Annotated in this window: 95 protein-coding genes and 2 pseudogenes (2 of these 97 cut by a window edge); 48 read left to right on the forward strand and 49 right to left on the reverse strand. The window is 63.0% G+C overall.

All coding sequences use genetic code 11. The annotated features are described in order from the left end of the window. Positions 1 to 488, forward strand: the 3' portion of a protein-coding gene (locus U0034_RS25625; RefSeq protein WP_085229354.1) for an IclR family transcriptional regulator. Its footprint begins 274 nt before the window's first position; only the last 488 of its 762 coding nucleotides appear in the window; its start codon lies off the left edge, out of view; it ends in the stop codon at positions 486 to 488. Here the strand turns inward: U0034_RS25625 and U0034_RS25630 are convergent. From U0034_RS25630 to U0034_RS25640, 3 genes are all read right to left on the reverse strand, one after another. Continuing rightward, positions 445 to 1,233, reverse strand: coding sequence for an alpha/beta fold hydrolase (locus U0034_RS25630; protein ID WP_085229355.1), 789 nt, complete (start codon positions 1,231 to 1,233; stop codon positions 445 to 447). The two genes, U0034_RS25625 and U0034_RS25630, sit on opposite strands and share 44 nt — an antisense overlap. Positions 1,234 to 1,267: 34 nt before the next feature. Continuing rightward, on the reverse strand, positions 1,268 to 1,855 hold the full coding sequence (locus tag U0034_RS25635; RefSeq protein ID WP_085229356.1) for a class I SAM-dependent methyltransferase: 588 nt from the start codon (positions 1,853 to 1,855) through the stop codon (positions 1,268 to 1,270). Between the two features lie 161 nt (positions 1,856 to 2,016). Continuing rightward, positions 2,017 to 2,619, reverse strand: a complete 603-nt coding sequence (locus U0034_RS25640) for a phosphatase PAP2 family protein (protein ID WP_085229357.1) — start codon at positions 2,617 to 2,619, stop codon at positions 2,017 to 2,019. A gap of 215 nt (positions 2,620 to 2,834) precedes the next feature. Here U0034_RS25640 and U0034_RS25645 point away from each other — a divergent pair, with 215 nt between their 5' ends. After that, positions 2,835 to 3,125, forward strand: a complete 291-nt coding sequence (locus U0034_RS25645; protein WP_085229358.1) for a helix-turn-helix domain-containing protein — start codon at positions 2,835 to 2,837, stop codon at positions 3,123 to 3,125. Beyond that, positions 3,122 to 4,423, forward strand: a complete 1,302-nt coding sequence (locus tag U0034_RS25650) for a type II toxin-antitoxin system HipA family toxin (protein ID WP_085229359.1) — start codon at positions 3,122 to 3,124, stop codon at positions 4,421 to 4,423. Before U0034_RS25645 ends, U0034_RS25650 begins: the two co-directional genes overlap by 4 nt. A gap of 202 nt (positions 4,424 to 4,625) precedes the next feature. Here U0034_RS25650 and U0034_RS29310 read toward each other — a convergent pair. The 5 genes and pseudogenes from U0034_RS29310 to U0034_RS25670 all read right to left on the reverse strand — a co-directional run. Next, positions 4,626 to 4,915: pseudogene (locus tag U0034_RS29310) on the reverse strand (hypothetical protein); the annotation flags it as partial. A 722-nt stretch (positions 4,916 to 5,637) separates the two neighbouring features. After that, the gene (locus tag U0034_RS25655; protein WP_233211813.1) at positions 5,638 to 6,057 is read right to left on the reverse strand and encodes a VOC family protein; all 420 of its coding nucleotides are present in this window, start codon (positions 6,055 to 6,057) and stop codon (positions 5,638 to 5,640) included. A 147-nt stretch (positions 6,058 to 6,204) separates the two neighbouring features. Beyond that, positions 6,205 to 7,293: a histone deacetylase family protein gene (locus U0034_RS25660; protein ID WP_233211814.1), complete on the reverse strand. Its 1,089-nt coding sequence runs from the start codon at positions 7,291 to 7,293 to the stop codon at positions 6,205 to 6,207. Positions 7,294 to 7,316: 23 nt separating this feature from the next. After that, on the reverse strand, positions 7,317 to 8,570 hold the full coding sequence (locus U0034_RS25665) for a Zn-dependent hydrolase (RefSeq protein WP_085229442.1): 1,254 nt from the start codon (positions 8,568 to 8,570) through the stop codon (positions 7,317 to 7,319). Between the two features lie 31 nt (positions 8,571 to 8,601). Beyond that, positions 8,602 to 9,912, reverse strand: a complete 1,311-nt coding sequence (locus U0034_RS25670; RefSeq protein ID WP_085229443.1) for an MFS transporter — start codon at positions 9,910 to 9,912, stop codon at positions 8,602 to 8,604. 216 nt (positions 9,913 to 10,128) lie between these two features. Between U0034_RS25670 and U0034_RS25675 the strand changes: the two genes are divergently transcribed. Beyond that, positions 10,129 to 11,085, forward strand: coding sequence for a LysR family transcriptional regulator (locus U0034_RS25675; RefSeq protein WP_085229444.1), 957 nt, complete (start codon positions 10,129 to 10,131; stop codon positions 11,083 to 11,085). A 143-nt stretch (positions 11,086 to 11,228) separates the two neighbouring features. Then, on the forward strand, positions 11,229 to 11,639 hold the full coding sequence (locus tag U0034_RS25680) for a hypothetical protein (RefSeq protein ID WP_085229363.1): 411 nt from the start codon (positions 11,229 to 11,231) through the stop codon (positions 11,637 to 11,639). A gap of 293 nt (positions 11,640 to 11,932) precedes the next feature. On the opposite strand, the gene U0034_RS25685 is transcribed toward U0034_RS25680, so the two are convergent. Further along, positions 11,933 to 12,865 carry an alpha/beta fold hydrolase gene (locus tag U0034_RS25685; protein WP_085229364.1) on the reverse strand — a complete coding sequence of 311 codons (933 nt, stop codon included), beginning with the start codon at positions 12,863 to 12,865 and terminating at the stop codon, positions 11,933 to 11,935. Positions 12,866 to 13,003: 138 nt separating this feature from the next. Between U0034_RS25685 and U0034_RS25690 the strand changes: the two genes are divergently transcribed. Both U0034_RS25690 and U0034_RS25695 read left to right on the forward strand, forming a co-directional pair. Further along, a complete protein-coding gene (locus tag U0034_RS25690; protein ID WP_233211815.1) occupies positions 13,004 to 14,146 on the forward strand; it encodes a hypothetical protein in 1,143 nt (380 codons plus the stop codon). A gap of 143 nt (positions 14,147 to 14,289) precedes the next feature. Continuing rightward, on the forward strand, positions 14,290 to 14,907 hold the full coding sequence (locus tag U0034_RS25695) for a helix-turn-helix domain-containing protein (protein ID WP_199187024.1): 618 nt from the start codon (positions 14,290 to 14,292) through the stop codon (positions 14,905 to 14,907). A gap of 225 nt (positions 14,908 to 15,132) precedes the next feature. Here U0034_RS25695 and lhpI read toward each other — a convergent pair whose 3' ends face one another. Together lhpI and U0034_RS25705 are read right to left on the reverse strand one after the other, a co-directional pair. Beyond that, complete coding sequence (gene lhpI, locus U0034_RS25700) at positions 15,133 to 16,077, reverse strand: bifunctional Delta(1)-pyrroline-2-carboxylate/Delta(1)-piperideine-2-carboxylate reductase (protein WP_085229366.1); 945 nt, start codon at positions 16,075 to 16,077, stop codon at positions 15,133 to 15,135. 55 nt (positions 16,078 to 16,132) lie between these two features. Then, a complete protein-coding gene (locus tag U0034_RS25705; protein WP_085229367.1) occupies positions 16,133 to 17,392 on the reverse strand; it encodes an NAD(P)/FAD-dependent oxidoreductase in 1,260 nt (419 codons plus the stop codon). A 490-nt stretch (positions 17,393 to 17,882) separates the two neighbouring features. Here U0034_RS25705 and U0034_RS25710 point away from each other — a divergent pair, with 490 nt between their 5' ends. After that, on the forward strand, positions 17,883 to 19,670 hold the full coding sequence (locus U0034_RS25710) for an ADP-ribosyltransferase (RefSeq protein ID WP_085229368.1): 1,788 nt from the start codon (positions 17,883 to 17,885) through the stop codon (positions 19,668 to 19,670). 134 nt (positions 19,671 to 19,804) lie between these two features. On the opposite strand, the gene U0034_RS25715 is transcribed toward U0034_RS25710, so the two are convergent. Both U0034_RS25715 and U0034_RS25720 read right to left on the reverse strand, forming a co-directional pair. Further along, positions 19,805 to 20,008, reverse strand: coding sequence for a YbdD/YjiX family protein (locus tag U0034_RS25715; RefSeq protein ID WP_085229369.1), 204 nt, complete (start codon positions 20,006 to 20,008; stop codon positions 19,805 to 19,807). 23 nt (positions 20,009 to 20,031) lie between these two features. Beyond that, the gene (locus U0034_RS25720) at positions 20,032 to 22,116 is read right to left on the reverse strand and encodes a carbon starvation CstA family protein (protein ID WP_085229370.1); all 2,085 of its coding nucleotides are present in this window, start codon (positions 22,114 to 22,116) and stop codon (positions 20,032 to 20,034) included. Between the two features lie 201 nt (positions 22,117 to 22,317). On the opposite strand from U0034_RS25720, the gene U0034_RS25725 reads away from it, so the two are divergent. After that, the gene (locus U0034_RS25725; protein ID WP_085229371.1) at positions 22,318 to 23,748 is read left to right on the forward strand and encodes a cache domain-containing protein; all 1,431 of its coding nucleotides are present in this window, start codon (positions 22,318 to 22,320) and stop codon (positions 23,746 to 23,748) included. Continuing rightward, positions 23,745 to 24,401: a response regulator gene (locus tag U0034_RS25730; protein ID WP_085229372.1), complete on the forward strand. Its 657-nt coding sequence runs from the start codon at positions 23,745 to 23,747 to the stop codon at positions 24,399 to 24,401. The genes U0034_RS25725 and U0034_RS25730 overlap by 4 nt, the downstream gene beginning before the upstream one ends. A 14-nt stretch (positions 24,402 to 24,415) precedes the next feature. Here the strand turns inward: U0034_RS25730 and U0034_RS25735 are convergent, their stop codons facing one another. Next, positions 24,416 to 25,012 (reverse strand): MlaC/ttg2D family ABC transporter substrate-binding protein, encoded by a 597-nt coding sequence (locus U0034_RS25735; protein ID WP_085229373.1) that lies wholly within the window; start codon positions 25,010 to 25,012, stop codon positions 24,416 to 24,418. A 354-nt stretch (positions 25,013 to 25,366) separates the two neighbouring features. On the opposite strand from U0034_RS25735, the gene hpnN reads away from it, so the two are divergent. Together hpnN and U0034_RS25745 are read left to right on the forward strand one after the other, a co-directional pair. Next, complete coding sequence (hpnN, locus tag U0034_RS25740) at positions 25,367 to 27,985, forward strand: hopanoid transporter HpnN (protein WP_085229374.1); 2,619 nt, start codon at positions 25,367 to 25,369, stop codon at positions 27,983 to 27,985. An 18-nt stretch (positions 27,986 to 28,003) separates the two neighbouring features. After that, entirely contained in the window at positions 28,004 to 28,882 is an 879-nt protein-coding gene (locus U0034_RS25745) for an MlaA family lipoprotein (protein WP_085229446.1), read from the forward strand. 91 nt (positions 28,883 to 28,973) lie between these two features. Here U0034_RS25745 and U0034_RS25750 read toward each other — a convergent pair whose 3' ends face one another. From U0034_RS25750 to U0034_RS25775, 6 genes are all read right to left on the reverse strand, one after another. Further along, the gene (locus U0034_RS25750; protein ID WP_085229375.1) at positions 28,974 to 29,669 is read right to left on the reverse strand and encodes a phosphorylase; all 696 of its coding nucleotides are present in this window, start codon (positions 29,667 to 29,669) and stop codon (positions 28,974 to 28,976) included. Between the two features lie 2 nt (positions 29,670 to 29,671). Continuing rightward, complete coding sequence (gene shc, locus U0034_RS25755) at positions 29,672 to 31,666, reverse strand: squalene--hopene cyclase (RefSeq protein WP_085229376.1); 1,995 nt, start codon at positions 31,664 to 31,666, stop codon at positions 29,672 to 29,674. A gap of 120 nt (positions 31,667 to 31,786) precedes the next feature. After that, on the reverse strand, positions 31,787 to 32,635 hold the full coding sequence (hpnD, locus tag U0034_RS25760; RefSeq protein WP_085229377.1) for a presqualene diphosphate synthase HpnD: 849 nt from the start codon (positions 32,633 to 32,635) through the stop codon (positions 31,787 to 31,789). Between the two features lie 301 nt (positions 32,636 to 32,936). Continuing rightward, positions 32,937 to 33,878 carry a sensor domain-containing diguanylate cyclase gene (locus U0034_RS25765; protein WP_085229378.1) on the reverse strand — a complete coding sequence of 314 codons (942 nt, stop codon included), beginning with the start codon at positions 33,876 to 33,878 and terminating at the stop codon, positions 32,937 to 32,939. After that, on the reverse strand, positions 33,875 to 34,498 hold the full coding sequence (locus tag U0034_RS25770; RefSeq protein ID WP_085229379.1) for a chemotaxis protein CheC: 624 nt from the start codon (positions 34,496 to 34,498) through the stop codon (positions 33,875 to 33,877). Before U0034_RS25770 ends, U0034_RS25765 begins: the two co-directional genes overlap by 4 nt. Then, the gene (locus U0034_RS25775) at positions 34,491 to 34,859 is read right to left on the reverse strand and encodes a response regulator (RefSeq protein ID WP_085229380.1); all 369 of its coding nucleotides are present in this window, start codon (positions 34,857 to 34,859) and stop codon (positions 34,491 to 34,493) included. The genes U0034_RS25770 and U0034_RS25775 overlap by 8 nt, the downstream gene beginning before the upstream one ends. A gap of 521 nt (positions 34,860 to 35,380) precedes the next feature. Here U0034_RS25775 and U0034_RS25780 point away from each other — a divergent pair. Together U0034_RS25780 and U0034_RS25785 are read left to right on the forward strand one after the other, a co-directional pair. Next, the gene (locus U0034_RS25780) at positions 35,381 to 37,633 is read left to right on the forward strand and encodes a hybrid sensor histidine kinase/response regulator (RefSeq protein WP_085229382.1); all 2,253 of its coding nucleotides are present in this window, start codon (positions 35,381 to 35,383) and stop codon (positions 37,631 to 37,633) included. A 53-nt stretch (positions 37,634 to 37,686) separates the two neighbouring features. Next, positions 37,687 to 38,442, forward strand: a complete 756-nt coding sequence (locus tag U0034_RS25785; RefSeq protein ID WP_085229383.1) for a hypothetical protein — start codon at positions 37,687 to 37,689, stop codon at positions 38,440 to 38,442. 45 nt (positions 38,443 to 38,487) lie between these two features. On the opposite strand, the gene U0034_RS25790 is transcribed toward U0034_RS25785, so the two are convergent. Next, positions 38,488 to 39,042, reverse strand: coding sequence for an NADPH-dependent FMN reductase (locus U0034_RS25790; protein WP_085229384.1), 555 nt, complete (start codon positions 39,040 to 39,042; stop codon positions 38,488 to 38,490). Between the two features lie 438 nt (positions 39,043 to 39,480). Then, on the reverse strand, positions 39,481 to 39,840 hold the full coding sequence (gene arsC, locus U0034_RS25795; protein WP_085229447.1) for an arsenate reductase (glutaredoxin): 360 nt from the start codon (positions 39,838 to 39,840) through the stop codon (positions 39,481 to 39,483). A gap of 1,226 nt (positions 39,841 to 41,066) precedes the next feature. Between arsC and parA the strand changes: the two genes are divergently transcribed. Together parA and U0034_RS25805 are read left to right on the forward strand one after the other, a co-directional pair. Continuing rightward, entirely contained in the window at positions 41,067 to 41,729 is a 663-nt protein-coding gene (parA, locus tag U0034_RS25800; protein WP_085229385.1) for a ParA family partition ATPase, read from the forward strand. A gap of 24 nt (positions 41,730 to 41,753) precedes the next feature. Further along, entirely contained in the window at positions 41,754 to 42,815 is a 1,062-nt protein-coding gene (locus tag U0034_RS25805; RefSeq protein WP_085229386.1) for a ParB/RepB/Spo0J family partition protein, read from the forward strand. A gap of 148 nt (positions 42,816 to 42,963) precedes the next feature. Here U0034_RS25805 and U0034_RS25810 read toward each other — a convergent pair whose 3' ends face one another. Then, positions 42,964 to 44,313 carry a replication initiation protein gene (locus U0034_RS25810; RefSeq protein ID WP_085229387.1) on the reverse strand — a complete coding sequence of 450 codons (1,350 nt, stop codon included), beginning with the start codon at positions 44,311 to 44,313 and terminating at the stop codon, positions 42,964 to 42,966. 1,891 nt (positions 44,314 to 46,204) lie between these two features. Here U0034_RS25810 and U0034_RS25815 point away from each other — a divergent pair. Further along, positions 46,205 to 47,410 carry a DNA-binding protein gene (locus U0034_RS25815; RefSeq protein WP_085229448.1) on the forward strand — a complete coding sequence of 402 codons (1,206 nt, stop codon included), beginning with the start codon at positions 46,205 to 46,207 and terminating at the stop codon, positions 47,408 to 47,410. A gap of 95 nt (positions 47,411 to 47,505) precedes the next feature. Here the strand turns inward: U0034_RS25815 and U0034_RS25820 are convergent, their stop codons facing one another. Continuing rightward, positions 47,506 to 47,889: a DUF2471 family protein gene (locus U0034_RS25820; RefSeq protein WP_085229389.1), complete on the reverse strand. Its 384-nt coding sequence runs from the start codon at positions 47,887 to 47,889 to the stop codon at positions 47,506 to 47,508. Positions 47,890 to 47,959: 70 nt separating this feature from the next. Further along, positions 47,960 to 48,571, reverse strand: a complete 612-nt coding sequence (locus U0034_RS25825) for a helix-turn-helix domain-containing protein (RefSeq protein ID WP_085229390.1) — start codon at positions 48,569 to 48,571, stop codon at positions 47,960 to 47,962. A gap of 176 nt (positions 48,572 to 48,747) precedes the next feature. Here U0034_RS25825 and U0034_RS25830 point away from each other — a divergent pair, with 176 nt between their 5' ends. Together U0034_RS25830 and tdh are read left to right on the forward strand one after the other, a co-directional pair. Further along, a complete protein-coding gene (locus tag U0034_RS25830) occupies positions 48,748 to 49,947 on the forward strand; it encodes a glycine C-acetyltransferase (protein WP_085229391.1) in 1,200 nt (399 codons plus the stop codon). Between the two features lie 13 nt (positions 49,948 to 49,960). Beyond that, complete coding sequence (gene tdh, locus U0034_RS25835) at positions 49,961 to 50,992, forward strand: L-threonine 3-dehydrogenase (protein ID WP_085229392.1); 1,032 nt, start codon at positions 49,961 to 49,963, stop codon at positions 50,990 to 50,992. A 53-nt stretch (positions 50,993 to 51,045) separates the two neighbouring features. Here the strand turns inward: tdh and U0034_RS25840 are convergent, their stop codons facing one another. Then, on the reverse strand, positions 51,046 to 51,708 hold the full coding sequence (locus tag U0034_RS25840) for a YceI family protein (RefSeq protein WP_085229393.1): 663 nt from the start codon (positions 51,706 to 51,708) through the stop codon (positions 51,046 to 51,048). Between the two features lie 183 nt (positions 51,709 to 51,891). Here U0034_RS25840 and U0034_RS25845 point away from each other — a divergent pair, with 183 nt between their 5' ends. The 4 genes from U0034_RS25845 (at position 51,892) to U0034_RS25860 (ending at position 54,974) form a co-directional block, all read left to right on the forward strand. Beyond that, positions 51,892 to 52,542: a TetR/AcrR family transcriptional regulator gene (locus U0034_RS25845; protein WP_176072557.1), complete on the forward strand. Its 651-nt coding sequence runs from the start codon at positions 51,892 to 51,894 to the stop codon at positions 52,540 to 52,542. A 17-nt stretch (positions 52,543 to 52,559) separates the two neighbouring features. Then, positions 52,560 to 53,048, forward strand: a complete 489-nt coding sequence (locus U0034_RS25850; protein ID WP_085229395.1) for a nuclear transport factor 2 family protein — start codon at positions 52,560 to 52,562, stop codon at positions 53,046 to 53,048. Between the two features lie 216 nt (positions 53,049 to 53,264). Continuing rightward, entirely contained in the window at positions 53,265 to 53,804 is a 540-nt protein-coding gene (locus tag U0034_RS25855; protein ID WP_085229396.1) for a hypothetical protein, read from the forward strand. A gap of 192 nt (positions 53,805 to 53,996) precedes the next feature. After that, positions 53,997 to 54,974, forward strand: coding sequence for a cation diffusion facilitator family transporter (locus tag U0034_RS25860; RefSeq protein WP_085229449.1), 978 nt, complete (start codon positions 53,997 to 53,999; stop codon positions 54,972 to 54,974). An 84-nt stretch (positions 54,975 to 55,058) separates the two neighbouring features. Here the strand turns inward: U0034_RS25860 and U0034_RS25865 are convergent, their stop codons facing one another. The 10 genes from U0034_RS25865 to U0034_RS25910 form a co-directional block, all read right to left on the reverse strand. Beyond that, positions 55,059 to 56,099, reverse strand: a complete 1,041-nt coding sequence (locus U0034_RS25865; protein WP_085229397.1) for a zinc-dependent alcohol dehydrogenase family protein — start codon at positions 56,097 to 56,099, stop codon at positions 55,059 to 55,061. Positions 56,100 to 56,170: 71 nt separating this feature from the next. After that, positions 56,171 to 58,222, reverse strand: coding sequence for a hypothetical protein (locus U0034_RS25870; RefSeq protein WP_386092468.1), 2,052 nt, complete (start codon positions 58,220 to 58,222; stop codon positions 56,171 to 56,173). A gap of 258 nt (positions 58,223 to 58,480) precedes the next feature. Next, complete coding sequence (locus tag U0034_RS25875; RefSeq protein ID WP_158243474.1) at positions 58,481 to 60,610, reverse strand: ubiquitin-like domain-containing protein; 2,130 nt, start codon at positions 60,608 to 60,610, stop codon at positions 58,481 to 58,483. 308 nt (positions 60,611 to 60,918) lie between these two features. After that, positions 60,919 to 61,407 (reverse strand): hypothetical protein, encoded by a 489-nt coding sequence (locus tag U0034_RS25880; protein ID WP_139831196.1) that lies wholly within the window; start codon positions 61,405 to 61,407, stop codon positions 60,919 to 60,921. A gap of 267 nt (positions 61,408 to 61,674) precedes the next feature. Next, a complete protein-coding gene (locus tag U0034_RS25885; protein ID WP_233211816.1) occupies positions 61,675 to 62,940 on the reverse strand; it encodes an MFS transporter in 1,266 nt (421 codons plus the stop codon). A gap of 419 nt (positions 62,941 to 63,359) precedes the next feature. Then, positions 63,360 to 64,496 carry an FAD-dependent oxidoreductase gene (locus U0034_RS25890; protein ID WP_102622860.1) on the reverse strand — a complete coding sequence of 379 codons (1,137 nt, stop codon included), beginning with the start codon at positions 64,494 to 64,496 and terminating at the stop codon, positions 63,360 to 63,362. A 187-nt stretch (positions 64,497 to 64,683) separates the two neighbouring features. Further along, a complete protein-coding gene (locus tag U0034_RS25895) occupies positions 64,684 to 65,253 on the reverse strand; it encodes a flavin reductase family protein (RefSeq protein WP_158243475.1) in 570 nt (189 codons plus the stop codon). Between the two features lie 43 nt (positions 65,254 to 65,296). Beyond that, on the reverse strand, positions 65,297 to 66,217 hold the full coding sequence (locus tag U0034_RS25900) for a 2-dehydropantoate 2-reductase (RefSeq protein WP_085229402.1): 921 nt from the start codon (positions 66,215 to 66,217) through the stop codon (positions 65,297 to 65,299). Between the two features lie 35 nt (positions 66,218 to 66,252). Then, positions 66,253 to 68,004 (reverse strand): carbamoyltransferase family protein, encoded by a 1,752-nt coding sequence (locus U0034_RS25905; protein ID WP_085229403.1) that lies wholly within the window; start codon positions 68,002 to 68,004, stop codon positions 66,253 to 66,255. A gap of 55 nt (positions 68,005 to 68,059) precedes the next feature. Further along, the gene (locus tag U0034_RS25910; RefSeq protein ID WP_085229404.1) at positions 68,060 to 68,959 is read right to left on the reverse strand and encodes a transglutaminase-like domain-containing protein; all 900 of its coding nucleotides are present in this window, start codon (positions 68,957 to 68,959) and stop codon (positions 68,060 to 68,062) included. 418 nt (positions 68,960 to 69,377) lie between these two features. Between U0034_RS25910 and U0034_RS25915 the strand changes: the two genes are divergently transcribed. The 12 genes from U0034_RS25915 to U0034_RS25970 all read left to right on the forward strand — a co-directional run bounded on the left by U0034_RS25915 (position 69,378) and on the right by U0034_RS25970 (position 82,180). Beyond that, complete coding sequence (locus tag U0034_RS25915; protein WP_158243476.1) at positions 69,378 to 69,659, forward strand: acyl carrier protein; 282 nt, start codon at positions 69,378 to 69,380, stop codon at positions 69,657 to 69,659. 22 nt (positions 69,660 to 69,681) lie between these two features. Continuing rightward, positions 69,682 to 70,758 carry a hypothetical protein gene (locus U0034_RS25920; RefSeq protein WP_085229406.1) on the forward strand — a complete coding sequence of 359 codons (1,077 nt, stop codon included), beginning with the start codon at positions 69,682 to 69,684 and terminating at the stop codon, positions 70,756 to 70,758. A gap of 10 nt (positions 70,759 to 70,768) precedes the next feature. After that, on the forward strand, positions 70,769 to 71,740 hold the full coding sequence (locus tag U0034_RS25925; protein ID WP_085229407.1) for a beta-ketoacyl-[acyl-carrier-protein] synthase family protein: 972 nt from the start codon (positions 70,769 to 70,771) through the stop codon (positions 71,738 to 71,740). Beyond that, on the forward strand, positions 71,737 to 73,095 hold the full coding sequence (locus U0034_RS25930) for an MATE family efflux transporter (RefSeq protein WP_114718002.1): 1,359 nt from the start codon (positions 71,737 to 71,739) through the stop codon (positions 73,093 to 73,095). The genes U0034_RS25925 and U0034_RS25930 overlap by 4 nt, the downstream gene beginning before the upstream one ends. After that, entirely contained in the window at positions 73,092 to 74,672 is a 1,581-nt protein-coding gene (locus U0034_RS25935) for an AMP-binding protein (protein WP_158243477.1), read from the forward strand. Before U0034_RS25930 ends, U0034_RS25935 begins: the two co-directional genes overlap by 4 nt. Before the next feature lie 41 nt (positions 74,673 to 74,713). Further along, positions 74,714 to 75,460, forward strand: a complete 747-nt coding sequence (locus U0034_RS25940) for an acyl-CoA dehydrogenase family protein (RefSeq protein ID WP_085229413.1) — start codon at positions 74,714 to 74,716, stop codon at positions 75,458 to 75,460. Next, positions 75,460 to 76,530, forward strand: coding sequence for a hypothetical protein (locus U0034_RS25945; RefSeq protein WP_176072558.1), 1,071 nt, complete (start codon positions 75,460 to 75,462; stop codon positions 76,528 to 76,530). Before U0034_RS25940 ends, U0034_RS25945 begins: the two co-directional genes overlap by 1 nt. A gap of 10 nt (positions 76,531 to 76,540) precedes the next feature. Next, positions 76,541 to 77,755, forward strand: coding sequence for an acyl-CoA dehydrogenase family protein (locus U0034_RS25950; RefSeq protein WP_085229416.1), 1,215 nt, complete (start codon positions 76,541 to 76,543; stop codon positions 77,753 to 77,755). 75 nt (positions 77,756 to 77,830) lie between these two features. Then, positions 77,831 to 78,904, forward strand: a complete 1,074-nt coding sequence (locus U0034_RS25955; RefSeq protein ID WP_085229417.1) for an LLM class flavin-dependent oxidoreductase — start codon at positions 77,831 to 77,833, stop codon at positions 78,902 to 78,904. 59 nt (positions 78,905 to 78,963) lie between these two features. Then, positions 78,964 to 80,082, forward strand: coding sequence for a cupin-like domain-containing protein (locus U0034_RS25960; RefSeq protein WP_085229418.1), 1,119 nt, complete (start codon positions 78,964 to 78,966; stop codon positions 80,080 to 80,082). A gap of 63 nt (positions 80,083 to 80,145) precedes the next feature. Next, positions 80,146 to 81,420: a pyridoxal-dependent decarboxylase, exosortase A system-associated gene (locus tag U0034_RS25965; RefSeq protein ID WP_233211817.1), complete on the forward strand. Its 1,275-nt coding sequence runs from the start codon at positions 80,146 to 80,148 to the stop codon at positions 81,418 to 81,420. Positions 81,421 to 81,466: 46 nt separating this feature from the next. Further along, the gene (locus U0034_RS25970; protein WP_085229419.1) at positions 81,467 to 82,180 is read left to right on the forward strand and encodes an ABC transporter ATP-binding protein; all 714 of its coding nucleotides are present in this window, start codon (positions 81,467 to 81,469) and stop codon (positions 82,178 to 82,180) included. A gap of 5 nt (positions 82,181 to 82,185) precedes the next feature. On the opposite strand, the gene U0034_RS25975 is transcribed toward U0034_RS25970, so the two are convergent. Next, positions 82,186 to 82,422, reverse strand: a complete 237-nt coding sequence (locus U0034_RS25975; RefSeq protein WP_233211818.1) for a hypothetical protein — start codon at positions 82,420 to 82,422, stop codon at positions 82,186 to 82,188. A gap of 12 nt (positions 82,423 to 82,434) precedes the next feature. Between U0034_RS25975 and U0034_RS25980 the strand changes: the two genes are divergently transcribed. Genes U0034_RS25980 through U0034_RS25990 form a run of 3 tightly spaced genes read left to right on the forward strand, consistent with a single transcriptional unit; the run spans position 82,435 to position 85,669 of the window. Beyond that, positions 82,435 to 83,565 carry an ABC transporter permease gene (locus U0034_RS25980; protein ID WP_233211819.1) on the forward strand — a complete coding sequence of 377 codons (1,131 nt, stop codon included), beginning with the start codon at positions 82,435 to 82,437 and terminating at the stop codon, positions 83,563 to 83,565. Positions 83,566 to 83,591: 26 nt separating this feature from the next. Further along, positions 83,592 to 84,392: an outer membrane lipoprotein-sorting protein gene (locus U0034_RS25985; protein WP_085229421.1), complete on the forward strand. Its 801-nt coding sequence runs from the start codon at positions 83,592 to 83,594 to the stop codon at positions 84,390 to 84,392. 2 nt (positions 84,393 to 84,394) lie between these two features. Next, positions 84,395 to 85,669: a hypothetical protein gene (locus tag U0034_RS25990; RefSeq protein ID WP_233211820.1), complete on the forward strand. Its 1,275-nt coding sequence runs from the start codon at positions 84,395 to 84,397 to the stop codon at positions 85,667 to 85,669. 25 nt (positions 85,670 to 85,694) lie between these two features. On the opposite strand, the gene U0034_RS25995 is transcribed toward U0034_RS25990, so the two are convergent. The 4 genes from U0034_RS25995 to katG form a co-directional block, all read right to left on the reverse strand. After that, the gene (locus U0034_RS25995) at positions 85,695 to 86,711 is read right to left on the reverse strand and encodes a zinc-binding dehydrogenase (protein ID WP_085229422.1); all 1,017 of its coding nucleotides are present in this window, start codon (positions 86,709 to 86,711) and stop codon (positions 85,695 to 85,697) included. A 570-nt stretch (positions 86,712 to 87,281) separates the two neighbouring features. Then, entirely contained in the window at positions 87,282 to 88,424 is a 1,143-nt protein-coding gene (locus tag U0034_RS26000) for an alpha/beta hydrolase family protein (RefSeq protein WP_085229423.1), read from the reverse strand. A gap of 218 nt (positions 88,425 to 88,642) precedes the next feature. After that, a complete protein-coding gene (locus tag U0034_RS26005) occupies positions 88,643 to 89,530 on the reverse strand; it encodes a helix-turn-helix transcriptional regulator (protein WP_139831198.1) in 888 nt (295 codons plus the stop codon). Positions 89,531 to 90,424: 894 nt separating this feature from the next. Then, positions 90,425 to 92,599 carry a catalase/peroxidase HPI gene (gene katG / locus U0034_RS26010; RefSeq protein ID WP_085229425.1) on the reverse strand — a complete coding sequence of 725 codons (2,175 nt, stop codon included), beginning with the start codon at positions 92,597 to 92,599 and terminating at the stop codon, positions 90,425 to 90,427. A gap of 761 nt (positions 92,600 to 93,360) precedes the next feature. Between katG and U0034_RS26015 the strand changes: the two genes are divergently transcribed. From U0034_RS26015 to U0034_RS26030, 4 genes are read left to right on the forward strand one after another with little or no spacing between them, the layout of a single operon-like run. Next, the gene (locus tag U0034_RS26015) at positions 93,361 to 96,132 is read left to right on the forward strand and encodes a type VI secretion system Vgr family protein (RefSeq protein ID WP_102622863.1); all 2,772 of its coding nucleotides are present in this window, start codon (positions 93,361 to 93,363) and stop codon (positions 96,130 to 96,132) included. Between the two features lie 16 nt (positions 96,133 to 96,148). Then, positions 96,149 to 98,470 carry a T6SS effector phospholipase Tle3 domain-containing protein gene (locus U0034_RS26020; protein ID WP_085228751.1) on the forward strand — a complete coding sequence of 774 codons (2,322 nt, stop codon included), beginning with the start codon at positions 96,149 to 96,151 and terminating at the stop codon, positions 98,468 to 98,470. Then, on the forward strand, positions 98,467 to 100,155 hold the full coding sequence (locus tag U0034_RS26025) for a type VI lipase adapter Tla3 domain-containing protein (RefSeq protein ID WP_085228752.1): 1,689 nt from the start codon (positions 98,467 to 98,469) through the stop codon (positions 100,153 to 100,155). The genes U0034_RS26020 and U0034_RS26025 overlap by 4 nt, the downstream gene beginning before the upstream one ends. Further along, positions 100,155 to 100,418 carry a PAAR domain-containing protein gene (locus tag U0034_RS26030; protein WP_085228753.1) on the forward strand — a complete coding sequence of 88 codons (264 nt, stop codon included), beginning with the start codon at positions 100,155 to 100,157 and terminating at the stop codon, positions 100,416 to 100,418. The genes U0034_RS26025 and U0034_RS26030 overlap by 1 nt, the downstream gene beginning before the upstream one ends. A gap of 174 nt (positions 100,419 to 100,592) precedes the next feature. Here U0034_RS26030 and U0034_RS26035 read toward each other — a convergent pair whose 3' ends face one another. The 3 genes from U0034_RS26035 to U0034_RS26045 all read right to left on the reverse strand — a co-directional run bounded on the left by U0034_RS26035 (position 100,593) and on the right by U0034_RS26045 (position 102,810). Then, positions 100,593 to 101,393 carry an alpha/beta fold hydrolase gene (locus U0034_RS26035; protein ID WP_085228754.1) on the reverse strand — a complete coding sequence of 267 codons (801 nt, stop codon included), beginning with the start codon at positions 101,391 to 101,393 and terminating at the stop codon, positions 100,593 to 100,595. A 140-nt stretch (positions 101,394 to 101,533) separates the two neighbouring features. Further along, positions 101,534 to 102,298, reverse strand: a complete 765-nt coding sequence (locus tag U0034_RS26040) for an anti-sigma factor family protein (protein WP_085228755.1) — start codon at positions 102,296 to 102,298, stop codon at positions 101,534 to 101,536. Then, positions 102,295 to 102,810 (reverse strand): sigma-70 family RNA polymerase sigma factor, encoded by a 516-nt coding sequence (locus U0034_RS26045; protein ID WP_085228756.1) that lies wholly within the window; start codon positions 102,808 to 102,810, stop codon positions 102,295 to 102,297. Before U0034_RS26045 ends, U0034_RS26040 begins: the two co-directional genes overlap by 4 nt. 220 nt (positions 102,811 to 103,030) lie before the next feature. Between U0034_RS26045 and U0034_RS26050 the strand changes: the two genes are divergently transcribed. Further along, the gene (locus tag U0034_RS26050; RefSeq protein WP_085228894.1) at positions 103,031 to 104,341 is read left to right on the forward strand and encodes a hemolysin family protein; all 1,311 of its coding nucleotides are present in this window, start codon (positions 103,031 to 103,033) and stop codon (positions 104,339 to 104,341) included. Positions 104,342 to 104,494: 153 nt separating this feature from the next. On the opposite strand, the gene U0034_RS26055 is transcribed toward U0034_RS26050, so the two are convergent. Together U0034_RS26055 and U0034_RS26060 are read right to left on the reverse strand one after the other, a co-directional pair. Beyond that, on the reverse strand, positions 104,495 to 104,890 hold the full coding sequence (locus U0034_RS26055; protein WP_085228757.1) for an RcnB family protein: 396 nt from the start codon (positions 104,888 to 104,890) through the stop codon (positions 104,495 to 104,497). A 249-nt stretch (positions 104,891 to 105,139) separates the two neighbouring features. Further along, entirely contained in the window at positions 105,140 to 105,802 is a 663-nt protein-coding gene (locus U0034_RS26060) for a TetR/AcrR family transcriptional regulator (RefSeq protein ID WP_085228758.1), read from the reverse strand. Between the two features lie 325 nt (positions 105,803 to 106,127). On the opposite strand from U0034_RS26060, the gene U0034_RS26065 reads away from it, so the two are divergent. From U0034_RS26065 to U0034_RS26075, 3 genes and pseudogenes are all read left to right on the forward strand, one after another. After that, positions 106,128 to 106,763 (forward strand): DUF3313 domain-containing protein, encoded by a 636-nt coding sequence (locus U0034_RS26065; protein ID WP_085228759.1) that lies wholly within the window; start codon positions 106,128 to 106,130, stop codon positions 106,761 to 106,763. A gap of 51 nt (positions 106,764 to 106,814) precedes the next feature. Beyond that, entirely contained in the window at positions 106,815 to 108,359 is a 1,545-nt protein-coding gene (locus tag U0034_RS26070) for a PqiB family protein (RefSeq protein ID WP_233211821.1), read from the forward strand. Between the two features lie 17 nt (positions 108,360 to 108,376). Beyond that, positions 108,377 to 108,517, forward strand: a pseudogene (locus tag U0034_RS26075) (CPBP family intramembrane glutamate endopeptidase); the annotation flags it as partial. Here the strand turns inward: U0034_RS26075 and U0034_RS26080 are convergent. The 3 genes from U0034_RS26080 to U0034_RS26090 are packed head-to-tail and all read right to left on the reverse strand — an operon-like array spanning position 108,484 to position 112,092. Further along, positions 108,484 to 109,830 (reverse strand): NADH-ubiquinone oxidoreductase-F iron-sulfur binding region domain-containing protein, encoded by a 1,347-nt coding sequence (locus U0034_RS26080; protein WP_085228761.1) that lies wholly within the window; start codon positions 109,828 to 109,830, stop codon positions 108,484 to 108,486. The pseudogene U0034_RS26075 and the gene U0034_RS26080 overlap by 34 nt on opposite strands. A 10-nt stretch (positions 109,831 to 109,840) precedes the next feature. Beyond that, complete coding sequence (locus U0034_RS26085) at positions 109,841 to 111,454, reverse strand: FAD-dependent oxidoreductase (RefSeq protein WP_085228762.1); 1,614 nt, start codon at positions 111,452 to 111,454, stop codon at positions 109,841 to 109,843. After that, complete coding sequence (locus tag U0034_RS26090) at positions 111,451 to 112,092, reverse strand: 4Fe-4S dicluster domain-containing protein (RefSeq protein WP_085228763.1); 642 nt, start codon at positions 112,090 to 112,092, stop codon at positions 111,451 to 111,453. Before U0034_RS26090 ends, U0034_RS26085 begins: the two co-directional genes overlap by 4 nt. 311 nt (positions 112,093 to 112,403) lie before the next feature. On the opposite strand from U0034_RS26090, the gene U0034_RS26095 reads away from it, so the two are divergent. Both U0034_RS26095 and U0034_RS26100 read left to right on the forward strand, forming a co-directional pair. Continuing rightward, positions 112,404 to 114,452, forward strand: coding sequence for a sensor histidine kinase (locus U0034_RS26095; RefSeq protein ID WP_233211822.1), 2,049 nt, complete (start codon positions 112,404 to 112,406; stop codon positions 114,450 to 114,452). After that, positions 114,443 to 115,343, forward strand: the 5' portion of a protein-coding gene (locus U0034_RS26100) for a sigma-54-dependent transcriptional regulator (RefSeq protein WP_085228764.1). The gene runs 434 nt beyond the window's last position; the window shows 901 of its 1,335 coding nt (coding positions 1–901); the start codon lies at positions 114,443 to 114,445; its stop codon lies off the right edge, out of view. The genes U0034_RS26095 and U0034_RS26100 overlap by 10 nt, the downstream gene beginning before the upstream one ends.

Here is a 115,343-nt window from a genome sequence, read left to right on the forward strand (position 1 = left end):
CAATCCTCGCGCTGGTTCGAACGCACGACGAAACCGCGCAGTTGTGCATGCTCGAAGGCAACAAGTACACCGTGGTCTTGTCGGAGAACAGCTCGCGGCCCTTCAATATCAGTTCCGATATCGGCGTGAAGGTGCCGATTCCGTGGACCGCATCGGGTCGCCTGCTGCTCGCCCATATGCACGCGGAGGAAATTCGCAACTTGATCCCGGACGAAGACTTCATCCTCGACAACGGCAGACGCGTCGAATTTCAGGACTTTCTTCGTGATGTCGAACGTGCCGCCGAACAGGGGTACTGTTGCACCGAGGGTCTCTCCCATACCTTTCGCCTCTGCATGGCGGCGCCCATCCGCGACCGCACGGGCCTCGCCGTTGCAGCGCTGTGCTTCATGACGAGCCGGGATACGGATCCGGAGAAACGCGCGATGATGCTCGAAGATCTCATCAGGTCCGCCAAGACGTTATCGCAACCTTACGCCCGCTTGTAGTTAAGGCAACCATGCCTTCGACGATGCGACAAAATTCGCCGGGCTCCTCCAGCATCATCATGTGGCCGACACCTTTCTGCACGACATAGTCACGTGCCGCGGTACGCGTCCACTCAGGCACATTCCACGCAGACGCGGATTTCTCGCCCGCAAGCAGGAACAGCGGCAGACCGCGCCGCACAACCGTTCGGATTCGGGATAGATACCCGTCGTCCCCCGTCTCGGCCACGACAGCGCTCGCCATCGCCTGGATCGTCTCTGCCGGCTGGTTCGCGAGCGCGCCGCGCGCCCATTCGACGCGCTGCGGTGTGATTGCGATGTCGCCTTTCGCCAACCACCCTTCGGGATCGGAAATCAGCCGCGCGTGTTCCGCGCACCATTCGCCGTGGGGCATCGCGGCGATTTTTGCGCACCAGAACGCATCGGCAAGCGTGAAGTTCCCTTCTACATTGATGATGCCAAGTACACGGTCCGGATCGAGCGCGGCCGCCAACATCGCCACGGCACCTCCAACGCTGTGCCCCAGCAAAACACAGGGTGCATCCACCTGTTCACGCAAATAGCGGACGACATATGCGGCCTGACGCTCGAGCGTGATCGCGTGCTTGTGCTCGCTCTTCAATTCGCCATAGCCGATCAAGTCTGGCGTATGAACGGAAACGGCACGCATCCGCTCTTGCGGAGCGAAGAAATCCAGCGACCCCATCAGGCCGTGAATCATGATTAACGGTGTGGCTGTTTTCATCTTTTTCTTTCACCTATCGATGGCCAAAACCGACTCACCGCCGTCGGGCGATGAGTCGATGCACCCGCTTGCCGGAAGAAGCGTTGACGGCCTCGGCATCGAGCAACAATTCTGCCGCGCGGAGGCCATCCCGGACCCGCACGGCGTCGAATGCGGCGTAGAGTCGGCCGGCAGCATCGCGGGTGTCCGATTCCGCGACTCGCCAGCTCAGATAAAGCGTCCCCCCGGGCCTGAGAATGTCGAACAGACGGGTACAGGCTTGCGTAACTTCATCGGGTGGCAAATGCATGATCACGGTTTCGCACAGGACGTTGTCGAAGGAGTTGCTTGGAATAACGTCCAGCGCAGGAAGTTCGGCGCGTTTGAAAACCAGCGATGGAAAATCGGCCGCGGCTTGGGCCAGCAATCCCTCGGAGGCATCGTAGCCGACGGCGGGGAAGCCATGACCATTGAGCCATGCGACATCGCGGCCAGCGCCGCAACCGATGTCCGCTGTTTTGCCGCCCGGGACGAAATAGCGCTGCAACAGCGCGTACATGTCGGCAGGCGGGGGCTGCTCGCGCCACTCGGCCGCATAGCGGCTCGCATGCGACGAGTAGGTTTCGACGGTCCGTTCGTCCATGCCAAACTCCCTCGGTCGAGTAATAACGATTGCGGCCGGATGAATCTCCGTCTTCACGGATTCCCTGGCTTGCCGAGGCGCCGGTCGGGCCAACTGGCCTCGAGCACGCGATCATGTCGCGGGCGGCCACGTAATGCAGCGCACCGACCACCGCATCACGCTCACGACGACAGCCATCCGCGCCCGATAGGCCACGCCAGCAGTTTCCTATAGAGCGCAATGAAACCGCGAGTCAGCGCGGCACCCGACATTTTCCACATTGGAGCAACCACCGCATAGGCCACGCACGCGACGGCGACGGCGCCTGCCATGTCCAACGGAAAATGCACCCCGACAAAGATGCGCGCCCATGCCACGGCAAGACCCGCCAACAGCATGGATAGTCCGTAGCGGCGCTCACCAGCGAGTAGCAAGGTCAAAGCACCGCTTGCGAACACGGTGGCGTGGTCGCTCGGAAACGATGAATCCGGCGCGTGCTCGATAAACATATGGCCCAAGCCGATCATGAACGGCCGCGGATGCATCCACCCGAGACCGATCAGCTGATTGATGCTGAGCGCAAGCAGGGCCACGCAGCACGCCCGTAGTGCGGCAGCGCGTCGACGCTCGCCGCCCGCGAGCCACAACACGGCGAGCACGAGCGGCACGACATAAATCACGTCGTCGGCAATATACCGCGCCACGTCGATGAGCCAGACGGGCGTCGACGGTGCCGCGTTGATCGACAGAAAGAGTGCGCGGTTTAGCGCTTCCAGTGCATTCATCGGTCTAGATCGCAGGGAAATCAGCCGATCTTAGCCGTCGAACCTTATGAAAAGCTTAGGGCGCCACCTGCCTACTCGGACGCCGGGCACCGAGTCAGTCTAGATGCACCTCGCGTATGATATGTCACACCATCGTGTGAGAGATTATGATCCCTAATACAACTTTCACGCGATGTCGTATAATATCCCGTATTCCCGGCGGCTCCGAGTATGAAATGTCATTCGTCGATCAAGTCAAGGCGCTCCTTTCGCGCCGCGGCATGTCCGTCACCGAATTGGGTGACCTGACGGGCATCGCCCGCCCCAATTTGTCCGCGACCTTGGCGAGCAAGCACGACGCCAGGAGCAGCACGCTGGATGCGCTGGCAGCAGGTTTGGACGCGCAATGGGTACTCGTGCCAAAGGAGCACCTCGCAGCGGTCCGCCAAGTCCTGGCTGGGAAGGGTACTGGGCCCGATCTCCAGGCGCCGAGCGCGGCGGAGATGTTTCTGAAGGGGCGCCGATGACCGATGCAATCCATCCGCGCTACCTGAAAGTGCGGCTTTACGATGAGGTCTGCGGCTATCTCTGTGAACTTGCCGGAAACTGCCGCTTCGTACCGTCCGAATCGTTCAAGGCTGCTAATGGCACGCCCACGCTCACGTTGTCGATGGCGATCCCAGGCGCTCCCGAGATTGCGGCCGACATCTTTTCAAACGCTTTCCACCCCGCGCTCTACAACACGGGCGGCAGGCTTCCGCCATTCTTCGCGGGACTCCTCCCCGAGAGCGATTTGCGCAGGCGGCTGGAAGCGACTCGCCACAATCCGGACGATCGGGATGACTTCGGCGTACTGGCTGCGGCCGGTGAAGACCTGCCAGGCGCAGTTGTCGTTCAGCCGCCCGTCGATGCGCACGGCATTCCAGCGTATGCACGAACGTTCGGTGCCACCGGCGGCGCCGACAACCTCGAAATCAGCGTAACGGAAGGGGCCACCGAGGGCGCCGCCTCCATCTCCGGCGTGCAGGACAAGCTCGCGCTTTCGACCCTGGACAAAGGCAAGCGGTACACGATGCCGGGGCACGGCAAGCTTTCCGATGTCATTGCAAAGCTTCCTGCCACAAACGACGACTCGCAGATCTTCAACGAGTACGTCTCCATGCAACTTGCCAAAGCAGCCGGTGTCAATGTCGCGTCGTGCGAGCCAATGAATCTCTCGATCATCGAAATCGACGGCCTTCAGGCCGCTGCAGGCACGGCGACGTCGTTTCTCGCCGTCGAACGCTACGATCGACAAGGCAACGAGCGCATCCACGTAGAAGATGCCTGCCAGTTGCTGGGGCGCATGCCGGCTGCCAAGTATGGGAAAGAGGAACAGTTCCGTCTGCTGCTGAGTTTGCTCGACGCCCTGAGTCCGCGCGGCGTGAAGGATGTCCGCGAATTCTTTGTGCGGCAAGCCGTCAACACGCTTATCGGCAACAGCGACGCGCATCTCAAGAACTTTTCCGTCCTTTACGCGGACAAGGTTCACCCGCAGTTGTCCCCGGCATACGACATTGTTTGCGTCGCCGCGCTGCCGCGGTTCTCCACCTACGGGACGAACGTCGCCATCGATCGCATGCAGCGCGCTCAGACGCTCGATACCTACTCGGAACTGGCCAAGGCCGCAGGCATTGCTCAGCGTATCGCGACCGCCGCGGTGAAAGCAGCCGTATCCGCCGCTCAGGACACGTGGCCGAAGATGCTCGATGAGCTTCCGACGCCGCAAGGCATGAAGGAGGTGATCCTTGACCGCCTTAAAACGTTGCCGTTGGCGTCGCTCTGATACTCTCTTCGATTGAGAATTGAAAACTCTGGGCCGTGCCGCGCAAGCCGCCTTTGCCGTCCTCGCTTTCGTGTTATCCGAATCCGCCGCCCTCGCGGACACGACGGTGCACTCGCTTGCCGGTGTACGGGGCGCGATGCATACCACGGACGCCCGGAAAGTGCTCGATCATTCGATGGGCGACGCGCTGCATCCCCGTTTGTTCCGGTGATCTCAAATTGCACTGACCGCTGGGTTTTCTGCTGCATGACGGTCGCTCTAGACGCCACATGGTTTCGTTACGGACATCCTGGACCTGCAACCGGTAAGATCGCACGTTCGCAACTCGCTATCAATTGCGAGATTGAACATCGCGAGGTCGCGAAGTATCCGTCCGTAAACCCCATGCCTTCGGGTTGATCGCAGCCGTGATCGCCTTGGGGATGTTCCTATTATTCGCAGTGAAGGGATCGGATCGTAGTCGTCCTCAAAGCATGGATCGGAATCTTCCAGTCGGCCTTCGACGCTTCCGCGTACCACGCCTGCAATGGCTGTTCGGCTTGAGCGTGACGTGCGCTGAAGGCAAGCAAGGTTCTTTTGGCAACGATTCTACGGTGTAAAACCCCATGCAGCCGTGCCGCCAGCGGGCTTCTTCCCGCTGAACGGCGAGGTTGAATACGAATGCCCTGCAGTGCCGCAACAGCAGGAATTGCGCGTGGCCTCTTCCGATTTGGGTTCGCCGCAGCCCCCAAAACTTCGCTGCGCGCGGTGCTGGATGCCCTGGCATCAGCAATACTCAGCGTTCCTGCAACCTGCCAAATGAGAAAATGGGAAATTGTATTGGTGGTACTAGTACCGGTCACACATCGGCCACGACGCAGAACATTGCGCGCGAAAACTCTCTTGACCGACTGGATGCGGCGATAGGAAACCTCCAGCAAACGCGCCGGGAAGCGACGGCAAAAAACCCTGCATTGGCGCTCTTGGAACCGCGAAACAAGAATACCGAAGAATTGCTGCAGCAGGCGAGTGCGTTGAGTGCAGATCGTCGACGAACCGCGGGAAGGCCGGCATCAAACAACAATGCTGTGCCGAATAGCCAAGACTTGATCGATGCACTAAACAGTACCGCGCAGTCGTGGATGAGAGCCTGACCGCGCTCTATGCACGGCCCGACGTGTTAAGGTTGACCTATTCAAAGGCGAAAGCCCGGCGTGTCGGAGTGGCTGGATCGATTACAAAAGATGTTGGCCGATCATCATTCGGTGACCATCCGGCGTACCTACGAGAAATTCGCGCATGCCGTGCGGCCTATCGGCCGGAGGTTGCAGAATGATTGCGCCGCGACCGACCAGTTCGTCATGAAGTGCGTCAGCATTCGCCACGTGAAGGTAGCCGAAATAGCTATGGTCGCCCGTCGCCGACGGCAACATTGCGTCTGGGCAATGACCCAACATCACCCGTACGGAGCCTCGCGTAGCTAGCTGCCACTCCGTTGCGTCGGGCCACTCAAGCCGAAATCCCAGCGCATCACGAAAGTACGACGCGGTGGACTCGAGATCGGGGACTGCGAGCACAAACGAAAACGACGTCAGATCGGTACGCGGGTCATGCATCGCATTGTCTCCGTTTTGGACCGAACAGTCGGCATCCATTGTCGCCGTCGGTCGATAAGTCTACCAATACCTGCCCGCCGGAAGGCGAGTTAGCTGCTTCAGTGCGAGTAAGAATGCTGCCCGGCGATTCCACTGCCGGGAAGTATGGGTCGTTTCAGTTCCTGTTGATTGGCGGAAGGCAGGTAGTTACGCCCGGACCGAGTTGCGAGAGGCCCCGCCGGGCTGTTGGCCGCCTTCGGCATCGTCATCCGTTTTCCGCCCGCCATCGAATCCGCTAAAGAATGCCTCGGCATTCGCGGCGAGCGAGTCGATGTGATAGCCGCCTTCCTGCACGATCACCGTTGGCAGGCAAAGCGCGCCGACCGTCAGGCCCAGCCTCGCAAACCCTTCGGTCGTGACCGCTACCTTCGACTGCGGATCCTCCCGATAGATGTCGAAGCCGAGCGCAAGCACCAGCGCGTCTGGTCGAAAGCGATTCAGCACCCGCAGCGCCGCGTCCACCCGCTCGAAGAAGACCGCCTCGGACGAACCATGCGGCATCGGCAGGTTCACATTGAAGCCCTGTCCCGCGTCTCTTCCGGTTTCCTCTTCATATCCGGCCACGACTGGATAGAAGTTGGTCGGGTCGCCGTGAATCGACACATAGAGCACATCGGCACGCCCGTAGAAGATCTCCTGCACGCCCTGGCCATGGTGCATGTCGGTATCGAGAATCGCGACGCGCTCGAACCGGCTGCGCAGCGCCTGTGCCGCAATGGCCGCGTTGTTCAGGTAGCAGAAGCCGCCGGCCGCATCGCGCCGGGCGTGATGACCGGGCGGCCGGCATAGCGCCCAGCTTTCGCGCGCACCTTCATGGATATCCGCCGCGGCCGCCAGCGCGCTCTGCGCAGACCAATAGGCGGCCCGCCAGGTGTTCTCGCCCACCGGGCAACTGCCGTCCGCTAAATACCGGGCTGCTTGCGCCAGCACACCGCGCAGCGGATTCGGCTCCCGCACGTAGACATTCGACATGACTTCATCGCCCCAGTCGTCGGGCATTTTTTTCCAGTCTCGATGCGCTTCTTCGAGGAATCGCAGATAGTTCATGTCGTGCACCGCCGCAATCGGCGCGATGCCGCGGTCGGTGGGTTCAAGCACGTCGAAGCGGAGCGACTTCGCGGCGGCTACGAGCTGCGTCGCACGCTCGGGCACTTCCTGCGGGGTGCGCATCTGGCCTCGCGACAAGTAGCTGCGCGGATGATGCAGCAACTGTTCAGGGTGAAAGTACGTCTTCATCGAAACACCTTTCCTGCAATCGTTCAGTGTGAATCCGTGGTGGCCATCGCGCCGGCGCGCGCGAGCACCGCATTGAGCAATACGTTCGCGCCGCGCGTGACGTCCTCGGGCAACGCATCTTCCGCTTCGTTGTGCGACAAACCGCCCACGCAGGGAATGAACACCATGGCGGTCGGGCAATGGCTGGCAAGCAAAATTGCGTCGTGCCCCGCGCCGCTGACGATGCGCTCGCAGCTATAGCCGAAAGCGTCCGCGGCGTCCTGCACGAGCGCAACGCATGCGCGGTCGAACGGCGTAGCGGGGCTGCGCCAGTAAGTGTCCACTTCGACCCGCACGCCACGCTGCGCGGCAACCTGTGCGCACGCGACGCGCAACGCCCCGATCATTGCATCGACTTCGCCGTCGTCGTGATGACGCAGATCGACGGTGAACGACGCCTGCCCCGCAATCGTGTTGCGCGACGCGTCCGGAATGCCGATCTCGCCGATCGTAGCGAGCCCGCGCGGCGCATAGCCCTCCGCAATGCGCTCCAGTTCGAGCGCGATTTGGGCTGCGGCAAACAACGCATCTTTGCGGTACGGCATGGGCGTCGTGCCGGCATGCGCCGTCATGCCCGTCACCGTAGCATCGAGCCAGCGGATCGCCTGGCCGCCTGTGACAACGCCGATCGCCGTGCCGTTCGCCTCGAGTACCGGCCCCTGTTCGATATGCGCTTCGAAATAGGCATCGACGGGCGTGCCGATCGCGCGCGTGCCGCGATAACCGGTCACAGCCAATGCGTCCGCGAGGCTGACATTCTGCGCGTCGCGTCTGGCGAGCGCCTCCGCCAGCGGCATGGCACCCGCAAACACCGCTGAGCCGAGCATCGCCGGCGTGAAGCGTGCGCCTTCTTCATTCGTCCACGATACGATCTCGATCGGCTTTTCCGTGGCCATGCCGGCATCGTTCAGCACGCGCACCAACTCCAGTGCGGCGAGCACGCCGTAGACGCCGTCGAAGCGGCCGCCATGCGGCTGCGTGTCGAGATGGCTGCCGACCAGTACCGGCGCCGCGTGCGGATTCGTGCCTTCGCGCCGTGCAAACAGGTTGCCGACTTCGTCGACACTGACGGTCAGATTCGCTTCGCGGCACCAATGCGCAAACAGGTCGCGGCCGAGCCGGTCTTCTTCGGTGAGGGCAAGCCGCCGCACGCCGCCGCCCGGCGTGGCGCCGATCTCTGCCATGTCCATCAGGCTTTGCCACAGCCGCGCGCCGTCGATCTTCAACAGGTCTTTCATCGTCATTGCATCGGGTTCCGATTAATACCGTTCAGTTCACGCCGACTGCTTCCGCGGCATCGCTGTGCGTTGCCCGCCTTGCATCGAGCGCGACGATGCAGGCCAGCGAAACGCCCGCGAGGCACGTGTAGAACACTGCAAGCGGCCACCATTGGCCGACGTAGCGATGCGCGAGCCAAGTGCCGGCAAGCGGCGTCAGACCGCCCGCGATCGCGCCGCATACCTGGTACGCGAGCGAGATGCCCGAATAACGCACCCGAGTGGGAAATATGCCGCTGACAAAACCAGCGATCACCGAATAGAAGCCCGACATGCAGATCGTTGCAATTGCGATGCCGAACACCATCGGCAACCGCGTGCCGCTTTGCACGAGCATGAACATGGGGTACGGCGAGATCATCGCGAGCAGCGCCATCAGTTTGAGAAAGCGCACAGCCCCGATTCGCTCGCCGAGCCACGCGGCTGCCGGTTGCCACAGAAACTGGATGATTGCCACCGCGAACAGACAATCGAGAATCAGCGAGCGCGTGACGCCGACGTATTGCGTGGTGTAGGCAATCATGAACGTGTTGGTGAAATAGACGCCCGCAATGCCGATCGTATTCGCGCCGATGCACAGCAGCACGAGGCCCCATGCCGAGCGGAAAACCTCGGCCACCGGCAGTTTTACGGTGCGGTTCGCTTCTTTCACGCGCGCGAATTCCGGCGACTCGTTCACGCCGAGCCGAATGACAATGCCGACGATGAGCAGCACCGCGCTCGCAAGAAACGGCAGACGCCAACCCCACGCGAGAAAATCGGCCTTGTCCATCGACGACACCGCACGGAACGCCACGAGCGACAGAATCAGGCCCGCAGGGCTGCCGAGCTGCGCGAAGGACGCAAAGAACGTGCGCTTGCCGGGCGGGGCATGCTCCCCCGCCAGCAGCACCGCTCCGCCCCATTCACCGCCCACGGCAATACCCTGGACGATGCGCAGCGCCACAAGCAGGACCGGGGCCAGCGCGCCCATACTTCCATACGACGGCAGGAGGCCTACGCAAACCGTTGCGATGCCCATCATCATCAGCGTCACCATCAGCGTGTTCTTGCGGCCGATACGGTCGCCAAGATGGCCAAATACGACGCCGCCAAGCGGGCGGGCGAAGAAGCCCACCGCGAAGGTCGCAAACGACGCCATCGTGCTGACGAAGCGGTCGCCCGACGGGAAGTACAAGTCGCCGAAAACGAGCGCCGCCGCGGTCGCATAGATATAGAAGTCGTACCACTCGATCATCGTGCCGATGAATGCCGCCGACGCGGCACGCCCGGGCTGGCGGAGAGAAGAACTGGATGGCGTCATGCTGGCTCCTGAAGCACGTTCGGCGCGGTGGTCATGGCCGGCGGCGTGCGTGTCGTTGTGAATGCGTGGGGGCTGTATGCGCAGCATTGCCCGGCGCATGAACCATTTATCGGTAACCATAAAACATTAGTCAAATTTCGAGTTATTATTTCGCTCATAAATCTGGCTAATAGTTAAGTCGACTTACTGCGGCGGGTTGCCGCAAGAGGCATGACGGTGCGCGCGGACCTCGCGAATTTTCTGAATGACCGGCTCGACTGGAATCTGCTGCGCACGTATCTCGTGATCATGCAGGAGCGCAGCCTGAGCCGCGCCGCGGCGAGGCTGCACGTGACGCAGCCGGCGGTGAGCCAGGCGTTGCGGCGGCTCGAGGAGACACTGGAGCGCAAGTTGATCGAACGGCGCGGCCCGTATTTCGCGCCGACGGAAGCCGGCGAAGCGGTTTATCAGATCGCCAGCGACATCTACGGCAATATCTCGCGGCTCGAGACCGATCTCGACGAGCGCACGAGCGATATTTCCGGCACGATCCGGCTGCTGACGATCAGTCGCATCCAATCGCCGGTCTATGACGAATTTCTCGCGGACTTCCATCGCGCGTATCCGCGCATCGATCTTCAGATCGAAGTGATGCGCTCGTCGGATATCATTTCATCGCTACTGCGCAAAACGGCGACGGCAGGACTGGCCTTGTGCCGCACGCCGCACGAAAAGCTCGGCATGCAGTGCTTCCTGAGGCAGCGCTATGCGATGTTCTGCGGGCGGCACCATCGGCTGTTCGGCAAGTCGCCCCTGGCGATGGAGGATCTGCTCGCGGAAAACTTCGTCTCGTTCACGAGCGACCAGATAGGCGACAGCCTTTCGCCATTAACGGTGTTTCGCGACCAGAAAGGCTTTACAGGGAGAGTCGTGGCGTCGTCGCCGAGCCTCGATGAAGTTCGGCGGCTCGTTTTCGCCGGCTATGGCATCGGTTGCCTGCCCGAGCATATCGTGCGCGACGATATCGCACAGCAGCGGCTGTGGCGGTTGCCGCCGGACGACGGGCTGATCGACGTCGACGTGTTTTTGCTGTGGCATCGCGAACGCAAGATGAACGCGGCCGATCAGGCGTTTCTCGACAGCATGGAGCGCTGTATGTACCGGTATCCTCTTGCGGAGCGGCTGGGGAAGTGACAGGTTTGTACATGCCGATGGTCATCGGGTATCGTCTACTATGCCGGCTGTAGCTCGCCTCAAGTTATGCAATAGCACCGAGAAGGCGGACGGCCAAGAGCGTTGCATCCAAACCGCGCATACAAGATTGCCCGGAGAATGATATGAAGAAGCTAACACCAGCCGAGGTTACGGCAGGGCTGAACACCGCGCTCGAGGCGGGACGCAGAGCAGGAAATTCCCGAATTCAAGAGCTGAAACAACAGGCCGAGGGCAATCACGGGCAGCCGGTCCGCGAAGAGTGCGGTAACGCCGCGGCTCTTGTGAAGCTTGACGGTCGATCCTCCCTAGCTCGCGCAATCAAGAATGCTAGCGACACCGGGCTTTCTCTTGTCCGCATGGGATCCACAAAGTTTCGTGGACATTACGCGGTTCACGCCCGCCCTGAGATCCAGGGCGACGCGAAAGTCAGCATCCAAAACTGTTCGATTCATGAAAAGGCTGCCGAAGCTATCGCTGAATCGCTCAAAGAGACGTTCGGATTCGAGACGTCAGTTCTCTACTGGAGAAACTAGATACCTCGGGAGGCGAACGCGTTCGTGCCGGCATGACGGACCCGCGCTTGCGTGAAAGACGGCACGCCAACTTTCGCCGGCACGCGCCGACGGCGCCACGGTGGCATTTCGTAGTCGTGGGCCAAGCAGCTCTTGCTTCCTCGACTGCGTTGGCCAACACGTCAGGGGTACGAGGCCGGCCTCATTCGCGAGTCACTGGCGGGTATGTCGATCCCCAGCAGAGAGAGGACGGAGCGCGTCAAAGCAATTATTCCTTCTGGTACACGGGGACCTGAGAAACGCAAGCGGCTTGCTCACCGCCCGGCAATCGCAAGTATGGCCTCCGCAAAGACATCTGGCGCCTCGCGCGGGACGAAGTGTCCTATTCCGTGCAGCAAGCGGTGTTCATAGTGCCCGGAAAAGTACTTCTCCTTGTTTTCGGAAGTGACTGGCAAATTGTCACGGTCTTCCGCACCCTGGAGCATGATGGTGTCGATACGAATCATCGGCGAGGCTGCCAATTGCCGTTCTATCTGCTCGTGCTGCTCTGCGCCCGGGGCGTCGTGCCAGCGCTGCCGATAAGCATGAAGGCTGATGTCGGCCCAGTCGGGATTGTCGAGAGAGCCTGCCATGGCTTGGAAGTCGCTCTCCCTATCGGGCCAAGCGGGCGACCAGCTGTTCCACAAGTATCTGCACAACCGCTCGCGATCCTCTCGATAGGCCTTCATCCCATACGTCGTGGCGACGTACCACTCATACCAGTATGCCTTGGCCAACTCATAGGGCATTTCGTTGGCCGGCATCGCCGTGGCATAGCCCGCCGCAGCGGTAACCATACCGCTCACTCTTTCGGGAAACAGAGCAGCGACTCCGTACGCCGCGCGCGCGCCCCAGTCATACCCCGCGAGAATTACATCCGTCAAATCCAGCGTTTCCACGAACTGCGACAGATCAAGTGTCAGAGCGGCGATTGCGCCGCTGCGCATCGTATCGCGATTCAAGAAGCGCGTCGGTCCTGATCCGCGCAGATAGGGTGCGTAGATTCGGAACTGCTGGCCGCTCAGGCCAAGGTGCAGAATAGTCTTGTCCCAGCACTGAACATCGTCCGGCCATCCATGGACAAGGACAAGCGGTGGTCCATCAGGCGGGCCCGATACCTCATAGGCCACCTCAAGTTCGCTCGTGCGACAAGTAAGGAAGTTTCGTTGCGATCCGCGTGTGACCGACTCATCCGCATCTGAAATCATATCGATCTCCCGAAGGATGATTCAAAGGTGTCATTAGCAGCATCGCTCATTCCCGTTCAAAATGGCTTCCGATCAAATTTTGAACGACCCCGGGGCATCAGCTGACCCAGCGCCGTGGCTTGGCTTTGGGCTTCTCCAGTGAAGCCGGAAACACACGAGCGCACAGGAAGTCGACGAACGCCCCGAGGCTCCCTGATTGAGAACTCCGGCACGTTGCCGGGCCTAAATAGGCATTTAGCTGAAACCAAGATCAACATCAGCTCCCCCGTCCTTACTCATTCGCCCTTTCCCTCGACGATAATGGCGTGCTATCCAACTCGGGCAATTTCAATGACACATCGCGCATCGCTACGCCGCCTGTTCGGTATGGCCATTCTCGCTTTCGTTCTACCGGTGTCCGCGACGCTCGCCGACACGACAGTGCACTCGCTCTCTGGCGTACGCGGCGCCATGCACACCCCTGACGCCCAGAAAATGTTCGATCATTCGATGAGCGGCGCGCAGCAACCCGATGGCTTCGGCACGAAACTGCCTGCCGGCTTTACCACCGCGTTTCTCGTGGAGCAACTGGCGCCGGGGCAAGACGTTCGAAGTGTCGTGTTATCGGGCGCAAAACCGTGGCCGTTGCGCCCGAACAGCTACGTTGCCATCGTCTGCCTTGCCGATAGCCCGCAGCTCGCTGCCTCGGCCCTGAAGTACAGCCCCGCCTCGTGCGACAGCCTCGGCAGCGACGATTCAGACCCACGGCGCGTCTGGTTTGGCGTTTTCGAAAGCACCGGCGGCGGCACACCGCGGCTCGTGGCGCGAACCGAGTCGCCCGTCGTCACCCCCACCGACTGGCGCGACACGAACATCGACCTGCCGGTCCGTCTCGAAGCAAGCGATCCCGGGAGCGCACAAGAGGCCGTGCCGTCCAGTTGGTCCCGCTTCGATTTAGCCCCGTATCAGATCCGAACAAGCGAATACGCATTCGGCGTGCGTGCCGGATGGAGCGAAGGCTATGCCGGGGGCGGTGCGGATTTCGAAGCGTTGTATCTTTTCGCGATCGAGGGGAAGACGCTGCGCGTGGTCTTCGCCCAACCCATGGCCTTCGACAAAATGATCGCAGGCGAATGGCACAAGGATGGCACGCGAAGCCACGACGTATCGGACGCGGCGAACGCACTCACTGTTCTTCCTTCAGTGACAGATGGCTATCACGATCTCCAGCTTCGGGAGAAAGCTGGCGGTAAATGGCGCCGTACGTTCAGATGGTCCGCAACGGACCATCAGTATCAATGAACGCTCGGCGGCGTTTATAGACCCCGCAACCACGAACACCAGTGGGCAGTCCCACGCAGACAATTATCGGATCAGAAAATATCTTTCGCTTTGCTACAATTTCGGCAGCCAAACGGATCGGCTCTCGATGGGCCGAGCGACAAGTGAAAGATACGAGCGAAAAAACGGTGCGGCCGCACGGTGCGTCCGAGAGGCAAGTCGGCACGCTTGCGCAAACCCTGCGGCGTTTGCGCACCCATGCGCACTTGACCTTGCAACAATTGGGCGAACGGTCGTCGATTTCGGTTTCCACGCTGTCCAAGATCGAAAACGGACAGCTCTCGCCGACCTACGAAAAAATCGCTGCGCTCGCCATCGGGCTCGGTGTCGAAGTCAGCGAGCTGTTCAATCAAACGCCCAAGCCCGTTCCGTTAGGGCGCCGAAGCATTACGAAAGCCGGAAGTGGAGTCGTGCACGAAACGGATCAATACGTGTACGAGGTGCTCAATGCGGATCTGGCCGGCAAGCGCTTCGTGCCACTTTTCACGACGATCAAAGCGCACAGCATCGGAGAATTTCGAAGCCTGCTGCGGCACGACGGCGAAGAGTTCCTCTACGTTCTGGAGGGAACGGTCATCGTCAATACCGAGTTTTATGCACCCAGCACGCTGAGCAAGGGAGACGCGATGTATTTCGACAGCACGATGGGGCACGCTTGCATATCGGGAACCGACGAGGACGCGAAAGTCCTCTGGGTCTGTTCGCATGTCACACTGGACTGATCGCCCCGCAGCGAGAAGCCGCCGACGGCGCGAGGCCCGCGACAGCAACGATCCGGCGTCGACGATCTTCACTACAGTCCATTTTCCGTCGACCACTTTGTAAAGCGTCGTCGACGGGTGAGTCGGCGCACCCGATACGGTGAATTGAATGGAATGTCGCCGGTGCGGCCCGAATAGAGCGGCCGATGCGCGTTCTGCGCGTTCGGCCAATCGATAGCGCCGCGCTCACGTGCCGGCGGAAGCGTCGTACGCGAGCGATGCCGCCGCGAGGTCTTCGAGCGCGGTGCCAACGGCTTTGAAAACCGTGATCTCGTCGCGGCTTCGCCGCCCGGCATGCTCGCGACGGCAAAGTTGCGCAAGCGTGGCCTGGATCGCCCCTTTATCGAACGCGCCCGATTGCATTGGCGACAGCAGGTCTCCGGCTTTCATCAACGCCTCGTCGGTATCGATGAATACCGATGTGCCGACAAAACAGTCGTCATCGGTTTCGCGCATAGTCGGCGTAAAGCCACCGATGAGATCGAGGTGCGTTCCAGGGCGCAACCATGAGCCTTTGATGAGAGGCTCCGTGGACAGCGTCGCACAGGAGACGATGTCGGCCCACCGGACGGCGGTTTCGAGATCGTCCGCGACTTGCGCGGAAAAACCGCGCGCGCTCAAACTGCCAACGAGTGCTGCCGCGCTTTTCGTATCGATGTCCCACACCATTACTTCGGCGATCGGGCGCACGGCGGCATAGGCCTCTGGAATCAGCGAGCCAACCCGTCCGGAGCCAACCACCAGCAGCCGTGCTGAGTCGCGCCGGCTGAGCACGCGGGCGGCGAGCGCGGATGCCGCCGCCGTGCGCCGCGACGTTATGACATCGCCGTCCAACATCGCCAAAGGCACGCCCGTCGTCGCGTCGAGCAAGATGAACGTGGAGTGAAGCCCGGGCAGCGAGAGGCGGCTATTGGACGGGAACACCGACACCGTCTTGATGCCGATGCGCCCGCCCGTTTGCCACGCGGGCATCAGAAGCAGCGTGCCGGGGACATTGTCCGGCCCGCAATCGATCGTGTGATTGTGACGAAGCGGTACGGTGCAGCCGTCGACGAACATGGCGTCGATGGCATCGATCAGGCGATCGAACGGAAGGCGGCTGACGGTTTGCGAAGAGTCGAATATGAGCACGTCGAAAAGATTCCAATGAGAACGCTTGATGTCACGCCACCGCTCCGGCGCTCGATTATCGTGATCCGAACCTCGAGGGGGAGAATGGCGCGAGATCGATGTCGGTCTTTCTGCCTTGAATGGCTTGGGCAATGAGACGCCCCGTCTGCGGCCCGAGCGTCAGGCCGAGATGTCCGTGGCCGAACGCGAGAAAGCAATTGGGGTGACGCACGGACGGCCCGATCACCGGCACGGAGTCCGGCATCGAGGGGCGGAAACCCAGCCATCGGTCGTCAACGGGTAGCTCCGCCAGCGCCGGCACGATGCCCCGAATGGCGCTCAATGTGCGATCGATGTTTCCAAACGCGGGCGGCGCATCGAGCCCCGCGAATTCGACGCTGCTCGTCATCCGCAAGCCGTAGTCGAGCTGCGAGAAGACCACGGACTTTTCATGCCAGAAGAGCGGGGATTGAAGCAACGTGCGATGCCCCGCGTCGAGCATGATGTGATAACCGCGTTCGGTATCGAGCGGCACGTTATCGCCGAGCTCGGCGGCAAGGGCCTTAGACCATGCGCCGCAGGCAATTACGAAACTGTCGCCCTCGACTACCCCGTCGGATAGGCGCACAGCCGATAACCGGCCATTCGTAAAAACGACTCCGCGGGCACTATCGCGAATGAATTCCACACCTTGCCTCGCACAGCCATCCGCGATGCGGGCGACATATTCGCCTGGGTTTTTCACCTGCTGACAGTCGGTGAAAAGCGTCGCCTTTGTGAACACGCCCTCGAACCCCGGGGCAAGCGCATCGATGTCCGAAGCGCCAAGCGGTTGCATCGCGACGCCCCAATCCGCGAGTTCGGAACGCTCGTTCCCTTGGCTTCGATAAGCCTCTTCGGACTGATAGGCCTTGATCCAGCCCGTTGGCGCCAGCAATTCAGTGGCCGAACACCCTGCGGCCAATTCCGCATGCGCATCCACGGCTGTTTGCAAGAGCGAGCTGAGGGCCGTGGCCGCGCGAAGGAAGGGCTCGCGCGCGCTGGACCGGGCAAAACGAATCAGCCATGGAAGCAGTACCGGAATGTACCGCCAGCGAATCTGCAATGGGCTGTCGCGCGAAAGCAGCAACGAAGGCAACTGCCGCAATAAAGCCGGTGTGGCGAGCGGAAACGTTTCGCAGACCGCCAGAACGCCGGCATTGCCGAAGCTGGCGCGTCGCGACGCAATGTCAGGATCGATCACCCGAACGCGATGGCCTGAGCGTCGGGCAAAAAATGCGCAACTGAGGCCGACAATACCGCCCCCAATCACTATCACGGTCTTCGGGTGTTGCATCGCCTCCGCCCATGGAGCTGCTGGTCTAGCGAGCAATATATAGAAATTTATTTGAGTTTGATACTTGTATTTTTCTTATACGAAAGTCAATCGGACGGATAGCGTCTTTGCTACGCGTCGGGGGTAGCCCTCGTCCAGGTCTGCGCCGCTCTGGTCGGCGCATCTGCTATCGAGAAATCGAAGATGTCAGCATGCGGAGCGAAGCATAGTTCGCGCGGACGCCAACGATTCGCTCGTAGTGCGGGTGACCGACCGAGTTGAACGTGCCGCCCGCATCGAAGCCTGCGTGCGCATATCGAACAGGTGTCCCAGCCTGTATCGACCAGTCTTGCACAGCAGGAAGGCTTGTCATCGGCCGATCGCTCCGTAGCGCGACGTACGGGCCGAATCTTTTCGGTACAGGCCTCGCCTTTTCGTCCCTTTCGTTCTCGCCAGCACACCGTGACCTTTAGCCTTGCACAAGGAGGCCGCGAGCCAACGACGAGGTGACATGCCAAACCTGCTCAAACCATTTCTCCGATGCTTCTCCCCTGGAGGTCAAGTCACCGGCGAGCAACCCGCACTGCACAGCCGTGATACCTCTGCCACGCCGCCATCGCGGGGGGCGAGCCTGCATAGCGCGATGGGGCCATTAGCGGGCTTGGCACAGTTGCAACAAGGCAAGAAGCAGTCGCCTCAGCCAAGCGGGCGCGAGCATCCGGCCCAGCGCATCTCTATCGGCCAGACGTCTGCGCAACGGTCGGCGGCGGCGCCCATGTCACCCCGCCCGACCGGCTTGCAAGCGCCAGGAAGGCTGTGGAGCCCGGTTAGCAAGAGCACACCCACAGCCAATACCGCCAAGCCGGAAAAACTTTCGACCTGGACGCGCGTTGGAGACAAACCCGGTGGCACCGCTGCGGGCGCGCTGTATGTCGACGGACATGGGCAAAGGTGGCTGGTCAAGGGGTACGGCAATAACGACATGGCCAAAAGCGAGGTGCTTGCGTCGCATCTGCTCAACGCCGCTGGCGCTCCCACGGCCGAATTGAAGTTGGTCGATCTGGGCCACGAACACCAAGGTGGATTGGGTGTCGCTTCCCGGTGGCTGGATCACGCGCAGGCATTCGACGTGCGCAACCATGCACACGTCAAAAGCATGCGGCAGGCGTTCGTCGCGCACGCTTGGCTGGCCAACTGGGATTCGGTTGGGCTGTTGCACGATAACGTAGTCATCCACCGAGGCAAAGCCGTACATATCGACCCAGGGGGTGCTCTCGAGTATCGGGCAATGGGCGGCAAGAAAGGCGGTGCGTTCGCCGGCGAGGTCGGGGAGCTGGAAACCATGCGCGACCCGGCCATGAACCGCGCGTCGGCCGCGGTATACGGCTCGATGACAAAAGAGGAGATTGCTCGCGGCGCGAGCGCCGTCCTGAATCTACCCCCGGCCACGATTAAAAACCTCGTGAGCCGCCATGGCCCCGGAAGCAGTGCAGACCGTATGGCCCTGAGCGCCAAGCTGATCGAACGTCAGCGTCATATCAAGACATGGTGCAACGCTGCGCAGCCAGGGACGTCTCGCGATACCGGCCACACGCTCAAGGCCCTGGACAAGAAGTTTCCTGTTTACACCGGAGCCCCAGGCGGCCACCGCGTGAAGAATATCGCCAGATTCGTCGAACTTGGCACGGTGACCGAACCGCCGCGCTTGCCCGAACCCGCCCTCAACGAGCACGACGTGGAAAGCTATGCGGCCCACACCATGGCCGGCGTTGCAAAGCTGCCAACGGCCCAGCGCGAGGCCATTTTAAGCTACGCGCATCTCGGATATGAGGAAATCAATGCATCGCTGCGGGCGGGAAAGCCGAGCAAAACCGCCAAGGCACTCGACGCGGCCATTCGCAACGCCGGCTGCGAAATTCCACCGGGCACACTGCTTTCGCGCAAGATCAAGGTCAGTGGGCCTTTCAAAGAGCAGCTCTTGAATGCCACCGGCAAGGTGGTGCAGGAGCCTGCCGTCATGTCCACCTCGACCAAGCCCGACATGTTCACGGGCAACGTGCATCTGAAGCTCACTGTCGGCCACGGCGTGAAGGGGTTGTTTCTGGGCTGGGGCTCAGCGCCGGGCGGCGACTCCATCTCGAGAATGCCCGGTGAATCCGAAATCGTACTGTCTCCGAACACGCGCCTGTACATACATAAGGTTACGGAGACACGCGGTGGCGGCGACAAGGACGGCTTTGGCGGCGACGGATCCTGGATGACGCATATCGTACATGCGCTCGTGTTGCCGACTCGCTAAGGACATGGTGATTCATTCGGCTCGGCGGTCATCCGATCTGCCATGCCAGGGGCGGTGCGGATCATAAACAAGAGCCCCAAGCAGCGCTTGGGGCGTTCGGACCTACCTGCACAAAGGCGACAATCAACGACGAGTCAACAACACTTCCCCGCCCCCGCCCCATAACGGGCATTCTGGCGTTCCCTGAAGAACGCCTCATACGTCATTACAGGCTGATCCGGATGCGTGGCCTTCATATGCGCGACGTAGGCGTCATAGTCCGGCAAGCCCACCATGAGGCGCAGTGCCTGCCCGAGATAGCGGCCGGCTGTGCGCAGTTCGCTGAGATTCGAAAACATCGCTCGCGCCTCCTCGTTCCTGGTTATCGGCCAGCAGCGCTCGTCCCGATCTGCGCGGCCTCGAACGGCGTTTCGTTCGAGGTGGGGCGGTCGTTACGGCGTGCGCGCAGCACGGCGGCAATGCCATAAACGACCATACTTGCCACGACGAAGACGAACAACCCCGACAGTGCCGCGTCGACATAATCATTGAAGATCACGCGATGCATCTGCTCGATCGATTTCGCGGGCGCGAGGACTTTGCCTGCATCGGCCGCCTCGCTGAGCTTCGCTGCATGAGCAAGAAAACCGACCTTCGGGTTCGCCGAGAAAATCTTCTGCCAGCCCGCGGTGAGCGTGCAAACGAGCAGCCAGAGTGTCGGCACAATCGTCACCCACGCATACCGCTCGCGCTTCATCTTGAACAGCACGACCGTACCGAGCACGAGCGCAATCGCGGCCAGCATCTGATTCGACACACCGAACAACGGCCACAGCGTGTTGATGCCACCGAGCGGATCGATCACCCCTTGATAGAGGAAGTACCCCCACGCGGCTACGCAAAGCGCCGTCGCCACGAGGTTTGCGGGCAGCGACTCGGTGCGCTTGAGCGCCGGGTGAAACGCGCCGAGCAGATCCTGCAGCATGAACCGTCCCGCGCGCGTGCCGGCGTCGACCGCCGTCAAAATGAAGAGCGCCTCGAAGAGAATGGCGAAGTGATACCAGAACGCCATCATCGCGGGGCCGCCGATCACGCGGTGCAGAATCTGCGCCATGCCTACGGCGAGGGTCGGCGCGCCACCTGCACGGCCGACGATCGTCGTTTCGCCCACCGCGCGAGCCGTCTCGGTCAGCATGTCGGGCGTCAGCATGAAACCCCATTGCGACACGGTATGCGCAACGGCGTCAGGCGTCGTACCGAGCAGCGCCGCCGGCGCATTCATGGCGAAGTACACACCGGGTTCGATCACACAGGCCGCCACGAGCGCCATGATCGCAACGAACGATTCCATCAGCATCGCGCCGTAACCGATGAAACGCGCATGCACTTCGTTCTCGAGCAGCTTCGGCGTCGTACCGGACGAAATCAACGCATGGAACCCGGACACGGCACCACAGGCGATAGTAATGAACAGGAACGGGAAAAGGTTGCCCGACCAGACGGGGCCGGTGCCGTCGGCGAACTTCGTCAACGCGGGCATCTTCAGTTCAGGCGCAACGATCAGGATGCCGATGGCCAGACCGATGATCGTGCCGACCTTCAGGAACGTGGACAGATAATCGCGTGGCGCGAGCAGCAGCCACACCGGCAGCACCGATGCCACAAAGCCATAACCGATCAAAATCCATGTGAGCTGCGTGCCGCTGAACGTGAACCACGCGGCCAGCGCCGCAGATTCATGTACATGCTGCCCATATGCGATCGATGCCATCAGCAGCACGAAGCCGATGATCGACACTTCGCCGATACGGCCAGGGCGGATGAAGCGCGTGTAGATACCCATCAGCAGCGCGATCGGAATCGTCGCGGCAACGGTGAACGTGCCCCACGGCGAGTTCGCGAGTGCCTTCACGACGATCAGTGCGAGCACGGCGAGAATGATGACCATGATCAGGAACGCGCCGAAAAGGGCAATGAAGCCCGGCACCGTCCCGAGTTCCATCTTCACGAGATCGCCGAGCGAACGTCCGTCGCGGCGCGTGGAAATGAAAAGCACGACGAAATCCTGCACGGCACCGGCGAAAACCACGCCGGCCAGAATCCAGAGCATGCCCGGCGTATAGCCCATCTGCGCGGCCAGCACGGGGCCGACGAGCGGGCCGGCGCCTGCGATGGCGGCGAAATGGTGGCCGAACAGAACGAAGCGGTTCGTGGGAACGTAGTCGAGCCCGTCGTTGTGCCGGATGGCCGGCGTCATGCGGCGTGGGTCGAGCTGCAGCACGCGGCTCGCAATGAAATGGCTGTAAAAGCGATAGCCAATCAGATAAACGCAGACCGCCGCGATGACGATCCACAGCGCGCTCACGCGCTCCCCGTGTGCCAGGGCGATGGTCCCGAACGCATACGCGCCGAGCAAGGCAATTGCAGACCAGAGCGCAAACCGGCCAAGCCGATTCGTCGGATTCATGGCGTCTCCTCAATCGTTGTTATGAAGAATCCGGCCGCCAGGCCGGCCCAAGACAGCGCGAACGCGATCCGTCAATGGCCGTGTAGTATTCAGTTTCATACCGACCCGTACAAGCGCATAACTACGTAACCAGACTGCGTAGTACTACTTAGCGATTTCGGCATACCCCTGTGCGCGTGCCTCGCCGCCACGCCTTGAACGATGAAAGTCAAAACGAAAATCTTTCTGCTCGCCATCGTGCCGTTCCTGGTCGCGATAGCGGGCATTGGCATCGGCGTGAGAATGCAGGCCACCTCGCTCGCGAAAGCACAGCATGCGACCGTCGAAACGGCCTACATGTCGAGCAAGCAGATGGAGCTCAAGCATTACGTCGAGCTCGCGACGAGCGCGATCGCCCCGTTTTACGGAGCAAGTGCGGATTCGCCGCAAGACGATGCGACACTGCGCCGCAAAGCGCTCGAGGTGCTGCAAAAGATGGACTTCGGACAGGACGGCTACTTCTTCGTCTACGACATGCAAGGCAATTCGCTCATGCACCCGCGCGAGCCGGGGCTCGTCGGTCGCAACCTCTGGGAGATGCGCGACCCGCAAGGCGCCTTGCCGATCCAGGAGCTCATCGCCGCCGCCGCGCGTGGCGGCGACTACGTCCGCTACACATGGCACCGGCCTTCGACGGGGCAGGTCGAGGCGAAGCTCGGCTACGTGGTGCCGCTGCCGCGATGGGGCTGGATGCTCGGCACCGGCATCTATCTCGACGGCGTCAACGCCGCGCTCGCGCGCATCGATGAAAGCGCATCGGCGAACATCGGCCGCACGATGATGTGGATCGGCGCGATCGCCCTCGAGGGCTTCGTCGTGATCGCGGCTTGCGCGGTGTTCGTGAACGTCACGGAACACCGCAGCGCCGATGCGAAGCTCAAGCGCCTCGCGCAACAGGTCGTCGAATCGCAGGAGCAGGAGCGCGCACGCATTTCTCGCGAGCTGCACGACGGCATCAGCCAGAAGATGGTCTCGGTGAAGCTGCTGTTCGAATCCGCGCTCGCCCGCCTCGAATCGGCGAGCGAACAGGCGCGCGTGCCGAGCGCCGAGGCCGCCCTTTCGACCGGGCTCGTGCGCCTCTCCGACGCCTTGCGCGAAGTCCGGCGCATCTCGCACGCGCTGCGGCCCGCGATGCTCGACGATCTGGGCCTCGCGGCGGCGCTCGAGCAATTGTGCCGCGAAGTCGGCGAGGAAGCCGGAATCGACATCGCATTCACGCGCAACACCTCCGCGAACGCACCGGTATTGTCCGACGCGATCAATACGGCGTTTTTTCGCATCGCACAGGAAGCGCTCGCGAATATCCTGCGCCATGCGCACGCGAAGCATGCGGCATTGACGATCGACGCCGACGAACATGCCGTCTCGCTGACGATCATCGACGACGGCATCGGCTTCGATATCGAGCAGGCGCAAGCCGACGCGCGCGGCGGGATCGGCTTGCGCAACATGCGCGAGCGCCTCGATGCCCTCGGCGGAAACCTTTCGCTCGCCTCCACGGCCGGACGCACCGTCGTCATCGCGCGCGTGCCGCTCTCGCGCGCGAATGCCCGCCCCACGCCACTCCCCACCCCTGAAAACACGACCTCATGACCGCACCGCATTCGCCCGAGGCGCGCCCGGCCTCAGCCAAGATCATCCTCGTCGACGATCACCCGCTCGTTCGCGACGGCCTGCGCCTGCGGCTCGAAGCCGTGCCGGGCCTCGAGGTCGCGGGCGAGGCCGGCAACGCGCAAGAAGCGCTCGCGCTCGCCGAAACGCTTTGTCCAGATCTCGCGCTGATGGACGTGGGGATGAACGGCATGAACGGGATCGTGCTGGCCGGGATTTTTCACGAGCGGTTCCCGGCCGTGCGCGTACTGATGCTCTCGATGCACGACAACATCGAATATGTGACGCAGGCCATGCGCGCCGGCGCAAGCGGATACGTACTCAAGGATTCGCCCGCCACCGAAATCGTCCATGCGATCGAGGCGGTACTGGAAAACCGGACCTACTTCAGCGCCGGCATCGCGGCGCGCATGATCCAGGCAAGCGCTTTACAGACACCCGCGGACCGGCTCACGCCGCGCGAGACGCAGATTCTCGACGCGCTCGCCGAAGGCTTGTCGAGCAAGCAGATCGCCGAACGCTATGGGTTGTCGGTGCGCACGGTGGAAACGCACCGGCTCAATTTGAAGCGCAAGCTCGATATCGAAGGGCAGGCCGAACTCATCAAGTTCGCCGTTGAGCGACGCCGGCCCTGAAACAGCCGCCGGCGTCACTGCTCGCGTGCGTTGTGCTTCTTCAGGTAGTCGATGAGGCCGGGCACGCCGCCTTGTTGCAGTTGCGACTTGAACTGGCCCTGATAAACCTGAATCAGCCAAGCCCCCGACATGTCGATGTCGTAGATTTTCCAGGCGCCGTTCACCTTGCTCAGCCGATAGCCCACGGTCTGGCTATCGCCGGGCGTCGTTACCGTCGACATGACGAGCGCATCGTTGGCCGTGGCCGTGTCCTGCTTGAACGTGAACTTGGCATCCTGATTGCCCAATTGCGCAAGCGAGGCCGCATAGGTGCGCGTCATCAGCGTGCGGAACTGGTCGCTCAGCGCCTTTTGCTGCTCCGGCGTGGCCTGCTTGAAGGCCTCGCCAACGGCGATGCGCGCCGTGCGGTCGAAGTTGGTGGCCGGAATGAAGTTGTCCTGAACGATCTGCGTGATCTTGGGCAGATCGCCGCCCCGCGCGGCAGGATCCTTCTTCATGGCGTCGACCGTGCCGACAACCGCGTGCTTGACCACGTCGAGGGGCGCGCTTTGCGCATACGCCGCTGCGCTGACGAAGGCCGCGGCAAAAAAAGCAAACAAGTGACGTTTCATGGCAACCGAACTCGAATGTAAAAAGTGCAGGCCGGTGTCCCCAGGCATTCCCGCCGGGACTGCGGTCGTTGCGCAGTATACCGGGCCTCGCCCGGCCGCCGCCGCGATTGATACAGCTGCTTTCAAACGGATACGCGGCGATACCGTCCGCGCGCCAGCGCCCTGCCCGACGCGCCGGTACGGCGTGGATCGGGCGCGTCCCTGCGCCGCGCCCGCATTGTCCCTTCCGGCGGCGGCGCGGTCGCTACGAATTGCCGTAATCGCGCCTGCCAGCCCTTCGCCGACGGGCGAGCCGCGCGCGGGCCGGTATACTTGGGCGTTTTGCTTCTTCCGGCCTTTGCCGCCCCACCCTTCATGCTGACGCCCCTTATCGTTCGCCTCGTTGCCTGGTCCGTGCGCCGCCCCATCTGGGTCGTCGCGCTCGCCCTCGCGCTTGCCGTGGCGAGCAGCGTCTACGTCGCCCAGCACTTTCGCATCAACACGGACGTCAGCAAGCTGCTCGAAAACGAGCCGCAATGGTCCGCGCTCAGTGAAGCGGTCGATCGCGCTTTTCCGCAGCGAAGCCAGACGATTCTCGCCGTAGTCGAAGCACCCGCGCCCGAACTCGCGGACGCGGCCGCCGATGCGCTGGCCGCCGAACTCAAGAAGCCCCCCTACGCCAGCAAGGCGGGCGACGTGACGCAGCCAGGCGGCGGCCCGTTCTTCGAGCACAACGGCCTGCTCTTCGTCTCGCCCCGCACACTGGCGGGCACCACCTCGCAGTTGATCAGCGCCCGCCCGCTCGTCAATACCCTCGCCCACGATCCGAGCCTGACCGGTCTTGCCACGACGCTGTCCACCATGCTCGGCGTACCGCTGGAGTCGGGACAGGTGACGCTGCCGGGCCTCGCCACCCTGCACGGGCGCAGCGCCGATACGGTCGATGCCGTGCTCGCCGGCAAGCCGGCAGCGTTCTCATGGCGCGCACTAGTAGACGCCGATGCCGCGCGCCAGCCCGCGCGCGCCTTCGTCACGGTGAGCCCCGTCGTGAACTACGCGGCACTGCGCGCGGGAGAAGAGGCATCGGCGGCCATTCGCACCGCCGCGCAGGCCATCGATCTCAAGCGCCACTATGGCGCCGTCGTGCGGCTCACGGGCGAGCAGCCGCTCGCGGACGAGGAATTCGCCTCGGTCGAGGATGGCGCCATCGTCAACGGCATCGGCACGCTCGTGGTCGTGCTGGCGATCCTCTGGCTTGCCCTGCGCTCGAAACGGATGATCGGCGCGGTCTTCGTCACGCTCGCCGTCGGCCTGCCGATCACGGCGGCCTTGGGCCTCATGATGGTCGGCTCGCTGAACATGATCTCGGTCGCCTTCATGGTGCTTTTCGTCGGGCTCGGCGCGGATTTCGCGATCCAGTACGGCGTCAAGTACCGCGAGGAGCGCTACCGCGACGAACGGCTCGACCACGCGCTCGTGGGCGCCGCGCACTCGATGGGCATGCCGCTCACGCTCGCGGCGGCGGCCGTCGCGACGAGCTTCTTCTCGTTCCTGCCGACGGCTTTTCGCGGCGTGTCCGAGCTCGGCCTCATCGCCGGCGTGGGCATGATCGTCGCCTACTTCAGCACGATGACGCTGCTGCCCGCGCTGCTCAAGCTGCTCGCGCCGCCGGGCGAAGCGTCGCGGCCCGGCTTCGAGCGCCTCGCGCCGATCGACGACTATCTGCAAACGCATCGCAAGCCGATTCTGATCGGCACGCTCGTCGTAGTGATCGGCGCGTTGCCGCTGCTTGCGCGCCTGCACTTCGACTTCAATCCGCTCCACCTCAAGGATCCCACCACGGAGTCGATGGCCACGCTGCTCTCGCTCAAGGATTCGCCGGAGGCGTCGGTCAACGACGTGACGGTGCTCGCGCAAACGCTCACGGCCGCGCAGGCCACAGCGCAGCGGCTCGCGGCCTTGCCCGAGGTGGGCCGCGCGACGACGCTCGCCTCGTTCATCCCCGACAGCCAGCCCGAGAAGCTCGCATCGATCCGCGCGACGGCCGACGCCTTGCTGCCGGCCCTGACGCAGCCGGTCGCCCCCAAGGCGAGCGATGCTCAGCGAGTGGCCGCGCTCAAACGCGCATCGAATCAACTCGCCTACGCGGCGGAAGACCACCCGGGCCCCGGCGCGGGCGAGGCCAAGCACCTGTCCGAGTCGCTTGCCCGCCTCGCCGCGGCCGACCCCGCCGCGCGCGACCGCGCCGAAGCCGCGTTCTCCGAGCCGCTTCGGCTTGCGCTGCGCCAACTGGCGATGCTGCTGCAGCCGGCCACGATCACGCGCGAAACGCTGCCGCCCGAGATCGTCCGCCAATGGGTGGCACCGGACGGCCGCGCTCTCGTGCAGATCTCGCCGCGGGTGCCGCCCGGCGTCGATCCGGGCGACGACGTCATGCTGCGCCGTTTTGCGAATGCGGTGAAAAAAGCCGACCCGGGCGCCATCGGCGGGCCGATCTCGATCCTCCATTCGGCCAATACGATCATCAAGGCGTTCTTGCAGGCGGCAGTGCTCGCGGTGTTGTCGATCACGGTGCTGCTCTGGATCACGCTCGGCCGTTTCGGCGACGTCCTGCGCACGCTCGTGCCGCTGCTCGTCTCGGCGCTCGTGACGCTCGAGCTTTGCGTCGTGTTCGGCATGCCGTTGAATTTCGCCAATATCATCGCGTTGCCGCTGATGCTCGGCGTAGGCGTGGCGTTCAAGGTCTATTTCGTGATGGCGTGGCGTGCGGGGCAAACGAGCCTGCTTGCTTCGAGCCTCACGCACGCGGTGTTGTTCAGCGCAGCGACCACGGCCACGGCCTTCGGCAGCCTCTGGCTGTCGCACCACCCGGGCACCGCCAGCATGGGAAGGCTTCTCGCATTGGCGCTTTCGTGTACGCTCGTGGGCGCGGTGGTTTTCCAGCCGATATTGATGGGCAAACCGCGCGCCGAACGCGCGCCAGAAACAGATTAAAAAGTATTCATGGAAAAAATGCGGACTCTGGCCGCGGCGCTCGCCGCCGCGGCGCTATTTTCCGGCTGCGCGAGCGCACCGAACCGGACTGCGGGCGACCCCCTGGAGCCGATGAATCGCGCGGTCTTCCGGTTCAACGATGCCGTCGATCAGAGCCTCGCCGTGCCGATCGCGAAGGGCTATCAGAAAATCACGCCGCATCCGCTGCGCACGGCAATCAGCAACTTCTTCTCGAACCTGGGCGACCTCAGCAACATCGCCAACGAGCTGCTGCAGCTGAAAATCACCGATGCCACGCAGGATCTGATGCGTTTCACGATGAATACGACGTTCGGCATCGGCGGTCTCATCGATTTCGCGACGCTCGCGCGGCTGCCCAAGCACCATCAGGACTTCGGCCTCACGCTCGGCCGCTGGGGCGTGCCCTCCGGGCCCTACCTCGTACTGCCGGTATTCGGACCGAGCACGTTCCGCGACAGCGTCGGGCTCGCCGTCGACGTACGATTCAATCCGCTGAACTACATCGAGCCTTCGGCGCGCACGCCGCTCTACATTCTTCAATTCGTCAGCGCGCGCTCCGATATGCTCGGTGCCACGAACATCCTCCAGCAGGCCGCACTGGACAAATACTCGTTCGTGCGCGACGCCTATCTCCAGCAACGCCATTCGCGGCTCAACAGCGGCGGCGGCGCCGGTTCGCCGGCCTTGCCCGATTACGGCGACGACGACCAGGATTCGAGTCCCGCGCCGGCCGCCCCCGAAGCAGCAAGCGGCGCGGCGGGCGCCGAGCCTGCCTCGGGTGCGAAGCCCGCGGCAGCTACGACTACCGCAACGCCGGCTTCAGCCGCTCCGGATACGGCCAGTGCGCCGGCAGCGGCACCGCTGCCCGGCAACTGATCGACGATCGATCCCGAAGCATCCAGTAATCGAAAAAAGGGCGGCTCGTCGAAAGCCGCCCCACGCTTCGCAACCAAACGCGTCCAGCCCCTCACTCGAAGAAGCCCAGACCATCGCCGAGTACACGCCTTGCCGCCACGAGCGTCTTACGCGCCGCTCGCGCATCGGCGGCGAGGCGGATCAGATCGCGCAGTTGCCTCGGCGCACGGGCCAGTTCGGCCAGGATCGGCAGCAACGCGGTCGAGCCGTCATCGCGCAATCCGGCCATCGCCGCAGGCGGCAGCGAACGCCAGGCCGGGTCGACCACCACGCGGCATGCCGCGAACGGCAGCCCGCGCGTACCGGCCATCGCCGCCGCGATATGCGATTCCATGTCCACCGCAAGCGCTCCATGCGCCTGATTCAGCGCGCGCTTCGCCTCGACACCCGTCACGGCCTGCGCTACGGCAGCCAACGTGCCGCGGTGTATCGGAAACGTCGCGCCCGACGCAGCGAGCCGGTCCGCGATGCGTTCCGTCCACCGCGGATCGGCCTGCGTGCGGCCGAACGGACCATCGATCCGATCGGCGACGATGAGCGTGCCCGGCATCAGCCCGTCGGCCAGGCCGCCTGCCGTTCCGAAGCTGATGATGCCCGACGCGCCATCGGCCAGCGCCTCGGCAAGCGCCTGCTGGAGGAGGTCAGTCCGGGCCGCGTGAACCGTGCGCACGCCGGCTCCGCGCGCGATGCGCGCTTCGAACGCCATCCCCGTAACAGCAATGACGGGCACGGCTGCCCGCTCGATCATCGTCACAGCCCGACCGATACACGCACGCGCTTGTCGCGCTTGAGATTGCGATAGCGCGCCAGTGCCCAGAGCGGGAAGAACTTGCGGTAGCCGTGGTAGCGCAGGTAGAAGACACGCGGAAATCCCGTTGCCGTGAATCGCGTCTCGTCCCACAGCCCGTGCTCGCGCTGCGTACGCATCAGATAAGCGATGCCGCGCCCGACCGACGGGTGATCCACGACGCCTGCCGCCATGAGGCCAATGAGCGCCCATGAGGTCTGCGACGCGGTACTCGGCGCGCGCTCGTAGCCGCGATAGTCGAGCTTGTAGCTCGCGCCATCCTCGCCCCAGCCGCCATCCGGGTTCTGAATCGATATGAGCCACTGCGCGGCCCGCTGGACCCTTGCGTCATCGTGCGCGATGCCCGCCGCGTTGAGCGCACTCAGCGCCGTCCAGGTGCCGTAGATGTAGTTCATGCCCCAGCGGCCGTACCAACTGCCATCGGCTTCCTGCTCGGCGAGCATGTAATCGTACGCACGTCGCGCAGGCTCGCTCGTGCCCGGCATTTCGCCCAGTTGCGCGAGCATCGACAGGCAGCGGCCCGATACGTCGGCCGTCGGCGGATCGAGCAACGCGCCATGATCGGAAAACGGGATGTTGTTCAGGTAGTAATGCGTGTTCTCGGGCTCGAACGCGCCCCACCCGCCATTACTGCTCTGCATGCCGACCACCCACTCGCGCGCGCGGGCAATCGTTTCGCGGTAGAGCTCATCCGAGCCGGTCAGCTTCGCGGCCCGATCCATGGCCAGTACCACGACAGCCGTGTCGTCCACATCCGGGTAGTGCGGGTTCGCGTACTGGAACGCCCAGCCGCCGGGCCGCACATTCGGGCGTCGCGAGACCCAGTCGCCGCGTACGTCGAGGATCTGCAGCGGCCGCAGCCATTCGAGGCCGCGCAAGGCGGCCTGCTCGGCGCGCGGCAGCTCGGTTTCGAGCAGCGCATGCGCAGCGAGCGAGGTGTCCCATACCGGCGAAAGGCAGGGCTGGCAATAAGCCTCGTCCTCGCCCACCACCAGCAGTTTCTCGATCGAGGCACGCGCGATGGCACGATGAGGATGGTCGGGCGGGTAGCCGAGCGTGTCGTACATCATCACGGCATTGGCCATTGCCGGGAAAATCGCGCCGAGGCCGTCCTCGCCGTTCAGCCGTTCGTCGACGAACGCCACGGCCGCCCCGATGGCCCGATTGCGCGAATCCTTCGGAAAGAAGCGGTCGAGCGCGCGCAGGACCGTATCCACTGCACGGAACACGGCGAACCATCCGCGGTTCTGATGCGGCGCGCGCGGCAGAAGCCCGACGTCGGACGCAGTTCCGCGAAAGAGTTCGTCGATACGCACGCCACACGGATTGCGCGCTTGCGGCCGCCGCGCGTTGAGCACGAGCAACGGCACGATCACCGTGCGCGCCCAGTACGATACCTTCGAGAGATGAAACGGAAACCACTTCGGCAGCAGCGTGATTTCGACCGGCATCATCGGTACCGCACGCCACGGAATCACACCATAGAGCGCGAGCAGAATCCGCGTGAATACGTTGACGGCTTCCGCTCCGCCCGCCGCCAGGATCGCGCGGCGCGCGCGCTGCATGTGCTCGGCGTTTTCGGGTTCGCCCGCCATTTTCAGGGCGAAGTAGGCCTTCACGCTCGCGCTGACGTCGAGCGCGCCGTCGGTGAAGAGCGGCCAGCCGCCATCGGCGAGCTGAATGCGGCGCAGGTATCGGACGATCTTGCGCTCGAGCTCGACGTTCGGCGTTTCGCCGAGGTAATGCACGAGCAGGATGTATTCGGCGGGAATCGTCGAATCCGCCTCGAGTTCGTAGACCCAATGGCCGTCCGGATGCTGCGCCGCGAGAATCGCATCGGTCGCGCGGGCGATCGAGGTCTCGAGCGAATCGGCGAGCGGCTCACCCTTCGTCGCATCGAGCGGCGCCGCGGTAGCGGCTGCGGAAAAGTCGTTCATCGGCTATTGATCTGTTGGATTGAAAAGCACGGCCTGCCGCTTGCGTCGCGCGGCACGGCCTTCCAGCGAAATGGACGACGCGCCCGCGGCACGCCGGCACCGGCCCCTCTGCCCTTCTCGTCAGAAAAAGGCGTAGCGCGCAACGATCCACATCAGCCGCAGACGCGGCTTCGTCACGGGGGTGCGCGGCACATCGAAACCTCGCTCGAGCGTCCGCTCGAGCAAGCAGCGATAAACGCCCGACATGATACGCGGGGCGCGCACCGCCTTTTTCGGCGATGCGTCCATGATGGCATCCGCCTGCCGGAAATGTTCGAGCGCCCGCTCGGCCAGCGTCGCGCACACGCGCGGCAGCGAGGGGTCGTCTGCGATCTCCGCCGGATTCGTCGCGGCGATACCCTCGCGCGCAAGCAGCTCGCGCGGCAGATAGCACCGATTGATCGCGGCGTCCTCGTCGATGTCGCGCAAAATGTTCGTTAATTGAAGCGCGCGGCCGAGGTGATGCGACAACGCGCGCCCCGGCTCCTCCGACATCCCGAAAACTCTCACCGAAAGACGCCCCGCAGCACTCGCCACGCGGTCGCAATAAAGATCGAGCGTGGCCTCGTCGGGCGCACAGATATCGGCGGCCGCGTCCATCGCCATGCCGTCGATCATGGCGTGGAAATCCTCGCGGCGCAGATCGAACGTGCGGATGTGACGCGTAAGCGCCGCCAACACCGGCCGCGGCGCGCCGGCGTAGCAGGCGTCGATGTCTTCGCGCCAGCGCGTGAGCCCGGCGCTGCGTTCCGTGCGCGGCGCATCGCTGTCGGCAATGTCGTCCACCGCGCGGCAGAACGCGTAGATCTGGTACATCGCATCACGTTGCGCAGCCGGCAGGATGCGCATCGCCAGATAGAACGAGCTGCCCGAAGTCACGGCAGCGGCGTCGGTCTCTGGTTCTTCCGCGACGAGGTTTGATACGGCCAAGGCGAGCTCCGCTGTGGCGCCCTCATGGGCGATGGATGATCGATGCTGTCCAGGCGGCGCGCCGCGCTGGCACCAGGGCCTGTTCACGCCGATTGCAGGCTTGCGAACGTGCCTTGCCGGCCGCGCGGTGCAAGGAGCGAGGGGGCGCATAGCCACGGCCTATTGCGATGACGAACAACGCCGCGGTGCGCCGGCAACGCGCAAAAGTATACCAACGTTTCCTGGGCTCGGTCGGCAGATGGAACGACCGTACGAAACGCCACCTCCGCGCTAGGGATGCCGGCCCCGGCCGGCGCCCGTGTCAGCTCAGTGCCACGGAGCGATTGCGGCCCTGCCGCTTGGCACTGTAAAGGGCGGCGTCAGCCTCGTTGATGAGCACGTCATAGCTTGAAAGGCCGACGCGCGCCGCCGCACCGCCGACGCTCGCGGTCACCGGCACGCGAACGCCTTCGGCTTCCACCGGCGTATCGCCGATCGTCGTGCGGATCTTTTCGGCAACGAGCATGGCGTCGGCGAGCGGCGTGCAGGGCAAAAGCAGCGCGAACTCCTCGCCGCCGAAGCGCCCGAACACGTCCTGGGCCCGCACGGCACCGGCCACCCGCTGCGCCGTCACGCGCAGCACGGTATCGCCGACGGCATGACCGAAGCGGTCGTTGATGTCCTTGAAGTGGTCCAGATCGAAGAGCAGGACGGAAAACTCGCCGCCGTAGCGCTGCCAGCGCGAGAACTCGTCGCGCAGGCGCGCTTCGAAGAAACGACGGTTGGCGATGCCGGTCAGGCCATCGCGATTCGCGTACTCCTGCAGCTTCACCACGGCCTCTTCGCGCTCGCGCTGCATGACGCTCACGTGCGTGACGTCCGAGATCGTGACGCACACGGCCACGACGTCGCGCCCTCGCGTAAGCGGCATGAACGTACAGTCCTGCTGCATGAAGTCGACACCGCCGGTAATCGGGCGGTCATGGTCGAATTTGAACAGGTAGGGCCGCTGCTCCCAGGAACTGAAGGCGAAGCTGCCGAGCTGAAAGACGCTCTCCACCTTGCGCGTGAGCCACACGCGCGGCAACTCGGGAAAGCTCTCGAAGATGGATCGGCCGACCACCTGCTCGGCGGCAAGGCCGCTGTGGTCCTGCATGAACCGATTCCACATCAGCACGTTCATCGACCGGTCGAGCACGAAGATGCCGAAGCCGACACGTTCGATGACGAGGTCGCTCAGCGATTGCTCCATCGATGGATTCATAGGCTCGACAAGATGGTATTGAGCGCTTCGTGCATGCGTCGGATGGAATCCTCGGCCATCAACATGACCAGATGCGCGCGAAACGTCTGATCCTCGAGCGCGAAGTTGACCTCCAGCAGGAGGGCGACGCGCCATGCCAGCACGTCGGCCTGGAAGACGTCTTCGAGCGCGACGTTCTCGCCGAGGAGGCCGGGTGCGGAAAATACCGGCGTGCGGTCGAGCTGATTCATGATGCAAGAGACGCACGCGCCGGTCAGCACGTTGGCGACGTCGAACATGAGCTCCGTCTCGCTGACCGATTCGTAGGCGGAATGCACATAGGGGTCGTTGACGAGCGAGCAGAGACTGCCCACGCCGGCGCTGCGGCAGATGACGAGCGCCTCCCCCTTGATGTCCGAGCGGAACCCCTGGCGCACGGCGGTTACGCTCTCGTCGATCCCCGTCATCTCGCGCAGCGTCCGGGCGGCATCCTCCACGTTGACGACGCGCACGCGCGGCACCGAGAGTTCGATAAACGTATCGAGAAGGCCGGCAAGGCGCGTCGCGGCCTGGCCCATCGCCAGATTGGCGACTTCCTGCAACGCGTCGCGTTGCTCTTCGGTCAGGACGTGCTCATGCATACAACCCGTACTCCTTGAGGATGGGCAGCAATGCCTCGGGGGTCACGGGCTTGGCGACGAACGCCGCAGCGCCGAGCGCACGCACGCGCTCTTGCGCGAGAGGTTGGACGTCCGCCGACACGACGATCACGAATGTGTTGAGATCCTCATGCTGCAACGCCTCGAGCACCTGGTAGCCGTTCATGTCCGGCATCGTCAGATCGAGAAACATCACCGAAGCCCTTCCGGCCCGGTAAAGCGCAAGTGCCTCTCGTCCGTTCGATGCGTATGCGATATCGACGTCCCAGTCGGCCGGCAAGGCTTTCGTCAGAACCTTGCGGGCAAGCAGGGAATCATCGGCGATCACAATCGGCAAAGGCATGGCAAGTGCGACGAAAAACGAACAGTCTATGCCGAGTTAACGGCGGCTCGAAAACCTTCTTTAGCGAGAGGCGAGCGTGTGTCGACAGATTGCCACTGCGTCGAAAGCGCCCGCTTTCAGGATGTGCCCGGTGGCGGGCGGCAGGAGCAAGGCGCGGCTGGCGCGCGTCATCTCGTGGCGAAGCTTGCGCTTCGCATGCGCCGGATACGGCTTGGCGCATCTTGTCTCGTAAAAGTGAAGCGAAATTCTCTGGGCAAACAGGCGGAAAATCAACTCCCCCCATTTCGGTCGACCGAGCAAACGGCTTTGCCGTATGCCATATGAAGAAACGAATTATGCATTTTTTGCGCGTTTTGCGTAAATTATTCTTTTGTGTACGTTTGCGCTTCCGGATTCGTCGCTGATTTGGCACCGTGCGCGACCTCGCGCCCACGCGCTTCCGGGAAATCTTACGTCAGGTAACGAGACAACTCGCTTATGATTGAGACAGGCAAACGGTTCCTCACCCGGCTACATCCATCATGACGCGCCATCGGCTCGACCCACCCGAGGCAAACGAGCCCACGGGCTGGCAGGAGGACACGCCGTATCCAGCTGTACCCGAGCCCGACTTCGCCGTCAGACGAATCACCCTGATCGTACTGCTGGGCGCAGCCGTCGTGCTGCCGTTCCTCTACGCGGCCGCAACGGCCTATTCGGATTTCCGCACGCGGGTTTCAGCCGCCACCGACGCCACGACGCGCACCGTGCGCATTGCGGAAGAACATGCGCTGAAGGTCTTCGACCTGAACGAGACGCTCGACGCGCGCGTGGACGACCTCGTGCGCGGCCTCGGCGACGAGAAGATCCGCGCAGCCGAGGCGGATATTCACGACAAGCTGCAGCGTATCGGCGGCGGTTACCCGCAGGTAGCGTCGATATCGATCTTCGGGCCGCAGGGCATGCTCGTCGCGAACAGCCGCTATTACCCCGCCCCGCGTGCGTCGATCGCCGGGCGCGACGATTTCGTGGGCATCCGCGGCGGCCGCATTCTCGAACATGTCTCGAAGACGATGACATGGCACGCCGGCAGCGGCGAGGCGATCTTCAACACCGGCATCGCTCGCCACAATACCGACGGCTCGTTCGCGGGCCTGGTGTCGGTCGCGCTGCGGCGCTCCTATTTCGAATCGTTCTATCGCGAGTTGCTCGGTGCAGACAGCCGGGCGCTCACGATGTCGCTCGTGCGCGCGGATGGCGCCGTACTCGCCACCTACCCACCCCGCGCCGAAGCGGCACCGCCGCCGGCGCTCGTTTCCTCGCTCGAGGCGGGCGCGAAAGCAGGCGTGCTGCGCGTGGGGTCCTCGCCGGAAACGGGCAGCGGGGAGATTCTCGCGTTCCGGCGCGTGGGCGCGTACCCGGTCTATGTGACCTGCGCCTACAACGGTGCCGTAATCTGGGCCGACTGGTACCACCGGGCGGCGATTTTCGCGGCGTCGATCTTTGCACCGTCGATCGTGCTGTGGCTCGTGCTGGGGCTCTCGTTACGACGCTTGTCCGCCGAGGAAGCCGCCTGGATGCACTGGCAAGCCGAGGCCTCGATGCGGCGCTCGATCGAAACGGCTTACCGGCAGTCGCGCAAAATGGAAGCGCTCGGCAATCTGGTCGGCAGCGTTGCCCACGACTTCAACAATCTGCTGATGATCGTGGCCACGAACGTGCAGATAGCGAGGCGCCGTGGCGCGGCCAATATCGATCGCGAACTCGGCGCCATCGAGCGGGCGCTCAAGAGCGGCCAATCGTTGACGCGACAGTTGCTCGGGGTGGCGCGCAAGCAGCCCCTGCGTAACGAAACGATCGACCTGGCACGCTGGATGGCGGCGAGCCGCGAGTTGCTGAATGCCTCGCTTGGCGCAAAAGTGAGCCTCGTCATCGATATCCCGCCGCAAATCTGGCCGATCGAGGTCGACAACGCGGAACTGGAGCTCGCGCTCATCAATATCGCCGTGAACGCACGCGATGCGATGCCGAACGGTGGCCGCTTCGCGATTCGCGCGAACAACGTAAAACTCGAACGCGAAAGCGGATTCGCGCTCGCCGGTGAGTTCGTCCAGATTTCGCTGGAAGATACCGGCACGGGCATGTCCGCCGAAGTGCTCTCGCATGCGTTCGAGCCGCTATACACGACCAAGCCGCAGGGCATGGGCACCGGCCTCGGTCTGCCGCAGGTGTTCGCTTTTTGCGAGCGCTCCGGCGGGCTCGCCACCATCGAGAGCAAGCTCGGCGAAGGCACCGCCGTGCGTTTGTATTTGCCGCGCGCCAGCGCGCCGCCGCCCCCCGAGGCCGTGGCCGAACCGCGCACCGCCACGGCCGACGCCATCGGCGGCCTGCGGATGCTGCTGGTCGAAGACAACGATGAGGTGGCCGCCGGCACCGAGGCGCTGCTGCGCATGATGGGACACGAGGTAACCTGCGTCTTCAATGCCGATGCTGCGATGCAACTGCTCGAGAACGCTGCCGGTGGGCGTTTCGACGCGATCATTTCCGACATCCACATGCCGGGGACGAAAAACGGCATCGATCTTGCGGAGACTGCTCAGGCAATGGTGCCGCCGCTTCCTGTGATCCTGATCACGGGCTATGCGCAGGAACTGGACCGTGCACGGAATGTGAAGGCGCGTGTATTGTCCAAACCTTTCGATATTGCCGTCCTGGAAACGATGCTGCAGGGAATCCGCAGCGAGCGCGAGCAGAGCCTGCACGCCACGGGTACGACCGACGAGGGTGGAGTATAGGCGGCGCGCTCTTTGCACCGAAGGTCGGCAGGCTGCCGTACGAGGAGAGCATCATGCAACACACCGTTATAGCGTTCTTCGACACTCATGCCGAGGCCGAGGCCGCGCGCGCCGCATTGATCGGGGCCGGCCTTGCCGCGGAGCGCATCGCCATGCAGGCGCGGTGCGAGCCCACCTATGCCACGGATGCGACGACCGTTGCGGAACGACCCGCGGCGGAGGAAGGACTGCTGGCGAGCATCGAACGCTTTTTCGAATCGCTCTTCGCGAGCGCGCAACCCTCGCATGAAACGGCGCAGTATGCCGAGGCAGTACGCCGCGGCGCGGTCATGCTGAGCGTCGATGCTACCGACGACGCCCAGTGCGAACTGGCCCGCGCGACACTCGAGCGCACGGGCCCGATCGATATCGAAGAGCGGGCGGCAACCTGGCACGCCCCGAGCGACGAGGCGTTGCGCGAGCGCTCGCCGCTAGAGGAACTCGGCCTTCGCCGCGGCCGCGATGCGCGACAACGCGGGGCGGTGCGCAGCTATCCGCGCGACGAGGGAAGCGAAGTGAAGACCGGAGCGGCACAGGCGGGCGCGCAACCGATCAGCGAGGCGCAAGCCAATGCGATGGCGGCCGGTTGTGCCCCCGGGATGGGTGCCGTATTCGCCGCGAAGCGCGGCGCTGCAGCGGGAACGACCGATCAGGAGATGGACGCGGCAGCGGCAGCGCCATCTCCATCTCCGTCGCCGTCCGCCACGGTTCCTGACGAATATCTGCAGGGCGAAGAAGACTTCAGCGGGAAAAAGGAAAGCGGCGGCTAAGCGCGGCCGCCGGCTCGCGGGTAGCCCGCTGCGGCGGTTGCCCGCCTACTTGCTGCTGTGGCGCTTGACCCAGGCCTCGAAGCGCCCGACGAAGGTGTGCAGGAACTTGCGGGTATCCTCGTTCGCAATCGCACCCGAGGCGTCGAAAAAGCCGTCGGTGTATTTAAGGAAGATTTCGGGCTGTCCGAGCGTAGGCACGTCCAGGTACGCGAGCACATTGCGCAAGTGCTGCTGCGCGAGCGCTGTGCCCGCGGCCCCCACGGAAATCCCGCATACTGCGGCCGGCTTATCCTTCCACGAATTGCTGCCCCACGGGCGCGAGCCCCAGTCGAGGGCGTTCTTCAGCACGCCAGGCATCGACCGGTTGTACTCGGGCGTGACGAACAGCAAGCCGTCCGCAGCTTCGATCTGCTGCTTGAGCTTGCGGGCCGGCTCAGGAAAGTCAGGGTCGTAGTCCTGACAATAAAGAGGCAGCACGCCGATATCGAGGTGCGAAAACGCGAAGTCCGGACTCGCCAGCTTGGTCAGCGCGTTGGCGAGCTGTTTGTTGAACGAATCGCGGCGCAAGCTGCCGACGACGATCTCAATCCTGTAGGCCATTCCTGTCGCTCCTTTGTGCGAAGACGAAGAACCGGGCTGCTACGTTCCGGGCACGAGAAGCTCGATGATAGTCCTCGGTTCCGTAGCCGACAGGCTAATTTGCATGCATCCCAGCGTCGCGCCGGTGGCGTCGGGCTCCGCACCCTACTTTCCACAGACTTTTCCACAGATTCTGTGGATAACTTTGCCTGAAGCCCTGCTGCTTACGAACAGTCACATCTGTGATGCGCCGATGACACTGCGGCGGATAAGTTGCTTTCAATAACCGCCCTGCTTGCATGTGGCAAACCGAAGCCGTATGCCACATCAGGCGCCAAAACGTTTGGCTGCATGTTGCGGACAAGAACATCCGGTCAGCAACACGGTCCCGCGCGAGGCAACGCGATCACGACGACAGGCGCGCTGCGCCGCGCCACCCATCGCGTCAGTAATCTGCAATCAGTCGAACAGCGCTCGCACGGCCTCTGGCGGGCGCCCGATGACCGCTCGCCCGTTGCGGGTGACGATCGGGCGCTGGAGCAAAATCGGGTTTGCGGCAATGGCCTCATAGAGCACTTCGTCGCTCAGCGACGGGTCGGCGAGCGCGAGTTCCTGATAGACGTTCTCGTTGTCGCGCATCATGTCGCGCACCGATCCTCCCAGCATTGCATGCAAGGCCTTCAACTCCTGCACGCCGAGCGGTTGCTTCAGGTATTCGATTACCTTCACCGGTTCGCCCGATGCATTCAAAGTTGAGTCGATCAGTTCGCAGGTAGAGCGCGATTTCGAACAACGCGCGTTGTGATAGACAACGATCATGAAATTGAACCTCAGCGTAAAAGCCACAAACCAAAAACGCTCCATTCTACGAGATGCCTCATGTTGCGCCGGCCGTGGGGATCAACGCTGCTGCGTAGCGTGTTGTCGGGAGCGCGCGTCGCTGCCACGTCGGTAGCGATCCACGCAGGCGGATCGCCTGGGGTCCCCTGGCAACAGGCCGCTCTTTCACCGGAACCGGGACATCTCTTGAAAATTGAGTACGAATTAAAAAACGGATAAAGGTGAAATATAATTTTTTGCATAATTCTCGGGCGATTGAGGTGAATATCCGTCAGCACGCGCAGAACGGCCAAGCGGGCGCCCTGCCATTCGGCGTTTGTCAAATGGCCTAATGTTTCGATTTGGTCGCGCCAATCATCGGGGCCCATACCGTCGTAGCGCTTCGAATCGGCGGCATCGGCGAAAGAGGCGGGGGTTTATGCGCATAAACTCCGCCGCGCGACAGGGGGCTTCTCGTGAAAGTACACACTCGCCACTCGCCACTCGCCACTCGCCACTCGCCACTCGCCACTCGCCACTCGCTCGAAGCTCGAAGCTCGAAGCTCGAAGCTCGAAGCTCGAAGCTCGAAGCTCGAAGCTCGAAGCTCGAAGCTCGAAGCTCGAAGCTCGAAGCTCGAAGCTCGAAGCTCGAAGCTCGAAGCTCGAAGCTCGGTGCTCGGTGCTCGGTGCTCGGTGCTCGGTGCTCGGTGCTCGGTGCTCGGTGCTCGGTGCTCGGTGCTCGGTGCTCGGTGCTCGGTGCTGAAGAAGAGCGCTATCGGTCACGCCGACGGAACCGCGCCGATGGCGAGTGACCGTACCGGTGGGGGGGACCAGATGATCGACAGTCCGTACCTCAGGCTAGCAATGAACTCCGAGCGGCGGCGCAGCCGCGCGTCAAAGTGCGCCCACAGCGATATGACTTGAGCGAGCACGGCCGCGATGGCCCGCGCGGCCACGCGCTTGGCACGCCCAACTCATCGCCAACCTGCCATCCGTTGAGACAAGCGGCGCTCAGACTGTTTCCAATTCATACCGTCCCCGCACTCCTTCGCAGCCCCCGAACCCCGCACCCGCCAGTGATTGCCTTCGAGGGAAGTGCCGCAGCCACAGGGATTTATGCGCATAAACCTTGGCCAGAAGGCCAATTTCGCCACATCTACACAAGAAAGCGTTGAAATAATAAACATTCCCGGTAAAATTCATCGACCTCTTAAGGAGCGAATAAATTGGCAGCTGAAATCGTCGCGGTTACTCAACAAAAAGGCGGGGTCGGCAAGAGCACCATCGCCATGCATCTCGGGGCAGCATTCCACGAAAAGGGAAAGCGCGTACTGGTCGTCGACGCAGACGGGCAAAACACGTTGATCCATTGGGCGAGCGCCTCGGCCGACGGCGATTCCGGCATTCCGTTTCCCGTGGTCAACCTCGCTGAAGCGGGCGGCCAGATCCACCGGGAGATCAAAAAGTTCATCAGCGATTACGACGTGATCGTCGTGGACTGCCCGCCGTCCATCACCGAAAAAGTATCGGGCGTCGTCCTGTTGGCCGCGTCGATCGCTGTGATTCCCACTTCGTCTTCTCCAGCCGACTATTGGTCGAGCGTCGGCCTCGTCAAGCTGATACAGCAAGCGCAAGTCATGAACGAGGACTTGCGAGCCGTCTTCCTTCTCAACAAGACGGAAGAGAAACGAATGCTGACAAGAGAGTTGAAGAGAGCGCTTGAGGAGCTCGGCTTCCCGCTGCTGAAGACGCAAATCCCAACGCGAGAGGCCTACAAACAAGCGATGGCGCTTGGCCAGACCGTATTGCAAATGAGCGACCGCGGTGCAAAGCTTGCAGCCGCCGAAATCCGTGCATGCGCCGACGAGATCGCCGCGCTGCTACCCTGAGTTTATGCGCATAAAGGACCATCAATGAAACCGTCCCAGTTCGCCAAAGGCTTCCAAGCGCGTCCAGACATGACGAGCAGCGAAAAGCGCACCGCACTCGACCGCCTCAATGCGATCGACAATCTTGTGAAGGATGAAAAGCCTACTGCGCCGAAACAAACCCCGACGCGCAAGGACGCGACCGTCGTTCCCATCACGAACGAAGCCGAAAACGCGAACGAATCCGCCGAGTACCGCGCCTGGCGGTTGGGGAATGGCTACGTGCCCGGTCAGATCATCGATCTCGACTTGAAGTCGATCAAGCCCAGCCCATTCAATCCACGCCACTTCTATCTGAAGACGTCCATCGCCGAACTCGCGGTCAATCTCGCGAAGCAGGGCCAGCAGCAAGCCATTCACGTCATCCCTGACTACAAGACGCCGGGGACGTACTTCGTCAGCGACGGTGGCAGGCGTGTCCGTGCGTTGAAGGAAGCGAACAAGGAAACCGTAAAGGCCGTCGTCGTCGATTTGCCGATCGGGATCGAAAGCTACAAACTTGGCTATGACCTGAACGTTCAGCGCGATTCCCAAACGGTCTTCGACAACGCCATCGTCTGGCGCCGCTTCCTCGAGGAAAAACACTTCCAAAGCCAGAAAGAACTCGCCGAACATCTCGGACTCGACGAGTCGACCGTCGCCGTCGCGCTATCGCTCTCGAAGCTGCCCGAAACAGTGATGCAGGAGATGGTCGCAAGGCCGGACCGGTTCGGCTCGAACATGGCTTACCAAGTTGGCCGGTATCACACGGCTCGCGGCGTCGATGCCACCCTGCGCCTCATCAACAAGATTCTTTCGGACGATCTGAGCACGCGGCAGGTTGCCGATATCGTCAAGGGTCGCACGAGCCCGCAGGAAAGTGCGAAGCCGGCCACGCGCCAGCGCTACGCCCAGCGAATGGAGATCAAATTCGATGGTGCTTCGGTAGGCGACTTGAAGTCTTATGGCGACGACCGCCTCGAGCTGCGTCTGCGTGGGCTGTCGCGCGAGACGCGCGACGACATCCTCCGGCAAATCGAAGGCATTCTGCTACCGAAGCAAAAGTGAGTGCGCGGCTCGCCGGGCGGCGAGCCGCTACGCATGCGTCGCGAACGCAACGCCTCATCGAAAAGAAAGACAGACAGGGGGAGGAGAGGGCTAGCGAGCGGAGCCGCCAGCCGAGTCTCCGCGGCTCGAATCGAGCAGCACGTGACGGTCAGGCCGCACGCGAATGACTGAGTGTGAACGCGAGCAGATCGCCGTCGGTTGGTTCGCCCCAGGTCTTGCGCGCGAGCCAGTCGAAGAACGCGGTCTCTCCGAGCTTGGAAGCCAGCCCGCGCCGCCGCCACTCGTCGCGCAGATGCGTCCCTAGACCGGGCACCACGTCTTCCTCGAACGACCGGCGGGCGAGCGCCTGTTCGGAATCTCCTTGCTCTTCGTAGAGCGCCTTCGCTTCCTTGCGCCGATAGGCCGCATACTCGTCCAGCAAACGCGCCTTGAGTTCGTCCGCCGGCGCAGCCGTGCCGGCGATCTTGGCCGCGGTGGCCGACGACATGTCGACTACCGGTGCGTACCCCTTCTTCAACGCATCCTTGAAGAGCGCCGCCGCGCTGCGCACCGGTGGCAGCGTCGTGCTGCGCATACGTTGCTCGGTCATTTGGAGCGCGGCGCGAATCCGGTTTTCCTCGCTGTCCGCGTACAGCGTCTGCGCTTCCTTCAACGGGATGCCCAGCTTTACCATGCGATCCACGAGCGTACTGTCGAACACATTCGGGTGCTCGTCGAGCGCCAGCATAGGCTGCTTACGCTCAGTGACGCGAAACTGGATCTCGGCCACACGCCGGCCTTCGCGGTGCTCGATCAGTTCGACGAAGATGTTCGTGACCGCATTCACCTCGGCGATCGCCGGGCGCAAATAATCGCGCTTGAAGTACTTGTACTCGCGTTTGGCTTCGTCCCCGGCCTCGGTATCGGGCGTGCCCGAAAGAATGGGGCGCCACCACGCCCACGGCTCGCGCATCGTCAGATGGCTCGGGTTCGTGAGATACCGGACGCAGATCTCATAAAGCGCCAACCCCGCGCTGCTGCGCAGCTGGCTTTGGAATTGCAGACTCAGACGCGCATACTGCACAGGGTCCAACAGCTTTTTCTTGATCTTCGGCGCGAAGGAGAACTCGACCCAGACCCGGCGCGTACTAGGATCCTCGAGGATTTCCGCATCCGCAATCAGCGTGGAAATGCCCCATTTGCGGCCCGGCTTCTGACTCGACGTGCCCTGGCTCCACTCGACTTGCACCGACACCATCCGGCGCAGGTGCTCTTTCACGAGCGCCGTATCGTTGGAATCGAAGGCCGAGTTCGCGACGATGTCGGACAACAACGCCCGATAGGTGTCGCCCGAGTCGTCGGCCTGCTGAGCGACGGCCAGCAGAACGTTGAACAGCTTTCGAGTGAGCAGCGTGATCTTGCCGCTCTTCGGCTGAATGGCAATCGCCTCGACGGCCTTGCGCAGTTCAGCGGAGCTCGGGCTCACCACGTCGGTTTTCTTCGCGCGCTTCGTTGCCATGCGTCGGGTCGAAAAGGGAATTGCCGAAAGGATACCGGAGCGTGGTGAACCCCGTCTATAGGAGCTTGCTCACCCTTTTCGGTGACCGCCGTTTCTCGGCAGCCCTTCACCTCCATCGGCTCCTGGAAAAGCTCACCAGTACGCTACGGGCGACTATTCATTGTCACCTTGCCCGTCGCGGCAAGACACAAATCGACCTTTCTCCGAACAGCCGGGAATCCAGGTTGGATTGCTCCCGAACGTGCTCACCTTGGCTCTTGTCGCAATTTTGCGACGCGCTTACCGCCGGATAGAAAGCGTCTTGGCGAGACTCCGAGGAACGGCTCGCAACGTCGCGGCAAGCCTCGCTCCCGCCAATCCGGGCTCCGGACATCGGTTTCGGGGAGCGCGCCCGCTGGCGCCTCCATAGCGCAGCACAAACCAACAATCAGAGCGGAGGGAATGCCACCTCCGCACCTACGCCCCCCTTATAGCGATACAGCGGGCAAACCATGAGCGACGAGCGCCCATAATGAGCCCGATGCACTCGAGACGACTCCTGCAAAACCTCACCATCGGACCTGCGCAAAGCCACGGCACAGGCCGCCCCGGTCACTTCGAGCAGGGCAACGCTTCATTCAGATGTCCCGAAAATGCTCACTCTTGCAATGCAGCGCTCTCCGCTGGCCGAGCCTGCCATGACGACAAAAGCCCCCCCGAAAAAGCTCACCTTATTGGTTGGTAGCCAAGAAAAAGCCTGTGGCGGCCAGGACTTACAATCGGAACCTCACACTCGTCCTCCATCAGGCTCGCCCCCCGAAGAAGCTCACCTTACGCGTTCGTGATAACGCGCGTGCCGCACGCCAGTCGCCATTCCAGAGAGTCCCGTAAAACCTCACCATTGCTCCGGTATCAAGGCCAAACCGGCTCTCACCGAGCCGATCTGGCATGCCTTCGCGCGAAAGTGATGACTAACTTCTACTGGCCCACTCCTCCGGAGGTCGATCAATATCCCGAAAACGCTCACCTGAGGCAGGCGCGGCGACGATCCAGCGGTTTTTGCGTCACGGTCATCGCCATTCCCGGATAACCTCACCTTTGGCACATTCGCAGGCAGGGGACCCTGGTTGCCCGGCCAACTTCGAGCATGCGATGCGCTACCTCCCGTATTCGCTCACCTTTGGTTCGGAGCCGATACCGCGCAGCGGCCGAGTCCCCGGAAAGCCTCACCACAAAAGGCTGCTGGATCCCGGGCGTGCTCACCATTGCTCAAAAATGCGGCATCCAGTCGCAAAAAAATATCTGCGGAGACGATCCCGCAAACCCTCACCGACGGAAAAATCGCAACGACCCATTCGGCACGGCCCGACACGGCATTGGTGGAAGTCAGCTCCCGAAAACAATCACCGGTGAGCCGATCGACATTGGCCGACCTCCCCGAACCCGCTCACGTTGTTTCCCGCAGACACTCACGGGTATCCCCGAACTCCATCACGGCGAAATCCCGCAAGCCCTCACGATCTCTCCCGGAAAGCTTCACCTGAGCGTCCGCAAACCCTTACTGCGTAAGGGTTTGCCAAGGCGTTAACGTTTTTAACAAGGTTTCAAGGGTGTTTACATCAATGACTCTCAAAGCAGCCCCGTGCGCTCCCAGAAAAACGTCCTGCGACACCGAACCCATCCCGTGAAACAACGTCCAGATAACCAGATGACCGAGCATTCCATGAAAAAACAAAGACTTGAGTGACCTTTCTCGCTTTGTTTCACGGAACGAGGCGCTCTGCCGCATAACACCGTCGAAAAACCGAAGGGTCTGGTCGATCGATCGAGATTGACGCAAAAACCCACATCGATTTGTATCGATCACTACGTAATACATTATGATTGCGACAATCACAACGAGAGCAAGCTCATGACACTCGATGACGAACGGCAGGCGATCAGGCAGGAACTCGAAGCGCTGAAAGCACGCGGCGCGCACCGCCGGGAATTGTCGCTGCACGCCTGCAAGCGTCTGTTCTTCGATCTCGGCATTCGACCTTCGATGGCTACCGTTCGCGATCTTACGCTCACGGGAAGCGCGAGCGACATCCCCAAAGATATCGACCATTTCTGGGAAAAAATTCGGGAGGCATCGAAAGTGCGGGTGGGCGCAGGTGCTATTCCTCCCGCGCTAGAGGAACGTGCGGGGGAACTGCTCGGAGCACTTTTCGAAGAAGCGCTTGCACAGGCGCGGCGGGAACTCGATGCCGAACGTATCGAGATCCGTGCGGCCGTGGGCGAGGCTGAGCAGCAATTGCGCGAAGCGGACATTCGTCGGCAAGCGGCCGAAGAAATACGCGCCCGCTCCGAGGAGCGCGCTGATGCCGCCTGGTCTCGCGTACGCGAACTCGAAACCGAACTCGCAACCGCGGCCGCGCGCGGCTCGGCCGGTCACGAAGCCCTGCTCGCCGCGATGGCCCGCCTCGAGGCCGACAACGATCGGCTCGGCCGGCAACTGGCGCAGGAACAAGCCGCCAGTGCCTTGTTGCGCGAACGCGTGGATTCCTTGCAGGCCGAGATGAAGCGTGGTGCCGAGCATTACGCGCAGCAGATCAAGGATGCCGTTGCCGATGCGGAGCGTCGCGTCAAACCGATGCTCGTCGAGCTCGACTCCTTGCGCAGCATGGCTTCAACCTATCAAGCGGGCATTCGCGATGCAAGCCGCAAGGAATTCGACTTCATTCAGCAATTGAGCGCCGCGAAGGCGCGAGCGGACCGGCTCGAAGCTCAGACACGCGAGCAATCCGACGAAATCGATGCGCTCGCGCGGGAAATCGAATCGCTCCGCAAACGCGAAGTCGTGTCCCCCGAAATAGCCGACGTGCTTTGTTCGCTCGCGCGTGCCGGGCGGCTCGGCGAACACGAGTTCGCTGCCTTGGGCACATCGGTCGACGGTCACGTCGTTATGCCCGGCCAATGTCCCAAATGCACGGAAGGCGAGCCGGAACTCGCGCAGGTGGGCGAAGGGTACGAGGTGATGTGTCCCGAGTGCGATCATTCCTCGGGCGTCGGTCGGTCCAGACTCGAGGCGATTACACGCTTCGTGAATGCCTCGGGGGCTGCCTCCGCCGTATAACGCGTCGATTCGTTTGCAGGCGACCGGCCCGACTACTGTCAAAGGTGAGGCTTTTCAGGATCAATCGGTGAGCGTTTGCGGGAAAAATGCAGGGGTCACCGGCGTTCGCGGGCTCCCTGAGCCGGCCGCTCCTGGCGGCCGGCGGCGGTTTTCTGGAGCGAGCCTTCGAACGCTTCTTCATAGGCGGCCACAGCGAATGCAAAGGCTGCCGGTAAGGCATTCGATTGCCCGAATGTCGCCGGGTCGTCCGTTTCGGGATAGTGCATTTCCACCGGACGCCGGAACAGGTCGAGGATGAGTGCGTCGTGCCGGCTGGCGAAGCCGAGGTCGGCAAGCGCTTCCGCTTCGATCGCATGCAGCAGCCGCCACGTGAGCGGGACGCCCTGCACGATGTAGCGCGCGGCAATGTTCCGGACGATCTGATCGAGGTCGCGTGCCGCCGCCTGATACTGCAACGCCGCTAGATCTTGTTCTCTCATGGCCCTTCTCGTTATCGAGATACTGTATAAATATACAGCATTGGGGCCGACAAAAAAACTGCCGGTGTCGTCAGCCGTGAACGACGACGAGCAATGCTTTGGCCTCGCTCTTGCCGGCGTTGCGAATCGCATGCGGTACGTCTGCGACGTAGCGCGCCGTATCCGCCGTCTTCAGGCGTTTCGTCGAGCCGTCGACTTCGACTTCGATTGCGCCGTGCAACACCGTCAAATGTTCGCGGGTGCCGGGCTCGTGAGCGCTCGAGACGAGTGCCCCGCCGGGCTCGAGCGCGAGCTCGTACCATTCGAATTTGCCGGCCAGCTCGATCGGCCCCCAGACACGTAATTGATACTTCGCATCGTGCCCATCGAGCGTGGGGATGTCGTGCGGGCCCGCCACGGCGATCGTCTCGGGCGTGCGCTGGGCGGCGAACAACTGATCGAGGCTCACGCCGAGCGCGTTGGTCAGCCGCCAGGCAACGGCGATGGTTGGATTCGCCTTGTCGCGCTCGATCTCCGAGAGCATCGACTTCGAGACGCCCGCCGCACGAGATAGATCGTCGAGCGTCATTCTTCGTTCGGCGCGGAGGCGGGCGATTTGTTCGCCGACGCGCGGCGGGGCCGCGCTGGCGATGGATGAGGGTGCCGGCGTGTGCGCCGGGCGCCGGCTGCTGGTGCTTGCCATTTGGTTTCCGATCGCTTAGAGTTGTTCGATATATCGAAATATTGTTCGAAAAATCGAATATATCCGATAAACGGGACAAGCGACTATAACAGCAGTAACGGCAGGCCTTTGCGCCGATTGCCGGTGACCCCGGCCCGGCGCCATGCCATGCGAACCGACTCTTACAGGAGCCCTCGATGCGCGACGACTACCTCGTCCATCTTCGCCAGACGATCGACCAGATCCGGGCGGATGGTTTTTACAAATCCGAACGGGTCATCGCCAGCCCACAGGCCGCGGCCGTGCGCCTGGCCGGCGGCGAAGAAGTTCTCAACTTCTGTGCCAACAACTATCTCGGCCTTGCAAACGACGCGCGGCTCATCGCGGCAGCAAAGGAAGGGCTCGACAACGATGGCTTCGGCATGGCATCGGTGCGGTTCATCTGCGGCACGCAGACCGTTCACAAGACGCTTGAACAAGCGCTTTCCCAGTTTCTCGGCACCGAGGATTCGATCCTCTACTCGAGCTGTTTCGATGCCAACGGCGGCTTGTTCGAAACGTTGACCGACGAGCGCGATGCGATCATCAGCGACGAGCTCAACCACGCGAGCATCATCGATGGCATTCGCCTTTCAAAGGCGAAACGCTATCGCTACAAGAACAACGACCTCGCCGATCTGGAAGCGAAGCTGCGCGAGGCGGACGCAGCGGGCGCGCGCTTCAAGCTCATTGCGACAGACGGTGTTTTTTCGATGGACGGCATCATTGCCGATCTGCGCGGAATCTGCGATCTGGCCGATCGATACGGCGCGCTCGTCATGGTCGACGATTCGCATGCCGTCGGTTTTATCGGCGAGCATGGCCGGGGCACGCCGGAGTACTGCGGCGTAGAAGGGCGCGTGGATATTCTCACGGGCACGCTCGGCAAAGCGCTGGGCGGCGCCTCGGGCGGGTACGTGGCCGCGCGCCGCGAAATCGTGGAACTGCTGCGCCAGCGCTCGCGCCCCTATCTTTTCTCGAACACGCTCACGCCGAGCATTGCCGCTGCCTCGCTCGAGGTCCTCGAACTCTTGCGCAGCGACGAAGGCGCGCAGTTGCGCCGCCGAGTCAAGGCGAACGGTGAGCATTTTCGGGAGGCAATGAGCGCAGCCGGCTTCACGCTCGTGCCCGGCGAGCATCCGATCATTCCGGTCATGTTGGGTGACGCTCAGATCGCTTCTCGCATGGCGGACGCATTGCTGCATGAAGGCGTCTACGTGATCGGCTTTTCATTTCCCGTCGTGCCGAAGGGCCGCGCGCGCATCCGCACGCAAATGAGCGCGGCGCATACCCGCGATCAGATCGATCGCACCGTCGATGCGTTTGCGCGCGTCGGCAAGTCGCTCGGCATTGTTTGAGGAGGGGCGCCGCATGAAAGCACTGGCCAAACTCGAGCGCGCACCGGGCCTTACGTTGACGCGCGTGCCCAAACCGGAAGTCGGTCACAACGACGTGATGATCCGCATCAAGCGGACGGCGATTTGCGGCACCGATATTCACATCTGGAAGTGGGACGACTGGGCGCAAAAGACGATTCCCGTTCCCATGCATGTCGGCCACGAGTATGTGGGCGAAATCGTCGCAATGGGGCAGGAAGTGCGCGGTTTTGCCATCGGCGATCGCGTTTCGGGCGAGGGGCACATTACTTGTGGCTTTTGCCGCAATTGCCGTGCGGGCAGGCGGCATTTGTGCCGCAATACGGTGGGGGTGGGCGTCAATCGCGAAGGTGCCTTCGCCGAATACCTCGTCATTCCCGCCTTCAATGCATTCAAGATCCCCGACGAAATCTCCGACGATCTGGCCGCGATCTTCGATCCGTTCGGCAATGCAACGCATACGGCGCTTTCGTTCAACCTAGTCGGCGAGGATGTACTCATTACCGGCGCCGGGCCGATCGGCATCATGGCCGCCGCGATTGCGCGCCACGTGGGCGCGCGCAACGTAGTCATCACGGACGTGAACGATTACCGGCTCGAACTCGCGCGCAAGATGGGCGCCACGCGCGCCGTAAACGTCGGCCGCGAATCGCTGCGCGACGTCATGGCCGATCTGCACATGACGGAAGGGTTCGATGTGGGCCTCGAAATGTCGGGTGTGCCGAGCGCATTCACCGAGATGCTCGAGGCAATGAATCACGGCGGCAAGGTGGCGCTGCTCGGCATTCCGCCCGCGCAAACCGCAATCGACTGGAATCAGGTCATCTTCAAGGGGCTCGAGATCAAGGGCATCTACGGGCGCGAAATGTTCGAGACCTGGTACAAGATGGTCGCCATGCTGCAAAGCGGGCTCGACTTGCAGCCGATCCTCACGCATCGCTTCCCCGTCGCCGAATACGAGCAAGCCTTTGCGACGATGCTCTCGGGCGAAAGCGGCAAGGTCATTCTCGATTGGAGCGGGGCCTGAGCGGAGGATCGGCCGTCTGGCGGCATAGGCCCTGACGCGCGCGGTACGCGGCGTCAGGGCACCGCGTGCCGCGCGAACTCCGCTTCGATTCGCACGCGCAGTTCGTCGCCGACAGCGGGGTACCACGTTGCCAGGCCGAACTGGGCACGGCTGAAATGGCCCTGCGCCGAAAATCCCAGCGTGTCTTCCTTCGTGAGCGGATTGACGCCGTACCCGTTGAACTTCACGTCGAGCACGACGGGCCGGGTGACCCCGTGAATCGTGAGGTCGCCTCTCAATTCGCCTTCGCCCGCCCCCTTTCGCGCGAAACCGCGGCTCACGAAACGAATACTCGGGTATTCGCCGACATCGAGCATGTCGTGTCCCTTCACGAGCTTGTCGAGCAGCGGGACGTTCGTGTCCACGCTCGATGCGTCAATGGAGACGTCCACGCTGCTCGCATCGAGCCCGCCCGCTTTCCAATCGAGCGTGGCGCTCGCCTTGTCGAACCGCATCGCGAATCGCGAGTACTTCAGGTGGTCGACATCGAACACGATGCTCCAATGGTGCTCGTCGAGACTGTAGCGGCCCGCCGGAACGCTCGCCTCGTTCGCGTCGACGGAATGCGTCACCACGCGCAAAGGCGTGCACGCCGGCAGCGACAGCGCTCCCATTGCAACCACCGCCAGCAACGACACCCGCACGCTCGCCCAGCCCACCCTACGCGTTCCTTTCATCGGCTATTGGCCTCATCGTCGATTTGCTCGTTGCGCCAAGCATATCCCCAATGGGCCGTTGACAGAGGAGAACGATCGTTCTACCTTAGCGGCATGACTGATTCGGACCGCAACATTCAGCGACAGCGGCGACCGCAGCGACCGCAAGGCGCTGCCCCTATGCAACACGCACAAGGCGCGGCCATGGACGAACGAACCCCACGCGAGCGATTGCTCGACGCGGCCGAGGCGCTCGTCTATGCCGGAGGGATTCATGCCACGGGCGTGGACGCCATCGTTCGACAGGCGGCGGCAACGCGCAAGAGCTTCTACACGTACTTCGAATCGAAGGATGCACTCGTGACTGCGGCGCTCGAGCGTCGCCACGAGCGCTGGATGAAATGGTTCGTCGACGGCACGCGGCGCGGTGCGCCGACGCCCAGGGCGCAACTGCTTGTCATATTCGATCTCTTGCGCGTGTGGTTCGCGTCGCCGGAGTTTCACGGGTGCGCGTTCCTGAACGCCGCGGGCGAGATCGGGCCGCTCGACGATCCCGTGCGTATCGTCGCCCGCGAGCACAAGGCGCAATTGCTCGCGTTCGTGCAGGACATGTGGGCCGCCTGCCTGGCAGCACAAGGGCGCGACGAAGGCGAGGCGCCCGTGCTTGCACGCCAATGGCTGATCCTCATCGACGGTGCGATCGGCGTGGCGCTCGTGAGCGGATCGCCCGACGCCGCGCGCGATGCGCAGGCTGCGGCCGAAAGACTGATCGATGCCGTCGTACCCGAGGCGAAGGCCCGGCAGACGCGACAGTCGCGTTCGAGGATAAGGATGCAGGACCGTTCGCAATCTTGACCATTGAAGGAGCACAGATGTCCGACACGAATCAGCCGACGGAATCCCGGCCGCCGCTGCCGCCGTTTACACGCGAGACGGCCATTCAGAAAGTCCGCGCCGCCGAGGACGGATGGAATACGCGCGACCCCCAACGTGTGGCACTTGCCTATACGCCGCAAAGCGTCTGGCGCAACCGTGCCGAATTCGTCACCGGGCGCGAGCAGATCGTCGCGTTCCTGAGCCGCAAATGGAGCAAGGAACTCGACTACCGGCTCATCAAGGAGCTCTGGGCGCATGACGGCAATCGCATCGCCGTGCGTTTTGCCTATGAATGGCACGACGATTCCGGCAACTGGTTCCGCTCCTACGGCAACGAGAACTGGGAGTTCGACGAGAACGGCTTGATGGCGCGCCGCTTCGCCTGCATCAACGATTTGCCGATTCGCGAAAGCGAACGCCGCTATCACTGGCCGCTCGGCCGCCGGCCCGACGATCATCCGGGCCTATCCGATCTCGGTCTCTGAATCGACTTTTTCTCTTGCTATGATCGAGCCCACATGGTGGGCTCGATCGGGTTTTTTCTTTTTAGATTCCCGTTTTCGAGCCTTTCCTCGACGTGCGCTGCATGCGGCTTGCTGCATCGCTCGCCGCAACGTGTGCGGCAAGCCACAGCGAGCCGGCTGACAACAACGACATCGGCATTGGCCCGATAGCCCGATAGCCCGATAAACGGAGAACAAATGCGTTGGTACAGGGAGGCAGCGGTAAAGGCGCGCGCCGGCGTTGCGCGCGCAGGGCGGCTTGCAGCGCTTGCGGCGATCGGCGTTGCGATGTCGATCGGCAAGGCCAGTGCCGCCGATTGGTGTAAAGGCGGCTTTTGGGTCGACGCGATGCTGGCCTCGTATCACGTGAACCCGAAGGAATCGTTCGAGGATTTCAACCCGGGGCTCGGCGCCGAATGCTGGCTCAACGGCCAATGGGCGGTGACAGCGGGCGGATTCCGAAATTCGCTGGCCCACCCGTCGTGGTATGGCGGCGGCGTTTGGGCACCCGAGTTCGCGCATTGGGGTTTCGTGCGGCTCGCCGTCATGGCCGGGATCATCAGTGGCTACAACTACGGAAGCCGCGGCTTCGGCCACGATCATTCGATCGGGCCGGTGGCCGTGCCGATCCTGATGACGTCCTACAAGCGCGTGGGCGTCAACTTCATTCTCGTGCCGCCCATTCCCTCCAATAACCTGCCGTTCACGATCGGGTTTCAGGTGAAGATGCGATTTTGACGGGATATCCGGCGCACGACAGGATACCTGTCGAAACTCCCGTAAAAGCTCACCCTCGCCGGGGGGAAGCGCACAAATGCCCCAGGTCGACGCGCCCCCATCAGCGGTACGGCCCGGCATAATGGACGCCGGGGAATGTTTGCCGGTCCGGCGTTGGGCCGCGGCGCGATGGACGGGTGGGGGCCAAGCCACATGAAGAACGAAGACTTCTTCGAAGACAACGAAAACGCGCCGCATTCCGCCGCCGAGCGCGCTACCGCGGCGTCCCGCTGCACATGGGTGAGCGTGGCCGTCAATCTTGCACTGACGCTCGGCCAAGTGCTTGCCGGCGTGTTCTCGGGCTCCCAGGGCCTCATTGCGGACGGCATCCACTCGCTATCGGATCTCGTCGCGGATTTCGTGGTGCTGTTTGCGAGTCATCACAGCAAAAAGGGCGCCGACGAAGCGCACCCGTATGGTCATCAACGCTTCGAAACCGCCGCATCGCTCGTGCTCGGGGCTCTTCTTGCCGCCGTGGGTGCCGGCATGCTTTGGGCCGCGTTGCGCAAGCTCGAAGAGCCGGCGTCGATTCAGCGCGTTCACATGGTGGCGCTGTGGGTGGCGATTGGGGCGCTCATCGCGAAGGAACTGCTGTTCCGGTACATGCTCGCTGTTGCTCGGCGGATGAAATCGAGCATGCTCGTTGCCAACGCATGGCACGCGCGCTCGGATGCCGCGTCGTCGCTCGTGGTCGGCGTGGGGATCGTCGGCAATCTGGCGGGCTACCCCATACTCGACCCGATCGCGGCAATGGTGGTCGGCCTGCTCGTGCTGAAGATGGGCTGGGCGTTCGGCTCCGATGCATTGCACGATCTCATGGACCGCTCGGCCGACGAACAGGAGGTCGACGCGATTCGCCAGACGCTACTCGACACGCCGGGCGTAATGGGTATTCATGATCTGCGTACCCGCAAGATGGGTGACATGATCGTGGCGGACGTCCACATCGAGGTGGATGCCGGCATTTCGGTCGAGGCGGGGCACGATATCGCAGTGGCCGCGCGGCAACGCGTGCTCGCGCGCCACCGTGTGCTCAATGTCATGACGCATGTGGATCCGCGCGTCAACGCGGCGGTTCCGGATGGCTCGCGCGCGCGTGCCGGCTATCCGCCCGGTGACCGGCTGGCTTAGGGCTGTCGCGTCGGCGGGCTCCCGCAGAGTCTCACCATTCGGCGGTGCCGGAATCTCCGAGCGGCGTCGAAGCGGCAATGCGCCTCAGAATTCGGTTACCACAGTCACACCGGTGGTTTCGAATTTATCCATGTTCATCAACGCATCGATGGATTGCTCGAGGCTGATCGTTCGGCCGACGAGCTTTTCGGGCGCGAGCTTTCCCGATTGAATCATTGCGAGCATGGCGTCGTAGCGATGCGCCTGCATGCCGTGACTGCCGAGGATCTCCAGTTCGTGCGCGATGACCTTGCTCATCGGAATGGCGGGCGTGCTCTGATCGGCCAGCATCAGGCCGACTTGGATATGCTTGCCGCGCTTCCTGAGATTGCTGATCGAATTGAAGCAGGTGGCGGGATGCCCCAGCGCATCCAATGAGACGTGGGCGCCGCCTTGCGTAATATCGATCACCGCTTCGACGACGTTCGCGACCCGCGCTGCGTTCACTGTGGCAACTGCGCCCAGCGCCCGGGCGAGATCGAGCTTCTCTTCCGAGATGTCGATCGCGACCACGTTCGCCCCGATCGCGTTCGCGATCATGATCGCCGACAGGCCCACCCCGCCGCAGCCATGAACGGCTACCCATTGGCCGGCAGACGTCTTGCCCTGGTCGACGACGGCACGAAACGACGTCACGAACCGGCAGCCGAGGCTCGCGGCTGTCGCAAAGTCGAGCGTTTCGGGTAGCGCTACGAGGTTGATGTCGGCTTGATGAATGGATACGTATTCGGCGAACGATCCCCAATGCGTGAAGCCGGGTTGAAATTGACGGTCGCATACCTGATGGTTCCCGGAATGGCACTCCGGGCAGGCGCCGCATCCGCCGACGAAGGGTACCGTCACGCGGTCGCCGATCTTCCATCGTTTCACGTCCTTGCCTACCGCCTCGACCACGCCGGCCAGCTCATGGCCGGGCACATGGGGGAGTTCGATATCGGCGTCGTGTCCGACCCAGCCGTGCCAGTCGCTTCGGCATACCCCCGTGGCGCTGACTTTGACGACCACGCCATGCGGCTCCGGTGCCGGGTCCGGTACGTTTCTGAGCTGCGGCGGTGCGGAGAATGTGTCGTAGATCACGGCTTTCATGGGGCCTCCTCTCGGGCAAATAGATGTTGATGTTAGCTGCTCGCCGTTGAAGGGCAACCGCTCGCGTCCCGTCATTGGGCCGTCCCCGCGCGGTAGCAATTGTGCTTGCCTCCGTTTTCGTAGGTCATCCGGTAGCCGCTCGTCGCGGTCGAGCCGGCATGCGTGGAACCGAGTGTGATCAGCGTACGTTTGGCATTCCTCGATATCGGCTTGATCACATAGGCGCTCAGTACCGGGTCGGCGCGTGCGTCGTCTGCGCCGATGATGCGGCGCACGTGCGAGAGATGCGTCCGGTACCAGAGCAGGAACGGCCGGTAAGCCGGCCCGGCAAAATGGCTGTCGAGGATCATCCAGGGATCGGTGGTCGGCGTTGCGCCGAGCTGGCTGAAATCGAACCCGGGCGGAAAGTGTGCGCGGAAGTCGCCGCCGAGCCGGGAGTCGGGCTGGCCGATCCGGTTGATGTCGTAACGGCTGGCGTCCGCCCCGGCCTGGAGATCGCTCCAGTGTTTGCCTGTCCACGTCACCACGTGCGAAATCTTGTAGTCGCCCGTGAACTGGCCGGCGTCGGCCGTCGGGTTCTCTTGCGTGATATAGAGCAGATCCCCGGGACGCAGGTAGCTTTCCATCGTGCCGATGTTGGCTTGGTTGATGTCGAGCAGGACCCCCGGCGACGGGGCGGCATCGGTGCCGCCGTTATCCGCCGTCGAGCAGGCTTGCGTGCCGATACCCGTGGACAGGTCGTTCGCCGTGATGCCAGCGAAATTGTAGGCCCACGAGGTGAAGTCCGAGCAGTCGACGCCGTGCCAGTTGATGCTGGACGCTGGAAAGGCGGCTGGGGCATCGCCGGCCGCGAGCTGAATGCTCTGCGCGCCGTTAGCGCCGCGCTGCGCGGTGCAGGTGAGCAGCGTGCTGCCCGGCGTCGAGTCGCGGTAGGGCTTGCCGCTGGTGTTCGTACCTTCGGGCGGCAGCCAGCCCGGTATATGGTGGTGACAGTAATTGACGTTCTGGTCGACCCAATAGTTTTCGACCGCCATCACGAGTTCGCGCAGCGCATCGGCGCCGGTGCATCCGGCGGGCATCTGGAGCGTGCCGTAGCGGGTCGCGAATGGGCCCCAGGTACTCGGCGTGGGATACGTCGACCAATTGGAGGCCGTCATGTCGCCCACGAGCGTTGCCTGGACCGCCTGCCTGCGGCTATCGAACAACGCCAGATTGCTCGTGTTCGCAAGCAACGTGACACGGTCGCTGCACGAGCCGGAAGCAATCGTGCCTGCCAACGGTGCGCCTTGCGCCGGCGCGAGCTGATCGACGGAAGCAATGCCCGTGCGGTTCAACGCGTTGGCCGCGTAGGCGACGGCCCCCTCCGTGACGGTGCAGGCGTCGCCCGCGGTTGCATGCACCGTCCCATCGGCGCTCGTATTGCCGGCACCCGTGTGGCACATGCCGAGCGTATCGCCGTTGGCCGCTTGCGTCGCGATGTTCTGCGCGCTGTTCTCGAGCGCGAGCCCCGCGTCGGTCCGTGCCTGGGATTCGGCGCCGAGAGCAAACGCCATCCTGACACCGGCTGGAATGTCGGAACCGTTTGCCGTGCCGCTATAGACGGGTACGGTCTGTTGTGCATCGATGCCGCCGAGAAACGCGCTGACGCGCGACGCGGCCGCCGTCACGTTCGCCGAATTCAGGCCGCCGCGGGCCAAGGCGTCGGTGACTACCGCGGTGGAATAAGGCGTGATGGACATGCGGCTCGGCGTCGACAGATAAACCGCGGACAACGGCGTGCTCAACGTGGCTTCCTCGCCGGTCGCTTCCTCGATGTAGGTGCCCCCTGACGCACGCACGAGCACAGGGTAACGCGGAGAGGCCGATACACTGAACGTGCCGTTGGCGTCGGTGCGGGTGACGGCTATCGGACTGAGTGCCACCGCTCCGTCCGCGGTGATCTGGTAGAGAGCCACCTGGGCGTTTGCCACCTTGCCCATATAAACGCCGCCGCTCAGCGTGGTGCCGCCGCCGTTGCACGCATCGAGCGAAAGCGCAACGACAGTGTAAGAAGCGGCTCTTAGCAGGAGTTTGTTCACGATCGCTCGCCTTCCGTCAGGTTTCGCCGATGCGCGTTCCGGCATCCTCCGCGTGGGCGGCCGCACGAGTGGCGTTCGCGGCGCAGCGGATAAGGCGCTTTACCGGATTCGGCATGAGCCGGACCCGCGCATGCACGCGCGCCAGGAACGACCGGCCGTGCCGAATGCCGTACGACGATATCGGAACGATCGCCCGCCTTGACCCGCTCGTTTTGCGCAGGAGCAAAGATCGGTCCCGGGCGGGTTCGCGCCTGATTCCATCCTACCCGTGGGCTATCCGGGCTGGCAAAGCATGTGGAGGGTTCACTGAAGCGTGACGATGTTGCTCGAATCGCTGGCGCTCGTCGCGAGAAAATTGCGCTGTCCCAGATCGCGAACCGCGCCGCTGCCTATTTGCGCCGTCACGTTGCCGATGCCGGTTGCTCCGTTGACGGCGACGTTATAGGCCACTGCGACAGGCGATGATGCGCCCGCCGGAGGAGCTGTCAGCAACGCGATCGTTTTCACTGCCTGCGTCAGATCGACGGTCCCGGTGCCGGTCAGCGCGAGCGCGTCGGCCGTGAAGTCGTGAGGCGCCTTGCTGAAGACCACCGTGAAGTTGAGCGCGTCACCCGAAGCCGCCGTGCTTGCCTGGGTTTGCGCGCGGCTGACGCTGACGGTCGACGGCGTCAGATCGTAAAGCCGTTCGAATGCGGCGGCCATCTGATGCCGCTCCGGCTTATGGATTTCCGTTTTCAAACCGCGAAAATAGCGGGTGACCGAGGAGTGGTCGTTTCTCGACGCGACCATCAGCTTCGCGAGTTGCTCGATTTGCGCTTCGGACGCCGGGTCTCTTGCGGACAGGCAGTCGGCAATCTCCCTGAGCGTCTGGCTGATGGCGGGCTCGATGCGAGCATCGACGATCGAGGCGTTGTTCGCCAGGGCAATGTACGGAATGCCTTGTTCGATTGCGAACGACGCGGTCCCGGCGCCTTCGAGTGCGATGGGCAGCGTGGCGGAGAGTGCCAATTGATTGAAGATCGCACCCGGTATTGCACCGGCTACGACGATCGCGACTTGGCCCGCCCGGAGATCCGCCAGCCGGCCGGGCGTCTGGGGATCATCCGCCTTCATGTATTGAAGACGCGGACGCTCGTCGTTCAGCAGGGTTGGCGATGGCTCCAACGTATGCCGCAGCGAAAGAAACACCACCGGCCTGCGCGGCTCGAGTTCGGTCTGTGCCTTTCTCGCCGCCAGCGCGATCGTGTCGAGCGAATGTCTGCCCGAGTTGTGAAAACCATAGCCGGGCAGCAGATCGCACAGGCCCAGCGCCGAGGCCTCGAGGATCGCCGTCAGGGTGGCGATCGTGTTCGCGTCCAGCAACTTTCCCTGGGGCGCGCCGGTGACGAGGTCGGAGTCTTCATCTCCCGGGTCGAGCGGCAGCGTGCCGCCCCGCACGTTGCCTCGCACGATGTCGCCGTGCACGACGCCGGACTCGTAGAGCGTTTTCGCGTCGGCGAGCGGTTTGGCGTTGTGCGTGAGGAACTGTGCATTCGGCGGGATTGCCGTCTTGTTCCAGATGAGCCGTTTCAACTGGGCGACCGTCGTGCCGAGCCGGCAATCGATCGCGAGCGTGCGGGACGATAATCCGCACACGAGCACCTGCAGCGGCGCATTGACTTTTAGAACCGGATTCTTGCGCATCAGTGCCCGGATTGCTTCGCGGAGCCGCTCGCGGCCCTGATGCGCGGCGTCCCCGATCGGGTCGGGGCACGACGATCGCAGGTAGCCCACGATGCCGTCGGTTGGAACGTCGATGTCGTATCCGGCGCTGCTGTCGTTGTCGAACACGAACCGCCGCCCCATGTCGCCCCAGCCGAAAGCCTGGAGGTTGACGATGTACCGCGCATTCGCCGGGTCGAGATCGAGCGAGGGAGCCTGCTCGCGAGTCGACTGCAGGATCTCGGCGATGGGGCTCGGATCGAACGCACCCTTGTCCCAGTTGTTGATCAACTGCACCGCGCGCCGGGGGTACCGGTCTGTATTTTTCTCGTGGCGGTGAAAAGGGTCCTCTTCTTCGCGAACGCGCCTCATGCCGAGTACGTTGCTTGACGGGACGGAGTACATGGGGATGTACTCGATCCGCGCCCGTTCGCCGCTCGGGCCCGTGAACTCCCCGCCTTGCGCAAATGCGGGGAACATGTCGCGAAAAGCGTCTTCGTTGTAGCCGTTGTTGGTGTAGACAACTTCGATCGTGCCTCGAAAACCCAGCAGCAACAGATTGTCGATCGATTGGCGGCTCGCCGACAGGTGGCCCATGCCGCCCATATCGGTCGCGCTCGTTTTGACGAAGACAGGAAAGAGGCGGATGTGGGAAAGTGCACCGAGGTACGCTCTTGCCTTTGCGATTCGATCGGGCAGAGCGACAACGAGCAGGTCCGGATTCGTGGACATGATTGGCCTTTTTGTCCGTAGTGGTTTCAGCAGAACGGAGGCCGGGCCATTTTGTGAAAATATCGAGTGACGCCGCCGCGTCGGCATGCCGGGACGGCGAGGCAGCTTGCGCGCGACGCGCCATGATTGCTCCCGTAAAAGCTCACCTTCAGCACGCTCGTCACGCAACCGCACGGGCACTCCGACATGCCGTGAAAAGGTGCATCGGAATGGCCGTTGCCTGCGCATCACGGTGTACTTTTCCGTACCGACGCGCGACATCTCGAATCGGGGCGACCGAAAAGGTGAGTATTTACGGGATGTCGCCGTCAGGTCTTCTTGATTTGACTATGCGAGGCCGCGCGCTGCTCGGGCGTTTGTCCCTTCAGTTCATCATCGATTCCTAGATGCTGCGCCGTTTTCTGCTGAGCGCTGAAGGCACGCCGTTCCAACACTTCCTGTGTGGGCAACGCGTCGAGTTTCGCAAAGTCGCGCGCATGCTGCAGCTCGTGTGAAGCCGTCACGGGATTATCGTGACCGGCCGGCAGAAAGACAGTGCGCTGTGTCGGATTGAAGTGGTTCATGAGTCCGTCCCGTACGACGAGTGTCTCCTGGCCGATCCGCTTGTCGACCGCATCGATCTCCGCGATGTTCTTTGCGATCGTCGGGTCCAGAACGCCAGCCTTGTTTTTCACGTTGAGCAAACCCTCGGTGCCGGGGCCAAACGTAATCCATCTCTTTTGGGTCTGTGTGATAGTCGGACGCACTGTCGATTTCAGTAGTGCGGGGAAAAGGCGTCTGGCACCGGGTCCGAACATGGTCTCCTCCTCTGAAGGATGAACGTGGTTCGACCGACGTACCCAACTTCCATGCCAGTCTTCATGGCATTGTCACGCAGGCTCGAGAGCGGACTGCTGAGCGCCAGGCAACACTCGGGCGGCGTTATTCGGGGCGAGCGTTGGGTCGTCGGCCACCCAGACGGGGTGGTAGAAGGCCCGTGAATGGATGCGGCGCATTCGAGCGTCGGCACGGTGAGCCTTTACAGGAGTTCTCATGACGCGTCGAAGCCAAGCTTCGGCAAGGTCTCAGACTTCGGCCTTCGTATGTCCAAGGCTTCGGACCACTGGATCGATCGGGGACGGCTCCCGGATCCAGACGAGCGCGGCAAGGGAAATGAGGCTGCATGCGGCCATGTAATGCGCGGGTGCCATCGGGTCGCCGGTCTCGCCGATCAACCACGTGACTACGAATGGCGCGAAGCCGCCGAAGATCGACACGCCGACGCTGTAGATCGTGGAAAAACCGGTGCATCGAAAGTGCCTCGGGAAGCTCTCCACGAGGAGTTGAAAGCAAGCGCCGGAGCCCAGCGCGAGGCAGCCCGCAAGCGCTGAGATCGCGGCGAGCGCGACCGCTTCGTGAGTGGTGTGATTCAGCAGCCAGAACACTGGATAGATCAACGCTGCCCCCAGCAGTCTTGCCGCTGCTACGAACGGCTTGCGGCGTGTAAGGCGGTCCGATAGCCGTCCCGCCAAAGGCGAGCCTATGATGAGAACCGCGCCTGCTGCGCAACTGGCGAGAAAGGAAGTGGACGCGGGCATGTGCAGGGCAACGACCAGGTATGTCGGCATGTAAAACACGACGATGTACATGGAGGCGGTGCCGCCCACCATCAGCAGGATTCCGCAAAGAAGCGATTGGCGGAACGTCGTGAAAATCGGCAGGACCGTCCCGCCGGGCGCAGGCTCCAGCGGTCGCGTTTCGTGCAGCGTCCTGCGGATCGCGTAGCCGACCGGCCCGAGCAAAAGGCCAAGCAGGAAAGGCAGCCGCCACCCCCAGGCTTCGAGGTCTTCGGAAGACAGAAATGTCGAGAGCATGAAGCCGGTCAGCGCACCCATCAGCGCGGCACCGCCCTGGCTCGCCATCTGCCAACTGATCATGAACCCCCGTACCCGCCGCGGAGCGGCTTCCGCCAGCAACGCCGTGGATGCGCCGATCTCTCCGCCCGTGGAGAACCCCTGGAGCAACCGTCCGAGCACGACGAGCACAGGCGCGAGCATGCCGATTTGCGCGTAGGTGGGCGCGAGCCCGATGAACGCCGTGCCGGCTCCCATGAGCGCAATGGTCACCAGCATTGCCGGCTTGCGTCCCGCGCGGTCTGCATACGCACCCATCACGATTGCACCGAGCGGCCGCATCAAGTAACCGGCGCCGAACGTGGCCGTGGCCATCAGCAGCGATGCGAGCGGTGTTGCCGAGGGAAAAAATTGCTTGCCGATGATGACTTGAAAGAAGCTGAACAACATGAAGTCGAACATCTCCAAGCCATTACCCAGCGTAACGGATGCGATCAATGCGAAGTTCGACCTCGGCCCGCTCGCGGCCGTGCTGGCTGCGTCTCCAAAATAAGGGCTACGAGATTGCGACATCATGCTCCCGGTGGCAACACTTGCGATCGCGGCTTGGTCTTTTTCTTTACAACGGCATGGCGGGCGGTGCAATCATAAATCACCTGTCGTGACGTGTGCGCGAACTTTGTGTCGATGGCGGGCGGATAGCGACGATGGGCGCGGCACGAGTCGCCACGAATCGGCACGAATCGCCACGAACGCCGGCGCGGACAGACCGTCCAATACATCGGCATCGCTTTGCGAGCGTTGCCGCCCGCAAATTCGCGATGCCAAGGGCCGCATGCGGCGACGGGCGGCGTCCGTGGACCAACGGGACGCCGGACGCCACGAGCGGAGAGCGATCGGAAGCAGGGAGTCTCGCGCTAAGCGACGAGCGAGCAGTCCATGAAACGCGAGTTCCCGGATGCGAACAGATCCGCCACGCGGTCTGCCACCTCGACCGCACATCCCCAGGAGAAGGTCACGCCGGCGCCGCCATGACCGTAGTTGTGAATGACGGATGTGCCCGGGACCTGCTCGAGTCGCACATTGCCTTTTCTGAATGGGCGAAGCCCAACGCGCACCGGTTCGACAGGATCGATTTCGGCATCCTTGAGCATCGGCAGGAACTCGGTGCAGCGCTCGTAAATACGGCGCACGGGTTCGTAGTTGTGCAAGCCGATGTCCGTCTCCCATTGGTCCGCTTCCGCTATCGCACCCAGAACGATGCGGTCTTCGCCGCGGGGGACGATGAAGACGATGTCCTGGTCGCTCGTGACATTGTCGTGCGAGACGCAAAACGCCTGCGTCAGCTTGGGCATTCGCGTGCCGTCGTTGACGAGGCGAATGATCGCGCCGCGCAGCGGATACATCGATTCGCCGGCCAGCTCGCGCGCGCCCAGGCCCGAGCAGTTCACGATCACGTCCGCGTCGAAGGCACGTTTCAGTGCGGATTCGATAAGCCTCAGATCGCCCTCGATCTTTCGCTCGATTACTTCGATGCCGGCGGACCGCACTTGCAGCAGCAGCCATTTCATATAAACGTCGGTGTCGACCATGGGCGCCAGATGTCTATACGCATCAACAAGCCCGATATGAGGGTTCACACCGTTGTCTTCTATCAAGCTCGTGCCGCGCACGAAGCCGGGCACCTGTGCCTCGATCTCTTTCATCTTGGTCAGATGGAAGTCGTTTTCCTCGATGAGGTTCCTGAAGTAGAACGTCACCGGGCGGACATAGACGCCGGCATCGGGGAGCGCGGATAGCGCTTCGAATTTTCTGAACGACGTCATGCACCACTGTTTGGAACGCGCAAGCGAAATCTCGTCATGGTGATAGCCGCATACGGCAGGCGGCCATTCCCAAAGAGCCCCCGCGACATTGGACGTGATCTGCGGCGAGAATTTCTCGGCGACCACGGTGGATGTAATGCCGCGATCGCGCAGGCACAGCGCGGTCGTCAGACCCGAAACGCCGGCCCCGATCACAAGCGCGTGCCGTTTTTCTGATGAAGGATTCACGATGTCTCCTGGCTCGATTGGCAAGCCCGAATGGATGTAAACGAACGGGACGGCCGGGGGCCGAACGCCTGCTGCGCTCGGGCGATGTCCGTCGAGTTGATTCAATCACCGCCTGCGCGCAGGCGCTCCACCAAAGTTGCGAACCTGGACCTTTCTTGCCATTATTTCCTCGGTCGCAGGCAGGCGTTCACGCCGCGGTTACGGGTATGAGCGAAGCGGGCAACGTGTTGTCGGTATCGCGCGCCGGCAGATCTCCATGGCACGACGGCACACTCAAGTAATGCCCTGCACAAAATGCGAGCGATGCCCGGCCCGAGCGCAATGCCTGCGTCACACGGCCGATGTGGACGACGTGGTCGCCGCACGGATATTCGGCAACCTTGACGCACTCGAGCGAAGCGGCGGTCCCGCGCAAGAGAGGCGCGCCGCCGCTGCCCAAGGCGTAGTCGATATCTCTGAACTTGTCGTCGCTCGGCTTGGCGAAGTGGCGCGACATCCACATCTGGTCGTGCGCGAGAATGTTGATCGCGAAGCGCGAGTTTTCGCGAAACGCCGCATAGCTTTTCGACGCCGTTGCCTGGCACCACAGGATCAGCGGCGGGTCGAGCGATACCGAACTGAATGAATTCGCGGTCAGGCCGTGCTTGGCACCCATCGCGTCGCAGGTGGTGACGACGGTCACGCCGGTGGCGAACGTTCCCACTACGTCGCGAAACGTCCGTTCGTCGAATGTTGGCTTGGTGATGCGATCAGACATGACTGCCCCCCCGTCTGTCCGTAGACTGTGCGTCGAACTCGCGCTATGCCGGGTGAACCGTGTCCCGGTACGATCGAAGTGCCGCGTGCGCATCCGCAAACAGCGGTGCTGCGGCCGCGCCGCGCTGCGCGTGGCGGAGCACATCTTCGAGAAAACGATCGGACTCGATCGCGCGGCTGCGCAAATCGTCAAAAATCAGATCGGCCAATGTGGGTTCCGGTGCGTCCAGAATCATGCGCGCGCGTGCCAGCGCCATTGGACGCAACGCAAACCCCGCCGATGACGCAATAGTGCGGAACTCGCTCAGTATCGGCGCGGCCAGTCTCCCGTGAGCCGCATCGCCGCGTCGGGCCGGCGCCACGCGCGTAAGTACCGTCATGCAAATGGCGGAGGCGACGAATGCGAATTTCTCCCACATCTCCAGGCGGATGTGCCGTGATGCAGCCGCCCCGAAACCCGCGTCGGCGAAGAGCGAAGCCAGGGCGTCCACACGCGGCGACGGCGTGCCGTCGAGTTCGCCGAGCGTCAGCGCGTGCGAATCGTTCAGGTGCCGCACGCCCCCCTCGGGTGCCAGGCTGGCCGCGAGCGTGCACTGGCCCCCGAGCACACGCTCCTGGCCGAACGCATGCGCGATGTCGTCGATATGCGCGATGCCGTTCAGCAAAGGCAGGACCGCCGTTGCGGTGCCGACGGCGGGAGAAAGCGCGGTCAGTGCGTCGCTCAGGTCGAACGCCTTGCATGCAATGATGACCAGCCCGTAGGTGCCGTCGATGGTGGTGGCAGTGACGCACCGCACCGAGGGAATCGCACAGCTCCCAAGCGGGCTTTCGAGGCGAAGGCCCGCTTGCGCCAGTTGCGCGGCTCGCCGCGGTCTCACCAGGAACGTCACGTCCTTGCGAGCGGCGAGCAACCGTGCGCCTACATAGCCGCCGATCGCGCCCGCACCGACAATCAGGATGCGCATATGATCAGGTTTCCGTTGCGAGTGTCGTCGTGGGTCTATTTCTCGATCAGCAGATCGTCGATAAAGAGCGCGTCGATTCCGCTCGTCAGGAATACGGCCAGCGCGTCCTCCACCGAATGCGCGATTGGTTTGCCCATCACGTTGAAACTGGTGTTGAGCACGAGCGGGACGTCGGTGAGACGATGGAACGCCTCGACCAGCGCGTGAAAGCGCGGGTTCCATTGTCGTTTTACGGTTTGAAGGCGGCCGGTCCGATCCGCGTGCACCACGCCCGGAACCTGGGCCAGCACCCCATCCCTGAACCTGAGGGTGCGCTCCATATAGGGCGACTCGTCATAGTCGTGAAAATAGTCCGGGCCGCATTCGTGAAGAATTGCCGGTGCGAAAGGCCGGAATTCTTCCCGGAATTTGACGGTTGCATTGATCTTGTCCTTGACCGAAGGCGAGCGCGGATCGGCGAGGATCGATCGATTGCCCAACGCGCGGGGACCGAACTCGGCCCGCCCCTGTATCCAGCCGACGATCTTGCCGTCCGCGAGCAGCGCCGCCGCGCGCTTCGGCGCATCGCCGTCACACTGGGTCAGCTTGCCCGCTCCGCTGAACGCAACGACGTTGCGCAGCGTGTCGGCGGACATCGTCGAACCGAGGTACGGCGACATCGGTTCGGTACGACGCGGCAAGCCCGGGTGATCTTCCCGGTAGGCGAGCAGCGCCGCGCCCACGGCGTTGCCGTCGTCGCCAGGCGCGGAAAACACGTGCAGCTTCTTAAAGGGCGTATGCGCCAGAATCCTTCCGTTCGCCGACGAGTTCAACGCACAGCCGCCGCCGAAGACGAGATTGTCGGAAAAGCCGGTTGCATGCAGGTTCCCGAGAAATTCGAAGAGCACTTCCGAGAAGACCTCTTGGCCTGCGTAAGCCAAATCCGCGAACGCCAGGGCGGGTTCGCCGTCACGGCGACGCATGGCATGAAGCTCCGCCTGCAGTTGCGCCATGCGAGCCGGTGCGGCGAAGCGGATATTGAGCCCGTCCACCGTAACCATCTCGCGCAGCATCGCATGGAGCGATTCGTCGTGACTGCCGTAGGCGGCCAAGCCCATGACCTTCCATTCTTCACCGCATAGATGATTGAAGCCGCATGCCTCGCATATGAGGCTGTAGAAGATGCCGAGGCTCGCCCAGCCGGCGCCTTGCGGACCCTCGATGGGCGTCAGTTCGCCTGCGTCATAGCGAAAGCAGGCAAACGAACTGCGCTCGCCGAAGCCGTCGAGCACTGCGCAAAGCGCGCGGTCGAAAGGGCTGCTGAAGCAGGCGGCCGCGGCGTGGGTCAGGTGATGTTCGAAGCGCCGGCGCTCGATCGGCGTGCGCTCCCAGCCGTCGCGCTGACTCAGATCGTATTCGAGCAATTGGCCCGGATGATCGAGCAGAGAGCGTTGAGACCGGAAATAGAATTTTTGCCGGCTCAACTGGCGCCTGAGTGGAACGGGCGCTTCACCGAGCATTGCCCGGTAGCGGTGTTCCATTTCCGCGGTATGTTCGAGATTGCGCTCCATGATGCCAGCCGTCTCGTCACTCCAGCTCGTCGCAATCACAAGTTCGGCGTGCGGATCGCAGTGCGCCTCGATCAATTCGGCGGTACGCATGAACAGATCGGGGGCGATGCCGATCGTGCGCTTGTACTGCAGATAACGTTCGGTGGCTTCTGCGAACACCACCTCGCCTTGCGCGTCGACAATTGCAATCGCCGAATCGTGAAAGGAGTTGGCGATGCCGATGTAGTTGCGTTTCATGGAAGATTCCGCCTGTCAGAGGCTATGACTCACCGGACCCCGCGGACCGGTCCCTTCACACGGTGATCGAATAGCGGCCGAGCACCGGGCTGAAGCTATGAATTTCGGTGCCGTTGGAAATATCGGTTACATCGCGAAATAGATCGATCAACTGCCGGCATTCCAGATCGAGCCGGCAATCGGTGGCGGCCGCACGGTCCAGCAGGTCGAGAAACGCGCTTCCGTCGGCGGTGCATCGCGGATCGCTGAATTCGTAGTAGCGTCCCCACTGATCCCACATCAATGTCTCGTAGCCGGCGAGCGATGCGAGGTCGTACATCACGAAACTGAGCACGAGCCATCTGCTCGGGCGCTCGCCGAGCTGGTGGCCGCTGAAGGCCTGGGGGGTTTGTTCGCCGGCGCGAAGCTGACGCCATGCTTCGCCTGCCGGCATGAACAGCGAACGCGGCAGATCGTCGGGCGCGAACGGCGTATCGGAACCACGTACGTAAGGCATACGGCTTTCCGCCAGCAGCCATTCGCTGCCATTCCAGTACTCGACAACCGCGTGATTGTGCAGCGGGTTCTTCCGCTGATACAGCATGTGCGCAAACCCGAAACGCACGCGCGCCGGAATGCCTTGATGGCGCATGAACGAACAGAGCAGCACCGCTGTGTCGCGACAGGTGCCGAGCAGCCGCTGGTCGGCTGGCCGCCGCTGGCTCAATGCCGCTTCGTTCAGGCTGAAGATGCGCTGGAGCATGGTCGACACCAGACGCGAGTCGACTTCGTGTCTGCGCTCGACCAGCGTCTGCTTGTCCAGTGCCGCTTCGTCCGTCTTGAAGTGGACGATGAGCCCGTCGACGATTTCGACGAGTTCGCGAATCGATTGCGGCAGTCCTTCGATCTCGACTTCGTAGGGATGTACGGAAGTCACGATGCTTTGCTCGCGATAACGCGCTACGTAATCGGACACGCCTCTTCTCCCGTGAAATCGGAGCGATGTTGATCGGACAGATACATCGTCATTGAATCAGCGACGCCTGAGCTTTGCTCCACAAAAATTGCGAAAGTTTGCCTTTCTTGCGGTTTAGTGGAGCGCGGTCCTATCGGCCCGGATGGCGAGTGGGTCGCACATCGACTGTTTCCGCTGTCATGACCGCAGCCGAGCCGATACCGGTAGGACATGAGGGTGCGGCGCCTGTCGAATGCCATCAAAAATAACGGCAAGAAAGGCAAAGTTTCGCAAGTTGTGTGGAGCCCGCGGGTCGAATTTCCAATTAACTAGGGCCGTTGGGAATCGAGCGCGCCGCGCGGGATGCCCGATCGGGTGATGGGCAAGCCGTTGATCAATCCGCCAAGTGGGATAAAAAATGTCGAACGCCGAAAACAGTATGAAAGAGACGATTCTGGCAGCGATCAGTGAAGTGACGGGACGTCCGATTCCGGACGGGGGCGTGAATGACGATGCCAGCGTGTATGAGCTGGGTATCGATTCGATGAGCCTCGTCGAACTCATTTTCAAGCTCGAGGCCGAACTCGAGATCGACATTCCGCTCGCGGAACTCAACGAGAGCATCTTCGAGAGCCTCGCCGCACTGGTTACCTACCTCGAAAGCCGCAAGCAGGCGATGGCCGGGGCGGATTCGCTTGCCCCCGCAGATGCGGCAAAGTAATTCCGGCCGAGCCTCCACCATCATGCAACCGTCGGTTCACAGGCACGTTTCGGGCTCCGTTTCCGGCCTTGCGCTGAACACGCTCGTGCCGGCATGCCGGCACGATCTCGCCGACGAGCAATCGAATTTCGCGCATAGGCGGCACGGCACGCTCGAAGGGCTCGGGCCTGCGCATCACCTGGTCGCGCTCGCATTGCATCGAGGCAACTACGCCGCGACCATGGAGGTGCAGCCCGATTGGCGTGCTCGACTCGTGCGCGAGCGGGATGACACCGGGACGATTTTCGTCGAGCACGACATGCCGCTCGGCGACATGATGTCGTACGTGGCCGAGCCATTGCTCGGCAGGCTCGCGCCCGCGGGCAATCTCGTCATCAACTGCCAGAGCACCCGCGAATCCGTATTCGGCTCGTCGAATGCGGGGCGGATTCTCAGCGAGGCATCGCGTAGCGGCCTGGGTTTCACGGTTGGGCAACGGGGGCTCGTAGGCGGCATTCAAGCCCTCGAAGCCGCGCTCGTGCTCGGGCGCAACAGCCGGTTTTCCGGTACCGCGCTGCTGTGCGCCGGCGACAGATGGATCGACATCTATCCGCGCATTCTGGGCAAGTGGGCAACGCTGAGCGATGGCGCCGCGGCGGCGGCCTTCACGATCCGGCCGGATGCCCCTGAAAACCTGTGGATCCTCAACGATCGTGTGTCGAGCTACTCGATCGACGCGCTTGCCGACGCCTCGCACGAATCTTCCGTCGCGCGCATCCATGGAGAACTGGTCGAACGGCTGTCGACATTGATCGATGCATCGTCGATGGGCCGCGGCGGGTTGCTCGCGATCGCATCGCCGAGCGTCTGCGGCACGCTTGGGGGCGACGTCGAACGGTCGCTGGCGTCGCGCTACCCGCTCATTGGCGCGGGCAGTCCGCCCGAGCGCACACATTTCGGCTCGGCGAATGCGTTGATCAATCTGCAGCGTGCTGTCGGCGGGCACGAAGGCACGGCGAACGCTTATGCGCCGGACGCTTACTTGACCTGGGATTGCGATCCATCGGGGCTCTTCGGCGCGGTCATCGTTGCCCGTTCCGCATTCGACACCGCACACTGAGGAGGTTTCGTTGAACTTGTCCGTCGACCAGCCCGCCGAGGCCACGTTTAGTCCGTTCGGGATCGCCCGATTGGGATCGTGCTTCGGCGATGCGACTATGGAACTGGACGATCTGACGCATCGGGAGATCTGTTCGGTCGAGGAAGTGGATGCGATCCGGGCCGCCGGCAGCCGCCAGTTCTTTCGCTCGATGACGTTGTCGATCGAGGAACTCGCCGTGGATGCCACCCGCAACGTCTTGCGCGAAGCCGGCATCGAGCCCGCGGACGTGGGCTTTCTCGTATTTTGCAGCACGGTATTCGAGAGCACCGCGCTCTATCCGGACGTGATCGCATCGCGGATCGCCGACGGAGCCGGTTGCGTGCATGCAAAGACGTTCTCCGTGCAGCACGCGTACTGCGTGTCCCCGTTCGTTGCGTTGCAGATTCTGAAGGAGTATTTCGGCGAACGTGAACAGCCCGCGTACGGCGTGGTCGTCTGCGCGGACATGATCGGCAAGAGTGCCGAGTATCTGCGGCCCATCGGCGTGCTCGGCGTACACAGCGATGGCGCGGCCGCGATGCTCGTTACCAATCGGAGCCCGGAATTTCAGCTGCTGGATACAGAGATCTTCATCGATCCGGCCCGTTTCCAGGGGCGAAGCGACGACGGCAGAATCCAGCACGACGTTCGCTATTTCATGCTGCTCGCGAAAGTGCTGAAGACGTTGCTCAATCGTTGCAATGTGGATTCGATGGACGATGTCGCGCTTTTTCCGAACAATCTCAGCGCGCCGTCGTGGCGCAAGATCGGCCAACTGCTGTCGATCCGCGAGGAGAACATACTGCTTGGCGAGATGCCGCGGGTTGCGCACGTATTCGGTGCGGATCCGTTCCTGAACCTCGCGTCCCCGGCGTGCGCCACCGATCGTCGCTATGCGTTGCTGGTGGCGAGCGGCATTGCCGGCGCGTTCGGCGCGGCTCTCATGCGCAGGTGCTTATGAGTTCGAACGCCGCCGCCTCGCGCCCGCCGTCGGTCGCTTCGGCACTGACCGAAAGCGCTGCCGCTCTCGTTGCGCAACTGTCGATCACGCTGCTCGGGTTCATGGATGCATATTTCATGGCGAAGCTCGGCGTCGAGACGCTGGCCACCATGTCGTACGTCACCGGCTTCGTGATTCTCGTCAACGCGTCGTTCGGCGGCGCCCTGCAGGCCTTCCTGATCGTTGGCGGCGGCCGGCTCGGCAGCGGCGACAAGCCGGGTTTTTCCCATACGGCGCGCGCGGCGATGCGCGCGGGCATGCTGCTTTGCGGCGTTGCCTACCTGACGATTCTCGCGGCGATCAGCCTGTTGTCCAGCATCTCGTCGTCGGCGCCTCGCGGCGCCTTGGTGCTTGTCGTGCTGCTGGCACCCGGCATCCTGCTGAATGCCGCATGCCTGGTGTTCCGGCTGAAAGCGATGCTGCTGAAGGCACCGGCGGTGCTGGTGGCGATGTCGCTCTCGCTGGTCGTGGCGAAGTTCATTGCGCTGACGCTGATATTCCATCTGCACCCGTTCTCCGATCACTACCCGCTCGCGGCGCTCGCCGGCAGCAGCTTCGCATCGGCACTCGTGTGCCTCGCGGCCTCGTGGGCGCTCGACCGGTGGCGCTTCGTGCAGATCAATCTGCATCGCTCCGATGCCCGGGCGGTTGCCGCGTTCGTGAAACGGATTATCGTCATCGGTCTGCCGATCGGCGCGGTGATCGTCCTCGAGATGTCGGTGCTCGGCATCGGACAGATGATCCAGACGCTGCTCGGTGTTCGCTTCGGCGCAGCCTTCGGGTTGGTTATCCAATTCGTGCTTCTCGCGCAGACGGTTGCCGTGGCGCTCGGTCAAGTGACGACGATCCATGTTTCGATCGCGTGCAACATGCGGGATCGCGGCGCACTGGCTCAGGCCGTGAAGATCGGCGTGATGTCCACGGCATTGCTACACGGGGTGATTGCCGTCGCGACGATGGCCGCGCCCGGCGCGATCATAGAGCTGATACTCCCACAACGGCTCACGGCGGACGCGGCGCTCGTCGATACGCTCGCCGGTTATCTGCGCTACGGCGCGGTGTGCCAGCTGATGCTCGCGATGGTGGTCTGCCTCGCCTCCATCCTGCGCGGCATGGACGATCTCGGGCATCCGATCGCGACCATCGCAATCAACTATCTCGGCCTCGGTGTGGTTTTGTCCGCGGCTGTCGCATACCTCACTCCACTGCGTGACCTCGGCGTATGGATCGGCATTGCCGCATCGCTCGCAAGCAGCGTCACGTTTCTCGGCCTTCGCGTGGTAGGCAACGTCAGACGACCGGAGCTGCTGCAATGACACAGGAATTCTTGACACCGCTCTTCGAGATCGACGATGGATTTTGCATCGTCTACAAGGGCGAGGCGCACGTGGGCACCCGCCTTCGCAGCCGGGTCGATGCAACGGCGGCCCGCCTGCGCGCGCTCGGATTGAAGCCGGGCGGGCGGGTCGCCATATGCGGCCCGAAATCGGTCGATCTCTGCGTGCTCATGCTTGCGACGTGGGCGCTCGGCGGCGTGGCCGTGCCTCTCTTTTCGGGGCTGAAGGCAAAACAGATGCGCCACGCGCTGAACGACAGCGAGCCGACGCTCGTGTTCGCGGCCTCGCGCGACTTCGATGTGGTGGCCCAGGCGCACGATGGCACGACGAGGCCGCTCGAGCGCATCGATGCCGGGGATGCGCCCGGCACGCAGGCGGGTAACGGCGGTGCGTGCGCCGATTGGCCGGCCGTTCGGGTCGCGGATGCCGACCCCGCGCTGATCGTGTACACCTCGGGTTCGACTGGCCAGCCAAAGGGTGTCGTGTTCTCGCGCAGCAACCTCGTGCTGGGAGCCAAGTCGGTCGCGCGCTTCATGCGTCTTGCGGCTGACGATCGTGTTCTATGCCTTCTTCCGTTCAGCTTCGACGCGGGCCTCAATCAGTTCCTGAGTGCGCTGATCGCGGGCGCAACGGCGGTCTTGATCGATTTCGTTCACGCGAGTCAGGTCGAGGAGTGTTGTGCCGTTCAGCGCATTACCAGCATGACCGCTGTGCCGGGACTCTGGAGCCGAATCGGCATGGCGGCGTGGCGCGACGACGCGCGCTTGCACATCCGCCGGATCGGCAACACGGGCGGGCATCTGCAAGCGGATCTGCTGCGGCGGTTGCAGAACGTCTTCTCGAACGCGAACGTGTTCCTGATGTACGGCTTCACCGAAGCATTCCGCGCGACCTGTCTCGATCCCGCTTATGTCGCGGCAAAGCCGCATTCGGTCGGGCGGCCGATTCCCTTCGCGAGCGTGGCCGTGGTGTCCGAAGACGGCCGGCTGTGCGGGCCGAACGAGGTGGGCGAACTCGTGCAGTTCGGGCCGCTCGTGACGCTCGGCTATCGCAATTTGCCGGAGGAAAACGCGGTGAAGTTCCGTCCGATTCCCGACGGGCTTTTGAGCGCCCTGATGGGGCCGGCGGGCCGCCGCTATGGATTCGACCCGACGCATGCGGCGACGGCGGCGTGGTCCGGCGACCTCGTCAGTATCGACGAGGACGGCGACATCGTTTATCGCGGCCGCAAGGACGACCTGATCAAGGTCAACGGTTTTCGCGTCTGCGCGGGCGATGTCGAAGATGCGTGCATCGAAGCGGGACTGGCGATCGCGATTGCGATTGGCGTGACCGGGCAGGACGAGGAGGGCATCGTCGTTTTCGCCAAGGCCGGAGATGCCTCGCCCGGCGAGCGCGAAGTCCGGGACCGGCTGCGCGCGAGCCTGCCGGCGTACATGGTGCCCCGTCAGATAGTGTTCATCGACGATTTCCCGCTGACAGCCAACGGAAAGTTCGACCGGCAAGCGCTGCGGTTGCTGGCGCCGCAGGGAGCACAGAGCGGAGCAACGGCGTGAATGAGCATTGCAGATTTCAATTCCTCGAGGGTGCGAGCGCTATGAAACCCGGCTTCGAATACGACGGTTGGCTTTGCATCGACGATCTGCTCGGCACGGACCACCCCCGGCAGGCGTTCTCCGGAGCACAGGTGCGGCCCGCCAAACCGGGCTCGATGGCGTGCGACGGCGACGTTGCGCCGCTGGCGGAAAATGCGATTCGGCAACGCTGGCGCGAGATCGTCGCCGCCGCGCATCACGATCTCGGACGCCTGGCGCTGCTGCTGGACATACACGGCGATACGCGGCCGGAGGCCGACCCCGAAGCGTTCGCACGCGCCGTCGAAAGCAGCTGCGACCGGTTGACGCCGCATGCCGGTTCGGGGGACGCGCAGCGGTTGCTGCCCCGCGCCTGCGTGCTGGCGGGTCTGGGCGGGCGCTTGATCCGCGATGCATACGATTACGCGAACACCCGCGTGGTGATGGGCAGCGCGTTGATCGGCTATCAGCTCGTCTGCGCGAAGTTGGCGGACATGGCCATTGCCGACGAGATCGTCGAAGAGCGGCTCAAGGCGGCGTTGGATGCGCCGACGCGCCCACGTGTGCAAACGGGTTGGCGCGGCGTGCCCGCATTGAGCGCAGCGCAACACCTCGCGGAGATAGGGCGGTGCATCGGCACGGTGATCGGTCTTTATATCGACATCCATGCAGGTCATGCATTCGTTCAGCGTCGCGCATCGGTGCCCCGTCTGGCCCTTGCGCAGTCGCTGCTCGAGGGCATGGGGGCCGTTCAGCGGGAGGATGCGTGATGCGACTGGCGGCGGAAATTCGCGTCGACGCGCTCCACGACAGCGAGCAGATCTGCCGCCTCGTGAACGGAGTATGGGCCGCGCAGTATGCCGACGCGGCCGTGCTGCCCAAATGGACGCCCGAGTTCTTCGACTGGCAATTCCTGCGCGTACCCGACGCGTGGCCGGCCATCTGCCTCGGCGTTTATCGCGGCGCGGAACTGGTCGGCATTTTCTGCGGCGACTGCTGGTCGCTGCGAATGGACGGGCGCGAGACGCGCGCAACGCTTCTGTCGTGCGTTTCGGTAAGCGCCAATGCTCGCCATCCGGCGGTTGCGGAAGCAGGGCTCAACGGGCTACGGGAATGGTCGGAGCGCCTCGGTTCGGAGTACTTCGTCGGCTTCGTGAATCCCGCCTCGTCACATGCGGCAGGACGGCGTTATTGGACCACGCGGCGCGGGTACGCCCATGCGTTCTCGAAGCTGTGCCGGCAGTGGCAGATCAATCCGATGAGCGTGCCCGATGGGGCCGGTGCGATGGGCGGGCCCGACGAGGGTGACAAGGGCGGCGAGGGCGGCGAGGGCGGCGAGGGCGGCGAGGGCGGCGAGGGCGACGAGGGCGCGAGCGGCGATCTCGACGCGGCCGTGGCGCTGCTGAAAGCGCGTTTGCATGCGCCCGCCAACGATGGCATTGCCACGCTGAGCTGCCCGGAAACGCGCTTGCGGCATCAATTGAGCTTCGATCGGATCGCGCGGACCGTCGTGGTCGAGGAACGCGGCAGGATCGGCGTGTGCTCGTTTTACATACTGCCGATGCATGGTGAAGGGCATGTGGGGTTGTTCGACTTCATCGCATCTTCAGACGCGGACGACATGTTGGCCGACAAGGCGTTCGCACGCGCGATCGCGGCCATGAAGAAGAGCCGGTGCCATCGCGCTTTCGTTCTTGGTTCGCCGAACCACGACGATGCGCTGCTCGAGCGTCTCGGCTTCCATCCGTGCTTTCCGACCTATGCGCCGCTGATCGTGAGCTGGGACAAATCCCGGCCGATGCCGAAGGAAGGCGCGTTCTGTTCACCGATTTACCGCTAAGGGGACCGCTATGATGATGTGTTCGATCGTGCAGCGAGCGCTGGAGGAGCGGCCGGCGCTGCAGCGTCTCTATACGAACCTTCGTGAATGCGGCCGGCTCGCGGACGAGCTTGCCGACGTCCCTGCGCAATTCTTTCGCGGGCTCGACGTGGCGGGTCTCAACCGCAACGGCATGGCGGACATCGATACCGGACCCAACGCGCGCAAGGCTGGCGATCTGTGTGTCGTCAACGAGGTCAATGGGCACGCGGACCCCGCGCTGGCTATTGCATTGCCGGGCGGAAGCCTCACGCTCGCGGTGATCGATTTCGCCAGCCGCGAGCAGAAGGACCGGATCCTGGCGCTGTTGGACTCCGATCGCCCGGTATGGGGCGCGTTCGCCATGACGGAGCCGTCGTCGGGCACCGACGCCACGCGGATGAGCACGATAGCGACGAAGGTCCCGGGCGGGTACCGGCTGAACGGGGAGAAATGTTTCATAGGCAACGCGGGGCGCGCTGCTTATGTGATCGTGTTCGCAACGGTTGCCCCGGAAAAAGGCCAGTTTGGCATCCGGCCATTTTTCATTCCCATTCCGTCCGCGGGGCTGGAGATCGACGATAAGGAACGGATGCTTGGATTGCGTGCGGTCCGCGCGAGCCGTATTACGTTGCGAGACTGTTTCGTGGCCGACGCCGATGTGGTCGGCGCCGGTACGAAGCTGGATCCGGCGCGCTCGTTCAGCTATGCGCAAGCCAGCTGGAACGCGATGCGGCCATGCCTGGGATCGTTGATAGTCGGCGCCACGCAGCGGGTGCTGGACGACCTGAGCGAAGGGGCGGGGGGCCACACGCCGACGCTGCGCGCCGGTGTGGCGGCGACGCTCGACGAATACGAGGGCAGGCTGTATTCCGCACGGCTGCTGTGCCGTCGCGCGGCTGCCTTGATCGATGCGGGGCAGCCGTCGCTGATCGCATCGTCGATCGCAAAGGCCTATGCGGCCGATTGCGCAAGAGCCTGCATCGAGCACGTGATGAACCTGCGTGGCATTGCAGGGCATCCGTTGGTGGCCGATTTCGCCCGCTGGCGCCGCGATTTCCACGCATTCAACATCATGGAGGGGACCGGCGATATCCACCGCATGATGATCGCGCGCGACAGAAACCGGCAGCGCACCGGGCTCGTTGCGCTTTCCGACGGCGCGGCGCGGGCCGCGCGCGATGCCGACGCGGTGCAGCTTGCGTAAGCCGATCGCGCCATCGCGACCACCCAGACACCGCGACGATTCCGGTGGTGCTCAACCTACCCACGCACAGGTGCCATGAAGTTCTCCCTCTTTTACGAACTGCAGATGGCGAAGCCGACGCCCGACGAGGAAGCCAGGCTGATCGCTCAATGCGCACGGCAGGCGGTGATGGCCGACGAACTGGGTTATCACTGCCTATGGGCGGTCGAGCATCATGGGCTGTACGGCTACTCGCATTCTTCTGCGCCCGAGGTTTTTCTGTCGTACGTCGCGGGCAAAACGCGCAAGATTCGGCTCGGGCACGGGATTTCGCTCACGCCGCACCGGTACAACCACCCGATCCGCGTTGCCGAACGCGTCGCGATGCTCGATGTCCTGTCGGGCGGCCGCGTGAATTGGGGGTCCGGCCGGAGTTCGAGCAACATCGAACCCGAACTCTTCGGCGCATCGCGCGACACGCTCGAATCCGAATGGAGGGAAGCGCTCGAACTGGTTCCGGCCATATGGCAGAACGACGTGTTCGAATGGAACGGTCAACACTACAAGGTGCCGCCCACGCGCATCCGGCCGCATCCCGTGCAAAAGCCGCATCCGCCCATGTTCGCGCCGGCATTCTCCGACCACTCGCTGCTGTCGGTGGCCGAGCTGGGTCTTGGCGCGCTGAATTTCAGCCTTGGAAGCTTCGACGAGATGGTCGCGAAGATCGGGCGCTACCGGGCCGCACTTGCGAATTCGCCGGCGAGACCTTACGCGCGCAACGATTGCTTCGCGGTCACGGTGAATACCTGTGTTTTGCCGAACGACCATGAAGCATGCCGGCACGGGTTCCGGGGTGCCCGCTATTTCAAGGACGCGTTCAACCTTTACTACTACCGAACGCCATTGCCGCTTTCCGCGCCGATGAGCGTGAACACCGACGATCTCGACGATCAGACGCTGGCCTTCACGAAAAAGATGCGCATGAACCCCGAGACGCAGCTTCTGTCGATGATCGGCGATCCCGCCATCGCGCGTGAAAAGGTGCGGCTGTTTCAGGAAGCAGGCGTAGACGAATTGCTGCTGTGCATGCAACTGGGCACCGTACCGCCGGAAATCGTGGAACGGTCGCTGATCTGCTTCGCGGAGCAGGTCATGTCGCATTTTCTCTGAAGAGTGCGCATCGCATACGCCGCACGGAAAGTTCCAATCGCTTGGGAGCCGATACCGACATGAGTACCCTCGACAATCTCCGCACGCAACTGCAGGCGCTCTACTATCCGCCATCGAGGCACGGGACGTTGAAGTTGTCGGTGGCGGCACACCCTGAGCTCGATCTGTATTTCTCGATGACCGACGCGCTCGACGTGCTCGACGTGGGAAGGGGGCCGACGGTTGCATGCGAGGCCGAGTTGCGGCTCAGCCTGGGCATGATCGACTACATCCTCGCAAACGCGCAGACATTCGACCCGCGCGATCCGCCCTACGTCAAGGCGATTCGCGCGCAAGGCGATATGGGCCTCGTGCATCACTTCATGCAGTTGCTGAAGCGGCCGACGCCCGAGATAAGTGCGATTCACGCCGGCCTTCGGCAGCGTGTCTACGACACGAGCCAGGGCATCGAGGAAAGCGACTACATCGATCCGGATGCGGTGCTCGATGCGATGGCCGAGAGCCGCCCGCTGTGTTTGCGCGGGGTGTTGAATTCTCCGCTCGTCGAACTGGGCGAAAGCGGGTTCGTCGAGCAATTCGGCAACGTCATGTTGCGCCAGAACGGTGTGAGCGGCCGGCAGGAATCGGTGGCCGATATCGCCGCAAAGATACGAGACGAATCGGTGGACCGCGTCTATCTCAACGGCGTGGAAGTGCCGCAAGTCCTCGCGCCGCACGTCCGGTTCCCGATGTTCGACGAGCGGGCATTCTCGATCGGCTTGTTGTGGTGGGGAAAGAAGACGTCGAACGGCGTGATCACCAAATTGCACAGAGATTTTCAGGTTTCTTTTCTCGCTCAGATTTTGGGGGAGAAGAAGCTGCACCTCTTTTCCCCGGATCAGGCGGAGGCATTGTACGCGGCGCCCGCGTTCAACCTCTATCAGCTGTGTCAGGTCGACCCCGGTTCGCCGGACCTTGCCCTCTATCCGCGGTTCGCGGGTGCGCGTGCGCTGGAGGTGTGCATTGGCCCGGGCGACATGCTCGTCATTCCGACCGGCTGGTTTCATTGCGTATGGGCGTTGACGAACGTGCTGTCGGTCAATCGGTTCATGGAGGAGGCCACGCTTGCCGAGCTGCGAACCGGCGAATCGGCGAAGCGGCTGCGGCGCGATCGCGCTCAACTTTCGATGAACGGATAAACGAGTGGAAGTGGTGGTGCCGCGCAAATCTCCGGGCACGCCGCTTCGCCTAGCGGAATCGAGATGATGATCAATGCCGAAGTAGAGAGTGGTGTGTCGATGAACGACGACGAAGCGTCCTACCGTTCGCCGATTGCGGCTGCATGGCCTTGCACGCAGGATGGCGAGTTCACGCTGGCGGGCATGCGCCTCTCGGAGGTCGTCGAGGCAGTGGGCGGCACACCCTGTTATTTATACGATCGCGCCCGTATCACGGAGCGCATACACCGGTTGAGACGGGCGCTGGATCCGGCGGTCGAGCTCTACTACGCGATCAAGGCGAATCCGATGCCGGCGGTGGTGGGACACATCGCGCACCTGGTGAACGGGTTCGATGTCGCTTCCGCCGGCGAGATGAGGGTCGCACTTGATGCGGGTGCTCGCGCGGCGGATATCAGCTTCGCCGGGCCGGCGAAATCCGACAGCGAACTGGAACAAGCCTATGCGGCAAACGTGCTCGTGAACGTGGAATCCCGGCGCGAGCTGGATCTGCTGGCGAAAAAAAGCGAGCAGAACGGACGCGCCGCCCGCGTTGCGCTGCGTGTGAACCTGCCTTTCGAACTGAAGGCGTCCGGCATGCAGATGTCCGGGGGTGCGAGGCAGTTCGGGCTCGACGCGGAAACGATGCCCGAGGTCATTGCGCAGACGGTCGCGCTCGGGCTCGAATTCGAAGGTTTCCATCTCTTTACCGGTTCTCAGAATCTGCGCGCGGAAGCGGTCATCGAAGCGCAGCGCAAGAGTTACGAGTGGGCGCGCGAACACGCGGCGCTCGCCCGCGAGCCGATCAAGTCGATCAACCTGGGCGGCGGGATGGGCATCCCCTACGGCGACAACGATGCCCGCATCGACGAGAAAGCGGTCGTCGATCATCTGAATGCACTCGCTGAAAAAGCGCGCCGCGACTTCGGCAAGATCAGCCTCGTGCTCGAACTGGGGCGCTACCTCGTCGGCGAGGCCGGGCTCTATGTGAGCCGGGTCGTGGATCGAAAGCGCTCGCGGGGCAAGACGTTCGTTGTTGTCGACGGTGGGATGCATCAGCACTTGGCTGCGTCGGGAAACTTCGGCCAGGTGTTGCGAAAGAACTACCCGATCGCCATCAACCGGAAGCCGTTCGGCGACGAGACGATCAGTGTCGTAGGCCCGCTTTGCACGCCGCTCGATTTGCTTGCGAACAACGCAAAGCTCGCTCATGCGGAGCGGGGAGATCTGGTCGTCATTTTTCAATCGGGTGCTTACGGACGCAGTGCCAGCCCCTCGGCGTTTCTTGGCCACCCTCCGGCACGAGAGGCCCTGATCTGAAATGAGAGAAGCCGTGGATCGTCGTGAAACATCGGGAGACGAAGCGATGCAGGTCGCCAGCTTGAAGCATGCGTCGAGGTCGTACGGGAAAGGCGCGGCGAGGGTCGACGCGGTGCGGGACGTGAGCGTCGACATTCTCGGTAACCGGTTCACGGTACTGTCGGGGCCGTCGGGAAGCGGCAAGACGACGCTGTTGAATTTGATTGGATGTATCGACCGCGTGAACGCGGGAAGCGTGACGGTTGCCGGTGTAGAGGTGACTCGAATGCGCGACAACGCGCTATCCGATTTCCGTGCTTCGCAGATCGGGTTCATCTTCCAGAACTTCAATCTGTTGCCCGTGCTGAGCGCGGCCGAAAACGTCGAATATCCGCTGACGTTGCTCGGCACGCCCGCGGCTGCGAGGCGTCGTACCGCCATGGAACTGCTCGAGGCGGTGGGGCTTGCAAAGGAGGCCCGGCGACGGCCCGGAGAACTGTCGGGCGGGCAGAGGCAACGCGTCGCCATCGCGCGCGCGCTGGCGACGAACCCCAAACTCGTTCTCGCCGACGAGCCTACCGCGAACCTCGATAGTCGCACGGGAGCGGAAATCATCGAATTGATGCGCACCATGCAGCGCGAGCGTTCGACGTCGTTTTTATTCTCTTCCCACGATCCCAACGTGCTGTCGAGCGCGGACGACGTCATTCTGATCAAGGACGGCACGATAGTCGACACACGCCGCAACGTCCAGGATGCCCCCACCGGAACACGGCCATGAAGACGCTATCGATCGCTTTCAGAAACCTGCTTCGTAACCGGCGTCGCTCGACCCGTACGCTGCTCGCGATGGTCATCGGCCTGACGGCGGTATTGCTGTTCGGCGGGTACGCGCGCAACGTCACCTATGGCTTGCAGACGAACTTCGTTCGCGGCGAGGGCCATCTGCAGATCCAGCGCAAGAACTACTTTCTTTATGGCGCGGGCGATCCGATGGCCTACGGAATCGACCATTACCAGCATGTAATCGACGTTGTGCGCAACGATCCCGTGCTGTCGCCGCTGGTCACGGTCGCGACACCGATCCTGTCGGTGAGTGGCATTGCGGGAAATTACGGCGCGGGGGTTTCCAGCACGGTGATTGGCCTTGGAGTCGTCGTAGCGGACCAGAATCGTATGCGGCAGTGGAACGATTACGGCTTTCCGATGCACTTCCGGCCGCTGTCGCTGACCGCCACCGCGGCCAACGCAGCGGTGATCGGCATGGGCCTCGGGCGTATCCTGCGGCTTTGCGGGCCGCTCGCCATTCCGAACTGCGCGTTGAACGACGTGCACAAGGTCGGCGCCGGAGCGACCCCGCCTGACGACATCGCTCAGCTTTCGGCCATGGCGGCGGCAGACATGCCGAAAACGAAGCGCGCGGGCATCCAACTGCTTACAGCCAATGCGTACGGCGCCCCCAACGTGGCGCAACTGGCGGTCGTGAAAGCGGAAAGCCAGGGCGTTCGTGCGGTCGACGACCGTTATCTGCAGTTGCATCTGGAACAGGCCCAGAAGCTGATCTATGGCAACGACCCCGGCAAGGTGACCGCGATCGCGGTGCAGTTGCGGCATACCGCCGATCTGCCGGCGGCGATGCAGCGCATTCGGCAACTGGAAGCCACCACCCTGAAGCAGGACGATCTCGACGTGCTCGATTTTCGGGTGCTCAGCCCGCAATATCTGCAGATTACGGGCATGTTCCGGGCCATCTTCGGATTCGTCACGTTGCTGATCGGTGTCATCGTGATGTTCATGGTCGGCAACACGATGAGCATGGCGGTCATGGAGCGCACAGTCGAGATCGGCACGCTGCGCGCCATGGGCTTGAGGCGCCTCGGCGTATTGCGGATCTTTCTCATGGAAGGCGCGTTGCTCGGCCTCTTGGGCGCCGCTGTTGGCGTGAGCTGCGCGCTCCTCGCCGCATGGGCAATCAATCATGGTGGTTTTCGATGGACACCCCCCGGTGAAATCGACGCCGTGCCCTTGACCGTCCGAGTATTTGGCGAGACTCGGATGATCGTTGGCTATGCGGTGGGAATCGTGGCGATTTCGGCGATTTCCGCGTTTTGGCCGGCGCGGCGCGCCGCCCGGATGCCCATCGTCGATGCACTGTCGTACGCCTGAGAAACGTGAGGAAGCGGAGACGCATTATGAAAAGCGGCGGTTATGGGCCCATTGTGCGGCTGTGGCTTCTCTTCTTGTTTTGCTCGGTCTATGGGCACGCCGTTGCGCAGACGGATGCCGCGAGGGCGCAGCAGCTGCTGGAGGCGAGCGACGCGATCCGCAACCCCGGGCGGCCGTTCAGTCTGACCACGACGCTGACCGAGTTCAGAGGGGGGCAACAGACGGGCACGAACACGCTCACGGTGTATTCGAAGGAAGACCCTGCAACGGGGCAGTTCAATAGCCTCGTGCGATTCGATGCGCCGTTGCGCGATGCGAACAAGCTGGTTTTGAAGAATGGCAGCGATCTGTGGTTCTACGATCCGAACAGTCAGGCGAGCGTGCGGATTTCGCCTCAGCAGCGGCTTTTGGGGCAGGCGGCGAACGGTGACGTGGTGACGGTCAATTTCGCAAAGGACTACGCTGCCACGGTGGCCGCCGAGGAGGACGTGCTCGACGGCGACCATCGCAACCGCCACGCGTACAAGCTCAAGCTGACCGCGCGTTCGCCGAGCGTGACCTACAACGCGATCGAAATGTGGATCGACGCCAGCACGCGGCAGCCCGTCAAGGCGCGCTTTTACGCGGAAAGCGGGACGCTGCTCAAAACCACGTATTACCGCAAATTCACGCAGGTGCTGGGCGCGGATCGGCCCACCGAAACAGTCATCATCGACGGATTGGATCCTGGCTGGGTGACCGTCATGCGCTATTCGAATTACGCATGGCGTGACATTCCGGACGAATGGCTTCAGCGAGCATATCTGCCGCACTTTCAGAGCAATTGAAGGTGACGGTGGGTCCGTTGCGCGCCGCCGTCGCGCTCGTTGCCTGGGCCGCGTTCGGGTGCCTGGCGCCTGAGGTCGCTCGCGCGGACAGCGACGCCGATGCACTTTCCTTGGCCGATACCGTCACGGCCAATACGTCGGCGCATCGCGATTGGCAATGGGCGTTCGAGGCGGGGGTTGGCAACTATAACGCCGCCAGTCAGACGACGAATGCCGTGCTTGCCGACAATGCGAGGCTGTCGTCGTCGGTCAGCTATGACGGTTCGCTCGCACCGAACTGGCGAGCGGTTTTTTCGAACCGGCTCGACGCGGGCTGGCGCGCGGGCGTCGGCCGGTACAACGCGGTCGATACGCTGAAGCAGGCGTACCTGAGCTGGCAGCCGAATCCAACGACGATCGTCGACGCGGGCCGCGTGAATTTGCGTGAAGGCGTTGCGCAAGGATTCAACCCGACGGACTTTTTCAAGACGAATGCCGTCCGGTCGATCGTTTCGATCGATCCCGCCAGCCTGCGCGAAAATCGCATGGGAAGCGTGATGTTGCGCGGCCAGGTGCTGTGGGCCAGCGGGTCGTTGAGCGGGTTGGTCTCGCCGAAGCTCGCTTCGCAACCGAGCAGCGCGACGTTCAATCCGGACCTCGGCGCCACCAACAATCAAAGCCGCTACATGTTGACGCTGACGCAGCGGCTCTTCGGGACCGTTGCGCCGCAGTGGCTGCTCTATGGCGGGGACGGCATCTCACCCCAGCTCGGTTTGAACGTCTCGCTGCTGACCGGGAGTGCCACCACCGCGTATTTCGAGTATTCGGGTGGACGAAGCGAACACCTTGCGGCAGGCGCGGGCGAATCGAAAGGATTCCATTCGAAGTTCGCCACGGGCTTTACCCACACCTTCCCGAACAATCTCTCCGTGACGATCGAATACGACTACGACGGCGCGAGCCCGGACCGGTCGGCATGGAACCGGCTCGCGTCCGACCCCGCGCGGTACTGGCGGTATCGGCGGGCAGCCAACGCCGCGCAGGAATTGATGACGCGGCAGGCGCTGTTCAACTACGTGACGTGGCAGGATGCGCTGATGCGGCATCTGGACCTCACGGCGATGCTTCATTACGACCTGGTGGACCACAGTTACTCGACGTGGCTCGAAGCGCGTTACCACTGGCCGCGAACAGACGTTGCGGTGCAATGGCAGACCAACCACGGCGCGTCGCAGAGCACTTATGGTGCCGACGCGCAAAAGCAGGTGGTGCAGGCGGTGGCAACGTTCTTCTTCTAGCGCCGCCCGGGCGGATGCCAGGGGGCTATGGACGAAGCACGACCTTGCCGAAATTGCGGCGTGAGTGAATGTGCCGATGCGCTTGAGCTGCATCCTCGAGTGCGAATACCGAATCGATGATCGGCATCACATGCCCGGACTCATACAATGCAAGCACTTCGGCAATGCCCGTGACGCAAATCTCATAACGTGACCACAACGCGGGCAGATGCAGGCCGGAGATCGATTTATTGGCCGTCATCAGCGTGATGGGTTCGATGCGTACCGTCGGATGCCAGAAACGAGCGAGCTGTAGCGGCGAAGCACCGGATTCGGTGATTGCACCGGCACCCCCCAGCAGAACGAGCCGGCCCAGCAGCGACAGGCTGTCGTAGCTTTCCCGGTACGACTTGCCGCCGGTCGAATCCAGTATCACGTCGACGCCCTTGCCGTTCGTCAATTGCCGCAGACGTGCGGGCACATTGTCCTTCGACGGATCCACGCAGACATCGGCACCGAAGAACTGCAGACGGGCATGCTTGCTTTCGCTGGAAAGGGCGATCACGCGGGCTCCGCGCGCCAGGCAGATCTGCAGCGCCGCCAGCCCCACGCCGCCGCCAGCCGAGTGGATGGCGACCGTCTCGCCGCCGCGAACGCCGGCGAGGCGATCCACGGCCACCCATGCGGTGAGGTAGCTGTTCGCGATGACCGCCGCCTCTTCGTCCGACATAAGGGGCGGTACTCGGAAGAGCCGGTCGGTGGGGCAGACCACATGCGTTGCATAGCCGCCGCTCGGGAGAGTCGCGAAGACGCGATCGCCCACTTTGAATTCCGTGACGTCCTGGCCGGATTCGACAATTCGACCGGCCACTTCGTAGCCGGGCACGAAGGGGAGTTCCGGGCCGTCCGGATAGATGCCGAGGCGAATGACGAGATCGGAGAAATTGATGCCGCTTGCCGAAACTTCGATCATGACTTCCTGTGCGCCGACCGCAGGCGCGGCGAAGGACTCGACGCACATCGTCTCGGGCCGTCCGAAGCTGCGAATAATCACGCGTTTCATGCGGATGCTCGTCCCTGTCGGTCTCGATGCAGCGCAATGCGCGAGTCAGGCGTGGCATGGGGGCGCTGAATAAACGGCAAGAGTGCGCTGCCATACACTGGGCGAATACGATGCAACCGGGATTGCCTCATACGTGTGCGAGCGGCTGGGGATTTGACGCTCAGTGCGTTCTTTTCGATGAGTGAAGCGAGAAAATCGGGAGCTTCCATGGTTATGCCCTCGCGAGGAACGTGGCGCGCTAATGCTGCTTAATTGCTATATCCGGTGTTTCGTCGGAATCAGCCGGTAATCGGATTCTATTGCCGTGCGCGACAAAAAAGGGAATGGCGGAGAACATTTGGGCAAGATGCGTTTAAATTGGCAAGATCGGTGAAACCAAAAGCGCATGAGGAACTGCCTGGCCGAGCTGGCATCGTCCGCAGGACATGTTCACCGCATAAAGTCGCAATGGGATGTGATTACATGCGGGCACGAGCACAGGCGCTCCCGCATGCGAATGGACGGTGACTACGGTTTGTCGGAAAAAGCGCTGCTGAAATGGACAAACCGTGGTTGTGTACAGCGTTTCTTTTACGGTGATTCGGAGGAGCGCGCGGCGAGCGGCGCCGTCGTACCTTTGCGGTCGATTAACGACGATTGAAAGAAATCGACTGCCGCGTCGATCGCGAGGGTGTGGGCTGCATCGCGGTCCACGCCGGGGGCTTCCTTGCAGAGGGCCGCATGGGTGCTTACCGCCGTGGCCACGCAGGTGTCGAGGAATGTTTCGTGTCTCGCACCCTCGATCATGCTGACGCGCGCGTGAGGCAGGAACTGCGCAATGTGAAGGATGTTGGCGGGAGGGGGCGCGGTGGTGTCGGCTGTACCCGCAACGAGCCTGATCGGGATCGCGATGCGCGCGAGGGACTGTTCGTCCAGTGCTTTGCCGAGTGCGGGAGCGAGGGCAAAGACCGCTTTCACACGCGGGTCCCGATAAGACGCGCCCGAGCGTTTCAAGGAGGCCACCGCACCGGCCGACAAGGGCTCGGCGCGAACGGGCTCGTTCTTCGCCGCTGGGGGGTGACAGGTCGAATCGGCGGCGGGGCCACGGCAATAGGACTCGAATGCCTGGAGATCGGTCCGGGCGCCGGCGAGTTCAAGGATCGTATAACCGCCGAGCGAGAAGCCGACGGCGCCGATTCTCTCCGGGTCGATGCGTTTGCCGAACGTCGGATCGGCGAGCATGCCATCCAGGGCCTCGCTCAGATCCGTCGCGCGTTCCCACCAGAGCACGAAGCCTTCGCGCGTCAGCGGCTCGAGTGCGTTGTTGCCAGGATGATTCACGCCGGCGACGATGTAGCCGCGCGAGGCGAGTGCGGCCGCGAGCCAGTCCAGTTCGTCGGCGCTGCCGGCCGTGCCATGCGAGAGCAGCAAGAGCGGATACCGCGCTCGATTCGTGGCAACCGCCGCATTGTCCGCCGCGGGATGGCCCCGGAAAATGGGATGCCCGGGCGGGCCGATATCGTGCGCAACCACCGGGGTGGTGCTGTCGGCGGGATACCAGATACGGGTCACAAGCGCGTTTGTCTGCGCGCCTCTCCATTCGCGCGGCGCGTCGGGCTTGAAGGTCCGGACGGTCTGGCCGACCCGGTATGCATCGTCCGCGTGGCGACCGGTATCGGCGTGAGCCCAGGATGCGGCGGTCAGCGCAATGGCGATGAGGCAACGGCGAAGCATAGCGGTCCTTACGAGTTTGTACGCGAAGCGTGAAGCGGACGTCCCGCAAGTATCCCAGATGCGTTGTTCGTTTGCGTAGCTTGTTGACGATCTCGTCTTTCCACGAGTGGTATCGCGCGGGAGGGCGGCCGAGGGCGGCCAAGTGGACGAGTGTGTTTTGTCATCCGCGCGCGATGGCGGTCAGGCGGGCGTGCCGGTCGTGGGCGCGGCAGGGGGCGTTACTGCGCCTCGTTCAGCAGAGTGCAGGCTTCGACTGCCTTGCAGCGCCAATGGCTTGGCGTGGTGCCGGTAATTTTTCGGAAGGCTCGGCTGAACTGGCTCGATCCGGCGAAGCCGACCGAGATCGCAATCGCCAGCAGATTCGCGTCTTGCCTCAGCATCATTTCTTTCGCACGTTCGATACGACGCGTGAGAATGTAGCGATAGGGCGATACACCGAAAGCCACCGTGAAGGAGCGAGAAAAGTAATACGGGCTCAATCTTACGAGATTGGCCAGATCTGTGAGGTGGATATCGGTTTCGAGGTGCTCGTCGATATAGCGAATCAACTGTTTCGCCTGGAACGAAGAGAGGCCGGATCGGGGAGAAACGGATGGCTGTCCAACGGAATATTGCAGGCCGAGATTGCGTACCTCGTGCAGACACGTCAGCGCAAGCGCTTCGATGTGCAGGCTGTTCAGCTCCTGGCTTTGCGCAACCTGAGCGATATGACGGAGCAGCGAAACGAGAAATGCATTACGTTCGGTCATTATCGGTACCAGACCGGAAAAAGGTTGGTGTACGGGTGACGATTTCGCTAATTCCGTTTCATCGATGGTGAGCACGGTTCTTTGCGTCGAACCGCTTTGATGAACGTTTGCGATGAACTCCACGCCGGCCGGCCGGAAGTCCACGCTGCCAAGCGCTTTGCCCGGGCGCACGACGCGGCGCCCGTTTACGACGAAATCGGCGACGCCGGGCTGGGCCTCGGTTTCCCACAAAACGAACACGTGCCGGCTATGCACCAGCTCCTGGCGGTAGGGCCCTTCGGGCTCGACCATCTTGCCGATTGTTCCCCAGGTGCCCAGCTTACGTAAGTGCAGTGCCTCGCCTGAAAAGGCGCTCAAGTCGCTATGATCCACAATGATCCCCGATGCGGGCAATGTACAGCGGTCTTTATGGCTTTCTTATGAAATGCTGCGGCGTGTCGACTGTCTCCTCGGTTTTATATTTAAACTGCTTTCATTCCGCCGGAGCCGCAATTGTCGCAGTGATGCTGCGGCAACAGTGTCGCGGCGGAGTACACCACAATGTTATTGCCTGATGTTATGTCTCCGGCTTCTTGGGCGAACCCTTCGGCGAACCTGGAAAGAATCTTTCTCGTGAATCTTCGCCTGCGCTTTCCGCCCGACCAAGCGGGCTTCGCCACAAAGCGCAGACGTTACGTCGCAAGCATTCGTGGCGCCCGGCGCGGATATGAATGACCGTTACCCGGCCGAAGCGTAGCAACTCGGACATCGGACAACTCGGCAATTACCCGAAAGGAAACTTGCGGAGTCGATATTTGAGCGGGATGTCGCGGCAATATTAAAACACAACTTTTGTGTCTGCGGTCAAAGCGGATTGCAATTATCGTCGTCGACTGCGGTTGAAATAGGGTGACCTGTCTGACCATTGCATGCTGATATCACATGTATCACCCACATAGCGGCGTGTTTGCGGAAGCGCTATTTCTATCCTACGAGGTCCGTGCGCGTTGAGGGTGAGCGTTTCCGGGATAGATGGCGTCGTGGAAACGCCGGGCCATGCAGGGCAGATGCGCGAGGCTCAGGTATGGAAGGAATCGTCTTCTCGTCGATGAAAACGGCCTGAGCGACGCATGCGAAGGCGACCGTGGGGCGCACGCGCGAGCCATCGGCACGGTGAGCCTTTACGGGAGGCGCACCTGCGCCGAGGACGAAGGCGTCGAAATCGCGTCTGCGCACAGGTGCTTTCGACGCCTTCCAGAAGCGTTGCACGGATTACGCGAGGTCGAACCGATCGAGGTTCATCACCTTCGCCCAGGCCGCCACGAAGTCGCGAACGAACTTCGCTTGCGCATCGGCGCTGCCGTACACTTCGGCCAATGCCCGCAGTTGCGAGTTCGAGCCGAAGACGAGGTCGACACGTGTCGCGCTCCATTTGAGCTGGCCCGTTGCGCGGTCGCGCCCTTCGAAAACGTCATTCGCTTCCGATACCGGCTTCCATTCCGTGCTCATGTCGAGCAGGTTCACGAAGAAGTCGTTGGTCAGCGCCTCGGGCTGCTTCGTGAAGACGCCGTGGCGCGTCTGACCGAAATTCGTGTTCAGCGCACGCATCCCGCCCAGCAGTACCGTCATCTCCGGCGCGCTCAGCTTCAACTGCTGCGCCTTGTCGATCAGCAACACCTCGGCCGGCACCGTGTATTGGCCCTTCAGGTAATTGCGAAAGCCGTCGGCGATCGGCTCGAGCACGGCGAACGATTCGACGTCGGTCTGCTCCTGTGCGGCATCCGCGCGGCCGGGCGCGAACGGCACCGTGACCTCGTGGCCCGCGTTCTTCGCTGCCTGCTCGATACCCGCGCAACCGGCCAGCACGATCAGATCGGCCACCGAGGCTTTTTTGCCGTCGCGCTGTGCCGCATTGAACGCGCGCTGGATGCCTTCGAGCGTTTCGATCACCGCCGCGAGCCGGGCCGGCTGGTTGACTTCCCAATCCTTTTGCGGCGCGAGACGAATGCGGGCACCGTTCGCCCCGCCGCGCTTGTCGGAGCCGCGGAATGTGGAGGCGGCGGCCCATGCCGTGGAAACGAGCTGCGAGACCGAAAGCCCCGTTGCAAGGATCTTGGCCTTCAGCGCGGCAGCATCGGCATCGTCGATCGCCGGGTGACCGACCGCTGGAATCGGATCTTGCCAGATCAGTTCTTCCGCCGGCACCTCCGGCCCGAGGTAGCGCGCGCGTGGCCCCATGTCCCGGTGCGTAAGCTTGAACCATGCGCGCGCGAATGCATCGGCGAACTCGGCGGGATTCTCGTGAAAACGTCGCGCAATCTTCTCGTAGGCCGGATCGAAGCGCAGCGAGAGGTCGGTCGTCAGCATCGTCGGCCGGCGCATTTTCGATGGATCATGCGCATCGGGAATGATGTCGGCCGAATTCCTGGCCACCCACTGGTGCGCGCCGGCGGGGCTCTTCGTCAGCTCCCATTCATAGCCGAACAGATTTTCGAAGAAGTTGTTGCCCCACTTCGTCGGCGTGGTGGTCCAGGTGACTTCGAGGCCGCTCGTGATCGCATCGCCGCCCTTGCCCGAGCCGAATGCGCTCTTCCAGCCGAGCCCCTGTTCCTCGAGCGGTGCCGCTTCCGGTTCGGGACCGACGAGCGCCGCGTCGCCGGCGCCGTGCGTCTTGCCGAACGTATGGCCGCCTGCGATCAGTGCGACGGTTTCCTCGTCGTTCATCGCCATGCGCGCGAACGTCTCGCGGATGTCGCGCGCCGCGGCGAGCGGGTCCGGATTGCCGTTGGGGCCCTCGGGGTTCACATAGATGAGGCCCATCTGCACGGCCGCGAGCGGGTTCTCCAGATTGCGGTCGCCGCTGTAGCGCTTGTCGTCGAGCCACTTCTTTTCGGCGCCCCAGTAGACGTCTTCCTGCGGCTCCCAGACGTCCGCGCGCCCGCCAGCGAAGCCGAACGTCTTGAAGCCCATCGATTCGAGCGCGACGTTGCCCGCGAGAATCATCAGGTCGGCCCACGAGATGTTGCGGCCGTATTTTTGCTTGATCGGCCACAACAGGCGCCGTGCCTTGTCGAGGTTGCCGTTATCGGGCCAGCTGTTGAGCGGTGCGAAGCGCTGCTGCCCGGCGCCCGCGCCCCCGCGTCCGTCCGCCGTGCGGTACGTGCCGGCGCTGTGCCATGCCATGCGGACGAACAACGGACCATAGTGGCCGAAGTCCGCGGGCCACCAGTCCTGCGAATCGGTCATCAGCGCATGCAGGTCCTGCTTCACTGCCGCAAGGTCGAGTGCCTTGAATGCTTCGGCGTAATCGAAGTCCGCGCCCATCGGATCGGATAGCGAGGAGTGCTGGTGCAGAATCTTCAAGTCCAACCGATTGGGCCACCAGTCCCGGTTCGTGGTGCCGCCACCGGCGGTGTGGTGGAAGGGGCACTTTGCTTCAGTCGACATCCTGTTCTCCATCGATTGTCTCGGACCTTGGGCCTGCAAGGCGATGCACGCGTCCGTCGCGCGTGTCGCCACGGGGTCGTGCCTGCCTGTCGAATCGAGTCGTCCGGCTGGCTCGCGGGGCCCGCGGGTGCTCGTTCGACTCGGCTCGTTCACTTCAATGCAGGAAGAGGATCGACGCTATCAGCAGTGCGTGGCAACTTGTTTTTTTAAATTGCTTCGATAGTTGAGGATTCGCACGGCGATCGCGTGCAATGCCCCGCGATCGGTGCGAAGGTGAGCCTTTGCGGGAGTAGGGTGCGGCTGTAAGCGGGCCCCCGGACTTTCGGCATTCCGCGTTGAAGTCATGCCATGTCTTGTACGGCAACAATTGTGCTCCCGCAAAGCCTCACCTAACGAGCGCGGCTCCCGTAAATGCTCACTTTGGCGGAGCCCCGCGCACGCAAGCGCATACGCCCCGTGCGGACTCTCGTCTATCCGGGGCGAGGCGCTCAGGTGCAGCCGGTATCGAGGCCAGTGTGCGATCTGCCAATGCGAACTGGCGGCCCTGCGGGGCACTGCTGAATCCGCGCGGCCTGCCATTGCCGATCCAAATACGTCAGCCCAAGAAAAGTCCACCTCCCTACTTTGGAATTGACAGATCTAACAGCGACCGGTAGTTTCCTGCCTCATTCCGAGGGCTGTTGTACATGCTTGGCGTGAGCTATTGGCTGCCGACGTGCGCATAGTCCGTATACAAAATGCATCGAAAATGAGAATAAGCCGTGAACTATCAAGACCTGCCACGCGTGTCGTTCGGGCCATTGCTGTCTCAAAATAACCGTGCGTTCCGCCTGAAATGGCCTAAATCGCGCCAGGAGTTGAATCAGCTTCTGCTGCCGCAGTATCTCGATATTGAGGAAACGCTCTGCGGGGGTATCGAGGGCAGCGTTTTATGCGTATCGCCTACCGCAGGCATTCCGCTGACCACGTTCATGGCTGTGCCGCTGGCGGTGCAGCTCGTGACGGACAGCGGCGGGCTGCGATCGATCTGCGGCATAGTCGCGGATGTACAGGAAGGCGAATCGGACGGCGGCCTTGCCGCCTACCGGTTGCGTATACGCGACGCCTTGTCGCTATTGGAGTTGCGCACCAAGACCCGCGTTTTTCGCGCGATGAGCGTGCTCGAAGTGGTGCGTACACTGGTCTGGGAATGGCGGAATAAGAGTTCCACCATTGCCGGCGCATTCGACATCGATATCTCGAACCTCCAGATCGACAAATACCCCTCTCGCGAACAGACAAATCAGTTCGACGAATCGGATGCGGCGTTTATACGGCGACTACTGCGGCGTGAGGGCATTGGCTGGTATATACAGGCGGGAAAGCCCGGTGAACAAGACCCGAGTAAAGTGACCGCCCCGATGCATACGCTCGTGCTGTATGACGATGCGAGCCAGCTTCGGCAATGCGCTGTCGGGACGGTACCTTACGGCCCGAACCCGACGGTCAGCCAGCGCGATGTGGTGAAGACGCTGTCGGAAGGGCGACAACTGGTGCCCGGCGCAATCCGGCGCTTTAGTCCCGACTACAAGTTCGACCATATGGAGCGCATACAGGGCCCGACGCGCTCCGACCAGGGCGAGGCCGGCAACGATCTGGCGCGCTTGCTGATGGACTCCCGCCTCGATTCCCCCCATCTCGCGAATTCGCCGGCCGACTATGAGCGCATGGGATTGGCAAGGATCAAGTCGCATGACGCACGCGCGGTACAGATCACGGGAGCCAGCGATATCCGCGACCTCACGGTGGGTACCTGGGTGACGGTGTCGGCACGCGACAGGCGCAATTCGCTCTCGACGAACGAGCGCGCCATCACGATCACGAGCCTCCATCATCGCGGCGAGAACAATCTGCCGAAGGATCTGAGCGAGCGCGCGCAGGCGCTCTTCGCAGCTGGCCGCTGGCCTTTCGAGCCGCCGCCGGTGTCCACGTCGACGCCGGCACGGCCCACCGTATTGGACCAATCGGCGGAGAGCCGGTACGAGAACACGTTCACCGGCGTACCCCGCGGCACTCCGCTCACGCCCGCCTACGATCCACGCGTCGATCTGCCCCGGGTCTATCCGATTACGGGCAAGGTGACGGCGCCCGACGGCGAAGAGGTGCATTGCGACGAGCAAGGGCGCGTGTACGTTCAGATCGTTGCTCTGGCTTCGGAAGACCACGAGCATGCGAAAGGGATGGGCACGAGCGGCACCGAAGTCGACAGTGCCCCGGTGCGCGTGTTGACCGGCTTGGCGGGCGACAACTTCGGCGAGAACTGGGCGCCGCGCAAGGGGATGGAGGTTCTGCTGGATTTCCAAGGCGGCGATCCCGACAAGATGTACGTGGCGGGAATCCTCCACAACGGCGCGAACATGCCGGCCACCTTCAACAACACCGGAGCCCTGCCGGGCAACCGATATGTGTCCGGCACCAAGACGAAGGAAATCAAGGGGCAGCGCTACAACCAGCTGCGTTTTGACGATACGCCTTCCGAAATCAGCGTCCAGCTGTCGAGCGAGCATGCGGCGAGTGAAGTCAATCTGGGCTACCTGACGCACCCACGCACGAACGGCGACGGCGAATACCGCGGCGAGGGCGCGGAGCTGCGCACCGATGCGGCGGCGGCACTGCGCGCGGCCAAGGGGATCTTGCTGACTACTTACGCGCGCAGCAAGGCGGCGGGGCATCAACTCGACCGGGACGAACTGACTCAACTGTTGAACGAATGCACGGAGCTTTTCAAGTCGCTTGGCGATTACGTCGGGCAGCACGGCGGCAAGGCGGCGAACACGACGGGGCAGAGCGCCGTTGCGGCCGCGCTGAAGACCTGGCAGGCATCGGGCTCAGGCGACACGCCAGGGTTGATGGCATTCGGTGCCCAGGCGGGCTGGGTGAGCGTGACGCCGAAAACGCACGTGACCTACGCCGGGGAAAACATCGATCAGGTTGCGCAGCAGGATTTGCAGCTCACGAGCGGCCAGCGGCTGAGCGCGACGGCCGGTCAAGGCATGCAATTGTTCGCGCGCGGCACCGGCGTACAGGCAATCGCGGGCGAAGGACCGGTGCTCGTGCAGGCGCAGGCGGACACGATCACGGCCAATGCGCAGAAAGGCATCAAGATCGCCACCAACGAAAACGAAGTGGTCATCACGGCGCCCACGATTCGACTGGTTGCGCAAGACGGCAGCTACATCAAGATCGGCGGCGGCGTCACGCTCGGCACGAACGGCGATATCAGCCTGCTGTCGGCATCGCACAAGTGGGGAGGACCGTCGACCCAGCAGGCGGCAAAGACGGCGTTCGACAATGCGCCCACCGATCAGCGGTTCAGGTTGCATTACCCGGGGGAAGACGGCGATAAGGCTACGGCGGCCAATCAGGCTTATCGGATCACGCTCGACGACGGCCGGGTAATCGAAGGCAAAACCGATGCGGGCGGCTTGACCGATATGGTGAAAGACGACGCGATGCGCATTTTGAAAGTCGACATTTTGAAGCCTTCACTGTGAGTGCGACGGGGCAACCATGAGCAACGCCAACGATGATTACCGTGTAGTGACGCAAGCTGCCGCGGTGACGCATGCGAACCGCGCAGGGGACCGACAGGTGGCGCTTCCGCGCGATCTGCCGGGAATCGTGATTTTTATTCACGGGGTGAACGATCCCGGGGCGACCTATTCGTTCGTCGAAGAGGGGCTGTGTCAGGGGTTGAACGAGCGGCTGTCCAGGGATGATCTGAGGCCGGGGAGTTTTGGTGCGAAATACCACGCAGCGGCGAAACGGCGAGCGACAAAGCAAAAGATAGGCGTTGTTGAGGCCGACATATTGGACGATCCGGACTTGAATCTCTACCAGCGCACGGAAATCGAGGGATCAACCCACAGCGGCTTCATCCCGTTCTACTGGGGCTACCGCGCCAGCAGTGAAAACATCGCTCGCTTGAACAACCCGGGCGATGTCTCCAGCCGCACAGCGGACGCCGACGGCAATCTGATGACACGCGGCCAGTATCAGGACATTCACGGCAACCGGCTCGACCGGCACTTCGGAAAGTGCGGCGGCTTCTTCGCGAATGCGACCAACAATATTCCGGACATGTACGGGCCGGGCTTCAAGGCCGATTTTGTAACCCGGCAGTTCACCAGAAATGCGTTGGGCGGGAACTCGATCTATGCGGCAGATGCGCCGGACCGCCGGTACTTTGTGCTCGCGGCGACACGGCTTGCGAATCTGATCAGCACGATCCGCTCGATCAAGCCTAAAGCGGTGGCGGAATCGCACGGCCTCGATCCTCGGCATGAAACCATCACGATCATGGGGCATAGTCAAGGCACGCTTCTGACGTTACTGGCTCAGGCAATCCTTAAACAGAAAGGGCAACGATGCGTGGACTGCATCATCATGGTCGACTCCCCTTACGGCCTCTACGAGACGGAGGAATGCACCCAGACGGGCCACGCCAAGCTCAAAACGCTGATCGATATCGTCAATGCGGTCACGAGCGAGCCGTATAGCGTTCCAGCGCTTGCCGACATGCTGATTGGACAGGAAAAACATGGTGGGCGTGCTGGCGCCGGATGGTCGCCTACGCAAGGCAAGCGCCGCGACCGCAATGGCAAAGACTGGATTACATTCGACGAGCGCGACAATCGCGGCAAGGTGTATCTGTACTTCTGTCCGGAGGACACGGTCGTCGGGCTGAAGAAAGTGCACGGCATCGGCACGTTCGGCGTGCCGGACGAGGTACCGGCCGACGGCGCGGCGCTCGCGTCGAATCCGAAAGCCAAAACGATGAAGGCCATGGCGGAACTCGAGCATAAGCGCTTCTTCCAGCGCATGTGGACCCGCATGGAGCGGGACCGCCAGGGCAATGGGAAGCGCGCCAAGGTGCTGGTAGGGATGAAGCCCGCTCGGGTGCCGGTGCGTGAGAACCTCGAGCCCCTGGCACCGGGACCGGATGCGGGCGCCTCGATGCTGGGCACCGCCGTCAACATGACAATGAATGTGGCGTTGCAGGCGAGCTTCAAGCGCAATGACATCCGGTACATCAATGGAGAAGAACTGAAGCCGCCTTGCGAGCCGCAGCTATACGGTGGCGAGATTGTGGTGGGCGGCCCGCGACCGGGCCGCGCGGACGTAGCCGCGCAGATGGTGCCCGACGACGTATCGAAAAACGTGATCCTCGGAAACCAATACGCCAAGCTGAAATGGATCACGGATTCTTACTCGACGAACCCCGCTGCTGACCTTCTGCGACGAAAAGCGGAATTCAACGCGGACCAACCTATCGATGGCCAGTCGCACAACTGGACCTTCGGTGGCAGCGACGGACTCTCTATCCTGCGCGAGGAAACGCCGAATGAGGCACGCAAGCGACTGGCGACCGATCCAAACGATTACGAGGACAACAGTTACCATTCCGCCGTATTGCACAGCGCTGAGAATCACCGATGGGTCACGGCGATGGATGTGGCGATCGGCCAGGCGGTGACGCTCGACGATCCGGTATGGCGGGAGTTGCTGATCTTGATGGCGGACTGGAAGTTAACCGATGACGCTATGACCAAAATCCGCAAGAATGGCAATTTTTCCCGCCTGAGCGACGAGAGCAAGCAACTTATTAACGCTTGTTGGGGTTACTACAGCAGCGGTGCGTTTCCTGATGCAGTCGTGTCAGACACCCCGCCCAATCTGGTGACGCGCGAGCTGACACCTAAGGCCCAAGCTGCTCGATGGGAAGCCGAAGCCGCTCAACGACAGGCGGAAGCGGCGCACATGGAAAGCGAGCAGCGTTTCTATCAAGACCAGATGGCACGTAACTGGGGCAACTGGGGAAGCGTTCGATGAAGCCACGCATCTGGCCTTACGCGGCAACATTCGCATCAGCGTCTATCATCTGGACCGCTCATGTGATGACGGGGCACTACACTTACTGGCGGGACACTGGAATGGATATGCCGGGAATGGGAAGCAGTATTCGGAATGGTGTACTCGCAATGCTCGCTTTGGCTGTCGTAGCCTGGGGTGCGAGATTCGCGTGGTTGCAGCGGTCATCGGCCGCACCGGGTGCTGCCGGGTCGTCGGCGCGAGCAGAGCGCAGTGTGCCCGCTATTGCTGCGGGCTTCAACGGTTCGCCAGTGATGCTGTCGCAGACCGGTCAGAACTTCGTGCTTGAAGTGCGGGGCGTCGGCATCGTGACGAGTCAGCAAGTCAATACGGAAATCTGGGAGGCCATCGAATCGAAGGCGGACAATCATGCCACCTATCTATCGTCAAATCCGGAAGACTACCCGGGGGGCGATGACGATAGGCTAGACTATTTGCGGATCGTTACGGGAATTGGTTTTCGGTATGGTGCGGGTCATGCCATCGATTACTGGCCGGTGCCCGTGATCATATGGGGGCCGCCAAAAGACAAGGCAAACGCGTTTCGGGCCGCCATGCACATCGCTGGCAACCGCCAGGAAGCCAGTTTGGGGGTGACCCTTTTCCTGTGGCAGGACGACGCCAACACCGATGACGGTGCGGCCATGATCGGCAAGCTGTTTCAGTTTTTCGACGCGCATCCCGATGTGCCCGCCGCATTGGTCTTTTGCCGAGACGGCTCTCTGGTGCGCGATTTACTGGGCGCGCCCGGAAGTGGAGGTCCATCAGGCGTCGGCCACGCCATTCCTGCGATGCCCGATAGCGTTGGTGCACTGCTCGTGACACGGTCCGACCGCGTCGACAGGCTAATCAGGCCGTTTGCCGTCGAGCAAACCGCGGCTATCAACAAGACGAATACGGACTACGACATCATCAAACTCTGGAATTTCTACTGGTCAATGACCAACGACCGGAGCCCGGAAAGCTTCAGCGGACAGTTCCAGAAAACCGAAAAAGAGGCGGGTGTCGAAGATCCGTTGCCGATTGGCATCCTGTCGTCGTCCTGGTGGCAAGCGCATCTCCCCGAGTTCTGGAAGACGATCAACAACCAAGGACCGGGCGACTTCAAGCCGACGCCGTATATCCCTGTGCGCTGGACAACGTGGCAATTGAAGCAGTTCGATAACGCACCGTTGTTCGGTTATCTGCACCGGCCCGTCGACGTGAAACTGACCGACGACCACGGCAAGCTGCTAAGGACCGCTGATCAGGCGGAGGCATTGAAGGCGGGATGGGAAAAAGCCGTGGCCGCGTTGCCCGGAGAGCAAGAGCCCAAACGCGTGTTCTATGACACGACGGGCGACCGGCAGTGGGCAATCCCGCTGAATCAAGCCCTGGCGCAGGTCGGCAAATCAGCGCCGAGCCTCGACGACGTCAAAGAGGGTTACGACATCGGTGCGCGCATCGGCAACACCGGCGTCAGTTCACCGCTGATACAAATCGGCCTTGGCCTGATCGCGAGCTACCGCGAGGGTGGCGCGAGCGCGACGGTGAATCGCCGCCCGAACGGCATGGCGAGCATCGTCATGGTCAGCCCACCTGAGGCATCGATCAAGAGCGCGTGGGAGGGGCCGCGCAAGGCCGATCCGTTCGAGTTGAAGCCCTGATGCGCGGCGTAATCCGAGTCGGCGACTCCACGAGCCACGGCGGCAAGGTGCAGACCGGCCGCGAGAAGTCCACTGTCATGGGGTGTGCTGGGGCGTGCGTGGGAGACGAATGCACATGCCCGAGATCGGGACATGATCGTTGCGTGATCGCGGAAGGCGACCCCAACGTGCTGATCGACGGCCGCGCCGTGGCATTCGACGGCCACAAAACCTCCTGCGGCGCAACGCTGATTTCAAGCGTGCCGTCGTCCGGACGAGTCTGACGTTGAAAGCGGAACGGGGACTTGGGATACACGCCGTGCCGATCCTGATCGTCCTGGCTGGTGTGACCTCCACGAGTTCTCAGCGGCCGCGACCAAGCCCATCTGCATAGGTGAGAGCCTCCGGGAGCGCTTACGCGCGGCCGCGCGAAGGTGGCTGGCCAGCCGGCCCGGCGCTCAGTGCGCGTTATGCGCGGCCTGAACGATGAGATCGGCGATTTCGTCCGCATGCGAGATCAGCGACAGATGGCTTGCGGGCACCTCGATCGTCGTCGCCTTCATACGTTTGGCCATGAAACGTTCCAACTCGGGCGAGATCGTACGGTCCTCCGTCGAAACCGCATACCAGCTCGGCTTGGTGCGCCACGCCGCCTCGGTTGTTCGCGCCGAGAACAGCGTATCGGCGATCGGAGCCTGCTCCGCGTAGAGTACTTCGGCACGCGCCCGGTCCAGGTCGCCTGCGAAGTCGTGAATGAACGCATGCTCGTTGAACTGCGCATAGCCTCCCGATTTCACGAGTCCCGCGCTCGCCGGCGGGGTCGGGAATTTCGCCGCGAGCGCGGTATAGTCTTCGCCCGCGTCGGGCGCGCGCGCGGCCACGTAGACGAGCCCCGCGACTTTCGGGTCGACGCCGGCCTGACTGACTACCATGCCTCCCCATGAATGTCCGACGAGAATCGTCGGGCCATCCTGCTGAGCCAGCGCGCGCTCCGTTGCGGCGACGCTGTCGGCAAGCGACGTGAGCGGATTTTGCACGGCGGTGACATGCATGCCCGCTTTCTGCAGGCGCGCGATGACTTCCTGCCAGCTCGATGCGTCGGCGTAGGCGCCATGCACGAGCACGACATTGTGGATCGGGGCCGCGCTCGTGGGAGGCGGGCTGCTTTCGGCGGCAACTGCGCCGTGCGAGAGAACGACGGCGGCGAGGCCGGCAGCGATGGCCGCAAATGGCCTGCGTTTGCTCGAATGATTCGACATGGACGTGTCCTCGATGAAATAAAAAGGGATAGCGGAGCCTCGTTTGCGATACGCCGGGTTCATTCGGCGTCTCTCGCATGTGAGACGCTTGGGCCGCGGACTTATTCCATCGATTCCATCGATTCCATCGAGGGCGCGCCTTATCCACGCAGCGGATTCATCGCACGCTGTATCGGTGCGAGCGCGGCCTGGCCGGCCGGGCTGACCACGGCATAGAAGTACTTGCCGCGGCGCCAATACTGCGTGAGCAGTTCGCCATCCTTGCGCTCGCCCTTGTCGAAATGAAAGAGATTGCCGGGCGGCCGCATGTAATAGACGATCGCTTGTCCGCTCGCGTTGCGGTAGAGCACCATTGCTGCCGTTCCCTGTTCGCTCGCCATCAGCCTCGCGCCCACGGGCCGGAATCCGAACATCTCGAAGTTGGGCACCGGCTCCGATTGTACGAAGCGCCGGTCGAGCCAAGTCTGCAACTGCGTGACGTCGGCCGTCTTGAGATCGACCATCTGCATTGCCGTGTCACCGGTCGCGAAGATGCGGTAGGCTTCGGCCGCGTCGGCCATCGGCAGATACCGGGCACGCATCGACATATCACGCAACTGCCATCCGCCGACGACGCTCAGGCTCATGCACAGCACGAACGAGGCAGCCATCGCGAGCCTGCGGTTCGCACGTGCCCGCAACGATCGGCGAATGTAGGCCGGATCGAGTTGTGCGGGTGTGGCGCCGGCGGGAATGCCGTCGAGCGCCGCGCGCAGACTCTGCTTTTCTCGCGTGAGCTGGGCTACGAGCGCGGCGGCTTCAGGGTGGGCCGACAGATATAGCTCGACTTGCCGTCGGCGTTCATTGCCGAGCTGATTGTCGACATATGCGTGCAGGTCATCTTCGGATGGGGAAAACGCGTTCATTTCAAGACTCGCAGTGAAGGAGGCGCGACCCGGCCCTCGGCCAGCTCGCGCAGCGCTTTGCGCGCACGGGACAGACGCGACATGATCGTCCCGATAGGTACATCGAGTGCCTCGGCCGCTTCCTGGTAACTGAGCCCTTCCACCGTCACGAGCAACATCAGCGCGCGCTGCTCGGGCTTCAACCGGTGGAAGCCGCGCAGCGCGGCACGTGCAGCCACGATTTCTTCCGTCGATTGCGCGAGCGGCTCTTCTTCGCGGCCGAGAAAACCGAGCATCCATGCATAGCGCTTGGCGCGCCGCCGATCGTTGAGGAAGAGCCGGTAAAGGATCGAAAAGAGCCACGCACGCAAGTCGCCATCGGTCCGGCGTGTCCCGATGCGCGAGAGCGCGCGCTCGAGGCAGGCCTGTACGAGGTCGTCGGCGCTCGGCTGGTTGCGCGTGAGAAAAAGCGCGAAGCGCCGCAGGCGCGGCAACAGCTCGCGCAGCGCTTCGTCGGTAAGATCGCTGCTCATGGTCGTTCCTGACGGCACGTGGTATCGAGCGTAAGAAACCCGGATCGGCAGTTTATTCCCTGCGCGCGCAATTTATTCCCCGGAGCGCGCCAAAGGTGAGGCTTTTCGGGACCCGAGGCCGGCCGAACGCCGACGCCGCGCGGTACGGCAAGCGAATTGCTCGTCGTCTGGCAGAATGGGAAGTCTTTCAATTACCTTAAAAGGCGAAATGGGCCCCGAAATGGCAGGAAGCTTTCTCTTGACCGTCGTCGCACTGCTGCTGGTGCTGCTCAACGGGTTCTTTGTCGCCGCCGAATTCGGGCTCGTCAAACTGCGGGCAACACGTGTAAAAGCCATCGCCAAAGTACACGGATGGCGCGGGCGCACCCTGCTCGAGGTGCATCGAAATCTCGACGCCTATCTTTCCGCCTGCCAGCTCGGCATTACGCTCGCCTCGCTCGGGCTGGGATGGGTAGGCGAGCCCGCGTTTGCGGATCTGCTTGCACCGTTGCTCGGCTACGTTGGAATCGCGAGCAGCGATGCCGTGCACTTCATCGCATTCGTGGCAGCCTTCGTCGTCGTCTCGTATCTGCACATCGTCGTGGGCGAACTTGCGCCGAAATCGATCGCCATCCGCCTGACAGAGAAAATCGGCCTGTGGACGGCGGCGCCGCTCTACATCTTCTATTGGGTCATGTATCCGGCCATCTGGGTCCTCAATCACAGTTCGAACTGGGTGCTGCGGCGTGTCGGGCTGGAGACGGCGAACGGACATGACAGTCAGTACTCCGCCGACGAATTGAAACTGATCCTGCGCAGCTCGAGAGCCGATGCCGATTTCACGAAGGACGAGTGGCACGCACTCGCACAAGCGCTCGATTTTCGCGATCTCGAAGTGGCGGACTTGATGCGCCCGTTCAACGAGGCCGTTGCGCTGTTGGCCACCGACTCGGTCGAACGCAACCTCGAGCGCATGGCTCAGCATCGCTATAGTCGTTATCCGTATCTCGACGAAAAAGGATGCGTACGCGGCGTGATTCATTTGAAGGACGTGTTTCTTGCCGTGCGCAAGGGCGAAATGCCGGCGAGCCTCGATTCGCTTGCCCGGCAGGCGGTGACGGTGCCGCCCGAGTTGTCCGTCATTGCGCTGTTCAGGCGCCTGCGCCAGGGCGCGCCTCACTTCGCCGTCGTGACGTCGCGCGAAGGGCGGCCGCTCGGCTTCGTCACACTCGACAATCTGCTCGGTGCGCTGGTGGGCGAAATACGCGACGAATTCCGGCAAGCGGAAAACGATTGGATGAAGCTCGACGACGGCTCGCTGCTCGGCAAAGGCAGCTTGCCCATATTCACGCTTGAGCGCGCACTCGGAATCGACATCGAGGAAAGCGGTGTCGATTCGGTTGGCGGGCTCATTCTGCAACGTCTCGGCGATTTGCCGAAAGAGGGGCAGCGCATTGCGTTCGCGAACTTCGATGCGGTCGTCAAGAAGATGACCGGGCCTCGGATTTCGCTGATTCGCGTTTATCCGAAGCAAGACGTGCCCGCGCACTGATGCGCGAGTGTGAGGTGAGCTTTTTCAGGAGGTGGGGTGTGTGGCGGCACGCTCGCTGGGCGAGCGGCGCGGAACTCGCGCCCTAAACGGCGATGCGCCGCTGCATCGCAAGAACGCAGCGGCGCATCGCTTGATCGACGCGATGGGGCGGTATTACGGACCGACGCGCAGTACGATGCCGGTACCGATCTGGACCATCAGGTAGTCGCCGCCGATGCCAACCCACTGATAGCCGCGCGGCGGCGGGGCGAGATGGTAGCCGCGCCAGTCGTCCACCACGTACTGACGATCGCGATACTCGGGCGGCAGCCGATCGCCCTTGCGCCAGTGGCCGGGTGCGTAAGCGGATGCGCCAGGGCCAGGGCCAGGGCCGGCGTCGGGGCCTGGGCCGCCGTGCGGGCCGCCTTGCTTGTGCGGGTTGCCATGACCTTGGCCCTTGCCGTGCGGACCTTGGCCGGGCATATCGCCGGGAGGCTGGGCGCTGGCGAGCGATGCGCCGAGCATGCCGGTGGCGACGAGCGCCGCGAGAATCCAGCGTGACGTTTTCATTCTTTGCTCCTGTCAGCGAATGGTATGGCAAACGTTAGCATCGAGCGCCGAAGCAAACAAGCAGCGGTGCGACCATGAATCGTTGCAATAGATTCGCGTGCAGCGGGCGGATGAACCGCGCCGTTGGCTTGCGCCACCTGCGGTTCGTCAATGCGACGGACGGCATCGCTATGCCGTTCGGCTTACTTCTCGTTACACAACGGTGAGTGTTTACGGGGGCGGCCGTCCGCTCGGCGACACTTTCGCGCATCAACGTCTGCCGATACTCGTCGCTGCTTTCGATCGCGCTCTTGCGACGGTGGCCTTACCGTTCGTTTTGCCGTTTGCCTTGCCGTTCGCACGGTCCTTGGCGGCGGTGGGCGTCCATTGGCCATCGTCGAGCAGGCGATCGAACAGGCGGTTGCGCTCTTTTGCCGAAAACGGGCTCAGGCCGAACAGTTCCGACAGCATCAGCCCGGTTGCCGCCGCCCAGCGCAGCATGGCGAGTTCGGGGTCCTCCGCCTGGGCCTTGAGCTGCTTGAGCTTGCCCGCGTTGTTGTCGCGCCGCGCCGCAAGCAGCGTCGGATCCTCGACGAAGGCTGCCACCAGCGCGAGCGCAACCGACTGCGGCTGATCGGTTGCCTCGCGCGCGGTCGCGATTTGCGCCATCAGCATCGGCTCCGCCACGGATGTGTCGAGCGTCGCTTCGTAATCGCGCGAAAAACGTTCGAAATGCTCGGTCTGGTGTTCGAGCAAGGCTTTCAGCACTTCCTGCTTCGTGCGGAATTGATGCATGAGGCCGCCTTTGCTCATGCCGCTCTCGCGAGCGATTGCATCGAACGTGAGTTTGCCGGGGCCGTCCCGGGCGATGATCTTCAGCGCAGCCTGAATGGCGGCCGTGCGGGAGCGTTCCGAACGCGTGGCATTGTCCATGGTGGTCTTTCTCTGCGCGGCCGGCGCCCGGTATTGGAACGCGAGCGATGGCCGAACGAAATCGTCAAGTGGCCAATTATGTCTTGTTTCGGCCCCGCGCCGAAGCGGGTAACCGCGGTGGCGGGTGCGTCCCCGCGCCGCACCCGCCACCGCATCCGGCCCAAGAAACAAACCGTATGGTCGGTTTACATCGTGGCATGGCGGTGATACGCTCGCGTCTCACATGAGGTGACGCATCAGCCGATGCTGGCGTGGCGGGGCCGATCCACCAAAAAAACGGAGAACGGAAATGAAGGGAATCGTCGATGTACGCCCATATGCAGCCATGGTCGCGGCCGCCGTCGCCGCGGGATTGACGGCGTGCGCGAGCGTGCAGCCGGTCGCCTACTCGGGCATTGCTTCCTCGTCTTATCTGAAGGCGGACCCGCGGGACAAGTCGGGGCGCAGCCCCTACAGCTATTCGACGCAAGCAGATTGGCGCCAATACCGGCAGATGATGATCGAACCGGTGGTCGTGTACCGAGGCAGCGACAATCAATTCGGCAACACGAGCGCGGAGGACCGGGAGGCGCTCGCGCAATACATGCAGGCCACGTTTGCGAAGAAGCTGCAAACGCGGTTCCAGATCGTCGATCGTCCGGGGCCCGGCACGCTGCGGCTCAAGCTGACTCTCACGGGCGCGGCGAAAACGACGCCGGTCGTGGGTACGCTGCTGCATTTGGACATTGCGGGCAACGTCTATAACGGCGTGCAAGCGATGCGCGGGCGCGAAGGCGCGATGACGGGCGCCGTGTTCTATTCCGTCGAAATCTACGATGCGTCGACGAACAAGCTGCTCAACGCTTATGTCGCGAAGCAGTATCCGAACGCGATGAATATCGGTGCGAGTTTTGGCGGTCTGAGCGCCTCGAAGACGGGCATCGACAAGGGGGCCGACGCGTTGCTGGCACAGCTCCAGTAGCCGTTGCGCCAAGCGCGCGAGCCATGCAGGCGTGCGGGCGGAGCGTTCAGCGTGAAGCGGCCATCGTTCGTCTGGCTCGTGCCGCTCGGTGCGGCCGCCGTATGTACCGTGCTCGGCATTGTCGCGCTCGCCGGCCGCGGCCCGTCCGTGACGGTCAGCTTCGCGACTGCCGAAGGCATCGAGCCCGGCAAGACGAAGATCCGGTACAAGGATGTCGATATCGGCACGGTCGATGCGGTACGGCTGGCGCCGGGTCGGGCGCGCGTGCTCGTCGATATCGATTTTGCACGCAGTGCCCGCGATTTCGCCGTCGACGGCTCGCGGTTTTGGGTTGTGCGCCCGCGCGTAGGCGCGAGCGGCATCACGGGGCTCGATACGGTCCTCTCCGGCGCATATATCGGCGTCGATCGCGGGCGCTCGACTGAGCGGCGTACGTCGTTCACCGGACTCGAAACACCGCCTGCCGTGATGAACGACGAAAATGGCCGACGCTTCGAGCTGTACGGCGAGTCGCTCGGCTCCGTTGCAATCGGTTCGCCGATCTATTACCGGCGCGCGGCGGTCGGCCGCGTGGTCGGCTACCGACTTGCGAAGAACGGGGCCGGTGTGGCCATCGATGTATTCGTCGAGGCGCCCTACGATGGCTACGTGCGCGCCGGTACGCGCTGGTGGCACGCGAGCGGCATAGGTGTGCGCCTCGATTCGAGCGGGATGACGCTCGACACGCAGTCGGTCGCCGCCGTGCTGACGGGTGGGCTCGCTTTTGGCTCACCTGCCGGGCAGGCGGCGACGGGGCCGGTCGAAAACGGCGCGCGGTTTCCCCTGGCTGAAGACGTGGCCGCCGCCATGCGTGCGCCGGACGGGCCCGAGGCATCCGTCGTCATGCGCTTCGATCAATCGGTGCGCGGGTTGCAGGTGGGGGCGGCCGTCGACTTCCGCGGAGTCGAGCTCGGCCATGTGACGGCCATCGGCATCGAGTACGACCCGAGACGCGGCCAATTTACGATGCCGGTCACGATGGCGCTTTTCCCCGACCGTCTGGGCGCGCGCTACCGTCAGGCGATTCCCCGCGGCGACACCGCAGCAGGCAAGGCATTGCTGCGCCGGCTCGTGGCACGTGGGCTGCGCGGCCAACTGCGTACCGGTAACGTGTTGACGAATCAGCGTTATATCGCGCTCGATGTCTTTCCAGACGCGCCACGCGCCGAAGTCGACATGCGTCGGACGCCGCTCGAGCTGCCGACAGTGCCGAACACGCTCGAAGAGTTGCAGATGCAACTGGCGAGCATCGCGCGAAAGCTCGATCGTGTGCCGTTCGACGAGATCGGGTCTCGGTTGAGCGAGACGTTGAGCACGGCCAATCATCTGTTCGCACAACTCGACACAGAACTCGCGCCGCAGGCGCGCGATACGCTTGCGGCGGCACGGGAGGCGTTCGGCTCGGCCCAGGCGACGCTGCAACAGGACTCCCCGTTGCAGTCCGATATGCATCGCGCCCTCGTGCAGCTTACGCGCACGCTGCAGACGCTCGACGAACTTGCCGATTATCTGCAGCGTCACCCCGAAGCGCTCGTGCGCGGCAAGGCGGAAGACTGACGGCCCGTGAGTCGGCCGCGACCGTGGCGGGCATAGGCTATGGCATCGCCTATCGCTTCGGAGGGCTCGGCGCCTCGGTTCTGGCGCATTTCGGCCTCAATGCCGCGCATTTCTTCTTCTTCACCTACCCCATGCTGATGCCGGCCGTCCGCGGCTGACGAGCGGCCGCTTCATGGGTGAGCGTTTTCGGGATCACGCGCTCGCTGGCTATAGTGAGTGTTTTCGGGAGATGTTCGGCGCTCAGGCCATACTCGTGCGGAAACGTTCGGATCGAGCTTTCGACCACCGTGACGGCGCCGTCGATCAGTGCGCATCGGCCCGACCCGGGTAGCAACTCACAAAGGCTTTCGAGTGCGGCGACGGCTTCTCGTCCAGCCGCGCCGGTATCGATCCGCTGCAGCAGACGCGCCATCTGGAAGGTGCCGCACTTGCACGGCGGGCATTGCCCACAAGAGCCGGCCGCAAAAAATTCGACGTAGCGCGCCACTTCCCTAACGATGCTCGTTCCCTCGCCGACAACGATCATCGCCCCCGTGCCGAGACGCGAGCCACGCTCGCGCAGCGAGGCGAAATCGAGCGCGACATCGAGGTCGGCCGCGGTCAGCAGCGTATTCGACGGCCCGCCCGTGAACACCGCCTTGAATGCCTTGCCGCCGAGCATGCCGTGACCATGGGAGAACACGAGATCGCGCAGGCTGGTGCCCATCGGCAGTTCGTAAAGTCCCGGCTCGAGCACGTCGCCCGACAGCGAGTACAGCTTGGTGCCGCAGGCGTCGCCCAGGCCGAGCGCGCGATAGGCCGCGGCCCCTGCGCGAAGAATATGGGCAACGTTGGCGATCGTCTCGGTGTTGTTGATCAGCGTTGGTGCATCGCGCACGCCGCATTGCGCCGGAAACGGCGGCTTGCGGCGCGGGAACGGAAAGCCGCCGTCAAGCCAGGAGACGATGGCCGTTTCCTCGCCGCCGATGTAACGGCCCGTGCTTTGCGCGACGTGCAGTTCCACCGGGTGGCCGAGCGCGGATGCGATGCGCGCCGTATACGGGCTGGCAAGCCATTCGTCGATGGCCTCGCGCATCGAGGCAATGGCGCTTTCGAGGCGGCGATTGATGTAAAAGACGACCTTCGCCGCATCGATGGCGAGCGCGGCGATCAATGCCCCTTCGATGACCTGATGCGGCGTGCGCGACAACAAGTGGCGGTCCTTGAACGTGCCCGGCTCGTCTTCATTGCCGTTGATCACGACATAACGCATCGGCGCTTTCTGCCTGGCGGCCTCGCGCCATTTCCGGTGTGTCGGAAAGCCCGCGCCGCCCATGCCCACGAGCCCCGCTGCCTCCAGCGTGTCCACGATCGCTTCGCGATCGGCCAGGGCGGCATCGAGGCCCTCGCCGCCGCCGGCGGCCAGCCACCGTTCGAAGCATGGGCCGACGTCGAAATCGGGGTGCAGCAGTCTCTGATTCAGTTCGGACATGATGACGTTCCTAGTTGGCTGCCGTCATATGGCGGCGCAGATCGAAGTGGCCGTACTCGGGATAGAGCGCGGGCGAGCAGGCCGTGGGGGTCTTGCCGGCGCGTGCGAGCGCACGGCGAAACGCACGCAGATGGCCGAGGCCCGGGCGGTGCGCCGGCTCGTGCCGATGCGCGGCATAGGCCGCCGCGTTTGCACCCGCGCGTCTGCCGAAGGCGACGATGTCGAGCAACGCATTGCCCATGAGCCGGTTGCGGCCATGAATGCCGCCCGCTACCTCGCCGGCCGCATAGAGCCCGGGCACGTCGGTGCGCGCAGCTGGCGAGATCACCACGCCGCCGTTTTGGTAGTGCAGCGTCGGGTAGACGAGGAGCGGCTCTTCGTCCGGGGCGATGCCGCAGCGGGCCGCGAGGTGCGCGAGCGAGACGAGCTGCTTGCGCAGCAATTCGGGCTGCCGAGCGAGTAGGTCGGGCGTATCGAGAAACACGCCCACCGATCCGTCCTGCTCGATACCGCGTCCTTCGGCGCATTCGCGCATGATGGCGGCCGCGACGACATCGCGCGGCGCCAGTTCGTCGACGAAGCGCTCCCCGAGCCCGTTGACGAGCCGCGCGCCTGCCGAGCGCGCCGCCTCGGATACGAGCCCACCGGCAAGATGCCGCGGCCACGCGAGACCGGTCGGGTGATATTGGAAGCTGTCGATGTCGGTGAGCCGCGCGCCGGCCCGGTACGCCAGCACGAGCCCGTCGCCCGTGGCGCCGTAGTGGTTCGACGTGGCGAACCCTTCGAGATGCAGGCGCCCACACCCTCCCGTGGCCAGCACGACCGACCGCGCGAGCATGGGGCGCAGCGTGCCTTGCTCGAGGTCGTAGAGCACCGCGCCCGCACATTCGCCGTTCTCGTCGGTCAGCAACTCCACGGCGGGCGAACGGTTCAGTACGGCGATGCGGCGATCGAGTTCGACCGCTTCGCGCAGCACGCGCATGATTTCGAGCCCCGTGAAATCACGGTGGCACAGCACGCGCGGCACGGTTGTGCCTCCCGCTCGTTTGCGCATGAGGCGCACGCCGTCCTTGTCGAGGTCGAATGCGACACCAAGCGCGATCAGCCAGCGGATCGCCTCGGGGCCATCGGCTGCGAGTTGCGAGACGAGCGCCGGATCGGCTGCGTCGTGGCCCGCATGCAAGGTGTCGTCGGCATGCTGCCGCAGGCTGTCTTCTTCGCCGATGGCCGCCTGAATGCCGCCTTCGGCCATTACCGTATTGCTGTCGCCGATGCGCAGCTTGGCGGCCAGCGTAACGTCCGCGCCAGCGGCGGCGGCTTCGATGGCGGCGGCTGCCCCCGCGCCGCCGCCGCCGATTACGAGCACGTCGGTGTACGCCATCGGCAGGCCGGCCAGATCGACTTCGTCGATCAGCGCGTCCGCTTCGAGCAGCTTTGCGAGGAGCGGGTGGCAGGGCGCGCCCGCGTTCGCGCCGACACTGAGCGCCATACGTGCGCCGGGACGGTAGTCGGGATGGTAGGCGGCGAGTAGTGACGTGCCGTCGCCCGGCTGGCGCCGATACGGCACGGCTGTGCCGGGCCGCAGACGCGAGCGGGCTGTGCCGTAAGGAATGGCGTGTTTCATGAGCGTATTACTCCTTGGCCGGCGGCCTCGCCGCCTTCGGATGCGATTTCCGCAAGGCGGGCGATGAGATCGACGGGGCGAAGCGACGCCGCCGCATGGGCGCGGCGTGCGGCCAGCCCGAGATGGTTGGGCCAGATTCGTTCGGGGCAGGCAAGCGTGCAGAGATTGCACATGACGCATGCGTCGAAGACGGCCGCCGCGCCGGGCAGATCGCCGGCAACCGCGAGCCCGACGCCGCGCTGCACCTCGATCCCCTTGGGGCATGCGCGGTCGCAGCCGCCGCAATGGCGGCAGTGCGCGGCTTCGGGAAAGACGTCCATGAGTTCGCGGTGCGCGAGCCAGCCGTTCGAAAACCGGCCGATGTCATAGCGGTGCGGCTTGTCGGGCGTGAAGTAATCGATGAAGCTCACTTGCATACCGGGCTCGACGCGCGTTTCGCACGCAAGCAGCGTCTTGACTTCGGTTGTGCCTGCGCGCCGCACGAGGCATCGGCACGCACCGCATATGCCCTGGCCCATGCAACCGACGTTCGCGGTCAGCGCATCGCCGCGGGCAGCGGCTTCGATGACGGAGAGCGTCGGCTCAACGTCGAGAGTACGACCGTCGATCGTGACGGTTACGCGTTGCTGCTGTGACATGGTCACCCCTTGCTTGGATCGTAACGAGCCCACCGGGCGCATGTATCGACAAAAGCAAAGAGCAAGCCATCGATGAGCGCGCCGTGCTCGAAGGCGTGTCTTTGCATCGAAGGGCGGGGCGTACGAAGGCTTCGAGGCCGAGGGCGTGCACGGTGGGCGAGGCGGCCCGCAAAGCCGGTTCGTTCGGATTCCTGAACGTTGCGCCGGCGGTGCGTTCGGCGCGCGGAACGCGAGTGCGCGGGCACGTTCGGCGCGGCATGCCGCAAGACTTGCGATCCTTTGATCTGCGACATACCGCCCGCGTCTTCGCTGTGGCACTTTTCTCTTTCGACTCGCCAACGCATTGGACGAGCAACGGGCGCAAGGCGACGACGATGGACGATGTGGCGAGCAAAGTGGAGCGGCAAGACGGTACGGCGCATGAGTGCCGGTATCGCGATCGCTGTACGGTGCCTTGCCCCCGTCTCGAGATGGATCTCGCCGACCCTTCCGGTTTGTCCGATCTCGATTGCATTCGCTCGTTTCGCCGCCGAGATGCGGTTGTTTACCTGGCGTTGACCGCCGTGGTGGCGATACTCGCATTCGTCGGTGCGTTCCGCTATTTTTTTACGCGCGCGCTCGACGAGCTCGACGCCTCCGCGGCGCGGGCGATGTCGCTCTATGCGCAGCGGCTCGAGCGCGAGATCGACCGGTTCGGCATGTTGCCGCTCGCCACGTCGATGAATCGCGACGTCGTCGACTATCTGCGGGGCGATCGTTCCATCGAGCGCAGCGACAAACTCACCTCGATGCTGCGCTCGCTGACCGACAGCGCGGGTGTGCTGCAGACCTATGTGATCGACGCGACGAACCATGTCGTCGCCTCGTCGAATCGCGGCCAGCCAGGCAGCTTCATCGGTCGCGACCTGTCGTATAGGCCGTACGTACAGCACGCGAAGGCGGGCCACGTGGAGGGCTACTATGCCGTGGGAACGACCGGAAACACGGCGGGCTACTATCTCGCCACGGCCGTGGAGCAGGATGGACGGCGGCTCGGCACCGTTGCGACGAAGATTGGTCTCGACGGCCTCGAGCAGCGTTGGCTGGGCGGGCTCGAACGGCGCGTCGTGGTCGTCGACGAGAATGATGTGATCGTGCTGTCTTCCCGCGCCGACTGGAAGTATCACGTCGCGGGTACGCTCAGCGAGGCGCAGCGGCGGCATTTGTACGACACGCAGCAATACAACCGGGCCGAACTGAGGCCCCTTGTCTGGCAGGACGCTTCGTCGCCGATCGCGGCGAAGCCTTTCGTGCGGGCGGGGCTGCCCGGCGGCGAGCACGACTATCTCGTTGTCTCTGCCATGCTGCCTTCGCTTTCGATGCGGCTCATGGTGCTCGCCGACCCGTCCGACGCGCGCCGCCTCGCCGCGGCCGAAGCAGGCTTCGTGGCCGTTCTGATTGCGCTTATCGCATTGGCGATGCACATCGTCTACGAAAAGCGGTTGACCGCGCAAGAGCAGCAGCTCGCGCGCGAAGCGCTGCGCCGCGCGTACGAGCAGTTGAAGGCACAGTTCGAACGCCGCAGCGCTCAGTTGCATGTGGCCAACGAGGGGCTGCGGCGCGAGGTCGCCGAGCGCATCGAGTCGGAACGGCGTTTGCGCAGTTATCAGGAAGAACTCATCCGCACGGAGAACCTGGCCGTCATCGGACAGCTCTCGGCCGGTCTGGCACATGAGATCAATCAGCCGCTCGCCGCGATGGCGACGCTCTCGGAGAACGCCGTTCGCTTCCTGCAGCGCGGCGATACCGAAACGGCGCGGTTCAACCTCGGGCGTATCGTCGAACTCGTGACGCGCATGAGTACGCTGACGGGTCGCCTGCGCTCGTTCGCGCGCCGCGCCGATGGCGACGTTGCGTTGCTGCCCGTCTCCACGTCGATCGACAATGCGGTGGCGTTGCTGAGCCACCGGATCAAGCAGCAGCACGTGTGCGTGGACATCGTGCCGCCCCTCGAACCGTTGTACGCGCGCGGCGAGGCCGTGCGGCTCGAGCAGGTACTCGTCAATCTGCTATCGAACGCGATCGAAGCGATGGACTCGAACCCATCGCCGCACATCGAGATTCGTTCATATCGCGACGTTGAGCATGCCGTCGTCGAGGTGTCGGACAACGGCATCGGGTTGTCCGACGAAGTGCTCGCCAAACTGTTCGAGCCGTTCTTCACGACAAAAAAGGCAAGCGGGCTGGGGCTCGGACTCGCCATTTCCGCCGACATCGTGAGCGGCTTCGGCGGCAGTCTTGCGGCGACGAACCGAGCGGAAGGCGGAGCGTGTTTCCGGCTCGTGCTCGATGCACGACCGAGGGAGGAGGAATGCCGGTGAACGACGACTTCGATGTGATCGTGATCGAAGACGAGGACGATGTGCGGCTCGGCTGCCTGCAGGCACTGGCACTCGAGGGGCTGCGCGCGAAGGGCTTCGACAGCGTCGAAAGCGTGCCGCAACCGTTGCCGCGCGACGGCCGCTTCGTCGTGGTCTCCGATATCCGGCTACCCGGCCTGGACGGTATGGCGTATCTGCGCCAGCTCGCCGAATGGGACGCGGACGTGCCCGTCATTTTGATCACAGGCCATGGCGACGTGCAAATGGCCGTGCAGTCGATGCGCGATGGCGCCTACGATTTCATTCAGAAGCCGTTTCAGTCGCACGAGCTCGTGGCGGTAGTCAAACGCGCGCTCGACAAGCGCGCGCTCGCGCTCGAAGTGCGGCGCCTGCGGCGGCAGGTGGCCGTGATCGGGGGGCTCGAGAATCGCATCATCGGCCGCTCGCCGGCGATCGTCGAATTGCGCGAACTCGTGCAGGCACTCGCGCCGCTGCCGACCGACGTCATGATCCTGGGCGAAACCGGCACGGGCAAGGAACTCGTCGCGCGTTGCCTGCACGATTTGTCCGGCCGAAAAGGCCCGTTTGTCGCGCTCAATTGCGGCGGGCTGCCCGAGACGCTCTTCGAGAGCGAGATCTTCGGCCACGAGGCCGGGTCGTTTTCCGGCGCGACGAAGCAGCGCATCGGCAAGATCGAGTTCGCGCACGGGGGCACGCTCTTTCTCGATGAAATCGAAAGCATGCCGATGGCGATGCAGGTGAAGTTCCTGCGCGTGCTGCAAGAGCGCGTGATCGAGCGGCTCGGATCGAATCAGCTCGTTCCCGTGGATTTCCGCGTGATTGCGGCGACGAAAGCCGATCTGCTCGCATTGGCCGAGGAAGGCAAGTTCC

The organism is Trinickia caryophylli, assembly GCF_034424545.1.
Lineage (GTDB): Bacteria > Pseudomonadota > Gammaproteobacteria > Burkholderiales > Burkholderiaceae > Trinickia > Trinickia caryophylli.

Bases quoted from the DNA above. Each gene is read 5' to 3' on its own strand.
- U0034_RS25790 (WP_085229384.1), bottom strand. From the start codon at position 39,042: ATGGCCTACAGGATTGAGATCGTCGTCGGCAGCTTGCGCCGCGATTCG.
- U0034_RS25745 (WP_085229446.1), top strand. From the start codon at position 28,004: ATGCGGACTCTGGCCGCGGCGCTCGCCGCCGCGGCGCTATTTTCCGGC.
- U0034_RS26020 (WP_085228751.1), top strand. From the start codon at position 96,149: ATGAGCAACGCCAACGATGATTACCGTGTAGTGACGCAAGCTGCCGCG.
- U0034_RS25780 (WP_085229382.1), top strand. From the start codon at position 35,381: ATGACGCGCCATCGGCTCGACCCACCCGAGGCAAACGAGCCCACGGGC.
- U0034_RS26080 (WP_085228761.1), bottom strand. From the start codon at position 109,830: ATGTCCGAACTGAATCAGAGACTGCTGCACCCCGATTTCGACGTCGGC.
- U0034_RS25940 (WP_085229413.1), top strand. From the start codon at position 74,714: ATGAAACCCGGCTTCGAATACGACGGTTGGCTTTGCATCGACGATCTG.
- U0034_RS25685 (WP_085229364.1), bottom strand. From the start codon at position 12,865: ATGATTTCAGATGCGGATGAGTCGGTCACACGCGGATCGCAACGAAAC.
- U0034_RS25985 (WP_085229421.1), top strand. From the start codon at position 83,592: ATGAAAAGCGGCGGTTATGGGCCCATTGTGCGGCTGTGGCTTCTCTTC.
- U0034_RS26035 (WP_085228754.1), bottom strand. From the start codon at position 101,393: ATGTCGAATCATTCGAGCAAACGCAGGCCATTTGCGGCCATCGCTGCC.
- U0034_RS25640 (WP_085229357.1), bottom strand. From the start codon at position 2,619: ATGAATGCACTGGAAGCGCTAAACCGCGCACTCTTTCTGTCGATCAAC.
- U0034_RS25905 (WP_085229403.1), bottom strand. From the start codon at position 68,004: ATGAAACGCAACTACATCGGCATCGCCAACTCCTTTCACGATTCGGCG.
- U0034_RS25930 (WP_114718002.1), top strand. From the start codon at position 71,737: ATGAGTTCGAACGCCGCCGCCTCGCGCCCGCCGTCGGTCGCTTCGGCA.
- U0034_RS25775 (WP_085229380.1), bottom strand. From the start codon at position 34,859: ATGCCTTTGCCGATTGTGATCGCCGATGATTCCCTGCTTGCCCGCAAG.
- U0034_RS25870 (WP_386092468.1), bottom strand. From the start codon at position 58,222: ATGCCGGAACGCGCATCGGCGAAACCTGACGGAAGGCGAGCGATCGTG.
- U0034_RS25965 (WP_233211817.1), top strand. From the start codon at position 80,146: ATGATGATCAATGCCGAAGTAGAGAGTGGTGTGTCGATGAACGACGAC.
- U0034_RS25960 (WP_085229418.1), top strand. From the start codon at position 78,964: ATGAGTACCCTCGACAATCTCCGCACGCAACTGCAGGCGCTCTACTAT.
- U0034_RS25680 (WP_085229363.1), top strand. From the start codon at position 11,229: ATGAAGAAGCTAACACCAGCCGAGGTTACGGCAGGGCTGAACACCGCG.
- U0034_RS26000 (WP_085229423.1), bottom strand. From the start codon at position 88,424: ATGCTTCGCCGTTGCCTCATCGCCATTGCGCTGACCGCCGCATCCTGG.
- U0034_RS25900 (WP_085229402.1), bottom strand. From the start codon at position 66,217: ATGCGCATCCTGATTGTCGGTGCGGGCGCGATCGGCGGCTATGTAGGC.
- U0034_RS25730 (WP_085229372.1), top strand. From the start codon at position 23,745: ATGACCGCACCGCATTCGCCCGAGGCGCGCCCGGCCTCAGCCAAGATC.
- U0034_RS25635 (WP_085229356.1), bottom strand. From the start codon at position 1,855: ATGGACGAACGGACCGTCGAAACCTACTCGTCGCATGCGAGCCGCTAT.
- U0034_RS25820 (WP_085229389.1), bottom strand. From the start codon at position 47,889: ATGAGAGAACAAGATCTAGCGGCGTTGCAGTATCAGGCGGCGGCACGC.
- U0034_RS25955 (WP_085229417.1), top strand. From the start codon at position 77,831: ATGAAGTTCTCCCTCTTTTACGAACTGCAGATGGCGAAGCCGACGCCC.
- U0034_RS25630 (WP_085229355.1), bottom strand. From the start codon at position 1,233: ATGAAAACAGCCACACCGTTAATCATGATTCACGGCCTGATGGGGTCG.
- U0034_RS26025 (WP_085228752.1), top strand. From the start codon at position 98,467: ATGAAGCCACGCATCTGGCCTTACGCGGCAACATTCGCATCAGCGTCT.
- U0034_RS26050 (WP_085228894.1), top strand. From the start codon at position 103,031: ATGGCAGGAAGCTTTCTCTTGACCGTCGTCGCACTGCTGCTGGTGCTG.
- U0034_RS25920 (WP_085229406.1), top strand. From the start codon at position 69,682: ATGCAACCGTCGGTTCACAGGCACGTTTCGGGCTCCGTTTCCGGCCTT.
- U0034_RS25785 (WP_085229383.1), top strand. From the start codon at position 37,687: ATGCAACACACCGTTATAGCGTTCTTCGACACTCATGCCGAGGCCGAG.
- U0034_RS25845 (WP_176072557.1), top strand. From the start codon at position 51,892: ATGGACGAACGAACCCCACGCGAGCGATTGCTCGACGCGGCCGAGGCG.
- U0034_RS25645 (WP_085229358.1), top strand. From the start codon at position 2,835: ATGTCATTCGTCGATCAAGTCAAGGCGCTCCTTTCGCGCCGCGGCATG.
- U0034_RS25710 (WP_085229368.1), top strand. From the start codon at position 17,883: ATGCCAAACCTGCTCAAACCATTTCTCCGATGCTTCTCCCCTGGAGGT.
- U0034_RS25765 (WP_085229378.1), bottom strand. From the start codon at position 33,878: ATGAATCCATCGATGGAGCAATCGCTGAGCGACCTCGTCATCGAACGT.
- U0034_RS25895 (WP_158243475.1), bottom strand. From the start codon at position 65,253: ATGTCTGATCGCATCACCAAGCCAACATTCGACGAACGGACGTTTCGC.
- U0034_RS25655 (WP_233211813.1), bottom strand. From the start codon at position 6,057: ATGGATGCCGACTGTTCGGTCCAAAACGGAGACAATGCGATGCATGAC.
- U0034_RS26060 (WP_085228758.1), bottom strand. From the start codon at position 105,802: ATGGACAATGCCACGCGTTCGGAACGCTCCCGCACGGCCGCCATTCAG.
- U0034_RS25825 (WP_085229390.1), bottom strand. From the start codon at position 48,571: ATGGCAAGCACCAGCAGCCGGCGCCCGGCGCACACGCCGGCACCCTCA.
- U0034_RS25915 (WP_158243476.1), top strand. From the start codon at position 69,378: ATGAAAGAGACGATTCTGGCAGCGATCAGTGAAGTGACGGGACGTCCG.
- U0034_RS26045 (WP_085228756.1), bottom strand. From the start codon at position 102,810: ATGAGCAGCGATCTTACCGACGAAGCGCTGCGCGAGCTGTTGCCGCGC.
- U0034_RS25880 (WP_139831196.1), bottom strand. From the start codon at position 61,407: ATGTTCGGACCCGGTGCCAGACGCCTTTTCCCCGCACTACTGAAATCG.
- U0034_RS25995 (WP_085229422.1), bottom strand. From the start codon at position 86,711: ATGAAACGCGTGATTATTCGCAGCTTCGGACGGCCCGAGACGATGTGC.
- U0034_RS25865 (WP_085229397.1), bottom strand. From the start codon at position 56,099: ATGAAAGCCGTGATCTACGACACATTCTCCGCACCGCCGCAGCTCAGA.
- U0034_RS25815 (WP_085229448.1), top strand. From the start codon at position 46,205: ATGACACTCGATGACGAACGGCAGGCGATCAGGCAGGAACTCGAAGCG.
- U0034_RS25860 (WP_085229449.1), top strand. From the start codon at position 53,997: ATGAAGAACGAAGACTTCTTCGAAGACAACGAAAACGCGCCGCATTCC.
- U0034_RS26085 (WP_085228762.1), bottom strand. From the start codon at position 111,454: ATGAAACACGCCATTCCTTACGGCACAGCCCGCTCGCGTCTGCGGCCC.
- U0034_RS26040 (WP_085228755.1), bottom strand. From the start codon at position 102,298: ATGAACGCGTTTTCCCCATCCGAAGATGACCTGCACGCATATGTCGAC.
- U0034_RS25830 (WP_085229391.1), top strand. From the start codon at position 48,748: ATGCGCGACGACTACCTCGTCCATCTTCGCCAGACGATCGACCAGATC.
- U0034_RS26065 (WP_085228759.1), top strand. From the start codon at position 106,128: ATGGTCGCGGCCGCCGTCGCCGCGGGATTGACGGCGTGCGCGAGCGTG.
- U0034_RS26030 (WP_085228753.1), top strand. From the start codon at position 100,155: ATGCGCGGCGTAATCCGAGTCGGCGACTCCACGAGCCACGGCGGCAAG.
- U0034_RS25950 (WP_085229416.1), top strand. From the start codon at position 76,541: ATGATGATGTGTTCGATCGTGCAGCGAGCGCTGGAGGAGCGGCCGGCG.
- U0034_RS25840 (WP_085229393.1), bottom strand. From the start codon at position 51,708: ATGAAAGGAACGCGTAGGGTGGGCTGGGCGAGCGTGCGGGTGTCGTTG.
- U0034_RS25720 (WP_085229370.1), bottom strand. From the start codon at position 22,116: ATGAATCCGACGAATCGGCTTGGCCGGTTTGCGCTCTGGTCTGCAATT.
- U0034_RS25665 (WP_085229442.1), bottom strand. From the start codon at position 8,570: ATGAAAGACCTGTTGAAGATCGACGGCGCGCGGCTGTGGCAAAGCCTG.
- U0034_RS26055 (WP_085228757.1), bottom strand. From the start codon at position 104,890: ATGAAAACGTCACGCTGGATTCTCGCGGCGCTCGTCGCCACCGGCATG.
- U0034_RS25855 (WP_085229396.1), top strand. From the start codon at position 53,265: ATGCGTTGGTACAGGGAGGCAGCGGTAAAGGCGCGCGCCGGCGTTGCG.
- U0034_RS25850 (WP_085229395.1), top strand. From the start codon at position 52,560: ATGTCCGACACGAATCAGCCGACGGAATCCCGGCCGCCGCTGCCGCCG.
- U0034_RS25650 (WP_085229359.1), top strand. From the start codon at position 3,122: ATGACCGATGCAATCCATCCGCGCTACCTGAAAGTGCGGCTTTACGAT.
- arsC (WP_085229447.1), bottom strand. From the start codon at position 39,840: ATGATCGTTGTCTATCACAACGCGCGTTGTTCGAAATCGCGCTCTACC.
- U0034_RS25715 (WP_085229369.1), bottom strand. From the start codon at position 20,008: ATGTTTTCGAATCTCAGCGAACTGCGCACAGCCGGCCGCTATCTCGGG.
- U0034_RS25660 (WP_233211814.1), bottom strand. From the start codon at position 7,293: ATGAAGACGTACTTTCACCCTGAACAGTTGCTGCATCATCCGCGCAGC.
- katG (WP_085229425.1), bottom strand. From the start codon at position 92,599: ATGTCGACTGAAGCAAAGTGCCCCTTCCACCACACCGCCGGTGGCGGC.
- U0034_RS26090 (WP_085228763.1), bottom strand. From the start codon at position 112,092: ATGTCACAGCAGCAACGCGTAACCGTCACGATCGACGGTCGTACTCTC.
- U0034_RS25970 (WP_085229419.1), top strand. From the start codon at position 81,467: ATGCAGGTCGCCAGCTTGAAGCATGCGTCGAGGTCGTACGGGAAAGGC.
- U0034_RS25770 (WP_085229379.1), bottom strand. From the start codon at position 34,498: ATGCATGAGCACGTCCTGACCGAAGAGCAACGCGACGCGTTGCAGGAA.
- U0034_RS25725 (WP_085229371.1), top strand. From the start codon at position 22,318: ATGAAAGTCAAAACGAAAATCTTTCTGCTCGCCATCGTGCCGTTCCTG.
- U0034_RS25705 (WP_085229367.1), bottom strand. From the start codon at position 17,392: ATGCAACACCCGAAGACCGTGATAGTGATTGGGGGCGGTATTGTCGGC.
- hpnN (WP_085229374.1), top strand. From the start codon at position 25,367: ATGCTGACGCCCCTTATCGTTCGCCTCGTTGCCTGGTCCGTGCGCCGC.
- U0034_RS25935 (WP_158243477.1), top strand. From the start codon at position 73,092: ATGACACAGGAATTCTTGACACCGCTCTTCGAGATCGACGATGGATTT.
- U0034_RS25750 (WP_085229375.1), bottom strand. From the start codon at position 29,669: ATGATCGAGCGGGCAGCCGTGCCCGTCATTGCTGTTACGGGGATGGCG.
- shc (WP_085229376.1), bottom strand. From the start codon at position 31,666: ATGAACGACTTTTCCGCAGCCGCTACCGCGGCGCCGCTCGATGCGACG.
- U0034_RS25945 (WP_176072558.1), top strand. From the start codon at position 75,460: ATGCGACTGGCGGCGGAAATTCGCGTCGACGCGCTCCACGACAGCGAG.
- U0034_RS25670 (WP_085229443.1), bottom strand. From the start codon at position 9,912: ATGACGCCATCCAGTTCTTCTCTCCGCCAGCCCGGGCGTGCCGCGTCG.
- U0034_RS25810 (WP_085229387.1), bottom strand. From the start codon at position 44,313: ATGGCAACGAAGCGCGCGAAGAAAACCGACGTGGTGAGCCCGAGCTCC.
- U0034_RS25875 (WP_158243474.1), bottom strand. From the start codon at position 60,610: ATGTCCACGAATCCGGACCTGCTCGTTGTCGCTCTGCCCGATCGAATC.
- U0034_RS25805 (WP_085229386.1), top strand. From the start codon at position 41,754: ATGAAACCGTCCCAGTTCGCCAAAGGCTTCCAAGCGCGTCCAGACATG.
- U0034_RS25735 (WP_085229373.1), bottom strand. From the start codon at position 25,012: ATGAAACGTCACTTGTTTGCTTTTTTTGCCGCGGCCTTCGTCAGCGCA.
- U0034_RS25975 (WP_233211818.1), bottom strand. From the start codon at position 82,422: ATGCTGGTAATGGTCGATTCCGTAGGCCATCGGATCGCCCGCGCCATA.
- tdh (WP_085229392.1), top strand. From the start codon at position 49,961: ATGAAAGCACTGGCCAAACTCGAGCGCGCACCGGGCCTTACGTTGACG.